General features: G+C 60.2%; 90 protein-coding genes, 15 pseudogenes and 1 riboswitch (2 of these 106 cut by a window edge). Of the genes and pseudogenes, 55 read left to right on the forward strand and 50 right to left on the reverse strand.

Features of this window, described 5'->3' with window-relative positions; translation table 11 throughout:
• The 8 genes and pseudogenes from RHM58_RS05710 to RHM58_RS05745 form a co-directional block, all read right to left on the reverse strand.
• Positions 1-2,186: pseudogene (locus RHM58_RS05710) on the reverse strand (GMC family oxidoreductase N-terminal domain-containing protein) (it extends 1,266 nt beyond the left edge of the window).
• Between the two features lie 1,141 nt (positions 2,187-3,327).
• On the reverse strand, positions 3,328-3,894 hold the full coding sequence (locus tag RHM58_RS05715; RefSeq protein ID WP_322269841.1) for a GNAT family N-acetyltransferase: 567 nt from the start codon (positions 3,892-3,894) through the stop codon (positions 3,328-3,330).
• 125 nt (positions 3,895-4,019) lie between these two features.
• Positions 4,020-4,790 carry an electron transfer flavoprotein subunit beta gene (locus RHM58_RS05720; RefSeq protein ID WP_322269842.1) on the reverse strand — a complete coding sequence of 257 codons (771 nt, stop codon included), beginning with the start codon at positions 4,788-4,790 and terminating at the stop codon, positions 4,020-4,022.
• Positions 4,791-4,805: 15 nt separating this feature from the next.
• Positions 4,806-6,026, reverse strand: a complete 1,221-nt coding sequence (locus RHM58_RS05725) for an electron transfer flavoprotein subunit alpha/FixB family protein (protein WP_322269843.1) — start codon at positions 6,024-6,026, stop codon at positions 4,806-4,808.
• Entirely contained in the window at positions 6,026-7,975 is a 1,950-nt protein-coding gene (gene dgcB / locus RHM58_RS05730) for a dimethylglycine demethylation protein DgcB (RefSeq protein ID WP_322269845.1), read from the reverse strand. Before dgcB ends, RHM58_RS05725 begins: the two co-directional genes overlap by 1 nt.
• A 218-nt stretch (positions 7,976-8,193) precedes the next feature.
• Complete coding sequence (gene dgcA / locus RHM58_RS05735) at positions 8,194-10,254, reverse strand: dimethylglycine demethylation protein DgcA (protein WP_129440520.1); 2,061 nt, start codon at positions 10,252-10,254, stop codon at positions 8,194-8,196.
• A gap of 15 nt (positions 10,255-10,269) precedes the next feature.
• On the reverse strand, positions 10,270-10,800 hold the full coding sequence (locus RHM58_RS05740) for a DUF5943 domain-containing protein (RefSeq protein ID WP_201198383.1): 531 nt from the start codon (positions 10,798-10,800) through the stop codon (positions 10,270-10,272).
• Between the two features lie 78 nt (positions 10,801-10,878).
• Positions 10,879-11,855, reverse strand: a pseudogene (locus RHM58_RS05745) (dipeptidase).
• Positions 11,856-12,086: 231 nt separating this feature from the next.
• Here RHM58_RS05745 and RHM58_RS05750 point away from each other — a divergent pair.
• The 3 genes and pseudogenes from RHM58_RS05750 to RHM58_RS05760 all read left to right on the forward strand — a co-directional run bounded on the left by RHM58_RS05750 (position 12,087) and on the right by RHM58_RS05760 (position 13,175).
• Positions 12,087-12,488 carry a lysozyme inhibitor LprI family protein gene (locus RHM58_RS05750; RefSeq protein WP_201198387.1) on the forward strand — a complete coding sequence of 134 codons (402 nt, stop codon included), beginning with the start codon at positions 12,087-12,089 and terminating at the stop codon, positions 12,486-12,488.
• Positions 12,489-12,495: 7 nt separating this feature from the next.
• A pseudogene (locus RHM58_RS05755) lies at positions 12,496-12,669 on the forward strand (helix-turn-helix domain-containing protein); the annotation flags it as partial.
• Positions 12,670-12,758: 89 nt separating this feature from the next.
• Positions 12,759-13,175, forward strand: coding sequence for a DUF3010 family protein (locus RHM58_RS05760; RefSeq protein ID WP_322269847.1), 417 nt, complete (start codon positions 12,759-12,761; stop codon positions 13,173-13,175).
• Between the two features lie 135 nt (positions 13,176-13,310).
• On the opposite strand, the gene RHM58_RS05765 is transcribed toward RHM58_RS05760, so the two are convergent.
• A complete protein-coding gene (locus RHM58_RS05765; RefSeq protein ID WP_322269848.1) occupies positions 13,311-14,255 on the reverse strand; it encodes a GlxA family transcriptional regulator in 945 nt (314 codons plus the stop codon).
• Positions 14,256-14,464: 209 nt separating this feature from the next.
• Here RHM58_RS05765 and choX point away from each other — a divergent pair, with 209 nt between their 5' ends.
• The 6 genes and pseudogenes from choX (at position 14,465) to RHM58_RS05795 (ending at position 20,007) form a co-directional block, all read left to right on the forward strand.
• Positions 14,465-15,409, forward strand: a complete 945-nt coding sequence (choX, locus tag RHM58_RS05770) for a choline ABC transporter substrate-binding protein (protein ID WP_322269849.1) — start codon at positions 14,465-14,467, stop codon at positions 15,407-15,409.
• Between the two features lie 76 nt (positions 15,410-15,485).
• Positions 15,486-16,373 (forward strand): 3-keto-5-aminohexanoate cleavage protein, encoded by an 888-nt coding sequence (locus RHM58_RS05775; RefSeq protein ID WP_201198398.1) that lies wholly within the window; start codon positions 15,486-15,488, stop codon positions 16,371-16,373.
• Between the two features lie 209 nt (positions 16,374-16,582).
• On the forward strand, positions 16,583-17,548 hold the full coding sequence (locus RHM58_RS05780; RefSeq protein ID WP_201198400.1) for an L-carnitine dehydrogenase: 966 nt from the start codon (positions 16,583-16,585) through the stop codon (positions 17,546-17,548).
• 154 nt (positions 17,549-17,702) lie between these two features.
• A complete protein-coding gene (locus RHM58_RS05785; protein WP_322269851.1) occupies positions 17,703-18,179 on the forward strand; it encodes a thioesterase family protein in 477 nt (158 codons plus the stop codon).
• A gap of 13 nt (positions 18,180-18,192) precedes the next feature.
• Positions 18,193-19,356, forward strand: a complete 1,164-nt coding sequence (locus RHM58_RS05790) for a gamma-butyrobetaine dioxygenase (protein WP_201255498.1) — start codon at positions 18,193-18,195, stop codon at positions 19,354-19,356.
• A gap of 386 nt (positions 19,357-19,742) precedes the next feature.
• A pseudogene (locus RHM58_RS05795) lies at positions 19,743-20,007 on the forward strand (hypothetical protein).
• Between the two features lie 169 nt (positions 20,008-20,176).
• Here RHM58_RS05795 and RHM58_RS05800 read toward each other — a convergent pair.
• Both RHM58_RS05800 and RHM58_RS05805 read right to left on the reverse strand, forming a co-directional pair.
• Positions 20,177-21,280, reverse strand: a complete 1,104-nt coding sequence (locus RHM58_RS05800) for a GlxA family transcriptional regulator (RefSeq protein WP_322269853.1) — start codon at positions 21,278-21,280, stop codon at positions 20,177-20,179.
• A 613-nt stretch (positions 21,281-21,893) separates the two neighbouring features.
• Positions 21,894-23,270 carry an L-serine ammonia-lyase gene (locus RHM58_RS05805; protein ID WP_201198417.1) on the reverse strand — a complete coding sequence of 459 codons (1,377 nt, stop codon included), beginning with the start codon at positions 23,268-23,270 and terminating at the stop codon, positions 21,894-21,896.
• A 433-nt stretch (positions 23,271-23,703) separates the two neighbouring features.
• Between RHM58_RS05805 and RHM58_RS05810 the strand changes: the two genes are divergently transcribed.
• The 3 genes and pseudogenes from RHM58_RS05810 to choV all read left to right on the forward strand — a co-directional run bounded on the left by RHM58_RS05810 (position 23,704) and on the right by choV (position 26,737).
• Positions 23,704-24,651, forward strand: a complete 948-nt coding sequence (locus tag RHM58_RS05810) for a choline ABC transporter substrate-binding protein (RefSeq protein ID WP_201198419.1) — start codon at positions 23,704-23,706, stop codon at positions 24,649-24,651.
• Between the two features lie 66 nt (positions 24,652-24,717).
• Positions 24,718-25,563, forward strand: coding sequence for a choline ABC transporter permease subunit (gene choW, locus RHM58_RS05815; RefSeq protein ID WP_201198421.1), 846 nt, complete (start codon positions 24,718-24,720; stop codon positions 25,561-25,563).
• Positions 25,560-26,737, forward strand: a pseudogene (choV, locus tag RHM58_RS05820) (choline ABC transporter ATP-binding protein). Before choW ends, choV begins: the two are co-directional and overlap by 4 nt.
• Before the next feature lie 266 nt (positions 26,738-27,003).
• Here the strand turns inward: choV and RHM58_RS05825 are convergent.
• Entirely contained in the window at positions 27,004-28,953 is a 1,950-nt protein-coding gene (locus RHM58_RS05825) for a BCCT family transporter (protein ID WP_322270815.1), read from the reverse strand.
• A 379-nt stretch (positions 28,954-29,332) separates the two neighbouring features.
• Here RHM58_RS05825 and betI point away from each other — a divergent pair, with 379 nt between their 5' ends.
• The 9 genes and pseudogenes from betI to yccS all read left to right on the forward strand — a co-directional run bounded on the left by betI (position 29,333) and on the right by yccS (position 43,333).
• On the forward strand, positions 29,333-29,926 hold the full coding sequence (gene betI, locus RHM58_RS05830; RefSeq protein WP_201198427.1) for a transcriptional regulator BetI: 594 nt from the start codon (positions 29,333-29,335) through the stop codon (positions 29,924-29,926).
• A 109-nt stretch (positions 29,927-30,035) separates the two neighbouring features.
• A pseudogene (gene betB / locus RHM58_RS05835) lies at positions 30,036-31,507 on the forward strand (betaine-aldehyde dehydrogenase).
• Between the two features lie 216 nt (positions 31,508-31,723).
• On the forward strand, positions 31,724-33,427 hold the full coding sequence (betA, locus tag RHM58_RS05840; RefSeq protein ID WP_322269855.1) for a choline dehydrogenase: 1,704 nt from the start codon (positions 31,724-31,726) through the stop codon (positions 33,425-33,427).
• A gap of 286 nt (positions 33,428-33,713) precedes the next feature.
• Complete coding sequence (locus RHM58_RS05845) at positions 33,714-35,156, forward strand: TldD/PmbA family protein (protein ID WP_322269857.1); 1,443 nt, start codon at positions 33,714-33,716, stop codon at positions 35,154-35,156.
• A complete protein-coding gene (locus tag RHM58_RS05850; protein ID WP_322269858.1) occupies positions 35,149-36,492 on the forward strand; it encodes a TldD/PmbA family protein in 1,344 nt (447 codons plus the stop codon). The genes RHM58_RS05845 and RHM58_RS05850 overlap by 8 nt, the downstream gene beginning before the upstream one ends.
• Before the next feature lie 215 nt (positions 36,493-36,707).
• Positions 36,708-38,135 carry a multidrug transporter subunit MdtD gene (gene mdtD, locus RHM58_RS05855; RefSeq protein WP_201198451.1) on the forward strand — a complete coding sequence of 476 codons (1,428 nt, stop codon included), beginning with the start codon at positions 36,708-36,710 and terminating at the stop codon, positions 38,133-38,135.
• Positions 38,136-38,192: 57 nt separating this feature from the next.
• The gene (gene dbpA / locus RHM58_RS05860) at positions 38,193-39,578 is read left to right on the forward strand and encodes an ATP-dependent RNA helicase DbpA (RefSeq protein WP_201198453.1); all 1,386 of its coding nucleotides are present in this window, start codon (positions 38,193-38,195) and stop codon (positions 39,576-39,578) included.
• Between the two features lie 159 nt (positions 39,579-39,737).
• Complete coding sequence (locus RHM58_RS05865; RefSeq protein ID WP_201198455.1) at positions 39,738-40,916, forward strand: NAD(P)/FAD-dependent oxidoreductase; 1,179 nt, start codon at positions 39,738-39,740, stop codon at positions 40,914-40,916.
• A 233-nt stretch (positions 40,917-41,149) separates the two neighbouring features.
• On the forward strand, positions 41,150-43,333 hold the full coding sequence (gene yccS / locus RHM58_RS05870) for a YccS family putative transporter (protein ID WP_201198457.1): 2,184 nt from the start codon (positions 41,150-41,152) through the stop codon (positions 43,331-43,333).
• 85 nt (positions 43,334-43,418) lie between these two features.
• Here the strand turns inward: yccS and RHM58_RS05875 are convergent, their stop codons facing one another.
• Positions 43,419-44,156, reverse strand: coding sequence for a substrate-binding periplasmic protein (locus tag RHM58_RS05875; RefSeq protein WP_201198459.1), 738 nt, complete (start codon positions 44,154-44,156; stop codon positions 43,419-43,421).
• 257 nt (positions 44,157-44,413) lie between these two features.
• On the opposite strand from RHM58_RS05875, the gene RHM58_RS05880 reads away from it, so the two are divergent.
• Entirely contained in the window at positions 44,414-44,866 is a 453-nt protein-coding gene (locus RHM58_RS05880; protein WP_201198461.1) for a GNAT family N-acetyltransferase, read from the forward strand.
• Positions 44,867-44,998: 132 nt separating this feature from the next.
• On the opposite strand, the gene RHM58_RS05885 is transcribed toward RHM58_RS05880, so the two are convergent.
• Genes RHM58_RS05885 through RHM58_RS05895 form a run of 3 tightly spaced genes read right to left on the reverse strand, consistent with a single transcriptional unit; the run spans position 44,999 to position 47,980 of the window.
• Positions 44,999-45,295, reverse strand: a complete 297-nt coding sequence (locus tag RHM58_RS05885) for a winged helix-turn-helix domain-containing protein (protein ID WP_123369167.1) — start codon at positions 45,293-45,295, stop codon at positions 44,999-45,001.
• A 24-nt stretch (positions 45,296-45,319) separates the two neighbouring features.
• Positions 45,320-45,811 carry a M48 family metallopeptidase gene (locus RHM58_RS05890; RefSeq protein ID WP_201205052.1) on the reverse strand — a complete coding sequence of 164 codons (492 nt, stop codon included), beginning with the start codon at positions 45,809-45,811 and terminating at the stop codon, positions 45,320-45,322.
• 45 nt (positions 45,812-45,856) lie between these two features.
• On the reverse strand, positions 45,857-47,980 hold the full coding sequence (locus tag RHM58_RS05895) for a putative bifunctional diguanylate cyclase/phosphodiesterase (protein ID WP_201198463.1): 2,124 nt from the start codon (positions 47,978-47,980) through the stop codon (positions 45,857-45,859).
• Positions 47,981-48,302: 322 nt separating this feature from the next.
• Here RHM58_RS05895 and RHM58_RS05900 point away from each other — a divergent pair, with 322 nt between their 5' ends.
• Positions 48,303-48,971, forward strand: coding sequence for a polysaccharide lyase family 7 protein (locus RHM58_RS05900; RefSeq protein WP_201198465.1), 669 nt, complete (start codon positions 48,303-48,305; stop codon positions 48,969-48,971).
• Between the two features lie 556 nt (positions 48,972-49,527).
• Positions 49,528-49,812 carry a fructose-bisphosphate aldolase gene (locus tag RHM58_RS05905; protein WP_201256418.1) on the forward strand — a complete coding sequence of 95 codons (285 nt, stop codon included), beginning with the start codon at positions 49,528-49,530 and terminating at the stop codon, positions 49,810-49,812.
• 176 nt (positions 49,813-49,988) lie between these two features.
• On the opposite strand, the gene fba is transcribed toward RHM58_RS05905, so the two are convergent.
• The 6 genes and pseudogenes from fba to tkt all read right to left on the reverse strand — a co-directional run bounded on the left by fba (position 49,989) and on the right by tkt (position 56,354).
• On the reverse strand, positions 49,989-51,053 hold the full coding sequence (fba, locus tag RHM58_RS05910; RefSeq protein WP_054044249.1) for a class II fructose-bisphosphate aldolase: 1,065 nt from the start codon (positions 51,051-51,053) through the stop codon (positions 49,989-49,991).
• 262 nt (positions 51,054-51,315) lie between these two features.
• The gene (locus RHM58_RS05915) at positions 51,316-51,648 is read right to left on the reverse strand and encodes an MliC family protein (protein WP_131060609.1); all 333 of its coding nucleotides are present in this window, start codon (positions 51,646-51,648) and stop codon (positions 51,316-51,318) included.
• A gap of 56 nt (positions 51,649-51,704) precedes the next feature.
• Positions 51,705-51,926 (reverse strand): hypothetical protein, encoded by a 222-nt coding sequence (locus tag RHM58_RS05920; RefSeq protein ID WP_201198471.1) that lies wholly within the window; start codon positions 51,924-51,926, stop codon positions 51,705-51,707.
• A 34-nt stretch (positions 51,927-51,960) separates the two neighbouring features.
• A complete protein-coding gene (locus tag RHM58_RS05925; protein ID WP_322269862.1) occupies positions 51,961-53,124 on the reverse strand; it encodes a phosphoglycerate kinase in 1,164 nt (387 codons plus the stop codon).
• 17 nt (positions 53,125-53,141) lie between these two features.
• Positions 53,142-54,206, reverse strand: a complete 1,065-nt coding sequence (gene epd / locus RHM58_RS05930) for an erythrose-4-phosphate dehydrogenase (RefSeq protein ID WP_201198475.1) — start codon at positions 54,204-54,206, stop codon at positions 53,142-53,144.
• A 151-nt stretch (positions 54,207-54,357) separates the two neighbouring features.
• Positions 54,358-56,354, reverse strand: a pseudogene (gene tkt, locus RHM58_RS05935) (transketolase).
• 260 nt (positions 56,355-56,614) lie between these two features.
• Here tkt and RHM58_RS05940 point away from each other — a divergent pair.
• From RHM58_RS05940 to RHM58_RS05955, 4 genes are all read left to right on the forward strand, one after another.
• A complete protein-coding gene (locus RHM58_RS05940; protein ID WP_201198484.1) occupies positions 56,615-57,610 on the forward strand; it encodes an ArsR/SmtB family transcription factor in 996 nt (331 codons plus the stop codon).
• A gap of 18 nt (positions 57,611-57,628) precedes the next feature.
• Entirely contained in the window at positions 57,629-58,819 is a 1,191-nt protein-coding gene (metK, locus tag RHM58_RS05945) for a methionine adenosyltransferase (RefSeq protein ID WP_123404278.1), read from the forward strand.
• Positions 58,820-59,017: 198 nt separating this feature from the next.
• Positions 59,018-60,691 carry an NAD-dependent DNA ligase LigB gene (gene ligB / locus RHM58_RS05950; protein ID WP_201256721.1) on the forward strand — a complete coding sequence of 558 codons (1,674 nt, stop codon included), beginning with the start codon at positions 59,018-59,020 and terminating at the stop codon, positions 60,689-60,691.
• Between the two features lie 99 nt (positions 60,692-60,790).
• Positions 60,791-61,186, forward strand: coding sequence for a DUF1090 domain-containing protein (locus RHM58_RS05955; RefSeq protein WP_201198486.1), 396 nt, complete (start codon positions 60,791-60,793; stop codon positions 61,184-61,186).
• A 175-nt stretch (positions 61,187-61,361) separates the two neighbouring features.
• On the opposite strand, the gene RHM58_RS05960 is transcribed toward RHM58_RS05955, so the two are convergent.
• Positions 61,362-61,811, reverse strand: a complete 450-nt coding sequence (locus RHM58_RS05960; RefSeq protein WP_201198488.1) for a c-type cytochrome — start codon at positions 61,809-61,811, stop codon at positions 61,362-61,364.
• A 128-nt stretch (positions 61,812-61,939) separates the two neighbouring features.
• Here RHM58_RS05960 and RHM58_RS05965 point away from each other — a divergent pair, with 128 nt between their 5' ends.
• Positions 61,940-63,115: a murein transglycosylase A gene (locus tag RHM58_RS05965; protein ID WP_201198489.1), complete on the forward strand. Its 1,176-nt coding sequence runs from the start codon at positions 61,940-61,942 to the stop codon at positions 63,113-63,115.
• Between the two features lie 128 nt (positions 63,116-63,243).
• Here the strand turns inward: RHM58_RS05965 and RHM58_RS05970 are convergent, their stop codons facing one another.
• Both RHM58_RS05970 and RHM58_RS05975 read right to left on the reverse strand, forming a co-directional pair.
• The gene (locus RHM58_RS05970) at positions 63,244-63,627 is read right to left on the reverse strand and encodes an MAPEG family protein (protein WP_201256720.1); all 384 of its coding nucleotides are present in this window, start codon (positions 63,625-63,627) and stop codon (positions 63,244-63,246) included.
• 41 nt (positions 63,628-63,668) lie between these two features.
• A complete protein-coding gene (locus tag RHM58_RS05975) occupies positions 63,669-64,502 on the reverse strand; it encodes an EamA family transporter (protein WP_201198491.1) in 834 nt (277 codons plus the stop codon).
• Positions 64,503-64,800: 298 nt separating this feature from the next.
• Here RHM58_RS05975 and RHM58_RS05980 point away from each other — a divergent pair, with 298 nt between their 5' ends.
• Positions 64,801-65,970 carry an MFS transporter gene (locus RHM58_RS05980; RefSeq protein ID WP_322269864.1) on the forward strand — a complete coding sequence of 390 codons (1,170 nt, stop codon included), beginning with the start codon at positions 64,801-64,803 and terminating at the stop codon, positions 65,968-65,970.
• A 201-nt stretch (positions 65,971-66,171) separates the two neighbouring features.
• A pseudogene (locus RHM58_RS05985) lies at positions 66,172-66,330 on the forward strand (sodium:proton antiporter); the annotation flags it as partial.
• Here RHM58_RS05985 and RHM58_RS05990 read toward each other — a convergent pair.
• A complete protein-coding gene (locus RHM58_RS05990) occupies positions 66,331-67,218 on the reverse strand; it encodes a formate/nitrite transporter family protein (protein ID WP_201256718.1) in 888 nt (295 codons plus the stop codon). It lies immediately after the preceding pseudogene.
• 181 nt (positions 67,219-67,399) lie between these two features.
• On the reverse strand, positions 67,400-67,804 hold the full coding sequence (locus RHM58_RS05995) for an acyl-CoA thioesterase (protein WP_201198499.1): 405 nt from the start codon (positions 67,802-67,804) through the stop codon (positions 67,400-67,402).
• A gap of 198 nt (positions 67,805-68,002) precedes the next feature.
• Positions 68,003-68,101: riboswitch (S-adenosyl-L-homocysteine riboswitch) on the forward strand.
• A gap of 23 nt (positions 68,102-68,124) precedes the next feature.
• Between RHM58_RS05995 and ahcY the strand changes: the two are divergent.
• From ahcY to RHM58_RS06015, 4 genes and pseudogenes are all read left to right on the forward strand, one after another.
• A pseudogene (ahcY, locus tag RHM58_RS06000) lies at positions 68,125-69,535 on the forward strand (adenosylhomocysteinase).
• Positions 69,536-69,694: 159 nt separating this feature from the next.
• Complete coding sequence (gene metF, locus RHM58_RS06005; RefSeq protein ID WP_322269865.1) at positions 69,695-70,540, forward strand: methylenetetrahydrofolate reductase [NAD(P)H]; 846 nt, start codon at positions 69,695-69,697, stop codon at positions 70,538-70,540.
• Positions 70,541-70,732: 192 nt separating this feature from the next.
• Positions 70,733-71,548, forward strand: coding sequence for a substrate-binding periplasmic protein (locus tag RHM58_RS06010; protein WP_322269866.1), 816 nt, complete (start codon positions 70,733-70,735; stop codon positions 71,546-71,548).
• A gap of 222 nt (positions 71,549-71,770) precedes the next feature.
• Positions 71,771-73,659: pseudogene (locus RHM58_RS06015) on the forward strand (DEAD/DEAH box helicase).
• Between the two features lie 481 nt (positions 73,660-74,140).
• On the opposite strand, the gene RHM58_RS06020 reads toward RHM58_RS06015, so the two are convergent.
• The 3 genes and pseudogenes from RHM58_RS06020 to RHM58_RS06030 form a co-directional block, all read right to left on the reverse strand.
• Positions 74,141-74,734, reverse strand: a complete 594-nt coding sequence (locus RHM58_RS06020; protein ID WP_201198523.1) for a YceI family protein — start codon at positions 74,732-74,734, stop codon at positions 74,141-74,143.
• A 31-nt stretch (positions 74,735-74,765) separates the two neighbouring features.
• Complete coding sequence (locus tag RHM58_RS06025; RefSeq protein ID WP_201256717.1) at positions 74,766-75,317, reverse strand: cytochrome b; 552 nt, start codon at positions 75,315-75,317, stop codon at positions 74,766-74,768.
• Between the two features lie 262 nt (positions 75,318-75,579).
• Positions 75,580-77,363 (reverse strand): annotated as a pseudogene (locus RHM58_RS06030) (flavin monoamine oxidase family protein).
• Positions 77,364-77,586: 223 nt separating this feature from the next.
• Between RHM58_RS06030 and RHM58_RS06035 the strand changes: the two are divergent.
• Both RHM58_RS06035 and RHM58_RS06040 read left to right on the forward strand, forming a co-directional pair.
• Positions 77,587-78,993: an adenosylmethionine--8-amino-7-oxononanoate transaminase gene (locus RHM58_RS06035; RefSeq protein ID WP_322269867.1), complete on the forward strand. Its 1,407-nt coding sequence runs from the start codon at positions 77,587-77,589 to the stop codon at positions 78,991-78,993.
• 203 nt (positions 78,994-79,196) lie between these two features.
• A pseudogene (locus RHM58_RS06040) lies at positions 79,197-79,915 on the forward strand (16S rRNA (uracil(1498)-N(3))-methyltransferase).
• A gap of 127 nt (positions 79,916-80,042) precedes the next feature.
• Here RHM58_RS06040 and trhA read toward each other — a convergent pair.
• Positions 80,043-80,660: a PAQR family membrane homeostasis protein TrhA gene (trhA, locus tag RHM58_RS06045; RefSeq protein WP_201198535.1), complete on the reverse strand. Its 618-nt coding sequence runs from the start codon at positions 80,658-80,660 to the stop codon at positions 80,043-80,045.
• A 264-nt stretch (positions 80,661-80,924) separates the two neighbouring features.
• On the opposite strand from trhA, the gene RHM58_RS06050 reads away from it, so the two are divergent.
• Positions 80,925-81,839, forward strand: coding sequence for a LysR substrate-binding domain-containing protein (locus tag RHM58_RS06050; RefSeq protein WP_201256715.1), 915 nt, complete (start codon positions 80,925-80,927; stop codon positions 81,837-81,839).
• 151 nt (positions 81,840-81,990) lie between these two features.
• On the opposite strand, the gene madM is transcribed toward RHM58_RS06050, so the two are convergent.
• From madM to RHM58_RS06105, 11 genes and pseudogenes are all read right to left on the reverse strand, one after another.
• On the reverse strand, positions 81,991-82,755 hold the full coding sequence (gene madM / locus RHM58_RS06055) for a malonate transporter subunit MadM (protein WP_201198539.1): 765 nt from the start codon (positions 82,753-82,755) through the stop codon (positions 81,991-81,993).
• Position 82,756: 1 nt separating this feature from the next.
• Entirely contained in the window at positions 82,757-83,173 is a 417-nt protein-coding gene (gene madL, locus RHM58_RS06060) for a malonate transporter subunit MadL (RefSeq protein ID WP_201198541.1), read from the reverse strand.
• 67 nt (positions 83,174-83,240) lie between these two features.
• Positions 83,241-84,152: a malonate decarboxylase subunit epsilon gene (mdcH, locus tag RHM58_RS06065; protein WP_201198543.1), complete on the reverse strand. Its 912-nt coding sequence runs from the start codon at positions 84,150-84,152 to the stop codon at positions 83,241-83,243.
• Positions 84,149-84,769 (reverse strand): malonate decarboxylase holo-ACP synthase, encoded by a 621-nt coding sequence (locus RHM58_RS06070; RefSeq protein WP_322269868.1) that lies wholly within the window; start codon positions 84,767-84,769, stop codon positions 84,149-84,151. Before RHM58_RS06070 ends, mdcH begins: the two co-directional genes overlap by 4 nt.
• Complete coding sequence (mdcE, locus tag RHM58_RS06075; protein WP_201198545.1) at positions 84,763-85,551, reverse strand: biotin-independent malonate decarboxylase subunit gamma; 789 nt, start codon at positions 85,549-85,551, stop codon at positions 84,763-84,765. The genes RHM58_RS06070 and mdcE overlap by 7 nt, the downstream gene beginning before the upstream one ends.
• Positions 85,548-86,390, reverse strand: coding sequence for a biotin-independent malonate decarboxylase subunit beta (locus tag RHM58_RS06080; RefSeq protein WP_201198546.1), 843 nt, complete (start codon positions 86,388-86,390; stop codon positions 85,548-85,550). Before RHM58_RS06080 ends, mdcE begins: the two co-directional genes overlap by 4 nt.
• Positions 86,383-86,682: a malonate decarboxylase subunit delta gene (locus RHM58_RS06085; protein ID WP_201198547.1), complete on the reverse strand. Its 300-nt coding sequence runs from the start codon at positions 86,680-86,682 to the stop codon at positions 86,383-86,385. The genes RHM58_RS06080 and RHM58_RS06085 overlap by 8 nt, the downstream gene beginning before the upstream one ends.
• Positions 86,682-87,540: pseudogene (locus RHM58_RS06090) on the reverse strand (triphosphoribosyl-dephospho-CoA synthase). The gene RHM58_RS06085 and the pseudogene RHM58_RS06090 overlap by 1 nt, the downstream one beginning before the upstream one ends.
• Complete coding sequence (gene mdcA, locus RHM58_RS06095) at positions 87,541-89,211, reverse strand: malonate decarboxylase subunit alpha (protein WP_201198549.1); 1,671 nt, start codon at positions 89,209-89,211, stop codon at positions 87,541-87,543.
• A 416-nt stretch (positions 89,212-89,627) separates the two neighbouring features.
• Positions 89,628-90,032 carry a hypothetical protein gene (locus RHM58_RS06100; protein ID WP_322269869.1) on the reverse strand — a complete coding sequence of 135 codons (405 nt, stop codon included), beginning with the start codon at positions 90,030-90,032 and terminating at the stop codon, positions 89,628-89,630.
• On the reverse strand, positions 89,995-90,624 hold the full coding sequence (locus tag RHM58_RS06105) for a transcriptional regulator (protein ID WP_322269870.1): 630 nt from the start codon (positions 90,622-90,624) through the stop codon (positions 89,995-89,997). Before RHM58_RS06105 ends, RHM58_RS06100 begins: the two co-directional genes overlap by 38 nt.
• Positions 90,625-91,200: 576 nt before the next feature.
• On the opposite strand from RHM58_RS06105, the pseudogene RHM58_RS06110 reads away from it, so the two are divergent.
• A pseudogene (locus RHM58_RS06110) lies at positions 91,201-91,576 on the forward strand (DUF6124 family protein).
• A 50-nt stretch (positions 91,577-91,626) separates the two neighbouring features.
• Here the strand turns inward: RHM58_RS06110 and RHM58_RS06115 are convergent.
• The 6 genes from RHM58_RS06115 to pilG all read right to left on the reverse strand — a co-directional run bounded on the left by RHM58_RS06115 (position 91,627) and on the right by pilG (position 101,648).
• Positions 91,627-92,082 carry a chemotaxis protein CheW gene (locus RHM58_RS06115; protein ID WP_322269872.1) on the reverse strand — a complete coding sequence of 152 codons (456 nt, stop codon included), beginning with the start codon at positions 92,080-92,082 and terminating at the stop codon, positions 91,627-91,629.
• A complete protein-coding gene (locus RHM58_RS06120; RefSeq protein ID WP_322269874.1) occupies positions 92,075-97,969 on the reverse strand; it encodes an Hpt domain-containing protein in 5,895 nt (1,964 codons plus the stop codon). Before RHM58_RS06120 ends, RHM58_RS06115 begins: the two co-directional genes overlap by 8 nt.
• Before the next feature lie 49 nt (positions 97,970-98,018).
• Positions 98,019-100,076 (reverse strand): methyl-accepting chemotaxis protein, encoded by a 2,058-nt coding sequence (locus RHM58_RS06125; RefSeq protein ID WP_201198551.1) that lies wholly within the window; start codon positions 100,074-100,076, stop codon positions 98,019-98,021.
• A 176-nt stretch (positions 100,077-100,252) separates the two neighbouring features.
• A complete protein-coding gene (locus RHM58_RS06130) occupies positions 100,253-100,807 on the reverse strand; it encodes a chemotaxis protein CheW (protein WP_322269875.1) in 555 nt (184 codons plus the stop codon).
• A gap of 10 nt (positions 100,808-100,817) precedes the next feature.
• Positions 100,818-101,183 (reverse strand): twitching motility response regulator PilH, encoded by a 366-nt coding sequence (pilH, locus tag RHM58_RS06135; protein WP_008068134.1) that lies wholly within the window; start codon positions 101,181-101,183, stop codon positions 100,818-100,820.
• 60 nt (positions 101,184-101,243) lie between these two features.
• Positions 101,244-101,648, reverse strand: a complete 405-nt coding sequence (gene pilG / locus RHM58_RS06140; RefSeq protein WP_008152601.1) for a twitching motility response regulator PilG — start codon at positions 101,646-101,648, stop codon at positions 101,244-101,246.
• A 224-nt stretch (positions 101,649-101,872) separates the two neighbouring features.
• Between pilG and gshB the strand changes: the two genes are divergently transcribed.
• The 7 genes and pseudogenes from gshB (at position 101,873) to RHM58_RS06175 (ending at position 107,882) form a co-directional block, all read left to right on the forward strand.
• Positions 101,873-102,826, forward strand: coding sequence for a glutathione synthase (gene gshB / locus RHM58_RS06145; protein ID WP_322269877.1), 954 nt, complete (start codon positions 101,873-101,875; stop codon positions 102,824-102,826).
• A 77-nt stretch (positions 102,827-102,903) separates the two neighbouring features.
• A complete protein-coding gene (locus tag RHM58_RS06150) occupies positions 102,904-103,803 on the forward strand; it encodes an energy transducer TonB (protein WP_201198558.1) in 900 nt (299 codons plus the stop codon).
• 180 nt (positions 103,804-103,983) lie between these two features.
• The gene (locus tag RHM58_RS06155; protein ID WP_201198560.1) at positions 103,984-104,556 is read left to right on the forward strand and encodes a YqgE/AlgH family protein; all 573 of its coding nucleotides are present in this window, start codon (positions 103,984-103,986) and stop codon (positions 104,554-104,556) included.
• Positions 104,556-104,993 carry a Holliday junction resolvase RuvX gene (gene ruvX / locus RHM58_RS06160; RefSeq protein WP_005792259.1) on the forward strand — a complete coding sequence of 146 codons (438 nt, stop codon included), beginning with the start codon at positions 104,556-104,558 and terminating at the stop codon, positions 104,991-104,993. The genes RHM58_RS06155 and ruvX overlap by 1 nt, the downstream gene beginning before the upstream one ends.
• Positions 104,994-105,077: 84 nt before the next feature.
• Positions 105,078-105,581, forward strand: a complete 504-nt coding sequence (gene pyrR, locus RHM58_RS06165) for a bifunctional pyr operon transcriptional regulator/uracil phosphoribosyltransferase PyrR (protein WP_201198562.1) — start codon at positions 105,078-105,080, stop codon at positions 105,579-105,581.
• A 27-nt stretch (positions 105,582-105,608) separates the two neighbouring features.
• Positions 105,609-106,614 (forward strand): annotated as a pseudogene (locus RHM58_RS06170) (aspartate carbamoyltransferase catalytic subunit).
• Positions 106,611-107,882 carry a dihydroorotase gene (locus RHM58_RS06175; protein ID WP_322269879.1) on the forward strand — a complete coding sequence of 424 codons (1,272 nt, stop codon included), beginning with the start codon at positions 106,611-106,613 and terminating at the stop codon, positions 107,880-107,882. Before RHM58_RS06170 ends, RHM58_RS06175 begins: the two are co-directional and overlap by 4 nt.
• An 82-nt stretch (positions 107,883-107,964) precedes the next feature.
• Here the strand turns inward: RHM58_RS06175 and RHM58_RS06180 are convergent, their stop codons facing one another.
• A complete protein-coding gene (locus RHM58_RS06180) occupies positions 107,965-108,396 on the reverse strand; it encodes an NINE protein (RefSeq protein WP_201198568.1) in 432 nt (143 codons plus the stop codon).
• A 250-nt stretch (positions 108,397-108,646) separates the two neighbouring features.
• Here RHM58_RS06180 and RHM58_RS06185 point away from each other — a divergent pair, with 250 nt between their 5' ends.
• Entirely contained in the window at positions 108,647-109,267 is a 621-nt protein-coding gene (locus tag RHM58_RS06185; RefSeq protein WP_201198570.1) for a C40 family peptidase, read from the forward strand.
• 102 nt (positions 109,268-109,369) lie between these two features.
• Here RHM58_RS06185 and RHM58_RS06190 read toward each other — a convergent pair whose 3' ends face one another.
• Positions 109,370-110,404: a type IV pilus twitching motility protein PilT gene (locus RHM58_RS06190; protein ID WP_201190041.1), complete on the reverse strand. Its 1,035-nt coding sequence runs from the start codon at positions 110,402-110,404 to the stop codon at positions 109,370-109,372.
• 56 nt (positions 110,405-110,460) lie between these two features.
• On the opposite strand from RHM58_RS06190, the gene RHM58_RS06195 reads away from it, so the two are divergent.
• The 8 genes from RHM58_RS06195 to rdgB form a co-directional block, all read left to right on the forward strand.
• On the forward strand, positions 110,461-111,156 hold the full coding sequence (locus RHM58_RS06195) for a YggS family pyridoxal phosphate-dependent enzyme (RefSeq protein WP_201198324.1): 696 nt from the start codon (positions 110,461-110,463) through the stop codon (positions 111,154-111,156).
• A gap of 24 nt (positions 111,157-111,180) precedes the next feature.
• A complete protein-coding gene (proC, locus tag RHM58_RS06200) occupies positions 111,181-111,999 on the forward strand; it encodes a pyrroline-5-carboxylate reductase (RefSeq protein WP_322269880.1) in 819 nt (272 codons plus the stop codon).
• A 24-nt stretch (positions 112,000-112,023) separates the two neighbouring features.
• The gene (locus tag RHM58_RS06205; protein WP_201198320.1) at positions 112,024-112,611 is read left to right on the forward strand and encodes a YggT family protein; all 588 of its coding nucleotides are present in this window, start codon (positions 112,024-112,026) and stop codon (positions 112,609-112,611) included.
• Positions 112,611-112,907 carry a DUF167 domain-containing protein gene (locus RHM58_RS06210; RefSeq protein WP_322269881.1) on the forward strand — a complete coding sequence of 99 codons (297 nt, stop codon included), beginning with the start codon at positions 112,611-112,613 and terminating at the stop codon, positions 112,905-112,907. The genes RHM58_RS06205 and RHM58_RS06210 overlap by 1 nt, the downstream gene beginning before the upstream one ends.
• A gap of 183 nt (positions 112,908-113,090) precedes the next feature.
• Positions 113,091-114,230 carry a homoserine O-succinyltransferase MetX gene (gene metX, locus RHM58_RS06215; protein ID WP_201198316.1) on the forward strand — a complete coding sequence of 380 codons (1,140 nt, stop codon included), beginning with the start codon at positions 113,091-113,093 and terminating at the stop codon, positions 114,228-114,230.
• Positions 114,231-114,237: 7 nt separating this feature from the next.
• Positions 114,238-114,858, forward strand: coding sequence for a methionine biosynthesis protein MetW (metW, locus tag RHM58_RS06220; RefSeq protein WP_201198314.1), 621 nt, complete (start codon positions 114,238-114,240; stop codon positions 114,856-114,858).
• 26 nt (positions 114,859-114,884) lie between these two features.
• The gene (locus RHM58_RS06225) at positions 114,885-115,319 is read left to right on the forward strand and encodes a DUF4426 domain-containing protein (protein WP_201190055.1); all 435 of its coding nucleotides are present in this window, start codon (positions 114,885-114,887) and stop codon (positions 115,317-115,319) included.
• Positions 115,316-115,343, forward strand: partial view of an RdgB/HAM1 family non-canonical purine NTP pyrophosphatase gene (gene rdgB, locus RHM58_RS06230; protein ID WP_322269883.1) — the beginning only. Its footprint extends 569 nt past the window's final position; 28 of the gene's 597 nt are visible here — the first part of the coding sequence; its start codon is at positions 115,316-115,318; its stop codon lies beyond the right edge, outside the window. The genes RHM58_RS06225 and rdgB overlap by 4 nt, the downstream gene beginning before the upstream one ends.

Below are 115,343 nucleotides of genomic sequence, written 5' to 3' on the forward strand. Positions count from 1 at the left end.
CCCGCGATACAGCGTGACGTACAGCGTGCTGGTGTCGTGCCAGATGTTCAGCACGCCGTTGTCTTCCGGCACGGTTTTGAAGGCGCTGAAGAAATAGTCCTGGCCGTCCTCGGCGGTCAGCTTCATGTCGTATTTCATGTGGCGCACGCCGACCTGTTCTTCGTATTGCTCGAACAGGTTGAACACGCCATTGCTGGCAGTCGCGGCTGCGGCGACAGGCCGGCGCATCCAGCGTGCCAACCAGGGTGGCGGCGTGTTCCGGTTCCTTGATCATGCGGTTGAGGTCGTTGGCGGTGATGGTCAGGGTGAACTCGATGGGCGAGTTTTCCGATTCGCCGCGAGTGGCTGCTGCTTCATACAACGGCAGGTCGGTGCCCTGAGGCTGGGTGAAGTCCTTGGAGAAGTAGCCCTTCATGGTTTCGGTGAACTGCACGCCGAGGGTCGGCGGTGCGACTTGTTTGCGCGGCGCTGAAGGCAACGTGTAATCGATCTGCCAGCCACGATCAGCCGCCAGCAGGCCCATGTTGCGCTCGCTTACTGCCGAGATGGTCAGCAGCGGATTGACCGCCAGGGATGTCGGAATCACTGCGCCGTCGGTCACGTACAAACTGGCATACACGTCAGTGCCGCTGACACCGCTGAACACCTGGCCCTTGTGGTTGACCACGCCCTGCCCCGCATCCTCGCCCATCACGCAACCGCCCAACGGGTGGACCGAAACGATGCTGTGTTTGAGCAACTCGGTCCAGATCGGATTCTCGACCCAAACCCCGCCCAACGCCTTGGTGCTCAGGTGTAGGCGCTCATTGCCGAGTTTGACGTTTTCCTGCTCGCCAACACCGGGCCAATCGATGCGCAACTGATCCTTGCTGTCGAGCACCATCCGGCCCTTGCCGTCATCGTGGCTCATGATCAGGTAGGTCTGCATGTTGTGCAGCGCGCCGTAATACGGCCCACGCAGGAAACTTTCGGCTTCGCGCTCCTTGTATTTCATCTTGCCGGTGAAGCTGTCGTCGGTCGCCACGCCGATCAGCTCGGCGAACCCGGCCATGCTCGGTACCATCGGCCGGCCGAGGGCGCCGGGGATCGAGCCTTCTTCGATGACCATGCGGCTGCGCCAGTCGCCTTCGGTGCGCATGTCGATGACCGAGGTGATGCACGGGCCGACCGGGTGCAGCTCCTTGGCCGGATGCGCGCCGAAACCAATGCCGTTGATCGGCTGTTCGCAGTTATGGCCGAAGCCGAGGATGTCGACCGTTGCCGCTCATGTTTTCGCCGAGCTGGTTGGAGGTCGACAGGCCTTTGTCCCGGGAACGCAGGAGGATTTCGGTGGAACCCAGGGTCCCGGCGGACACCACCACGATGTCGGCTTTGACGAACAGCGTCGGCGCCGAGAACGTCTCGCGACCGCTGTCCAGGTATTGGAAGTGCACGATCCAGCCATCGCCGTCGCGCTCCAGGTGCCGCACTTCGGCCTGGCAGAAAATCTCCGCGCCGTGGTTCGAGGCGTCTGGCAGATAGTTCATCAGCGTGGTGTTCTTGGCCTTGTTGTTACAGCCCGAGACGCAGTCGCCGCAGTGGTTGCAAGGCAGTTGTTCGACGCCGACGTGGTTGAGGTTGTTCGGCAGCTTGTCGAAGGTCACGTTGATCGGCGGCCGGTAAAAGTGCGCGCCTTGCTTGAGGTAATCCGCCGATTTTTTGTTGGCTTCGAGTTTGGGCAATACCGGCGAGGTGCTGGGATACGGCATGGGCTTGAGCATTTCCCGGGCCCGGGCGTAGCCGTCCTTGAGCAAGGTGTCGCGATGTTCGCGCACCGCCAGCGGCCAGCGCGGATCGTCGAACACACCGGGTTCCGGTTCCAGGGCGACGTTGGCGTTGATCAGCGAGGTGCCGCCCAAGCCACAACCGACCACCACGTTCTGCTGGGCATTGACGTGCAGGTCGAACAACCCGGTACGCGAGCCGATGTGGCCGTCCGGGTCATGCACCTGCAACTCCTCGGTGGCCGCGATCATGGTGTTGGGGTACTCGCCGGGCTGCATTTCCCGACCGCGCTCCAGCAGGCACACCCGCTTACCGGCCCGGGACAGGCGCGAAGCCGCGATCCCGCCGCCATAGCCGGAGCCGATGACGATCACGTCGTAGTGTTCCTTGATGTCGCTGATGGGCGTTGCGATCCGGGTCATGGGTTTTTCCTCTCTCAGGCTGATGGGGCAACTCTGCGGTTGCCTGCTATCAATGGGCGAACGGACACCTGGCCACTGAGCGAACTCAGCGACAGCAAAGCTGTGGCGTTGGAGGGGTCAAGCGCTATAGACGGGCACGCTGATTGGCCGCTCGGCGATGGATGCGCTTACGCAGCGAAGTCGCAGGAACCGGGACGCAGGCCGTGCAGGGAGTGGGGTGCAGGTGGTGTGGCTGGCTATCCATCACGCGTTCTCCCTGAACCAGATGTGGATAAGTAACGGTTGTCCTTGGTAAATGGTTAGTGAAGACAGGCGGCAGATTGAAGTCAAGGAAGTGCCTTAGACCTGTATGAAATCTGATCTATTACGTTCAGGCCTATGCGGGGCGTGGCTTGTAGGGTTTAGCGAACAAGTTATCCACACCTCCACCCACAGCAAATGGGGACAAGTATGGATTTACTGGGAATACGCTTGAAAATTAGTGAAGAAAAACCGTGACTTATCCAGAAGCAGGGTTCTGGATGGCAATTGGTTGTTTTTTGATCTACAGCCTACAAGCCATGTTTTATATGGGCTGCAGAGGATGGCGAACACCTTATCCACAGAAGCGCCAACAGACTTTGGGGGCAACTTTGACGGCTCTGTGGAAAACCTGCCTAAGGCTTGATAAATCGGGGTTTACAGGCGGTTTGTCGGCGTAAAACAGTGATTTGGTTGTTTTTTAATCAGACGCGTCACAACCCCGGTTTATATGGCCTGCAGCGGACAGCGAACATCTTATCCACAGAAGCGCCAACAGAGATTGGGGGCAAGTATTGGCGCGCGGGCAAAGTTATCCTCGGGAAAAAGCTCGAAAAAACCACGGGTTAGGCTGGTTGTTTTTTGTACGAAGGGTTGCGGGGCTTGATTGGCGTGGGGTGTAGCGAGGGGCGAACATGTTATCCACAGAAGGACTAACAGGGATTGTGGGTAAATCCAAAAATCCCTGGGGATTGTGGGTATGGCCATAACCTTTGATCGACATCGAACAAATGTGGGAGCGAGTTTGCTCGCGAAGGCGGTGAATCAGGCGACATTGATGTTGGATGTGACGGCCTCTTCGCGAGCAAGCCCGCTCCCACAGGGATTGGGTTCACATGCCTTATGGCCGATACATCAGATAAGCCTTGCCGGTAACCCGAATCATCGGGTGCGGTGTGATCTGGCAGGTGTCGACGATACGGAAGCCATGCCGTTGATAGAACCGACAGGCGCCGGTATTGGCCGCGTAGTCGATCAAGCTCAAGCCGTTGAGCCCCAGCTGATTGGCCCGGTCGTACGCGTAGGCGAGGAATTGTTGGCCCAAGCCCTGATTGCGCCAGCCTTCATGCAGCGCCAGGCTCGAAATATAAAGGGTGTCGGGGATTTCCATCGTGGCATACGGCGCCAGGACCGGATCGGTGACGGGAGCGGCCAGCGGGTCGTAACGCATCACGTAGCTGTGCAGCATGCCGATGACGTTCCCCTCAGCCTGCGCGATCAGGCAGTTCTGCCAGGAGAAGTCGACGTCGTCACGGGCGTAGCGACTGGCACCGACATCCAGCAAGTCCTGGCCGGGCTGCGCCAGTTGGCTCCAGATGTAATCCGCGGCACCTTCCGATGAAATCTGAAACAAGCGAGCAATCTCCCGCGCATCCGCGCGCAGGGCCGAACGAAATTCAACTGCCATTATTTCCCCCTGTGGGAGCGGGCTTGCTCGCGAAAGCGGTGACTCAGTCGACATCAATGTTGAATGTCAGTCCGCTTTCGCGAGCAAGCCCGCTCCCACATTATTAGATCTACGCTGGTTATCTGTTAGCGGACGACGCCTTCTTCAATCAACAACTTCAGAATTGCTTCGGCCCCGGCTTGCGCAGTGACGCCTTTAAGCACCTGCCCGCCCCCACCGCTGGCCTTGGCCGTCGCGGCTTTCATGCGGTCTGCGCCGCTTTTGGCCTTGATCACTTTCAGGCGTTTAGGCCGTGGTTTGGCCGGTTGCAGGGTTGCGACCGCCAGCAGTTCATCGTCGATGACTTCGACGTCTTCAGCCTGCAACACCCCACGCCGGGCTGGGCCGTAAGCGCTTTGCCGAGGCTTCGGCGCTGCGTTATCCACAGTCGCCAGAAACGGCAGCCGTACTTTCAAGCGACGGCGTTGACCACGTGGCAACGCTTGCAACACCAGGGCCGAATTACCGTCGATGGATTCGACCTGAGCCAGTCCCACCACCAGCGGCCAGCCGAGGCTTTCAGCCAGCAGGAACGGCAACATGCCAGAGCCCTCACCGGTTTCAGCCTGGCTGCCGGTCAGCACGACCTGCGCCCCGGCATCGCGAAGATAAGCAGTCAACGCCGGCAGCGCGTCGGCGCCTTCCGGCTGTTCCAGAACATGCAGTTGTTCCAGGCCCATGCCCAAATAGGCACGCAATGCAGGTTCCGCGACGTCGCCGGCATGCAGCACTTGCAGGTTATCCCCAGCCAGTTGCAGGCCCAGTTCCACGGCGCGCGCGTCCTGTTCGGCGCGGCGTGGCCGGCCGGAGGTCGGGTGGGCGCCGATGGACACCAGGCTGATGACGTTAGTACTCATAACCCTTTCCTTCCCTTAAGCCGCATCGCGCTTGGCGTCGTTGCGATAAGCCGCTATCGCATCGATCAAGGCTTGAAGAATCTCGGCGCTCTCGCCGATCACCGACAGGTCGGCCCGTTTGATCATGTCGCAGCCAGGATCGAGGTTGATCGCCACCACCTTGTCGCAGGCACCGATGCCTTGCAGGTGCTGAATCGCCCCGGAAATCCCCACGGCCACATAAACCCGTGCGGTGACCCAGGTGCCCGACGCACCGACCTGACGGTCGCGGGCCATGAACCCATCGTCCACCGCCACCCGCGATGCGCCTTCGGTAGCGCCCAATGCTTCGGCTGTCCTGTGGAAAAGTCCCCAGTCCTTGACCCCGTTGCCGCCAGAGAAAATGAACTCAGCTTCGGCCATTGGAATCGCCGCCGGGTCCACCGCCACCGCGCCCAAATCTTCGATACGTGACAGGCTACGAACCACGGCTGTGGATAACTCCACCGGCAAGGCTTCGTGACGGGTTTCGCTGACAGGTTCGGCGCATTCAACAGCGGCCAGAATCAAGCGTGCTACCGGGCGCGCAAGGTCTTGCAAGCCCGCACCGGCGCGGCCGATGCATTCCTGGTCCTTGACCTGCCAGACCCGCGTGGCCGGGCGTTCGCCCAGTGCCGCGGCAAAGCGTCGACCGAGTTCGCCACCACCGCTGCGGCTGTCCGGCAGCAACCAGTGACGCGGGTTGAACTGGTTATCCACAGCCCGCAGGCCCTGGACGCGTTGTTCCGGTGCATAACCGCTGAATTCATCACCATCGAGCACCAGCAAGCGATCGACACCTGCGGTGGCGAAAGCGTTTTCTTTGTGTTCGCCGAAAACCACTGCCAGCACCGCGCCGTCGTTGCCGGCCAACTGATGAGCGAGGCCGAGCAAGTCGCGGTCGTGGCTGCTCAAGCGACCGCCGACCATGTCCGGCACCACGCAGATGTAAAACGCTGGTGCAGGCACTTGATGCAGCGGCAGTTGCACTTCAACGGCGGCCGAACGTTTGGTCGCCCCGCCCTGCTGTGCGCCGCTGCGGTCGATGCGCTTGATGCCGTTAGGCCCGATAAAACCAATGCCATGCAGATTCTTGCGGATGACGCCGTTCGGGCCCATCCAGCTGTGTTGCGCCGGTTGCATCGCCGCGTGCAGCGGGTGCAAACGGTTACGGGCAATCCATTCGGCGCGGGGGTCGCGGCGGATAATGTCGCTCATCAGTGGGCCTCCGCAGGTTCACGTTTGGCCGGGGTGCTCGGCTTGCTCGGTGCGGCGTCTTCGAGCAATGCATCGGCCACCAGTTCGGCGATGTCCTTGATCAGCGGACGCGGTTCGACCACGCCTTCGAGCATCGCGGTGCATTGTGGGCAACCCACAGCTACCAGTTCGGCGCCGGTTTCACGAATGTCGTCCATGCGCATGTCGGGGATCCGTTGCTTGCCCGGAATGTCGGTGATCGGCGCACCGCCACCGCCACCGCAGCAGCGCGAGCGGAAACCGGAGCGTTGCATTTCCTTCACTTCAATCCCGAGGGCGCGCAACACTTCACGCGGCGCCTCGTATTCACCGTTGTAGCGACCGAGGTAGCACGGGTCGTGATAAGTCACGCTGGTGCCTTTGTGCTGGCCGAGGTTCAGGGCGCCAGCGTCGATGATTTCGGCCATGTAGGTGCTGTGGTGCTGCACGAGGTAGTTGCCGTCGAAGGCGCCGTACTCGTTTTTCAGCACGTGGAAGCTGTGCGGGTCGCAGGTGACGATGCGGTTGAAGCTGTATTTGGCCAGGGTCTGGATGTTGCGTTTGGCCAACAACTGGAAGGTCGCTTCGTCGCCCAGGCGTCGGGCCACGTCACCGCTGTCGCGTTCTTCAAGACCGAGCACCGCGAAGTCGACCTTGGCCGCTTTCAGCACTTTGACGAAGGCGCGCAAAGTGCGCTGGTTGCGCATGTCGAAGGCACCGTCGCCGGCCCAGAACAGCACGTCGACCGACTTCTTCTCGCTGAGCAGGTTGAGGTTCAAGTCCGCCGCCCAGTTCATCCGCCCGCCTGGGGCGAAGCCGCCAGGGTTGTCAGTGGCGATCAGGTTTTCCAGGACTTCGGCGCCCTTGTTTGGCGTGGCGCCTTTTTCCAGCGTCAGATGGCGGCGCATGTCGACGATGGCGTCGACGTGCTCGATCATCATCGGGCATTCCTCGACGCAGGCGCGGCAGGTGGTGCAGGACCAGAGGGTTTCGGCGTCCACCAGACCGTTAACGATCGGTTGATGCGGGTTACCGGCGTGTTCACCGATGGCTTTGCCTGGGTACGGGCTGCCGGCGAAGTTGGCGTCGGTGCCACCGGCCAGGCCAACGACCATGTCTTGAATCAGTTTTTTCGGGTTCAGCGGCTGGCCGGCGGCGAACGCCGGGCACGCTGCTTCGCATTTACCGCACTGTACGCAGGCGTCGAAACCGAGCAGTTGGTTCCAGGTGAAATCCTTGGGTTTTTCCACGCCCAGCGGCGCGGTCGGGTCGCTCAGGTCCAGCGGTTTCAAACCGGTGGAACGGCCACCATTAAAGCGTTCAGCGCGACGGTGCCAGGCCAGGTGCAGGGCACCAGCGAAGGCGTGCTTCATCGGTCCGCCCCAGGTCATGCCGAAGAACAATTCCGAGACGCCCCAGAGCACGCCGACACCGAGGATTGCCGCCAACAGCCAACCGCCGAAGTTTTCCGGGAGGATGCCGGCGACCGGCAGGGTCAACAGGAAGAAGCTCGCGGAGAATGCCAACAGGCTTTTGGGCAAACGCATCCATGGCCCTTTGGACAGGCGGGCCGGTGGGTGGCGACGGCGCAGGAACATGAAAATCGCACCGACGAACATCACCGCCGTCATCAGCAACAGTGCATAGCCGAGGAAGCGGTTATGCAGGCCAAAACCGTGCACCAGAATTGCCAGCACGATGGACGCCACCGCACCACCGGCCGTGGCCACGTGGGTGTTGGCGATGTATTTGTCCCGCGCGACCACGTGGTGCAAGTCGACCATGTAGCGCTTGGGCATGGCCAGCAGGCCGCCGATCAGGTCGACTTTCGAAGCCCGGCCCCGGCGCCACATAGCCACCCGCCGCAACGCGCCCAGGACACCCAGGCCCAGGGCAGCGAACAGCAGGATTGGAAGAAGGGTGTTCAACATGTGGAGCTCCCAAAGACCTCGGGGTCTTGCACGGGTTCATGTGCGTGCCGATGAAGGCCTGGCACCTACCTGTGGCGAGGGGCTTGCCCCCGTTCGGCTGCGAAGCAGTCGTAAACCGGCCAACGCGTTCTTACTGACAGACCGCATTGGCTGATTTTGGGGCCGCTTCGCAGCCCAACGGGGCAAGCCCCCTCGCCACAGTGATGGTGGTGATGCGCTTAGAAATCCTTGCACAACCGCAGGGCGTCGTAGATCGCCGCGTGGGTGTTGCGCTGGGCCACGCAGTCGCCGATGCGGAACAGCAAGTAGCCGTCACCCGCCTGGCTCAGCGATGGCTGCGGCTTGATCGCGAACAAGGCTTCGATGTCCATCTGGCCTTTGTTGCGCGACGCTTCCTTCAGCGCGTAATAGATTTCTTCGTCCGGACGCACGCCGTTTTCGACGACGACCTGGTCCACCACCCGCTCCTCTTTGGCGCCGGTGTATTCGTTTTCCAGCACCGCCACCAACTTGTCGCCTTCGCGGTAGACCTTCTCCAGCATCATGTCGCCGGTCATGATCACTTCTTTGGGGTACATGCTGCGGTAGTACGTCGGGAACGATGTGCCGCCAATCGCCACGCCCGGTTTGATGTCGTCGGTGACGATCTCGACCTGGCTGCCCTTGTCGGCGAGGAAGTCGGCAGTGGACATCCCGGTGAATTCGCAAATGGTGTCGTAGACCAGCACGTTCTTGCCCGGCGCTACTTTGCCGTCAAGGATGTCCCAACTGCTGACCACCAGGCCTTCCGCCGCGCCCCAGTGTTCGTTCTGCTCCAGGAATGGATGGCCGCCAACCGCGAGCACCACCACGTCCGGACGCAGGTCGAGAATGGTCGCCGCATCGGCGGCCACGCCCAGGCGCAGGTCGACTTTCAGCCGCGCCAGCTCAAGCTGGAACCAGCGAGTGATACCGGCAATCTGGTCCCGTTGCGGGGCTTTCGAAGCAGTGGTGATCTGCCCGCCGATGAATTCTTTCTTCTCGAACAGGGTCACGTCGTGGCCACGTTCGGCCGACACGCGAGCCGCTTCCATCCCGGCAGGACCGGCACCGACCACCACGACTTTGCGTTTCACACCGGTCGATTTCTCGATGATGTGCGGCACGCCCATGTATTCACGGGAGGTCGCGGCGTTCTGGATGCACAGTACGTCCAGGCCCTGGTACTGACGGTCGATGCAATAGTTGGCACCGACGCATTGTTTGATCTGGTCGACCTGGCCCATTTTGATCTTGGCGATCAGGTGCGGGTCAGCGATGTGGGCGCGGGTCATGCCGACCATGTCGACGTAGCCGCCCTCCAGAATCCGCGTTGCCTGGTTCGGGTCCTTGATGTTCTGCGCGTGCAGCACCGGAGCCTTCACCACTTCCTTGATACCGGCCGCCAAATGCAGGAATGGCTCCGGTGGATAACTCATGTTCGGGATAACGTTGGCCAGGGTGTTGTGGGTGTCGCAACCCGAACCGACCACGCCGATGAAGTCGATCATGCCAGTGTCGTCGTAGTACTTGGCGATCTGCTTCATGTCCTCGTGGGACAAGCCGTCCGGGTGGAACTCGTCACCGCACAGACGGATGCCGACGCAGAAATCCGGGCCGACTTCCTTGCGAACAGCCTTCAGGACTTCCAGGCCGAAACGCATGCGATTCTCGAAGCTGCCGCCCCATTCGTCGGTACGCTTGTTGACGCGCGGGCTCCAGAACTGGTCGATCATGTGCTGGTGCACCGCCGACAGTTCAACGCCGTCCAGGCCACCGGCCTTGGCGCGACCAGCCGCGGTGGCGTAGTTGCCGATCACCCGCCAGATTTCTTCCGGCTCGATGGTTTTGCACGTCGCACGGTGCACCGGTTCACGGATGCCCGATGGCGACAGCAGGGTTGGCCAATGCTCGCCGTCCCAACGCGAGCGTCGGCCCATGTGGGTAATCTGGATCATGATCTTGGCGCCATGCTTGTGCATGGCATCGGCCAGATTCTGGAAGTGCGGGATAATCCGGTCATCGGCCAGGTTGACCGATTTCCACCAGCCTTGCGGGCTGTCGATGGCCACGCTGGAGGAACCGCCGCAAATCGCCAGGCCGATCCCGCCCTTGGCTTTCTCTTCGTAATACTTGACGTACCGGTCGGTGGTCATGCCGCCGTCGGTGGCATAAACCTCGGCGTGCGCGGTGCTGAGCACGCGGTTACGGATGGTCAGTTTGCCGATCTGGATCGGCTGGAACATTGCTTCGAAAGCCATGGCGGGGTCCTCGACTTACAACGGCTTGACGGTGAACAAACCGTCGTCGTGGCCTTCTTCGGAGCCACCGTAGACTTGCTCGGCAACGGTGCGGATGCTGCTGCCGCGGGCTTGCAGAATCTGGTCCATGGCACCGGCAAACCAACCAGTGAACATGTAGTCGACCTTGCGGCCGACCTTGCCGTACACGTAGACGAACGCCGAGTGTTCAAGCTTGACGCTGGCGGTGCCTTTGTCGAGGTCGATGTCCTGGATCTTGAACAGGCCCCAGCCGCGTTGCGACAGGCGTTTCATGTAGTGTTCGAACACCGCGACGCCTTCCAGACCGTGGCATTCAGCTTCTTTTTCACACCAGTGCCAGGCGGATTTGTAGCCGGCCTTGTAGAGAATTTCGGCGTAGGCGTCGCTGCCCAGCACTTCCTCGATGCCCATGTGGTTGTTGACGAAGAAGTGACGCGGTACGTACAGCATTGGCAGGGCGTCGGAGGTCCAGACACCGGTTTCGCTGTCGACTTCGATTGGCAATTGCGGGGCGATCTTGGCCATGGAAACTTAACTCCAGAAAATTTGGGTGTTGCCCCCGGCGCGGACGGCCGGGGGAAAGGATTCTTCAGATGCGGCGGCTTATTCGCCCCAGACGTCTTTGAGGACGTTGACCCAGTTCTCGCCCATGATCTTGCGGACCACGCGCTCGGAGTGGCCGCGCTTGAGCAGCGTCTCGGTCAGGTTCGGGAACTCGCCGACGGTGCGGATGCCCAGCGGGTTGATGATCTTGCCGAAGCTGGTCAGACGGCGGGCGTAGCCCTTGTCGTGGGTCAGCATTTCGAAAAATCCTGGCCATGACCCTGGGTGAAGTCGGTGCCGATGCCGATGGCGTCTTCGCCGACGATGTTCATGGTGTATTCGATGGCTTCGGCGTAGTCGTCGATGGTCGAATCGATGCCCTTGGCGAGGAACGGCGCGAACATGGTCACGCCGACAAAACCGCCGTGGTCAGCAATGAACTTCAGTTCTTCATCGGACTTGTTGCGCGGGTGCTCTTTAAGACCCGACGGCAGGCAGTGGGAGTAGCAGACTGGCTTTTTGGATTCGAGGATGACTTCTTCGGAAGTCTTGGAACCCACGTGGGACAGGTCGCACATGATGCCCACGCGGTTCATCTCGGCGACGATCTCGCGACCGAAGCCCGACAACCCACCATCACGCTCGTAGCAACCGGTGCCGACGAGGTTCTGGGTGTTGTAGCACATCTGCACCACGCCAACGCCGAGCTGCTTGAAGATCTCGACATAGCCGAGTTGGTCTTCAAAGGCATGGGCGTTCTGGAAACCGAAAATGATCCCGGTCTTACCCTGCTCCTTGGCTTTACGGATGTCAGCGGTGGTTTTCACCGGGATCACCAGATCGCTGTTCTCGCGGATCAGCTTCTGGCTCGCGGCGATGTTATTGATAGTGGCCTGGAAGCCTTCCCACACCGACACAGTGCAGTTGGCTGCGGTCAAACCGCCCTTGCGCATGTCTTCGAACAGTTCGCGGTTCCACTTGGCGATAATCAGCCCGTCGATAACGATGCTGTCGGCGTGCAATTCGGCTGGGCTCATCAGGCAGTCCCCTATTAGCGATTCATGCGCCGAATCGTGTGCCGGCGCTTTGGGGCCAGCATATGCCTGAGGACCGGGGCAGCCGGGTGCAAAAACGACAGGGGGTTTGCCGAAAGCGTCAATCTGCGACAAAGGGTCGTTATCGAGTCTCATCACCCGGCTGTTCAATGCCGTCCGCTTGGGCCAGAATTCGGCGCATTACTGGATGCTTACTGGATTTAGGGCGACGCAATGAAATCGATCTTCCTGGCTTTGGCACTGATAGCGACCGGCGTACAGGCGGCTGAAGAGTCCGACAACAACCCCTGCGATGCCGTCGAAAACGACGTCCAGACCCTGGAGTGCTCGGCCTACAGCAGAACCACCGCCGAACAACTGCTCAAGGACAACTTCCAGGGGCTGAACGAGCGCTTGCAGTCGGTTTATGGCAAAAACAAGGCGCAGTTGGGTGATATCACCGAAAAACTCAAGGTTGCCCAGCAGCAATGGTTGAAGACTCGGGATGCGGATTGCGCGGTGGAAGCGTTTCCGGCGACGAGTGGTAGCAAGGCGTTCACGATTGCGCAGAATGATTGCGTGGCACGGATGAGTGATGAACGGTCGGAGTTTTTGGAGTCGATTTCGCAGGAGTGAGGCTGTAATGGAAAACAATATGATCCCCCACGAAGTAGTCATCCGTATCACCGACGGCGCGCTCCCGGTTCAGGCTTGGCGTGTATACCTGAACCTTACTCAGGATGAAGTTGCCGAACGCATGGGCGTTTCGCAATCGGCCTTTGCCGAGCTAGAAAGCGTTTCGAAGCCCCGCAAGTAAACCCGCGAGAAGATTGCATCCGCATTTGGCATCAACGCCGATCAGCTTGAGCTGTAAGCTGCACGCCATCAGCCAGTTAAGGGATTCAAATGAAAATCTGCGGCATCGAAATCAAAGGCAGCGAAGCGATCATCGCCGTGGCCTCCCTCGACGGTCAGGCGCTGAGCCACGTCGCCCTGGCCACCAAGAAAATTGCTTTGGACGATGACGACGAGGCCGCCAACGTCAAAGTCTTCGCCGCTCAGGTCGCCTCGTTTGTGCGTGAGAATGCCATTGATCGGATTGCGATCAAGAAGCGCAGCAAGAAAGGTGAGTTTGCCGGTGGGCCGACCACGTTCAAGATCGAGGGCGTTTTCCAGTTACTGGACAATTGCGAGGTGACGCTGCTGTCGCCGCAGACGATCAATGCGCAGAACAAGAAGTTTGATTTTGAACTGCCGGGGTCGCTGAACAAGTATCAGCATGAGGCGTTCAAAGCGGCGTGTTCTGCGCTGATGAAGAAATAATCCTCTCTCCCAGACAATGAAGATCAACTGTGGGAGCGGGCTTGCTCGCGAATGCGGTGGGTCAGTCACTTCAAATCTCGACTGATGCACCGCATTCGCGAGCAAGCCCGCTCCCACATTGGTTTTGTGTCTGGCTCAGACCTTCGCGGTACGCCGGTCTTCCCGCGGACACCGCTCAAACCGCGCCCGATAACTGCGGGTGAAATACGACGGCGATTCAAACCCGCACGCGATGCTCACTTCCAGCACGCTCATATCCGTCTGGCGCAACAACTGCCGGGCCTTCTCCAGCCGTAGCCGCAGATAAAAGTTGCTCGGCGTATCGTTCAGGTGCAGGCGAAACAGGCGTTCCAGTTGGCGCCGGGTCACCTTTATTGACTCCGCCAAATCCAGCGTGCTCAGCGGCGGTTCGCTGTGTTGCTCCATCTCTCCAATCACATGCACAAGCTTCTTGTTGCTGATGCCATAACGCGTGGCGACTTCCATGCGCTGGTGGTCTTTGCGTGGGCGGATGCGGCCGAGCACGAATTGTTCGCTGACCTGGATCGCCAGTTCCGGGCCGTGGGCCTGGCCGATGAGGTCGAGCATCAGGTCGATGGACGCGGTGCCGCCCGCCGAGGTGATGCGGCGGCGATCGATCTCGAACAGTTCCTGGGTGACGCTGAGCTGTGGATAAGATTCCTTGAACGCGTCGATGGCTTCCCAGTGCAGGGTCAGGCGATGGCCGTCGAGCAAGCCAGCTTCGGCAAGGACGAAGCTGCCGGTGTCGATGGCGCCGAGGGTCACGCCTTCGTTGTCCAGCCGGCGCAGCCAGTGCTCCAGCGCCGGGGTAGCGAATTTCAGCGGTTCGAAACCGGCGATCACCAACAGCGTCGCGCCTTTCTTCAGCGGCTCCAGCGCCGCGTCGGCGTTGACCGACATGCCGTTGCTGGCCAACACCGCGCCGCCATCGGCACTCAATACATGCCAGCGATACAGCTCGCCACGAAAGCGATTGGCGACCCGTAGCGGCTCAATTGCCGAGATAAAACCGATGGCCGAGAAACCCGGCATCAACATGAAGTAGAAATCCTGGGACATGGAGCGCACTCGACTGGCAGGTAACGAGAGGGCGGGAAGCGTGTGGACGTTGATACGCCAGTTGTCCACGGCATTCAAGAGGTCAGGTCGCTGCAGTGCAAGAGCTGGTCGCCGCAGTGCGCTTTCATGGGGGCTTAGCTGCGTAACTTGGCATCACCGGCGCACGAAGACACCGGGACCCACAATAACGACCTGCCGAGGAACCCACCATGAAACGACTGATCAGCAGCTGTGTTCTTGCACTCAGCGGTACCGCTTTCTTGAGCGCCAGTGTCATGGCCGCCGACCCCGCCGCGTGCCAGAACGTACGCATGGGTGTAGTGAACTGGACCGATGTGATCGCCACCAGCGCCATGACTCAGGTATTGCTCGATGGCCTCGGCTACAACACCAAACAAACCAGCGCGTCCCAGCAAATCATCTTCGCCGGGATCCGCGACCAGCGCCTGGACATGTTCCTGGGCTACTGGAACCCGCTGATGACCCAGACCATCACCCCGTTCGTTGATGGCAAGCAGGTCAAAGTGCTGGAAGCGCCGAGCCTGAAAGACGCCCGCGCGACCCTCGCCGTACCGACTTACCTCGCCGACAAAGGCCTGAAAACCTTCGCCGACATCGCCAAGTTCGAAAAAGAACTGGGCGGCAAGATCTACGGCATCGAGCCAGGCTCGGGCGCCAACACCCAGATCAAGGCAATGATCGCCAAGAACCAGTTTGGCCTCGGCAAATTCCAGCTGGTCGAGTCCAGCGAGGCCGGCATGCTCGCGGCGGTGGATCGCGCCGTGCGCCGCAACGAAGCCGTGGTGTTCTTCGGCTGGGCGCCGCACCCGATGAACGTCAACGTGAAAATGACCTACCTCACCGGCAGCGACGACGCCCTGGGCCCGAACGAAGGCATGGCCACGGTCTGGACCGTCACCGCACCGAAATACGCCGAACAATGCCCGAACGTCAGCCGTTTGCTGAACAACCTGACGTTCACCGCCGCCGATGAGAGCCGGATGATGCAGCCGCTGCTGGATCACAAGGACGCCTTCGCATCAGCCAAGCAATGGCTGCAAGATCACCCGCAAGACAAGCAGCGCTGGCTCGAAGGTGTGACCACCTTCGATGGCAAACCGGCCGCCGACAACCTGCAATTGACCAGTAAATAAATCCGACATCAATAACCGACTCGCAGCCCGTGAAGGGCTGCGTCCGGACACATCACGCCTGCAAGGAACTCGCCTCATGAACCACGACGTCATCATCACCTGCGCACTCACCGGTGCTGGCGACACGACCGCCAGAAGCCCACACGTGCCGGTCACCCCGAAACAAATCGCGGCCGCCGCCGTGGAAGCCGCCAAGGCTGGCGCCACCGTGGTCCACTGCCACGTTCGCGACCCCGAAACCGGCAAGTTCAGCCGTGACGTGGCGCTGTACCGCGAAGTGATGGAGCGTATCCGCGAGGCGGACGTCGACATCATCGTCAACCTCACCGCCGGCATGGGCGGCGACCTGGAAATCGGCGCGGGCGAAAATCCGATGGAGTTCGGCCCGAACACTGACCTGGTCGGCCCGTTGACCCGTCTGGCCCACGTTGAAGCACTGCTGCCGGAAATCTGCACCCTCGATTGCGGCACCCTGAACTTCGGCGATGGCGACACCATTTACGTCTCCACCCCGGCCCAGCTGCGCGCTGGCGCCAAACGCATTCAAGAGCTTGGCGTGAAAGCCGAGCTGGAAATCTTCGACACCGGTCACCTGTGGTTCGCCAAGCAGATGATCAAGGAAGGCTTGCTCGACAACCCGCTGTTCCAGCTGTGCCTAGGCATCCCGTGGGGCGCGCCGGCCGACACCACCACCATGAAAGCCATGGTCGACAACTTGCCGGCCGACGCAGTCTGGGCCGGGTTTGGCATCGGTCGCATGCAAATGCCGATGGCCGCACAAGCGGTGCTGCTCGGCGGCAACGTACGGGTCGGGCTGGAAGACAACCTGTGGCTGGACAAAGGCGTGCTGGCGACTAACGGCCAGCTGGTCGAACGCGCCAGCGAAATCCTCAGCCGCCTCGGCGCTCGTGTCCTGACCCCAGCGGAAGGCCGGGCAAAAATGGGCCTGACCAAGCGCGGTTAACCCCCACACACCTCACCTGTGGGAGCGGGCTTGCGTGGCGAGGGGCTTGCCCCCGTTGGGTCGCGAAGCGGCCCTAAAACCTGCAACCGCGGTGTGTCAGGCATACCGCATGCGATGGTTTACGACTGCTTCGCAGCCGAACGGGGCAAGCCCCCTCGCCACAAAAGTCCGCCCCACAGGGGTTCACTGAATCTCTTTAGGAAGTCGCCATGAGCTTTATCACCGAAATCAAAACCTTCGCCGCGCTGGGCAGCGGTGTCATCGGCAGCGGTTGGGTCTCCCGCGCCCTCGCCCACGGCCTCGACGTGGTGGCGTGGGACCCGGCGCCCGGTGCCGAAGCGGCCCTGCGCAAGCGTGTCGCCAATGCCTGGGGCGCTCTGGAAAAACAAGGCCTGGCACCGGGTGCATCACAGGATCGTCTGCGCTTTGTCGCGACGATTGAAGAGTGCGTGCGCGACGCGGATTTCATCCAGGAAAGTGCCCCTGAACGCCTGGAACTGAAACTCGAATTGCACGGCAAAATCAGCGCGGCGGCCAAGCCCAACGCACTGATCGGCTCCAGCACCTCGGGGCTTTTACCGAGCGAGTTCTACGAAGGTTCGACCCACCCGGAACGTTGCGTGGTCGGGCATCCGTTTAACCCGGTTTATCTGCTGCCGTTGGTGGAAGTGGTCGGTGGCAAAAACACCGCGCCAGACGCCATTCAAGCGGCGATAAAAGTCTATGAATCCTTGGGCATGCGCCCGCTGCATGTACGCAAGGAAGTGCCGGGTTTTATCGCCGACCGTTTACTCGAAGCGCTATGGCGTGAGGCGCTGCACCTGGTCAACGACGGTGTGGCGACCACCGGTGAAATCGACGATGCGATTCGCTTTGGCGCCGGGTTGCGTTGGTCGTTTATGGGCACTTTCCTGACCTACACATTGGCGGGTGGTGATGCTGGCATGCGGCACTTCATGGCGCAGTTCGGACCGGCGTTGCAGTTACCGTGGACGTATCTGCCGGCGCCGGAGCTGACGGACAAGTTAATTGATGATGTGGTGGATGGGACCAGTGATCAGTTGGGTACGCACAGCATTTCGGCACTGGAGCGCTATCGTGATGATTGCCTGCTGGCGGTGCTGGAGGCGGTGAAGACCACCAAAGAGAAGCATGGAATGGCCTTCAGCGAGTAACCAGTCAGCAGGCCTGGCCCCTTCGCGAGCAAGCCCGCTCCCACATTGGTTCTGCGTTGTGACATAGACAGTGTTCACACCACAAATCCCCTGTGGGAGCGGGCTTGCTCGCGAAGGCGACAGCTCAGTCACCACCAACATCGGAACCTCACCCATGCCCACCCTCACCACCTACCAAACCAAAATCCTCCCCGACTGGGTCGACTACAACGGCCACTTGCGCGACGCCTTCTACCTGCTGATCTTCAGCTACGCCACCGACGCGCTGATGGATCGCCTGGGGATGGACAGCAACAACCGCGAAGCCAGCGGTCATTCGCTGTTCACCCTCGAACTGCACCTCAATTACCTGCACGAAGTGAAGCTCGACGCCGACGTCGAAGTGCACACCCAGATCATCGCTCACGACCAAAAACGCCTGCACCTCTACCACAGCCTCCACTTGGTAGGCGGTGACAAGGAACTGGCCGGCGACGAACAAATGCTGCTGCACGTCGATCTCGCCGGGCCGCGCTCCGCACCGTTCAGCGCAGAAACCTTGAGCAAACTGCAAGCCATCGTCGCCGAGCAAACCGATCTGCCAACCCCTGACTACATTGGCCGAGTGATCGCACTGCCCACACAAAAATAACAAGGAGCCCGTCATGAACACCGCCGCTGCATTTGCCGATTTCCGTACCTACCCGTTGATCAGCGCATTGGCCGGCGCGCAGACGCTGGCGGACCGCGTCCTGGTGAAATGGGCCGATGGCCGGGCCAGCCCCTTTCATCATCAATGGCTGCGGGATAACTGCCCGTGTCCGCAATGCGTCTACACCGTGACCCGCGAACAAGTACTGGAAATCGTTGATGTCGCTGAAGACCTGACACCGACCCAGGCGCGCATCGATGCTGAGGGTTGTCTGTGCATCGATTGGCAGGACGGTCATCTCAGCCGCTTCGATCCGGGCTGGCTGCGGGCGCATGCGTATGACGACGAATCCCGTGCCGAGCGTCAGGCAGGCAAGCCAAAATCCAGATTATGGAACAGCGAGCTGAAGCTGCCGGTGTTCGAGTATCAAGCACTGATGGACGACAGCGACGCCTTGTTGCAATGGCTGCTGGCGGTGCGCGATATCGGTCTGACTCAGGTGCGCGGCATACCCACCGAACCCGGCTCGTTAAAGCTGATCGCCCAGCGGATTTCCTTCATCCGCGAGAGTAATTTCGGCGTGCTGTTCAACGTGCAATCCAAAGCCAATGCCGACAGCAATGCCTACACCGCTTTCAACCTGCCGCTGCACAGCGACCTGCCGACTCGCGAGTTACAACCGGGGCTGCAATTTCTGCATTGCCTGGTCAATGACGCCGAGGGTGGCGAGAGTATTTTTGTCGACGGTTTTGCGATTGCCGAGGCGTTGCGCCAGGAAGATCCCGAGTCGTTCAAAGCTCTGTGTGAAATCCCCGTGGAGTTCCGCAACAAGGACCGCCACAGCGACTACCGCTGCCTGGCGCCGATCATTGCGCTGGATGCGTTGGGGCAGGTGTCAGAGATCCGCATGGCGAACTTTTTGCGTGGGCCGTTCGATGCTTCGGCGGAGCAGATGCCCAAGCTGTATCGCGCCTACCGACGCTTTATTGCAATGACCCGCGAGGCGCGGTTCCGGGTGATGACGCGGCTTAATCCCGGCGAGTTGTGGTGCTTCGACAATCGTCGCACGCTCCATGCCCGCAACGCGTTTGACCCAGCTACCGGCGCCCGGCATTTCCAGGGGTGTTATGTGGATCGGGATGAGTTGTTGTCGCGCATCCTCGTGTTACAGCGCTAAACCGCGTCATCGTTCATTCGCGAGCAAGCCCGCTCCCACAGTTGACCGCATTCTTCTGATAGAACTCGGTCAACTGTGGGAGCGGGCTTGCTCGCGAAAGCGGTCTCTGAATCCACACAAAACCTCCTGACTGAAAGGCAAAAAAAGCCCCGATCAAGCCGTCACAGGATCGGGGCAGAGGGTACTGTTGAGGAGCTGTTGCGCGAGGGTGACCAAACCTTCGTGAAGCCAGCTGAATCCAGTGTGCCTACTCCCTGCCCCGGCGAGTTAGCCGAAAACGACCTGTTCATAGGTATTGCGGCCATTGCGACAAATCGTCCTTGCCGACACCCCGTGCCCCTACCAGAATCGAGCCACGACACCGTTCCCTGAAGAAGGATTGCGTCATGATGTACGCCGATTTGATTGACCAGGAAGACCTGCTGGGCCAACTGAAGTCGTTAGGATTTCAAGTGCCGAGCGGCGCAACAGCGGAGCAGGCATGCGAGTGTGCAGTGCGAGGTTTGAACGATGAGCGGGCGATGACGCTGCGCACCATGGTCAAGCAAATGTACACCAGCAGCGCGACCATCCTGCCGGCCGTGCTGCCAGGCGATCGACAAGCAATTGCTGCCGGCGTTGGCCGTTTACCAGCAGAGCCGTAGTGCCTGAATATCAGCACTGAGCAGCTTCATGTGGCGAGGGAGCTTGCTCCCGCTCGACCGCGAAGCGGTCGCAAAACCAGCGAATGCGGATTGTCTGAACGACCGCACATACCGGTTTTGGGGCTGCTTCGCAGCCCAACGGGAGCAAGCTCCCTCGCCACAGTAGCCCGTGCGGTTTAGAGCCTTACGCTGGCGAAGGTCGACTCATTACGCGCCTGACTCAACGCCGACGAACGGCCCGGACAACGGCGCAGCACCAGCGCTTGCGGCAATGGCATCATCGCCACCTGTTGCGTGGTGTTCGACCCTACGCGCTCGTCACGCGGCGGAATGCCGAAGTATTCGCGGTAGCACTTGGAGAAGTGCGGCGTGGAAACAAACCCGCACACCGACGCCACTTCGATGATCGACATCGGCGTTTGCTTGAGCAACTGCCGGGCACGGATCAAGCGCAGTTTCAGGTAGTAGCGCGACGGCGAGCAGTGCAGGTATTTCTGGAACAGCCGCTCCAGCTGACGGCGTGAAACGGCGACGTACACCGCCAGTTCGTCGAGGTCGATCGGCTCTTCCAGGTTGGCTTCCATCAGCGCAACGATTTCCTGCAACTTCGGCTGATTGGTGCCGAGCATGTGCTTGAGCGGTACGCGCTGGTGATCCTGCTCGTTGCGGATGCGCTCGTAGACGAACATCTCCGAGATCGCAGCCGACAACTCACGACCGTGATCACGGCTGATCAGGTGCAGCATCATGTCCAGCGGCGCGGTGCCACCGGAGCTGGTGAAGCGGTTACGGTCGAGGGTGAACAACCGGGTGCTCATGGCCACGCGCGGGAAAGCTTCCTGCATCGAGGCCAGGCATTCCCAGTGCACGCTGCAATCGAAGCCGTCCAGCAGACCGGCGCAGGCCAAGGCCCAACTGCCGGTGCAGACCGCGCCGAGGCGACGGGACTGACGGGCCTGGCTTTGCAGCCACGACACGTGTTCGCGGGTCACGGTGCGCTGGATACCGATACCGCCACAGACGATGATGGTGTCCAGGGCCGGCGCTTTGTGCATGGAGCAATCGGGGGTGATCTGCAGACCGTCACTGGCCCAGACCTGGCCGCCGTCGACGGTGAGTGTGGTCCAGCGATACAGCTCGCGGCCGGACAATTGGTTGGCCATGCGCAGGGGTTCTACTGCGGAGGCCAGAGAAATCAGCGTGAAATTGTCCAGCAGCAAAAAGCCGATGGATTGAGGCGCACGGTTCTGGGGTTGAGCCCCGGAGTTGAACGTCGTCATCGCGGTATCTCCTCACACAAAGCGGGTGATGGCCTCAGGCGGAGGCTCTTGTTATTGCCATCGTTCTCGCGTGGGAGACGGGCTTTGTAATGACAGAGCAATTGCCATGCCTAAAGTTGAATGGTCATTCAATAACTCCTGAAAACGACGTCGCGGCGTGTCTATATAAGCCGTGCGCAGAATGGGGGTTATAAGTGCCATCAACGCGAGCAAATGCGCTGCGCCGCAGGCTGTGAGCAAATCGGTAGCACTTGTGGGAACAGGGGCTGCGACGTGCTGGAGAAGAGTGTCACCGCAAGCACAGGTGACAGGCGGTAATGGCCAACATGGATCCCGGATCCGGGGAAAGTGGCTTGTCTGATTACGACGCGCTAAAAGGTGGCGCGTTTTGGAGCGGGTGTTCACTTAGCGCGCAGTTTTGACTGGTCTTCTCTGGCAACAGGGATTTCTGTGGCGAGGGAGCTTGCTCCCGCTGGGGCGCGAAGCGGCCCTGAAACCTGCAACCCAGTTCTTTCAGATGAACCGCGCTGGCTGGCTTTGCGGCTGCTGCGCAGTCGAGCGGGAGCGAGCTCCCTCGCCACAGAAAATCACTTCACCAGTGAACCAAGTGGCCTCAACACTCCACCGCACTAACCGCCAACCCACCGCGCGATGTCTCTTTATATTTGTCATGCATGTCGGCACCGGTATCGCGCATGGTGCGGATCACCCGATCCAGCGAGATAAAGTGCTGACCATCACCACGCAACGCCATCTGCGCCGCGTTGATCGCTTTCACTGCGGCAATCGCATTGCGCTCGATGCATGGCACTTGCACCAGACCGCCGACCGGGTCGCAGGTCAGGCCAAGGTTGTGTTCCAGACCGATTTCCGCCGCGTTGCACAACTGCTCAGGCGTAGCGCCAAGAATCTCCGCCAACCCGGCCGCCGCCATGGCGCACGCCGAGCCGACTTCACCCTGGCACCCGACTTCGGCCCCAGAGATCGATGCGTTCTTTTTGCAGAGAATCCCCACCGCGGCGGCACTGAGGAAATAGTCGACGACGTTGGCCTCGGTCACCACCTCGCTGAACTTCATAAAGTAGTGCAACACCGCCGGAATGATCCCCGCCGCGCCATTGGTCGGCGCCGTGACCATACGCCCGCCGGCCGCGTTCTCTTCGTTGACCGCCAGGGCGAACAGGTTGACCCATTCCATCGCGCTCAACGTCGAGCCGATCACGTTAGGCTTACCCAGCTCTTGCAGGCTGCGATGCAACTTGGCCGCCCGCCGACGCACATTCAATCCGCCGGGCAAGATGCCTTCGTGCTTGAGGCCCTGATCGACGCAATCCTGCATGGCGCGCCAGAGTTTCATCAGGCCGCTGCGGATTTCCTCTTCGCTGCGCCAGACCTTCTCGTTGGCCATCATCAACTCGGCCACGCGCAGATTGTGCTTCTGGCAGAGCTCAAGCAGCTCTACTGCACTGGAAAAGTCGTAGGGCAACACGGTGCGATCCAGGTCCACCACACCGCTGGAGGCTTGCGCCTCATCGACGACAAAACCGCCGCCAATCGAATAGTAGGTGTCACGGTGCAGTTCACCGTGATCGCCTTCTACAATTAAAGTCATGGCATTCGGGTGAAACGGCAGGTTCTCGTCGATCAGGCGCATGTCCCGAGCCCAAATGAATGGCACTGACAAGCGTCCGTCGAGCAACAAGGTGTGGGTTTCGCGCAGGCTCTCGATGCGGATACCGATTTGCGACGGGTCGATCGCGTCCGGCCACTCGCCCATCAGGCCCATGATCACGGCGTTATCGCTGCCGTGACCGATGCCGGTGGCCGACAACGAACCGTAAAGCTGAACTTCGACGCGTCTTACTTGTTCCAAAAGACCCTGCTCACGCAAACCTTGCACGAACAACGCCGCTGCCCGCATAGGCCCGACGGTGTGCGAACTGGAAGGGCCAATGCCGATTTTGAACAGGTCGAAAACGCTGATAGCCATTACTGCCGAACTCCTGGATGTGCCAACTCCGGACGCAAAAGCGCCCAGTGACGGAGCTGCTACGCTCAAGCTGCAATCCGCCGAGATGGCCGCATCATCAGGCTTTTGTCATGTCGTTCGACGTCTCACACCGACGCACTCATGTCCACCAACGCCGCGTGTCTTTTACGTAGCGCTTTCGCCGTTTTTTGCGGTTCAGAGGGGCAAACAGGGCTTAAAAAAGCTGTAAACGACGTCACTGACACTGGATGCGACCATCCCTGTACTGGTTACGACGCACCCTGTAGGCGTCAGATTTTCACTGGTACATGATCGTATCGACTCGATTGCAAGGCGCCGTGGTAGAGCTGTCTCCAAAACGCCATCCAACCGCAACCCATAAGTGCGGTGGTCCAATCGGAACACTGCCAAAAAAACACAAAGGAGTCCACCCATGAAAGGTTCCCCGTCGTTGTTGTTGGCCGCCATGCTGAGTCTGCCGTTACTGGCTCAAGCCGCAGAACCCGCTCAATGCAGCACCGTAAACTTCTCTGATGTCGGCTGGACCGACATCACCGCCACCACCGCAACCACCAGCGTTGTACTCGACGCCCTGGGTTACAAAACCAAGACCACCATGATTTCCGTGCCCGTGACCTACAAGTCCCTGGCCGACGGCAAGAACATGGACGTGTTCCTCGGTAACTGGATGCCGACCATGGAAAACGACATCAAGGCCTACCGCGATGCCGGTAGCGTTGACGTCGTTCGCACCAACCTCGTCGGCGCCAAGTACACCCTCGCCGTGCCGCAGGCGCTGTACGACAAAGGGCTGCATGACTTCGCCGACATCGCCAAATTCAAGAAAGAACTCGACGGCAAGATCTACGGCATCGAACCGGGTAACGACGGTAACCGCCTGATCCAGACCATGATCGACAAGAACGCCTTCGGCCTCAAAGACGCTGGCTTCAAAGTCGTCGAGTCCAGCGAAGCGGGGATGCTGTCGCAGGTCGACCGCGCCCAGAAACGCGATACCGCCGTGGTCTTCCTCGGCTGGGCACCGCACCCGATGAACAAGCGCTTCAAGATTCAATACCTGACCGGTGGCGATGACTTCTTTGGCCCGGACTTCGGTGCGGCCACGGTGGCCACTAACACCCGCAAGGGCTACGTCCAGGAATGCAGCAACGTCGGCACTCTGCTGAAGAACCTGGAATTTACCGTGGACATGGAAAGCTCGCTGATGGGCAACATCCTGGACGACAAGATGAAGCCTGACGCAGCTGCCAAGGCCTGGCTGAAAAAGAATCCAAAGGTGCTTGATACCTGGCTCGCTGGCGTGACCACCATTGACGGTAAACCAGGCCTGGAGGCCGTGAAAGCCAAGCTCGCGCAGTAATCGCTTACGCCGGGCGAGTTCGCTCGCCCGGGCTGTTTATTTCCTTGCATGCGGACGTTCACTACCATGCTGATTGATCAGAAAATCCCCTTAGGCCAGTACATCGCGAGCTTCGTTGAATGGTTGACGCAACACGGCGCCAGCACATTCGACGCGATCGCCGTGACACTGGAAACGATGATCCACGGCGTGACGTTCGCGTTGACCTGGTTCAACCCGTTTGCATTGATCGGCCTCATCGCACTACTGGCCCACTTCATTCAACGAAAGTGGGGACTGACCGTTTTCGTCATCCTCTCCTTTCTGCTGATCCTCAATCTGGGGTACTGGCAGGAAACCATGGAAACCCTGGCCCAGGTGCTGTTTGCCACCTTCGTCTGCGTGATCATCGGCGTGCCGTTGGGCATCGTCGCCGCGCACAAACCGATGTTCTACACACTGATGCGTCCGGTGCTCGATCTGATGCAGACCGTGCCGACCTTCGTGTACCTCATTCCGACCCTGACCCTCTTCGGGCTGGGCGTGGTCCCGGGTCTGATCTCGACGGTAGTGTTCGCGATTGCCGCGCCTATCCGCCTGACCTACCTGGGTATCCGTGATGTTCCCGCAGAACTGATGGACGCCGGCAAAGCCTTTGGCTGCTCGCGCCGTCAACTGCTCTCTCGTATCGAACTGCCCCACGCGATGCCAAGCATTGCGGCCGGTATCACCCAGTGCATCATGCTGTCGTTGTCGATGGTGGTGATCGCGGCACTGGTGGGCGCCGATGGCCTGGGCAAACCCGTGGTCAACGCACTGAACACCGCCGATATCGCCCTGGGCTTCGAAGCCGGGTTGGCAATCGTACTGCTGGCGATCATGCTCGACCGTATCTGCAAACAACCCGACGCTAAAGTAGGGGGTGACGCATGAGCATTATTCGCTTCGAAGACGTCGACGTCGTCTTCTCCAAAGACCCGCGCGAGGCGCTCAAGCTCCTCGATCAGGGCATGACCCGCGACCAGATCCTGAAAAAACCGGCCAGATCGTCGGTGTTGAAAAAGCCAGCCTGGACATCGAAAAAGGCGAAATCTGCGTGCTGATGGGCCTGTCCGGCTCCGGCAAATCCAGCCTGCTGCGTTGCATCAACGGTCTCAACACCGTCAGCCGTGGCAAGTTGTTCGTCGAGCACGAAGGCAAGCAGATCGATATCGCTTCCTGTACCCCGGCAGAACTGAAAATGATGCGCACCAAGCGCATCGCGATGGTGTTCCAGAAGTTCGCCCTGATGCCTTGGCTGACGGTGCGCGAGAACATCAGTTTCGGTCTGGAAATGCAGGGTCGTCCTGAGAAAGAACGGCGTAAATTGGTGGACGACAAGCTTGAGCTGGTGGGCCTGACCCAGTGGCGCAACAAGAAGCCCGACGAGCTCTCCGGCGGTATGCAGCAACGTGTCGGCCTGGCCCGTGCACTGGCGATGGACGCCGATATTCTGCTCATGGACGAACCGTTCTCGGCCCTCGACCCGCTGATCCGCCAAGGCCTGCAAGACGAATTGCTGGAACTGCAAAGCAAGCTCAACAAGACCATCGTTTTCGTCAGCCACGACCTTGATGAAGCGCTGAAACTCGGCAGCCGTATCGCCATCATGAAAGACGGCCGCATCGTGCAGTACAGCGTGCCGGAAGAAATCGTGCTGAACCCTGCGGACGATTACGTGCGGACCTTCGTGGCCCACACCAACCCGTTGAACGTGCTGTGCGGTCGCAGCCTGATGCGCACCCTCGACAACTGCAAACGCATCAACGGTTCGGTGTGCCTCGATCCGGGCGGCGATTCGTGGCTGGACCTGGCCGAAGGCAACACCATCAAGGGCGCACGCCAGAACGGTGCCAGCCTGGACCTGCAGAACTGGGCGCCGGGGCAAGCGGTTGAAGCCTTGGGTCGTCGGCCAACGCTGGTGGACTCCAACATCGGCATGCGTGATGCGCTGCAGATTCGTTACCAGACCGGCAACAAACTGGTGCTGCACGACAACAACAAAGTGGTGGGGATTCTGGGCGACAGCGAGCTGTACCACGCGCTGCTCGGCAAGAACCTGGGCTAAGGCAACAGACACAAAAACGCCGCGAGAGGATCGCGGCGTTTTTGTTAGTACAGATATTTGGCTGTAAACACGGACCACTGTGGCGAGGGGGCTTGCCCCGTTGGGTCGCGCAGCGGCCCCATAGCCAGATAATACGGTCGTTCAGATACACCGCATTATCCGGATTTACGACTGCTTCGCAGCCGAACGGGGTGATGCGGCGTTCCGACAAGCCCCCTCGCCACAATAGAGCCGCGGTGCATTCACTGCACCGCAGACCTCAAGTCTCAGCTATAGACACGGCCAAGGAGCTGCCGATGGCTTTCAAACTGATCGAGCACGTCACGGGTGATCTGATCCTGAGCGAAGCCCATCAAGTCGTAGTCCTGGCTGCCGTTGTGCAGGTACACCTCGGCGCGGTAGTAACGTGCACGCGGTTCATCGGCACTATGCGCCGGCACCGTCTCGCTCGCTGCTGCCAAGTAACCGTCCAGGCTGACTTCGTAGACAAAAGGGTTGCCCTCTTCCATCTCGATCCGCAGGCCCATGCAACGCTTGGACTTGCCCAGCAACGTTTGCACGTCCAGGCCCTGAGCACGCAATTGCACCGCGGCATCTTCCAGCGCCGGGCTGACTTGCTTGTCCATGAAACGCTGAACGATCGACTGGTTCGGTTGCAGGTCCAGCTGAGTCAAACGCTCACTGAAACCACGACGACCGCGCGCGGCCAACTCCGCTTGCTCCTGCTCGATCTGCACGTCCTGGCGCATCGCCTTGTGCAAGCCGAACATAAAGAACACCAGCACCACCGAGAACGGCAGACCGGCCAGCACCACCATGGTTTGCATGGCTTCGAAGTTACCGGCGAACAACAGGCCGATGGTCACCAGGGTAATCACCGCCGACCAGAAGATCCGCAGCCAGTGCGGGGCATCTTCATCAACGTTGCCGCCCTTGCAGGAAAGGTTGGCCATCATCACCGCGCCGGAATCCGCCGGGGTCAGGAACAACACGAAACCAACAAAAATCGACACGCCGATGACGATTTTCGAGGCCGGGTAATGCTCAAGCAATTGGTAGATCGCCATGGACGGCTGTTCGAGTGCCGTCTTCCCGAGCTCCACCGCCCCATGGTTCATCACCAGGTCCAGGGCCGAGTTACCGAAGATCGACAACCACGCCAGGGTGAAACCCAGCGGGATCAGCAGCACACCAGCAACCAGTTCACGCACCGTGCGACCACGGGAAATACGCGCGATAAACATGCCGACAAATGGGGCCCAGGAAATCCACCAGGCCCAGTAGAACAGGGTCCACAGGCCCATCCAGCGTTCGGTCTTGTCGGCGCTGCCTTCGTACACATAGAGATCGAAGGTTTTCAGCACGATACCGTTCAGGTAGTCACCGATGTTCTGCACGAAGCCGTTGAGCAGGTGCAGCGTGGGGCCGAACAGCAGCACGAAAATCAGCAGACCGCTGAACAGCACGATGTTCAGGTTGGACAGACGACGGATGCCGTTTTCCACACCGGACACGGCAGCAATGGTCGCCACGGTGCTCATCACGATGATCACGATCAACAGGTTGGTGTTGCTGTGTTCCATGCCGAACAGATTTTCAAGGCCCGACGACACTTGCAGCGAACCAATCCCCAGGTTCGTCACCAGCCCCAGCAGGGTTACGAACATGCCGAAGCCGTCCACCGCATGACCAGCCGCGCCTTTGACCCAACGCTCGCCCACCAGCGGATACAGCGCCGAACGCAACGCCAGCGGCTGGTTATGACGGTAAGCAAAGTAAGCAACGGCCAGACCGACCAATGCGTAGATCGCCCAGCCGTGCAGGCCCCAGTGCAGGAATGTCAGTTGCACTGCCTGACGGGCAGCCATGTTGCTGGCGGCCACGCCTTCCGGCGGGTTGAAGTAGTGGTCCAGCGGCTCGGACGCACCGAAGTACAGCAGCGAGATGCCGATACCCGAGGAGAACAGCATCCCCGCCCAGGCGCCGTAGCTGAAGTCCGGGGTGTCGTCCTTGCTGCCCAGTTTGAGCTTGCCGTAGGACGAAAACGCCAGGCCGACCACGAACACCAGGTAAGCAGCGATCACCACCATGTAGTACCAGCCGAAGCTGCGGGACAACCAGGCTTGGGCGATACCGAGCAATCTGCCGGCCTCTTGCGGGGCAATGATCAGAATGGCGGTCAACAACAGGATCAACGCGGTAGAGGTGTAGAACACCCAACCGTTGACCGTCACCTTCTCGGGTGGGGTCTTTATAAGAGAGGCAGAACTCATGGCACAGATGCTCCGGGCAGTGCGGGAGAAGAACACAAGGCAACGCGTTACCCGACCAATCGGTTAGTTGGCAGCCGACCGGCGGGTGATATAAAGACAGCCCGAAAAAAGCCCGAAGCCCCGGAGCGCCAGTGCGCGGGGGTTTCGAGCGTTTTCAGATGTCGTTTTTCCGCCAGCTACACGTAGGAAAAACCTGTAGGCAGCGACGAATTGTCGCAGATCTTATTCTTTGTTGATTGAACGTTCAATCAAAACAAAATAGACTGGCCTTCAATCCGATAGACGTTTTTCGTCCGTCGGAAGGCCTAAGGAGATGTGCAAGATGCCCAAGGTCGGTATGCAACCCATCCGCCGTCAGCAATTGATCGAAGCCACATTACAGGCTGTCGATCAGGTCGGAATGGGGGACGCCAGCATTGCGCTGATCGCCCGTTTGGCCGGTGTCTCGAATGGCATCATCAGTCACTATTTTCAGGACAAGAATGGCCTGATCGCCGCCACGATGCGGTATCTGATGAGCGTCCTCAGCGAGAGCGTCACCGCGCGCCGCCAGGCGCTGGCAGATGACAGCCCACGGGCCCATCTGCAGGTGATTATCGAAGGCAACTTCGACGCCAGCCAGGTCAATGGCCCGGCAATGAAAACCTGGTTGGCCTTTTGGGCCACCAGCATGCACCAGCCGTCATTGCACAGGTTGCAGCGGATCAACGATCACCGTCTGTATTCCAACCTGTGCTGCCAGTTCCGCCGTGTATTGCCGCTTGATCAAGCGCGCAGTGCCGCCCGTGGCCTGGCAGCCCTCATTGATGGCTTGTGGTTGCGCGGCGCGCTGTCGGGAGACGCTTTCGACACCGAGCAGGCGCAACAGATCGCTTACGAATACATGGATTTCCAATTGGCCAAGCAGGTGAGTTAGAGCACACATAAACGCTCAACCCCTGAACTGCTGCTGATCGGTGTTGCCACAACCTAATGGCATCACCCCAGTGGCCTACGCCAACCACTTATGCACTTGCGAGGACACTATGGCCCGTTTCGAACTGCAAAAACTCTACATCGATGGCGGTTACTCCGACGCCAGCAGCGACGCCACCTTCGAAGCCATTAACCCGGCTAACGGTGAAGTCCTCGCAACCGTACAGCGTGCGACGAAAGAAGACGTCGAACGCGCTGTGGTCAGCGCTGAAAAGGGCCAGAAAATCTGGGCTGCCATGACCGCCATGGAGCGTTCGCGCATCCTGCGTCGTGCCGTTGATATCCTGCGCGAGCGCAACGATGAACTGGCCGCGCTGGAAACGTTGGACACCGGCAAGTCGTTCTCCGAAACCAAGTACGTCGACATCGTTACCGGCGCTGACGTGCTGGAGTACTACGCAGGTCTGGTTCCGGCCATCGAAGGCGAGCAGATCCCGCTGCGCACCACTTCGTTCGTCTACACCCGTCGCGAGCCACTGGGCGTCGTGGCCGGTATCGGCGCGTGGAACTATCCGATCCAGATCGCCCTGTGGAAATCCGCACCGGCCCTGGCGGCCGGCAACGCGATGATCTTCAAGCCAAGCGAAGTCACCTCCCTGACCACCCTGAAACTGGCCGAGATCTACACCGAAGCCGGCGTTCCGGCTGGCGTGTTCAACGTCCTGACCGGCAGCGGCCGTGAAGTCGGCACCTGGTTGACCGAACACCCACGCATCGAAAAAATCTCCTTCACCGGCGGCACCGATACCGGCAAGAAGGTTATGGCCAGCGCTTCGGCCTCGTCACTCAAAGACGTGACCATGGAACTGGGCGGCAAATCCCCGCTGATCATTTTCGACGACGCCGACCTCGATCGCGCCGCCGACACCGCGATGATGGCCAACTTCTACAGCTCCGGCCAGGTCTGCACCAACGGCACTCGCGTGTTCGTACCGACTCACCTGAAAGCTGCTTTCGAAGCCAAGATTGCCGAGCGCGTTGCGCCATCCGCATCGGCAACCCGGAAGACGAAAACACCAACTTCGGCCCGCTGGTCAGCTTCGCCCACATGGAAAGCGTGTTGGGCTACATCGCCAAAGGTAAGGAAGAAGGCGCTCGCGTGCTGTGCGGCGGCTCCCGCCTGACAGACGGCGACTTTGCCAAAGGTGCATTCGTGGCACCGACCGTGTTCACCGACTGCACCGACGAGATGACCATCGTGCGCGAAGAAATCTTCGGCCCGGTCATGGCCATCCTGACCTACGACACCGAAGAAGAAGTGATCCGTCGTGCCAACGACACCGACTTCGGCCTGGCGGCCGGCATCGTCACCAAAGACCTGAACCGCGCTCACCGCGTGATTCATCAACTGGAAGCCGGTATCTGCTGGATCAACGCCTGGGGCGAGTCCGACGCCAAGATGCCGGTCGGCGGCTACAAGCAATCGGGTGTTGGCCGTGAGAACGGCATCAGCTCGCTGAACAACTTCACACGCATCAAATCGGTACAGGTCGAACTGGGCGATTACGCCTCGGTTTTCTGATCCACGCGAAGTCTGGAGTGAACGCCATTGTGGCGAGGGGTTTACCCCCGTTGGGCTGCGAAGCGGCCCCATCCCAGACACCGCATGTCTTCAGATAGAAAGCGGTCGCTGATTTTGCGACTGCTGCGCAGCCGAGCGGGAGCAAGCTCCCTCGCCACAAGTTAAGTGGCAGCTCGGCCACCCGCGACCTGACCACTTTCAAAGAGGGTGCATTTAATGTCCCAAGAATACGATTACATCATCATCGGTGCCGGCTCGGCCGGTAACACCCTGGCGACCCGTTTGACTGAAGACGAAGGCGTCACCGTCCTGCTGCTCGAAGCGGGCGGCCCGGACTACCGTTTCGACTTCCGCACGCAAATGCCGGCCGCTTTGGCGTTCCCGCTGCAAGGCCGTCGCTACAACTGGGCCTACGAAACCGATCCAGAGCCACACATGGACGGTCGCCGGATGGAATGCGGTCGCGGCAAAGGCCTCGGCGGTTCCTCGCTGATCAACGGCATGTGCTACATCCGCGGCAACGCGATGGACTACGACAACTGGTCGAAACTGCCAGGCCTGGAAGACTGGGACTACCTGAACTGCCTGCCGTATTTCCGCAAGGCTGAAACCCGCGACATCGGCCCGAACGACTACCACGGTGGCGAAGGTCCGGTCAGCGTGACCACGCCAAAGGCCGGCAACAACCCGCTGTTCCACGCGATGGTTGAAGCAGGCGTGCAAGCCGGTTACCCGCGCACCGAAGACCTGAACGGTTACCAGCAGGAAGGCTTCGGCCCGATGGACCGTACCGTGACGCCGAACGGCCGTCGCGCCAGCACCGCTCGCGGTTACCTGGACACAGCCAAGAAGCGTTCGACCCTGACCATCGTTACCCACGCTCTGACCGACAAGATTCTGTTTGAAGGCAAGCGTGCAGTCGGCGTGCGTTACTTGATCGGCGCCGCTGAAGAGCGCGTTGAAGCCAAGGCCCGCAAAGAAGTGCTGCTGTGCTCCGGCGCCATCGCTTCGCCGCAGATTCTGCAACGCTCCGGCGTCGGCCCGGCCGAACTGCTGAACAAGCTCGACATCCCGGTGGTCCACGATCTGCCAGGCGTCGGCGAAAACCTACAGGATCACCTTGAGCTGTACCTGCAATACGCTTGCACCCAACCGGTCTCGCTGTACCCGTCGCTGCTCTGGTACAACCAGCCAGCCATCGGTGCCGAGTGGCTGTTCAACGGTACCGGTATCGGCGCCAGCAACCAGTTCGAAGCCGGCGGTTTCATCCGTACCCGCGAAGAATTCGATTGGCCGAACATCCAGTACCACTTCCTGCCGGTCGCGATTAACTACAACGGCAGCAACGGTGTGAAAGAGCACGGCTTCCAGGCGCACATGGGTTCCATGCGTTCGCCGAGTCGCGGTCGAATCCAGGCCAAGTCCAAGGATCCGCGCGAGTACCCAAGCATCCTGTTCAACTACATGGCCACCGAGCAAGACTGGCAGGAGTTCCGCGATGGCATCCGCCTGACCCGTGAAATCATGCAGCAGCCTGCACTGGACGCCTACCGTGGCCGCGAAATCAGCCCGGGCATCGACGTGCAAACCGATGAGCAGCTCGACCAGTTCATCCGCGAACACGCCGAGACCGCGTTCCACCCGTCCTGCTCCTGCAAAATGGGCACCGACGACATGGCCGTGGTTGACGCTGAAGGTCGCGTACACGGCATGCAGAGCCTGCGGGTGGTCGATGCCTCGATCATGCCGATCATCACTACCGGCAACCTGAACGCACCAACGATCATGATTGCCGAGAAAATCGCCGACAAGATCCGTGGTCGTCAGCCATTGCCGCGTAGCAAGGCTGCTTACTTCGTGGCCGGTGATGCACCGGTGCGTGGCAAGCCGCTGCGGGATGTGAGCCCTACTGCCCAGTAAGACCGTTACACCGCGGCGCAGCCTTCGCGAGCAAGCCCGCTCCCACATTGGATCTCCAGTGAACACAGCATTTGTGAACACAGATGATCCAACGTGGGAGCGGGCTTGCTCGCGAAGGGGCCCGACCAGACAGCACATCTTCTCCTGACCCACCTCGGGTAAACCTTTCCTACACCGTTTCAAGCTTGATCCTACCCCCGCGCAGGCCTAATCTAGCGCCACGCAAACGTTTCACTCCCCCTCGCCACACCGATACGCCGCTTCTCCCTACCAAGGAGGTTCTCGAATGTTCGATTTCCACCCCCAGCTCAAGCAGCGTTTTGCTGCGTTGCGCACGGGCGCTGAATTCTTTTCGCTGCGTTATGTACGCGAGTCCGGCCAATACCTCTCGGTGCGCAAGAACGTCGCCGAGCCGCCGAGCCTGAGCCGTGACGAAGGCGCGATGCTGACCGTTCGAGTCAACGGCGTCGAAGCCTACGCCGCGACCAACGACCTCTCGCAACAAGGCCTGCAAGCTGCGCTGGAGAAGGCCGAGCAACAAGCCCGTCGACTCAAGCCCCACGCCTTGCTCGACCTGAGCACCCAAGTGCTCTCCAGCGACCGCGCCGACTACTTTTCGCCGAACTTCGACCAGCCCTTCCCGTCCCTGAGCGACTGCTACCAGCTACTCGGCGCCGAATCCGCTGCCGTGCCGAAGGACGAGCGACTGGTGAACTGGCAGGTCAGCATCGGCATCACCAACGTCGAGCAAATCTACCTCAGCAGCGCCGGCGCCGAATTGCGCCAGGCCCAGCGTTTCGTCTACCCGAGCCTGGAAGTCACCGCCTACGACGGCAGCGATAGCCAGACTCGCACCTTGGGCCGCGAGAACTTCGGTCAACAGGGCGGTTTTGATGTGGTCAGCCGCTGCGGCCTGGTCGGCGCCGGCCCGAAAATCGCCGATCAAGCGCTGCAATTGCTGTTGGCGCCGAACACGCCACAAGGCCCGCGCGACCTGCTGTTGATGCCGGACCAGATGATGCTGCAGATCCACGAATCCATCGGCCACCCGCTGGAACTGGACCGTATCCTCGGCGACGAGCGCAATTACGCCGGCACCAGTTTCGTCAAGGCAGAAGACTTCGGCAGCCTGCAATACGGCTCCAAATTGCTCAACGTAACCTTCGACCCGGACATTCCCGAGCAGCTTGCCAGCTACGGTCATGACGACGACGGTACCGCCGCGAGCAAACAATTTCTGATCAAAGAAGGCCTGCTGCTGCGTCCATTGGGCGGCGCGCTGTCGCAATTCCGTGCCGACATGGACGGTGTCGCCAACAGTCGCGCCTGCAGCTGGAACCGTGCGCCGATCGATCGCATGGCCAACCTGAATATCGAGCCCGGCGATCAACCGTTGGAGAAGCTGATCGGCAATATCGAAAACGGCATTTTGATGAGCACCAACCGTTCCTGGTCCATCGACGATGCGCGCAACAAGTTCCAGTTCGGTTGCGAGTGGGGTCAGTTGATCGAGAACGGCGAGCTTAAAGGCGTGGTCAAGAACCCGAATTACCGGGCGATTTCCTCACACTTCTGGAAGAACCTCAGCGCCGTCGGCGACGCCAACACCGTCAAAGTCCTGGGCACGCCGAACTGCGGCAAGGGCGAGCCAAACCAGGTGATCCGCGTCGGCCATGCGTCGCCGGCCTGCGTGTTCAGCAATGTTGATGTGTTTGGGGGAGATGCCTGATGACGACTTCAAAAATCAGGCCGATGCATTCAAGGCCTTGGTCCACTGGTTGCGTGACGCGATTCGCGAGCCAGAGCTATTCACTCTCAGCTACGCCGCCGAGTCCTCGGCCTTCGTGCGCTTCAACCATGCCAAGGTCCGTCAGGCCGGGCAGGTGCAGCAGGCGAGTGTCGGTTTCAAACTGATCAACGAAGGTCGCCACGCCGACCTGAACATTACGCTCTCCGGTGATGCTGAAACCGATGTTCAGCGTCTGGCCGAAGGTCTGCAACAGCTGCGCGAAACCCTGCCGCTGCTGCCGCCGGACCCGTATCTGATGCTCAACCACAACGGCTGGCAGAGCAAAAACGTGCAGGACCATCCGCTGCCGGACACCGAGCAGGTCGTGGCTGAAATCACCCAGGCTGCCGAAGGGCTGGATCTGGTGGGTTTCTATGCCGCCGGGCCGATCAGTCGCGGTTTCGCCAGTTCTTCGGGCGCGTTCGGCTGGCATCAGGCCAACAGCTTCAACTTCGATTTCAGCCTGTTCCATGAAAACGGCCAGGCAGTGAAGGCCAGTTACGCCGGGCACGACTGGAACAGCGAAGGCTTTGCCAAGCGCTTCCAGCAGGCGCGCGAGCAATTGGCGTTTCTCGGTCGGCCGCTGCGCACCTTGGCACCGGGTCAGTACCGAGCTTACCTGGCGCCAGCGGCTGTGGAAGAAATCATGGGCATGCTCGGCTGGGGCGGTTTCTCGGCGCAGTCGATTGCCAGTAAAGGCAGTCCGTTGCAGAAGCTCTACGCCGGCGACCAATCGTTCAGCACGCTGGTCTCGCTGGATGAAAAGGTCAGCGGCTCCCTGAGTCCGGCGTTTTCCGGCGAAGGTTATCCGCGTAGCGATCTGGGCTTGATCGTCGAAGGCAAGGCCGGCGCGCAAATGGTCAGCTCACGCAGTGCGGCTGAGTATGGCCTGACGGCCAACGGTGCCGGTGGTGGTGAAATGCCGAGCGCGTTAAACATGGCGGCTGGCACGTTGCCTGAAGCCGAGATTCTCAAGCAACTGGGCACAGGGTTGTACATCAGCAACCTCTGGTACCTGAACTACTCGGATCAACCGGCGGCGCGACTGACCGGCATGACCCGGTTTGCGACCTTCTGGGTCGAGCACGGCGAGATTCAGGCCCCGGTCAGCACCATGCGTTTTGATGACAGCGCCTACAGCCTGCTCGGTTCGCAGCTGGAAGCGTTGACCCAAGAGCGCGAGTTGCTGCTGTCGGCGAGTACTTACAGTCAGCGGGCGACAGCCTCGGCGGTATTGCCGGGTGCGCTCGTCAGCCGACTCACTTTAACGCTGTAAACACACACCCCGGCACACCGAAGACCCTGTGGCGAGGGGCTTGCCCCCGTTGGGCTGCGAAGCGGCCCCAGATCGGCAAACGCGGTTCGTCAGATAGACTGCATTCGCTGGATTTACGACTGCTTCGCAGCCGAACGGGGGCGAGCCCCCTCGCCACAATGGTTCCCTTTTGCCATGGATCGCGCACTATCTGACTCACACTAACAAGAGGTCCCATGCCCAACCGCCCGCCCCTCGACCCTGTCACCGCCCGCTGGTTGCCGTGGGTCGTGGCCATTGCCTTCTTCATGCAGTCCCTTGACGGGACGATCCTCAACACGGCCCTGCCGGCCATGGCCCTGGACCTCGCGGAAAACCCGCTGCGCATGCAAGGCGTGATCATTGCCTACATGCTCACCGTTGCCTTGCTGATCCCCGCCTCGGGCTGGATCGCCGACCGCTTCGGCACCAAGAAAATCTTCTTCGGCGCGATCCTGTTGTTCAGCCTCGGCTCACTGCTCTGCGCCCTGTCGCCCAACCTGACGATGCTGATCGGTTCGCGGGTCATTCAAGGTCTGGGCGGCGCCTTGATGCTGCCGGTGGGCAGGCTGGTGGTGCTGCGGGCTTACCCGCGCTCGGAGCTCGTGCGGATCATGGGCTTCATCACCATTCCCGGACTGCTCGGCCCATTGATGGGGCCAACCACCGGCGGCTGGATGGTGCAATACCTGTCGTGGCACTGGATCTTTTTGGTCAACCTGCCCGTGGGGCTGATCGGCTGCTACGCGGTGTGGAAATTCATCCCGGACCTGCGCGGCACCGAGCGCACCCGTTTCGACGGCGTCGGCTTCCTGCTGTTCGGTGCCTCGATGGTGCTGATCACCATCGCCATGGAAGGCCTCGGTGAACTGCACCTGCCGCACTTGCGCGTGATGTTGTTGCTGGTGGCCGGCATGGCGTGTCTCGCGGCGTACTGGCTGCGTGCCGGGCGCATCGACAATCCATTGTTCTCGCCGTCACTGTTCAAGACCCGGACCTTCGCTGTCGGCATCCTCGGTAACCTGTTCGCCCGACTCGGCGGTGGTGCATTGCCGTTTCTGGTGCCGTTGCTGCTGCAAGTGGCACTGGGTTATTCACCGTCACAGGCCGGGATGAGCATGCTGCCGCTGTCGGCAGCGGCAATGCTGGCCAAGTGGGTAGCGCGGCCGATCATCGAACGTCTGGGTTACCGCATTGTGCTCACCGGCAACACGCTGTTTCTGGGGATTATGCTGGCCGCCATGGGCCTGGTCAGCGAACAGACACCGTACTGGTTGCTGCTGGCGATGCTGTCCATTCTCGGCGCGATCAACTCCCTGCAGTTCACCGCGATGAACACCGTCACCCTGATCGACCTCGACGATGCCAGCGCCAGCAGCGGCAACAGTTTGCTGTCGGTGGTCGCGCAGTTGTCCCTGGGCCTTGGCGTGGCTTGCGCGGGTGCGCTGCTGGGCGGCTTCACGGCAGAGGTCGGAAATGATGGTGTGGACACCGTACTGGGCGCGTTCCAATTGACCTTTGTGACCGTCGGCATCATGGCGATGCTGGCCGCGACGATCTTCTCGCAACTCTCAAAGGAAGACGGACGGCGTGCCAAGCGTCCGGAAGAACACATAGAGCCTTAGGGCGAATGGCCACGGGACTGATACACTGCGCGACATTTTGTTTTGCAGGCCAGTCCCGTGACCACCATCGCCACCGCTTTTAATACTTTGCCGCTGTCCGCCGCCATGCTGGCTAACCTCGACTCCCTCGGTTATGCCCAGATGACGCCGATCCAGGCGCAAAGCTTGCCGGTGATCCTCAAGGGGATGGACCTGATCGCGCAAGCCAAGACCGGCAGCGGCAAGACCGCTGCCTTCGGTATCGGTCTGCTGAACCCGATCAATCCGCGCTTCTTCGGTTGCCAGGCGCTGGTCATCTGCCCGACTCGCGAGTTGGCTGACCAGGTTGCCAAGGAGCTCCGTCGTCTGGCCCGCGCCGAAGACAACATCAAGATCCTGACATTGTGCGGCGGCGTGTCCTTCGGCCCGCAGATCGGCTCGCTGGAGCACGGCGCGCACATCATCGTCGGCACCCCGGGCCGCATCCAGCAGCACTTGCGCAAAGGTTCGCTGGTGCTGCACGGCCTGAACACCCTGATCCTCGACGAAGCCGACCGCATGCTCGACATGGGTTTCTACGACTCCATCGAAGAAATCATTGCCCAGACCCCGGAGCGTCGCCAGACCCTGTTGTTCTCGGCCACCTACCCGTCGGGCATCAAGCAATTGGCCGCGAAGTTCATGCGCAACCCGCAGATCGTCAAAGCCGAAGCGTTCCACGACGACACGCAGATCGAACAGCGTTTCTACGAAATATCCCCGGACGAGCGCATGAGCGCCGTGACCAAAGTGCTCGGTCACTTCCGCCCGGCGTCTTGCGTGGCGTTCTGCTACACCAAGCAGCAGGTTCAGGAAACCGTTGATCACCTGACCTCCAAAGGCATTTCCGCCGTCGGCCTGCATGGCGATCTGGAACAGCGTGACCGCGACCAGGTGTTGGCGATGTTCTCCAACCGCAGTACTTCGGTACTGGTTGCCACCGACGTAGCCGCCCGTGGTCTGGACATCGATGCGCTGGACATGGTGATCAACGTCGAACTGGCCCGTGACTCGGAAATCCACATCCACCGTGTTGGCCGTACTGGCCGCGCCGGTGAGAAAGGCATTGCGATCAGCCTGGTGGCGCCGTCCGAAGCCATCCGCGCGCAAGCCATCGAGAAGCTGCAACAGTCGCCGTTGAACTGGGATCAGATCGACAACCTCACCTCCCAGGGTGGCGGTCCGCTGCTGCCGGTGATGAGCACGTTGTGCATCGGCGCTGGCCGTAAAGACAAGGTTCGCCCGGGTGACATTCTCGGCGCACTGACGGGCGACGCGGGTATTCCGGGCGCTCAGGTGGGCAAGATTGCGATCTTCGACTTCCAGGCGTATGTGGCTGTGGAACGCGGGATCGCCAAGCAAGCCTTGCAGCGTTTGAACGACGGCAAGATCAAGGGCCGTTCGTTGCGCGTGCGTATCTTGTAAGGGATCGTCTGGCTGACAGAGATCAAATGTGGGAGCGGGCTTGCTCGCGAAGGCGGACTGACAAACAACATCCATGTTGAATGTGCCGGCCGCTTCGCGAGCAAGCCCGCTCCCACATTGGTTTGTCGGTGAATCTGAATTTTGTGTGAGGACACCGTTTTGCGCTCTACCGAAGTCGTGATCATTGGCGCTGGCGCCGCAGGGTTAATGTGTGCGCTGACCGCCGCCGGGCGCGGGCGCAAGGTGATGTTGCTCGACCACGCTAACAAGGCCGGCAAGAAAATCCTGATGTCGGGCGGTGGCCGCTGCAATTTCACCAATATGTACACCGAACCGAGCAATTTTCTCTCGCAGAACGAACACTTCTGCAAATCCGCACTGGCGCGCTACACCCAGTGGGATTTCATCGGCATGGTCGCCAAACACGGCGTGCCGTACCACGAGAAAAAACTCGGCCAGTTGTTCTGCGATAACAAATCCAGCGACATCCTCGAAATGCTGCTCAACGAGTGCGATCAGGTCGGCGTCAGCCTGCACCTGGACACCTCGATCCAGAGCATCGAGAAACTCGAAAGCGGTTATCTGCTGGACACCACGCTCGGTCAACTGACCTGCGAATCGCTGGTGATTGCCACTGGCGGCCTGTCGATCCCGACCCTGGGCGCGACCGGTTTCGGCTATCAAGTGGCCAAGCAGTTCGGCCACGACTTGCTGCCGACCCGCGCTGGCCTGGTGCCGTTCACCATCACCGATCAGCTCAAAGAGCTGTGCACGGAGCTGTCCGGTACATCGGTGGATTGCCTGGTGAGCTGCAACGAGCAGAGCTTTCGCGAGAACATCCTGTTCACTCATCGTGGCCTTAGCGGCCCGGCGATTTTGCAGATTTCTTCGTTCTGGGAATCCGGCGACACGGTAGAAATCAACCTGATGCCGGACCACGACGTGCCGACCTGGCTGCAACAGCAACAGGCCGAACGCCCGAATAGCGAATTGAAAACCCTGCTGGGGGAAATCTTCACCAAGAAGATGGCCAACCTGCTGGCGGACAACTGGTTCGTTTCCAAACCGATGAAGCAATACACCCACGCGGAAATTGCCGACATCGCCGAAAAACTGGCGAGCTGGAAAGTGGTGCCGGCCGGCACCGAAGGCTACCGTACTGCCGAAGTGACCTTGGGCGGGGTCGATACCAATGAGGTGTCGTCCAAGACCATGGAATCGCTGAAAAGCCCCGGCCTGTACTTCATCGGCGAAGTGCTGGACGTCACCGGGCATCTGGGCGGTTTCAACTTCCAATGGGCCTGGGCTTCGGGTTACGCGGCTGCACAATTCGTCTGATTTATCGCGTTATCGTTCTTCGCGGGCAAGCCTCGCTCCTACAGGTTCGAGGCTTGCCGTAGTTTTATATACGACGCAAAACTTGTAGGAGCGAGGCTTGCCCGCGAAGACGCCCGGACAGACAACAAACAATGCAGGGAACAAATATTGCTGTCAGATGTGATCGGCGCCATTGCGTCGGCGTCATTACTGGCTCAATTTAGCGTCATCGCCTCGGAAGGCCCTCGCACTTCATGTCATCGACCCCTTTTAGTCAGTCTCTGCGTCGTCTCTGGGCGCTGGATAAATTCAGCTACAGCGTGCGGGTGTTCATCGCCCTGACCGGCAGCATGGCCGTTTGTTGGTATCAGGATGAAATGGGGCTGTTGATCCCGTTGTTCCTGGGCATCATCGCCAGCGCCCTGGCCGAAACCGACGACAGTTGGCAGGGCCGCCTCAACGCGCTGGCCGTAACGCTGGTGTGTTTCAGCATCGCCGCGTTCTCGGTCGAATTGCTCTTCCCCTACCCCATCATATTTATCATCGCCCTGGCGCTTGCCGCCTTCGGCCTGACCATGCTCGGCGCCCTCGGCGAACGCTATGGCGCAATTGCCTCGGCGACGCTGATTCTGTCGGTCTACACCATGATCGGTGTGGATCAGCGCGGCGGCGCAGTGACTGATTTCTGGCACGAGCCGGTGCTGTTGGTGGCCGGCGCAGCCTGGTACGGTTTGCTCTCGGTGTTGTGGCAGGCGATGTTTTCCAACCAACCGGTGCAGCAGAGCCTGGCGCGGTTGTTCCGGGAATTGGGTTTTTACCTGAAGCTTAAATCGTCGCTGTTCGAACCGATCCGGCAGATGGACGTGGAAGCACGACGCCTGGAACTGGCGCAGCAAAACGGTCGAGTGGTCGCTGCGCTGAACGTCGCCAAGGAAATCATCCTGCACCGGGTCGGCAACGGTCGGCCGGGCTCGAAAGTCAGCCGTTACCTCAAGCTGTACTTCCTTGCTCAAGACATCCACGAGCGCGCCAGTTCTTCGCACTACCCTTACAACGCCCTGGCCGACGCGTTCTTCCACAGCGACGTGATGTTCCGCTGCCAGCGTCTGCTGCGCCAGCAAGGCAAAGCCTGCCGGGCGCTGGCCGAATCGATCCAGATGCGTCAGCCCTTTGTTTATGACGCCAGTTTCGCCGAAGCCCTGAGCGACCTGCACGCCTCCCTCGAGCACCTGCGCATCCAGAGCAACCCGGCCTGGCGCGGTTTGCTGCGCTCATTGCGCGCACTCGCCGCCAACCTCGGCACCCTCGACCGTTTGCTCAGTGACGCCAGCAACCCCGACGCCCTCGCCGACGCCACCGACAGCAGCCTGCTCGACCGTTCGCCGCGCAACCTCAAGGATGTGTGGATTCGTTTGCGCACACAGCTGACGCCGACCTCGTTGCTGTTCCGCCACGCCCTGCGCTTGCCCCTGGCCTTGAGCATCGGCTATGGCATGGTGCATTTGATCCACCCATCCCAAGGTTACTGGATCATCCTCACCACGCTGTTTGTCTGTCAGCCGAACTACGGCGCAACCCGCCGCAAACTCGGCCAGCGGATCATCGGCACCGCCATCGGCCTGACCCTGGCCTGGGCGTTGTTCGACCTGTTCCCGAGCCCGTTGATCCAGTCGTGCTTCGCCATCGCTGCCGGGGTGGTGTTCTTTATCAACCGCACCACCCGCTACACCCTGGCGACCGCAGCGATCACCTTGATGGTGCTGTTCTGCTTCAACCAGGTGGGCGACGGTTACGGGCTGTTCCTGCCGCGACTGTTCGATACCTTGCTCGGCAGCCTGATCGCCGGGCTGGCGGTGTTCCTGTTCCTGCCGGACTGGCAGGGCCGACGCCTGAATAAAGTGCTGGCCAACACCCTGACCTGCAACAGCATTTACCTGCGCCAGATCATGCAGCAATACGCCGCCGGTAAAAGCGATGACTTGGCCTATCGCCTGGCCCGACGCAACGCGCACAACGCCGACGCAGCGCTGTCGACCACGCTGGCGAACATGCTCATGGAGCCGGGGCATTTCCGGAAGGAAGCGGATGTCGGTTTCCGTTTTCTGGTGTTGTCCCACACGTTGCTGAGCTACTTGTCAGGCCTGGGCGCGCACCGCGAGACCCAACTGCCGCCGGATGTCCGTGAGCAGTTGATCGACGGCGCCGGGGTGAGCCTGGCAGCGAGCATCGATGAGATCGCCCAAGGGCTGGCGAGCAAACTGCCGATTGCGATTCAGAGCGATGAGGAAGAAGCGCTGGCTAATACGCTGGAGCAGATGCCGGATGAGATTGATGAAGGTCAGCGCTTGGTGCAAACGCAGTTGGCGTTGATCTGCCGGCAGTTGGGGCCGTTGCGGACGTTGGCGGCGCATTTGATCAAGGATACGAGCGAGGGTTAAGCCTTGCGGTGACTGGGCTCGCGATGAGGCCAGCCACACCGCCAATCAACTTGCAGCCTGAAGCTTGAAGCTTGCCGCTGCCCCCTCACATCCCATGCTGCTTCATCAACCGCTCATAACTCCCATCCGCCTTCATCGCCGCAATCTCCCGATCAAAACCCGCCACAATTTGCTCATGCTCCGGGTTCTTCAGGCTGACCAGAATATGCAGGCTGTTTTCACTCAGCGGCTTGGGTAAAAATTCGACCGAGTTACGCACCTTGGCCGATTCACGCGCCAGGTAGTAGCGGGCGACGTACTCATCTTCCAGGGTCAGCTTGACCCGGTCGGCCGCGAGCATGCGCACGGCCATGGCGAAGTTATGTACAGGGACTTTCTGCAACGCTGCATCCTCATCGAATTCCGATGAGTAGGCGTAACCCCGCACCACCGCGATCGGGTAGGTGTGCAGTTGCTGAAGGTTGTTGTATTCGATCGGCGCGTCTTTGCGCTTGATGAAGCGCACGCGGTTGAGCAAGTACTCATCGGAAAACTGGCCAAGCTTGGTGCGCTCGTCGTTGTACCAGGCGTTGACCAGCACGTCGTAACGACCCTCGCCCACCCCCAGCAAGGCTCGCGCCCAGGGCACCTGCTCGAAATCGCTGGCATAGCCGGCCCGGGCCAGCGCGGTACTGACGATGTCCGTGGCCAACCCACCATTGACCAGCGTGGCATCGGTAAAGGGCGGCCAGGCATCGGCCACCAGACGCAGCTTTTCCGCTGCCGCGTACTGAGTCAGCAACAGCAATCCAATCAAAGCAAAAGCTCGATGCAATCGCGGCATGCTAGAAAATCCTTAGCGGGCGGGCTGCCCGACGTGTTTTTCAGCCAAAACTCCAAGACTTCGTTACCGACTTGCCGGTACTAAACCTTAGCTCATTGAAGCCACTGCACAGCGCTTACTTGCAGATTACACAAAGAAGACAACACCGCACGAAATGAATGATGGCATTTTGGCCTTTGTCACAGATTGCTCTGCCATCAAGACATCTTTCGTCAGGGCGCTTAGTATCTGAGGGACGTTGTTCAAGGAATGTGAAGATGACAATTGAGTGGGTCTGCAAACATCACAGCGATCTGGGTAAAGAACAGCTGTATGCCCTTTTGAAACTGCGTGCCGAGGTATTCGTCGTCGAGCAGCAGTGTGTCTACCAGGATGTCGATGGCCAGGATCTGGAAGGCGACACCTGCCATTTGATGGGGTGGGATGGCGAACGGCTGGTGGCGTATCTGCGTTTGCTCGACCCGGAGCTGCAGGGTGGCGATGTGGTGATCGGTCGGGTGGTGACCGCGCCAGAAAGTCGTGGCCAGGGGCTGGGGCATGAAATGATGGACCAGGCATTAAAGCAGGCTGAAAAGCGCTGGCCTGAGGTGCCGATCTATCTCTCGGCCCAGGCGCATTTGCAGGGGTATTACGGGCGGTACGGGTTTGTGGTGGCGGGAGAGGAGTATGTCGAGGATGGCATTCCGCACATCGGGATGCGTCGTTCCTGAGGGCCTCTTCGCGGGCAAGTCGGATCGCCGCACCGCTCGCTCCTACAGAATTTCGGTTGCTCGCATGATTTGCGCACATACCGTAGGAGCGAGGCTTGCCCGCGAAGGCGTCAGAACAGGCGCCACGAAATCTCAGGGATATTCCAACACCGCTTTAATCTGCCGCAAATTGCGCTCAATCCAACCCCGATCAATCGCTCCCCACTCACGAATCCGATAACGCCCCGCATGGTTACGCGCGCCGTCTTCCTGCTCGAACTCACACACAATATCCAGATCCGCCAGCGCCGCGATGGTGTCCTGGGCTGTGCGCCGAGGCATGCCGGTCACTTCGGTCAATGCCGGGACACTGCTGGCCAATCCGCTGTCGATCAGGTACGCCACGTATAGCCGGCGGTAGAAGCTGCTTTTGGTCTTGCTGACATCCATCCATATACTCCTGATCTTGATCTTTTATTGCATATCCCGCCAAGTCAGATAAACCCGCAAATCAAACTCGACCTGGTGATACCCCGGCAACATGTGTTCGCACAGCTTGTAGAACGCCTTGTTGTGATCCGACTCTTTGAAATGCGCGAGTTCATGCACCACGATCATTTTCAAAAACTCCGACGGCGCTTCCTTGAACAGCGAAGCAACGCGAATCTCTTTCTTGGCCTTGAGCTTGCCGCCCTGCACCCGGGAAATCGTGGTGTGCAGGCCGAGGGCGCGATGGGTCAGGTCCAGGCGGTTATCGAATAACACCTTGTCGATGGCCGGGGCATTACGCAGGTATTCCTGCTTCAGGTCCAGGGCATAGGTGTACAACGCCTTGTCGCTTTGCACGCCGTGTTTCTGCGGGTAACGCTGGCTCAGGTAGTCGCTCAGCCGACCTTCAGCGATCAGCTGGCGCACCTGGTCCTGCAACGCTGCGGGGTAGGCCTGGAGGTATTTCAACGCGGTCATTGGGCAGGCAACACGAATCACGAAAAGGTCGCCAGTGTAGCGAATTCAGCTGGGTAGCGCGCTCCAGTCGAAGGGCTGCACAAACTCACCCGCGTCTTCGGCCGTCAGCGGCCGCGCCACCAGGAATCCCTGCACGTACTCGCAGCCATTGGCCTGCAGCCACTCATATTGCGCAACCGTTTCCACCCCTTCGGCGATCACCAGCAGACCGTACTCCTTGCACAGATCGATAACCGTGCGCACCAGCGACGCGTCCCGTGACGACTCTGGCAACCGGGCAATCAGATGGCGGTCGAGCTTGAGGGTGTCCAGTTCCAGATCCCGTAGATGGGAGAGCGAACATGGCCCCGAGCCGAAGTCGTCCAGCGCTACCCTCACGCCGAGGTTGTGCAGTAAACGCAGCTGCTTGCGGGTTTCATCCGGGTTGATCGTCAACGCCTCCTCGGTGACCTCAACCTCCATCTGGCGCGGCTGCAAGCCATGGCGCTCCAGCACTTGGCGTAACTCTGTGACCAGGTTAGGCATACCGAACTGCGTACTGCTCAAACTCACCCCTACCACCAGATCCTCGGCAAACAAGGTTTCCCAGGCTTTGCGCTGCTTGGCGCTGCGGTGATAGATCCAGCTGCCCAGTCGACTGATCAACCGCGCCTCTTCCAGTAATGGCAAAAACAACCCCGGTGGAACATCGCCGACACTCGGATGCTGCCAGCGCAGCAACGCCTCGAAGCCGCGAATCTGTCCACCATTGATTGCCACTTGCGGTTGATATACCAAGTTGAAATCACGGTTTTCAATGGCCGTGCGCACGCTTTCTTCAAGCATCAAACGCGAGCGCGCCCGGCCGTTCATTTCGTGATCGTAGAAGCGATATTGCTGACGCCCGGCGCGTTTGGCTTCGTACATCGCAATGTCGGACGCCCGCAACAGACCGTCGAGATTCGAACCGCAATCCGGGTACGTGGCAATGCCGATGCTGGCGCCGAGGGCGATGTCCAACCCTTCGATCTGCTGACAGATCGACACTCGCTCGATCAGCTTCTCGGCAATCTTCGCCGCTTGTTCGGGGAACTCCAGATCCAGCAGCGCCGTGAACTCATCGCCGCCCATGCGCGCCAGAATATCGAAGGGCCGCAGGCAAGACTTCAACTGCTCGGACACCCAGCGCAACACCCGATCACCGGCATCGTGACCAAGGGAATCATTGACCCGTTTGAAACCGTCAAGGTCGAGGTACAGCAACACCCAGGCGCTATCGGAACGTTCGCCGCGCAGCAGCAGGTTTTCCACGGTCTGGTAAAAGCCCCGCCGATTGAGCAGCCCGGTCAGCGGATCGGTGACGGCCTGGAACTCCAGTTGCTGATGCAGGTGCCGCACCACCGACATGTCCAGCACCGTTACCACCATCGCGTGCTGCTCGGAGGGCAATGGCGCACAGGACAACGCCACCGGTACTTGTTGGCCCGGCGCCGTGCGCAGCAGCGCGTCGTGCAGGCGCAGGGTTTCACCGCGTTTGTAGCCGATATACAGGTCGGAATCGGACCAGATCGGAATATGCGGCTTTTGCAGAAAATCCAGAAACTCCCGGCCCTGCAAATCCTTGACCGTGGCATTGAGCAGCCGCGACATCGCCGGGTTGGCAAAGCGAATGAGGCCGTCCTCGCCCACCACCAGAATGCCTTCGGCGGCGTTGTCCAGCACCGAGGCGTTAAAGGCACGAGCCACTTCCAGATCATGGCTCAAGCGCTGCAACGCCCGACGGTTGCGCTGATGCTCAAGCAACGCCTGGACCTTGGGCTTGAGGATTTGCGGGTCGAAGGGTTTGAACAGGTAATCCACCGCACCACTGGCATAACCCTTGATCACGGCGTCCTGGGACTGTTCGTTGGCGGTGAGAAAAATGATTGGCGTAAGACGGGTACGCTGACTGCCACGCATCAACCGCGCGACTTCAAAGCCGTCCATGCCCGGCATCTGCACATCCAGCAGCACCAGGTCGACTTCGTGTTCAAGGAGCAAACTGAGTGCCTCGAAGCCCGAGGCGGCGGTCATGACCTGCCAGTCCTGGCGCTGCAACAAGGCGCGCATGCTGATCAGGTTTTCAGGGTAATCATCAACAATCAAAAGGACAGAGTTGCCTTCACCTGGCGTGGGTTGCGCGCATTCCATGCTGCTTCTCTTGTTCGGGGCGACAGGCCGGTTTCTCGTGAAAACCGGACAAATACTGAGCCTTCACTCTAGACCCGGATGCGCAAAAGCAGTAGGTGTCATCGCGCCATCATTTAACCAAAGCGTCCATAAGCCGACTAACGGTCGGCTCTACAGCCCCCTGAAACCGGGAAAGATGGCGTTTTGACAGGATATTGACGCCAATCATCTGCCAAATGGGCATTAACAAAGTTACCGACTACGCTTATAAAGGCACCCCTCCAAGCCCCGTACTAGAGCTATTGGCACGGGTGTGCAGCATGAATTTGTGGAAACTTTGTCTATGATCGATCTCGCAACATGGAACCTTAGTGTTCCTGTCGGCAATCCGCCGTACACCGTTGAAACAGCCAAACTGGTGGACGGTTTCAAGGACCAATACTTCCATTCCAATACCGGCACCCTGTTTTTCTGGTCACCGGTCACAGGCTCCAAAACCGAAAACGCAAAATACCCCCGCACCGAACTTCGCGAAACCTACAGCAACGGCACCCTGCGTAACTGGCTCTACCCGGAAGCCGATAATTCGCTGCGTGCCACCCTTGTGGTCAATCAGGTGCCGAGTTCCGGCAAAATCGTCATTGGCCAGATCCACGCCTATGAAAGCCAGAAACCCTTGATCAAGCTTGAGTACCAGTTCAAGACCAGCACACAGACCGGCAACATCGTCGCCAAAGTGCGCATGCACCCTGATGACGGCGAGGGTCGGGTCATCACCATCGCTAGCGGCGTGAAGCTGGATCAGGAGTTTAACTACCTCATTCACCTGAGCCCTGGCGGTCAGTTGGGCATCAGCGCCGCGGGTTATCAGTGGGACACCGACATCAGCGCGACATGGCGCGACAAGCCGCTGTACTTCAAGGCTGGGGTCTATGTGCAGGACAACACCGGGTACACCAGCGAAGGCGGGAAAGTGACATTCAGCAAGCTGGATATTGATCACGACAAGTAAGTCATTGGCGCCGATCATTGTGGCGAGGGGCTTGCTGTGGCGAGGGGGCTCGCCCCCGTTGGGCTGCGCAGCAGCCCCCATCACTCTCAAGCCTTCCGCAAATCCTGTAGGAAACCACCCATCGTGGCGAGGGAGCTTGCTCCCGCCGGGCTGCGAAGCAGCCCCATCCATCTGCCACCGCATTCCTACAGCCACACCACAACGCCCGGTTTACGCCGGCTGCGCCGCCGAACGGGGCAAGCCCCTCGCCACAATGACTGCACTACGGTCCTACACCCCGGTTGCAGCCACCAAAATCGCCGCTTATAGTTCGCCCCGTCGCTGACAGCAGTCGGCGATAGGGTTTCGCAGCCCTACAGCGCAACGGTAACCAAGCTCCATAACAAACGATGGTCGTTTTCACGCCCGCAGTTCGTTTTATGGTGGCTGCGTGTGGGAGACCTTCGGGTCTGCCGGGTTCCTTGTGCCTCGGTCTGCGAACCCGCACGCAGCTACCACCCATTCGATTCGCAGCGAAAAGTAGTAGCTCTTCTTTTATGCACAGGAAGATTTACTTATGACAATGAACAACCCGCCTCGCCGCTTCACCCCCATGTCCCAATTCGCCACCGACTGCCCTGTCTTGTTCATCGATAGCGAAGCTCCGATCCGCGAACTCCATAGTTGCGTCAGCGAACGCCTCAACGCCGTCCTCAAATACCTCAACCTCATGGCCTGCACCAGCCTGCCGGACTACGCCGAGAACGACATCAACACCGTCACCAACATCGCCCGGATCCTGATCCAGGATGTGCGTGATGTATTTCGGGTGATTGAACAGCGTGGGCTTGACGAGAAATAGAGCCGCTGAAACAAGATTAATGTCACCTAAATCGGACTTTTCGGTCTCAAGCCTTAAAAATGTCCGTTATGGCTGACAGTTGATTCGCCCAGATTATCTGCGCCGCGTAAAAACCTCCGGACATAAAAAACCCGCCTCTCGGCGGGTTTCTTATCAACGCTGTTTAACGCTCAGGCTTAGTTAACCTTAGCGTTCAACTCACCCTTCAAATACCGCTGATACATCGCTTCCAACGAGATCGGCTTGATCTTCGAAGCATTACCCGCCGTACCAAACGCTTCATAACGCGCGATACACACATCACGCATCGCCGTCACGGTCGCGCCGAAGAACTTACGCGGATCAAACTCGCTCGGGTTGGTGGCCATCAGGCGACGCATCGCACCGGTGGATGCCAAACGCAGGTCGGTGTCGATGTTGACCTTGCGCACGCCGTGCTTGATGCCTTCGACGATTTCTTCAACCGGGACACCGTAGGTTTCTTTGATGTCGCCGCCGTACTGGTTGATGATCGCCAGCCAGTCTTGTGGCACGGAAGACGAACCGTGCATCACCAGGTGGGTGTTCGGGATGCGTTTGTGGATTTCTTTGATGCGGTCGATGGCCAGCACGTCGCCGGTAGGCGGCTTGGTGAACTTGTAGGCGCCGTGGCTGGTGCCGATGGCGATGGCCAGGGCGTCGACTTGGGTGCGTTTGACGAAGTCAGCGGCTTCTTCCGGGTCGGTCAGCATTTGGCTGTGATCCAGAACGCCTTCGGCGCCGATGCCGTCTTCTTCACCGGCCATGCCGGTTTCCAGCGAACCCAGGCAGCCCAGCTCGCCTTCTACCGAAACGCCGCAGGCGTGAGCCATGGCCACGGTTTGTTGGGTGACGCGGATGTTGTAGTCGTAGTCGGTCGGGGTCTTGCCGTCTTCGCCCAGGGAACCGTCCATCATCACCGAGCTGAAGCCCAGTTGGATGGAGCGCTGGCAGACGTCAGGGCTGGTGCCGTGGTCCTGGTGCATGCACACCGGGATGTGCGGGAATTCTTCGATTGCCGCCAGGATCAGGTGACGCAGGAACGGGGCGCCTGCGTATTTGCGGGCACCGGCCGAAGCCTGGACGATCACCGGGGAGTCAGTCTTGTCAGCGGCTTCCATGATGGCGCGCATCTGTTCAAGGTTGTTGACGTTGAAGGCTGGAACGCCGTAGCCGAACTCGGCTGCGTGGTCCAGCATCTGGCGCATGCTGATAAGTGCCATTGTGTGTGTCTCTCCCGGTTTGGGTCGTTAATCATGCCAGCCTGCCGTAGCGGCGGCGGCTATTCAAGTTATTGCAGATCGGGGGTTGGTCCGGTCCGCTCATTCGGTGTTGCAAAAATCTGTAGAACCTACACAGAACCTTTGTGGGAGCGGGCTTGCTCGCGAATGCGGTTCAACATTCAACATTGATGCAAGCTGACCCGCCGCCTTCGCGAGCAAGCCCGCTCCCACATTGGGTTCTCCGTGAATCAAATCAATCGCCTTACTGCGCTTTACAGCCGCGGCCAATCAAATCGTTGGTGGCGACCCAGTACACCAGGCCTTCCTCACCTTTTACGTGAAACGCCAGCATGTCATTGCTGTAAAGCGACCCTTCGGCGCCCGGCTCAAGCTTCAAGCGGTAGACCTGATCGGCTCCGCCGAGGCGCACGTCGACTTCCTTGCGGCTGTCGTCAGTGTAGCGCCAGAGCACTTTGGCCTGGCTGTCGCAGGTCCAGGTGGTCCAGTTGTCCGTCGATTCGGCAGGCTTGAACAGGTTGAAATTTGAGCAACCTGCCAGCAACGCCAACGCCATGACGGCGATAAAACCTTTCATCCGTGTTCCTCGACCGACGGCGCACGCCGCCGGCCTTGAGTAAAGAGTCAGACCCGTCAAGGGCAGCCACGTTCCTTGGCGGGAGTCTGTGTCTCGTATTTGTCCAGGCCATCCGGCCCGGAGCGCTTGTTGAGCACCGGGTTGGTTTCTGCCTGCCAGTCGGCCTGGTAGCAACCTTTATCCGACGCAGACGGCGCGGGTTCCGGCGTGGCTTTCGGGTTACTCCCGCAAGCCGCCAGGGAACCTGCGACGATCAACAGCGCTAGCGTCCTGACCATGTAAACACTCCTTTGCCTGGTCATTTGGGTGGCCTCAGGCCTTGGCCCGGCTTTCCAGGACTTCAACGGCTGGCAGAACCTTGCCTTCGACGAATTCGAGGAAGGCGCCACCACCGGTAGAAATGTAGGAGATCTGATCGGCAACGCCATGTTTATCGATGGCGGCCAGGGTGTCGCCGCCGCCCGCGATGGAGAACGCCGAGCTTTCAGCGATGGCCTGGGCCAGCACTTTGGTACCGTTACCGAACTGGTCGAATTCGAACACGCCCACCGGGCCGTTCCACAAAATGGTCTTGGACGACTTCAACAGCTCGGCGAAATTCGCCGCGGTCTGTGGGCCGATGTCCAGGATCATATCGTCGGCGGCTACGTCAGCGATCAGCTTGACGGTCGCAGTCGCGCTTTCAGCGAATTCCTTGGCAACCACAACGTCCACTGGCAGCGGCACGCTGACTTTGGCAGCGATGGCTCGGGCGGTGTCCAGCAAATCAGGCTCGTACAGCGACTTGCCCACCGGGTGACCGGCAGCAGCCAGGAAGGTGTTGGCAATGCCGCCGCCAACGATCAACTGGTTGCAGATCTGGCTCAAGCTATTGAGCACGTCGAGTTTGGTCGAGACCTTGGAACCGGCAACGATCGCTGCCATTGGCTGGGCCGGGGCGCCGAGGGCTTTGCCCAGTGCGTCCAGTTCAGCGGCCAGCAACGGACCAGCAGCAGCGACTTTGGCGAACTTGGCCACGCCGTGGGTCGAACCCTCGGCACGGTGAGCGGTGCCGAAGGCGTCCATCACGAACACGTCGCACAGGGCGGCGTATTGCTGGGCCAGTTCGTCAGCGTTCTTTTTCTCGCCTTTGTTGAAGCGTACGTTTTCGAACAGCACGATGTCGCCGGCCTTCACGTCAACGCCGCCCAGGTAGTCGGACACCAGCGGCACTTCGCGGCCCAGGGCCTTGCTCAGGTAGTCGGCGACTGGCTTGAGGCTGTTCTCGGCCGAGAACTCGCCTTCAGTCGGACGGCCAAGGTGCGAACAGACCATCACGGCCGCGCCTTTTTCCAGGGCCAGCTTGATGGTCGGCAGCGAAGCCAGGATACGCGCATCGCTGGTGACAACACCGTCCTTGATTGGGACGTTGAGGTCTTCGCGGATCAGTACGCGCTTACCTTGCAGATCGAGGTCGGTCATCTTCAACACGGTCATGGGTCGCAATTCCTGAGTTACTGTTTTGAAGTAGCTGGTTTTGAAGTAGCTGTTTGCAGATAGTGTTCTGCAACGTCCAGCATTCGGTTGGCAAACCCCCATTCGTTGTCGAACCAGGCCAGGATGTTCACCAGCCGTGGGCCGGAAACACGGGTCTGACTGGCATCGACGATGGCCGAATGTGGGTCATGGTTGAAATCACAACTGGCGTGAGGCAACTCGGTGTAGGCCAGCAGGCCTTTGAGCGGGCCGCTGGTGGCGGCCTCACGCAGAATCCGGTTGACCTCGGTGGCATCGGTGTCGCTCACGGTCTGCATCGTTATGTCGAGGCAAGACACGTTCACCGTCGGCACCCGTACGGCTTTGGCCTGAATTCGCCCGGCAAGTTCCGGCAGCAGGCGTTCGATGCCGCGCGCCAGACCAGTGGACACCGGGATCACCGACTGGAACGCCGAACGGGTCCGGCGCAGGTCTTCGTGGTGATAGGCGTCGATCACCGGCTGATCGTTCATCGCCGAGTGGATGGTGGTGATCGACACGTATTCCAGGCCAATGGCCTGATCCAGCAGGCGCAACAGCGGCACGCCGCAGTTGGTAGTACAGGACGCGTTGGACACCAGCAGTTCGTCGCCGGTCAGGCAATCCTGGTTCACGCCGTAGACGATGGTGGCGTCGACATCTGCTTCGCTGGCCATCGGCTGGGAAAACAGCACGCGTGGGGCGCCGGCGTCAAGGAAACGCTGGCCGTCTTCACGGGTGTGGTAAGCGCCGGAGCACTCCAGCACCAGATCGACGCCCAGGGACGCCCAATCGATGCCTTCGGGGATAGCACTGCGCAGGACCTTCACGCAGTTGCCTTGAATATGCAGACAATCGCCCTCAACCCGCACTTCACCGGGGAAACGCCCGTGAGTAGAGTCGAAGCGTGTCAGGTATTCGATGCTGGCCATGTCAGCCAGATCGTTGATCGCGACAATTTCAAACCCAGCCGTCGAGCCTCGCTCAAACAACGCACGCAAGACGCAACGACCAATCCGGCCGTAGCCGTTGAGTGCAACTTTGTAAGGACGCGGTTGAGGCATGGGGTTCTCGATTACCGTGGTGAATCCGTCAGTGTTGTGGTGATTGGACCAACGCCATCGCGAGCAAGCTCGCTCCCACAGGGAAATGTATTCCAATGTGGGAGCGAGCCTGCTCGCGATGGCGTCAGCCCGGACAACACAACTGTCGGACTTAGTCTTCCAGCAGCTCTTCAGCCTGACCCAGGATGTTTTCCAGGGTGAAGCCGAACTCTTCGAACAAGGCTGGCGCAGGCGCCGACTCGCCGTAGGTGGTCATGCCGATCACGCGACCTTCCAGGCCCACGTATTTGTACCAGTAGTCCGCGTGAGCGGCTTCGATGGCGATACGGGCGCTGACTTGCAACGGCAGGACTGCTTGCTTGTAGCCTGCATCCTGAGCATCGAACACGCTGGTGCACGGCATCGAAACAACCCGCACCTTGCGACCTTGCTCGGTCAGCTTGTCGTAAGCCTGAACCGTCAGGCCCACTTCGGAACCGGTGGAGATCAGGATCAGCTCAGGCTCGCCTGCACAGTCCTTCAACACATAACCGCCACGGGCGATGTCGGCGATCTGGCCGGCATCACGGGTTTGGTGCTGCAGGTTCTGACGCGAGAAGATCAGCGCCGAAGGGCCGTCCTTGCGTTCCAGAGCCAGTTTCCAGCAAACCGCCGATTCAACGGCATCGGCTGGACGCCAGGTGTCGAGGTTCGGGGTGCTGCGCAGGCTGGTCAGTTGCTCGACTGGCTGGTGAGTCGGGCCGTCTTCGCCCAGACCGATGGAGTCGTGGGTGTAGACGAACACCACGCGCTTCTTCATCAGCGAGGCCATACGTACCGCGTTGCGCGCGTATTCCATGAACATCAGGAACGTTGCGCCGTAAGGCACAAGACCGCCGTGCAGGGACACGCCGTTCATGATCGCGCTCATGCCGAACTCGCGAACGCCGTAGTACATGTAGTTGCCGCTGGCGTCTTCAGCCGAGACACCTTTGCAACCTTTCCACAGGGTCAGGTTGGAACCGGCCAGGTCAGCGGAGCCGCCCAGCAGTTCAGGCAACAGCGGGCCGTAGGCATTCAGTGCGTTCTGGCTGGCTTTACGGCTGGCGATGGTTTCGCCTTTGGCCGCGACTTCAGCGATGTAAGCAGACGCTTTTTCAGCGAAGTCAGCCGGCAGTTCGCCGCTCAGACGACGAACCAGTTCGTTGGCCAGCTCAGGGAAAGCAGCGGAGTAAGCAGCGAAACGCTGATCCCACTCGGCTTCGGTCGCGCGACCAGCTTCCTTGGCGTCCCACTCGGCATAAATGTCAGCCGGGATTTCGAACGGTGCGTAGTTCCAGTTCAGCGCCTTGCGGGTCAGAGCGATTTCCGCGTCACCCAACGGGGCGCCGTGGCAGTCTTCTTTACCTTGCTTGTTCGGCGAACCGAAGCCGATCGTGGTCTTGCAGCAGATCAGCGTTGGCTGAGCGCTTTTACGAGCGGTTTCGATCGCAGTCTTGATCTCTTCCGGGTCGTGACCGTCGAGTTGCGGATCACCTGCCAGTTGTAGGCTTCGAAACGTTTCGGCGTGTCATCGGTGAACCAGCCTTCGACTTCGCCGTCGATGGAGATGCCGTTGTCATCGTAGAAAGCAATCAGTTTACCCAGGCCCAACGTACCGGCCAGGGAGCCGACTTCGTGGGAAATACCTTCCATCATGCAGCCATCACCCAGGAACACGTAGGTGTGGTGATCAACGATGTTGTGGCCAGGACGGTTGAACTGCGCCGCCATGACTTTTTCTGCCAGGGCAAAACCTACGCCGTTGGCCAGGCCTTGGCCCAGTGGACCAGTGGTGGTTTCAACGCCCGGGGTGTAGCCGAATTCCGGGTGGCCCGGGGTACGGCTGTGCAGTTGGCGGAAGTTTTTCAGGTCATCGATCGACAGGTCGTAGCCGGTCAGGTGCAGCAACGAGTAAACCAGCATCGAACCATGACCGTTGGACATCACGAAGCGGTCACGGTCGGCGAACGATGGATTGCTCGGGTTGTGCTTCAGGTAGTCACGCCAAAGTACTTCGGCGATATCCGCCATACCCATAGGGGCACCGGGATGGCCGCTGTTGGCTTTTTGCACGGCATCCATGCTGAGGGCACGAATGGCGTTGGCACGCTCACGACGGCTTGGCATCGCTGATCTCCTGGGGTTTGAATAAATTGAAACGGAAAAAAGGCGAGCATTTTCCCTCACCCACCCGCCTCGGGGCAATGACAGATAGTCATCTGGAGGTGTTTTTCCGGTGGATAAAGTCGCATTCGCCTGGTGAAACCTTTCCGCACACGTTTTGTAGGAGGTCCCTTTGCCCGAGAAGTGCCATCTATCGAGCAATATCAAAACTTTTTGATATTGCTCTTGCAGGGTTTTCTGACCGTCACTAGACTGCTGGCCTTATGAATTTACGTGTGCCTTCCATTCAACATGACGATTGCGATGAGCTGGCGGCCCTGTGCAAGGCTGGCGGCGATCCTCTGCGGCTGAATGTATTGCGCGCGCTGGCCAACGATTCGTTTGGCGTGCTGGAGCTGGCGCAGATCTTCGGCATGGGGCAATCCGGCATGAGTCACCACCTCAAGGTGTTGGCCCAGGCTGAACTGGTGGCGACCCGCCGTGAAGGCAACGCGATTTTCTACCGTCGCGCCCTGCCCCACACCGACCTGCTGGGCGGCAAGCTGCACGCAGCCTTGCTGGAAGAAGTGGATAACCTGACCCTGCCGGCCGATGTGCAGTCGCGGATCGGTCAGGTCCATGGGCAACGGGCGGCGGCCAGCCAGGACTTTTTCTCACGGGTAGCGGAGAAGTTTCGCGCCCAGCAAGACTTGATCGCCGGCCTGCCGCAGTACCGCGAAAGCGTGGTGGCGTTGCTCGACAAGCTGAGTTTCAGTGAAGGCGCCACCGCCATTGAAGTTGGCCCTGGCGACGGCGGTTTTCTGCCGGAACTGGCGCGCCGCTTCACCCAGGTGACCGCGCTGGACAACAGCGCGGCGATGCTCGAACTGGCGCGCCAGGTCTGCGAACGTGAAACGCTGACTAATGTCAGCCTGCAATTGGCCGATGCACTGAACGGTGTAAGCCTTACCGCCGATTGCGTTGTACTGAACATGGTGCTTCACCATTTCGCAGCACCGGCCGAAGCACTAAAGCACATGGCCGGTTTGCTGCAACCAGGCGGTAGCCTGTTAGTGACAGAGTTATGTAGCCACAACCAGAGTTGGGCCAGGGAGGCCTGCGGTGATCTGTGGTTGGGGTTTGAACAGGACGATTTGGCCCGTTGGGCCACCGCTGCGGGACTCGTTCCCGGGGAAAGCCTCTATGTAGGCTTACGCAATGGTTTCCAGATCCAGGTCCGCCATTTTCAGCGACCGGCTGGCGACACTCACCATCGGTAAATTCAGGAAAACATCGAGATGAGCGAATACTCCCTCTTCACCTCCGAGTCCGTGTCTGAAGGGCATCCGGATAAAATCGCCGACCAGATTTCCGATGCAGTGCTGGACGCCATCATTGCTGAAGACAAGTTCGCCCGCGTTGCGTGCGAAACCATGGTCAAAACCGGCGTTGCCATCATCGCAGGTGAAGTCACCACGTCGGCCTGGGTCGACCTGGAAGACATCGTCCGTAACGTGATTCTCGATATCGGCTACAACAGCTCCGACGTCGGCTTCGACGGCGCGACCTGCGGCGTGATGAACATCATCGGCAAGCAGTCCCCTGACATCAACCAGGGTGTTGACCGTGCCAAGCCTGAAGATCAGGGTGCCGGCGACCAGGGCCTGATGTTCGGCTACGCCAGCAACGAAACCGACGTGCTGATGCCAGCACCGATCACTTTCTCGCACCAACTGGTTCAGCGCCAGGCCGAAGCCCGTAAATCCGGCCTGCTGCCTTGGCTGCGCCCGGACGCCAAGTCGCAAGTGACTTGCCGTTACGAAGGCGGCAAGGTTGTCGGTATCGACGCTGTTGTTCTGTCGACCCAGCACAACCCTGAAGTGTCGTACAAAGACCTGCGCGAAGGCGTGATGGAGCTGATCGTCAAGCACGTGCTGCCTGCCGAATTGCTGTCCAAGGACACCCAGTTCCACATCAACCCGACTGGCCAGTTCATCATCGGTGGCCCGGTTGGCGACTGCGGCCTGACCGGTCGCAAGATCATCGTCGACAGCTACGGCGGCATGGCTCGCCACGGCGGCGGCGCGTTCTCCGGTAAAGATCCATCGAAGGTTGACCGTTCGGCGGCCTACGCCGGTCGTTACGTGGCCAAGAACATCGTTGCGGCCGGCCTGGCAGAGCGTTGCGAGATTCAGGTTTCCTACGCAATCGGTGTTGCTCAGCCTACGTCGATCTCGTTGAACACCTTCGGCACCGGCAAAATCAGCGACGACAAAATCGTCAAACTGGTTCGCGAAGTGTTCGACCTGCGTCCATACGCAATCACCACCATGCTCGACCTGCTGCACCCGATGTACCAGGAAACTGCAGCGTACGGCCACTTCGGTCGCACTCCGCAAACCAAGACTGTTGGCGAAGATACTTTCACAACCTTCACCTGGGAAAAAACCGACCGCGCCGACGATTTGCGTCTGGCTGCCGGCCTGTAAGACTTTCCTGGCGGTACCAAAAGCCCCGCACGGTTCGCCGTGCGGGGCTTTTTATTGGAACGCGATCAACTGTGGGAGCGGGCTTGCTCGCGAAGAGGCCAGCCAGGTCACCCAGCCACATCCTGCAAAACACCCACCCTTTGCACCTCTCAATATTGACCTAGCCTTCAAGCATCCCAATGAGCAAGGACGCTCAAGATGCTCCCCAACCTGCGCCTGTTTTTCGCCCTTCTACTCATATCCCTCACCGCCAACGCCACTGACTGCCCCGACTGGGCACCCACCCGCGCACAGGCCGAAATCACCGCCCTGCAACAGCAAATCGACCTCTGGGACGAGAGCTACCACCGTGACGGCCGCTCACTGGTTGCCGACGAACTCTACGACCAGTCCCGGGCCCGGCTGACGCATTGGCGCCAGTGCTTCAACCTCGCCCACTCTGCCCAACCGCTACGAACGGCGGCCGGCAAGGTACCTCACCCGATTGCCCACACCGGCCTGGAAAAACTGCACGACGAACGTGCCGTCGCAGCCTGGGTTCGCGACCGCAAGGACATCTGGATTCAACCCAAGGTCGATGGCGTGGCGGTGTCACTGATTTACCGCAACGGCCAGCTGCATCAGGCGATCAGTCGCGGCGACGGAATAAACGGCCAAGACTGGACCGCCTCGGTGCGCCAGATCGCCGATATCCCCCAACAACTCACGCAACCGCTGGATATGTTGCTGCAAGGCGAACTCTATTGGCGCCTGACCGATCACGTACAAGCCAGGGACGGCAGCCTCAATGCCCGCGCCACTGTGGCCGGGCTGATGGCGCGCAAGTCACTGAGTGCCGAGCAAGCTGCCGGGATCGGGTTGTTTGTCTGGGACTGGCCACAAGGTCCGGCAAGCCTGCCGGCCCGGGTAACAGCACTGGATGAGTTGGGTTTTACGATCACCAAACCCTACAGCCAACCGATCAGCACATTTGCCGATGCGCAGCGCTGGCGCGATCACTGGTATCGCTCGCCACTGCCCTTTGCCAGCGACGGCGTTGTCCTGCGCCAGAGCCATCGCCCACCCGCCGAGCGCTGGCAGCCCCGGCCACCTTATTGGAGCGTCGCCTGGAAGTACCCCTTTGCCCAGGCGCTGGCCGAGGTTCGCAAGGTCAACTTCAAGATCGGCCGGACCGGGCGGATCACGCCGGTACTGGAGCTTTCGCCGGTGAAGCTCGATGACCGGCAGGTCAAGCGTGTGAGTGTCAGTTCGCTGCAACGCTGGGAACAATTGGACATTCGCCCCGGCGATCAGGTGGCCATCAGCCTCGCGGGCCTGACCATTCCCAGGCTCGACGGCGTGGTGCTGCGCAGCACTGAACGCCCTGAAGTGAACGCACCGTTGGCGTCGGACTTTCATCCATTGAGCTGCTGGCAGCCGACGCCAGGGTGCGAGAGTCAATTCCTCGCGCGGCTTACCTGGCTCAGCGGCAAGCAGGGGCTGGCCCTGCCCCATGTCGGTCCCGGCACCTGGGAGAAACTTCTCGAAACAGGCCGCCTCAACAGCCTGCTGGATTGGTTGACCCTCGATGCTCAAGAGCTTGCTAACATTGCCGGCTTCGGCGAACGCAGCAGTGCTCGTCTTCTAAACAGTTTTGAAAGTGCACGGCAACAGCCCTTCGCTCGCTGGCTCAAAGCCCTGGGCTTGCCACCGACGGGCCAGGCACAGCTCGCCGATTCATGGCAGGCACTGGCGCAACGCAGCAACGAACAATGGCAGGCCGAGGCAGGCATCGGCCCGGGACGTGCAGCGAAATTGAGCGCGTTTTTCCGCGATCCGCAGGTCCTGGCCTTGAGTGAAACGTTACGCATTGCGGGGATTGACGGTTTTTAGCGACCAACAATGCCTGTCAGCCTGGGAACCCAATGGTGGCGCTGCGCTCAAACAGCCCATTGCCACATCGACCCGATTGCCTCTTCGAATGGAGCTTTTATGAAATTTCTTTCACCGCTCGCCCTGTTGACCCTTTGCAGCGTGCTGGCCGCTCCACTGATGGCTGCTGAAGAAATCCCGGAACTGACCGGCTGCGCGGCCAAGAAACAGGGCATCGTCAACCAGATCGAACAGGCCAAAAGCCGCGGCAATGCCGATCAGCAAGCCGGCCTGGAGACCGCCCTGAGCGAAGTCACCGCCCACTGCACCGACGCCTCCCTGAAGAAGGAACGCGAAAACAAGGTGCTCGACGCCAAGCATGAAGTCAGCACGCGTCAGGCTGATCTCGACAAGGCCATGAAAAAAGGCGATGCCGACAAGATCAACAAACGCAAAGACAAACTCGCCGATTCCCGCAAGGAATTGCAGGATGCGTTGGACGAATTGGATAAGTAAGTTTCCGGCTGCGCCAGGGAGCTTTTGTGGCGAGGGGCTTGCCCCCGCTGGGTCGCGAAGCGGCCCCAAAATCAGCAGACGCGGATAATCAGATAGACCGCGCGGGCCGAATTGACGACTGCTTCGCAGCCGAACGGGGCAAGCCCCCTCGCCACAGGGAATACACACCGCTAGATCAATGATCCCGAAACTGTTTATGGCATGCACTACAGGCATCTTCGACTTTCTGCACTGCCGGCCCAAGATTGCTCGCCTGGTAAGGCTGAACCTTGCTGGCAACCACCAATTCACCGGTGGCGCCTTCAAGGTTGCGGGCCATTTCCTGGAAGCGTGCCTGCTGCTGCCACACATTGTCCTTGGCGCTGGTGTGATCTTCTTCGCGCACCTGCGGGAAATGCTTCCACGGTTCGTGGGACAGCGAATCAAGTTTCACCGCACCATCGGCAAATTTCGGCCCGTCGAACGGAATGCGCCCACGCAACATGCCACCCAGGTCTTCGCCGGTCTTGAGCATTTGCTTGAAAATCGCCTTGCGCTGACCCAACGGCGAGTTCGGGTCAACACCGCCGCAAGCGGACAGGGTCAGGCAGGCCAGCAATACAACAGAAAGTCTTTTAAGAGTCATGGTGGCTTCAGGTCACGGGGAACGGCGGCCAGTATCCTCGCGTCATCGTTAAAGACCAATAGCCCTATTATCAATAAGGGTTGTTTGAGCGCATGGAGCACTCAGGCAACCGTCAAAGGAATTACTCCATGAACAGCCGTTTCAAGGCCTGGCAACATTGCCTGGCCTGGACCCTTCCGATGGTGGCCGTGCTCGCAGGCTGCACCGGGGGCGACAACAAGCCGAAAACCCACGCGCTGGCCACTTACACCAGCGCCACTTGGGATGCGCTACCGGCCGTGTCAGACAACGACCTGGTGGCCGGCTTCGGCTCCTGGCGCAGCGCCTGCACCCGACTCAAGGCCGACCCGGTCTGGGGCTCGACCTGCGCGGCATCCGCGACCGTGCCGCAAACCGCCGATGACATTCGTGGCTTCCTCAAGCAGAACCTGGAGGTCTACGGCCTGCGTGCCGCCAATGACAATCCCAACGGCCTGATCACCGGCTATTACGAGCCCGTGTACCCCGGCAGCCTGACCCAGACTGAAGTGGCAAACATCCCGGTGTACGGCGTGCCCGACGACATGATCATTGTGTCCCTGGACAGCATTTACCCGGAACTCAAGGGCAAACGCCTGCGCGGACGGCTCGAAGGTCGCGTGCTCAAGCCGTATGACGACGCCGCCACCATCGAGAGCAAAGGGGTCAAGGCACCGGTCGTTGCCTGGCTGACCGACCCGATGAACCTGCAATTCCTGCAAATCCAGGGTTCCGGGCGTATCCAGCTCGACGACGGCCGCCAATTGCGCATCGCCTATGCAGACCAGAACGGCCACCCCTATCGACCGATCGGCCGCTGGCTGGTGGATCAGGGTGAACTGAAGAAAGAAGACGTGACCATGGGCGCTATCAGCACTTGGGCTAAAGCGAACCCGTCTCGTATTCCGCAACTGCTGGGCAGCAACCCGAGCTACGTGTTTTTCACCCGTAATCCAGACAGCAATGAAGGCCCGCGTGGCTCGCTGAACGTGCCACTGACTGCGGGTTACAGCGCAGCGGTGGATCGCAAGGTGATTCCGCTGGGCAGCCTGTTGTGGTTATCGACCACTAAACCGGACGGCACCGCACTGGTACGCCCGGTGGCAGCTCAAGATACCGGCGGTGCGATTGCTGGCGAGGTTCGCGCGGACTTGTTCTGGGGCACAGGCGAGGCGGCCGGGCAACTGGCCGGGGACATGAAACAGCAAGGGCAGATCTGGATGTTGTGGCCAAAAGGCGCAGCATTACCGCAAGTGCCGCAGGTGGCTGATGCGGTGAAACCTTGAGCCATCTATTGGCAGTTAGATAGCTATCGCGAGCAAGCTCGCTCCCACAGGGAAATGCATTCCAATGTGGGAGCGAGCCTGCTCGCGATGAGGCCAGGACAGACACCGATGATTCTGGCTAAAACGCCTCAGATCGACACAAAAAAGAAACTGGCAATCAACCCCATCCCCACAAACCACACCAGCGACCGCAAGATCGCCCAATCCGCCAGGTAGCAAATGATGTACAGCAGGCGACTGGTGATAAACATCACCGCCAGCACGTTGACCGTCACCAACTGCGCCGTCCCCACCAAATGCGCCACGATCACCGCCGCCGCAAACGCCGGTGTCACTTCGAAGCTATTCAACTGCGCCGCATGTGCACGCCTGCCCAAACCATTCAGCGACTCGAGAAAGTCCCGGGGATCATGGTTGTCTTTGAGATTGAACCCGCCACTGGCCTTGGCGACGCCCGTGCAGATATAGGGCAGGAAAATCGCAATCATCACGCACCACAGAGCAACCGTCATAAAGCAGTCCTTTCTTCAGTTTTTAGAAATTCGGGGGCCAGTCAAAACTTCATCACCAGCATGCCGATCAGTACCAACCCGCAAGCTAAGAGCCGTGGCCGGCCGAAAGGTTCTTTCAGATACCGCATGCCGAACAGCACCACCAGAATCACACTGATCTCACGCAGCGCCGCCGCTTCGGCAATCGAGCCCAGTTGCATCGCCCACAGCACCAAAGCGTAGCTGAACAACACACAGAACCCGACCGCCAACCCCAGTCGCCACTGTTCACGCCAGAACAGCATGAACGCTCGTCGCTTACGCACCAGTGCCAGCAACGGGAACGGCCAGGCGCTGAGCAACGTGACCCAGACCAAATAGTCCAGCGGATGAGACCAGCGCCGTAACGCCTGGCCATCGATGAAGGTGTAGCAGCCGATACACAGGCCGATCAACGCCACCACCGGCAGCATCGACCACGGCAGCCGCGCACCGCCACCACCCTGCCAGAGCAGGCACAGCATGCCGAACGGGATCAGCAAAATGCCGAAGATCTGCTGATTCGTCAGCACTTCGCCGGCAAAGATCAGCGTCAACGCCAGCACCACCAGTGGTGACAGACCGCGCATCAGCGGATAGACCAGCCCCAGGTCACCGACCCGATAGGCCTGAATCAGCAAGTAGCGATAGAGCAACTCGAACGCTGCCGACGCCAGAATCCACGGCCAGATTTCTATCGGTGGCAGATTCACGAACGGCAACATCACCGCGACAAACAGCATCGCCACCGAGTCCATGCAAGCCACTACCAGCAACCGTTCGGCGCTGAATTTGATCAGGGTATTCCACGCCGCGTGCAACAGCGCCGCCACCAATACCAACGCCGTCGCAAGCACGGCTTACTCCTTTTTATGTTCCCCACACACCCGTAGGAGCTGCCGAAGGCTGCGATCTTTTGATCTTAAAAAAGCCAACATCAAAAGATCGCAGCCTTCGGCAGCTCCTACAGGGGAAGGTCCGGAGAATTGATTCGCCATATGTCCGCAGCTGTTTATACTGCAAGCGACCACGCCGCACTCAGTTGCGCACAGACTAATTCCAATAATTTTTGCCACCGCCCGCGCTCATCGAGCACGGTCGTCGGCATGCGTATGCCTGATCACAGCGTCAAGACTACTGACAGAGACCTTGCGCATGCCACTCGCCTTGCTTGCCCTCGCTGTTGCCGCGTTCGGCATCGGCACCACTGAATTCGTCATCATGGGCTTGCTGCCCGATGTCGCCCGCGACCTCGCCGCGAGCATTCCCCACGCCGGCCTGTTGATCACCGGCTACGCCCTGGGCGTGGTGTTCGGCGCACCGATCCTGGCGATCGGCACCGCCAACATGCCGCGCAAAGCTACGCTGCTGGGGATGACGTTGATGTTCATACTCGGCAACATCCTCTGCGCCCTGGCGCCGAACTACGCGACGCTGATGGCCGCGCGGGTGGTCACCGCGTTGTGCCACGGTGCATTTTTCGGCATCGGCTCGGTGGTCGCGGCAGGCTTGGTGGCGCCAAACAAACGGGCTCAGGCAATTGCCATGATGTTCACCGGTTTGACCCTGGCCAACGTACTCGGCGTGCCATTGGGTACAGCGCTCGGGCAATACGCCGGTTGGCGCTCGACGTTCTGGGCGGTGTCGGTGATTGGCGTGATCGCCGCCATTGCCCAGTGGGTGTGGTTACCGAAAGACATCGCCATGGAGAAGGCCAACCTAGCCAGCGAGTTCAAGGTGCTGGGCAAGGTCAATGTGCTGCTGGCTCTGGGCATGAGCGTGTTGGCCTCCACCAGTTTGTTCAGCGTGTTCACTTACATCGCGCCGATCCTGCAAGACATCACCGGCGTCAGCCCTCACGGCATAACCATCATGCTGCTGTTGTTCGGCGTAGGCCTGACGGCGGGCAGTATGCTCGGTGGTCGGTTGGCGGACAGCCGTTTGCTGCCTTCGCTGGTGGGTATGGCCTTGGCTGTTGCGGTGGTGTTGGCGGCGTTTAGTCAGACCAGCCATTCGGTAATTCCGGCGGCGATTACGTTGGTGCTGTGGGGCATATTTGCGTTTGCCCTGTGCCCGATTCTGCAATTGCTGATTATCGATCAGGCGCATGAGGCGCCAAATCTCGGCTCAACGTTGAACCAAAGCGCATTCAACCTCGGCAACGCGGCCGGCGCTTGGATTGGCGGGCTGGTGGTTGCCAGTGGCGCGGACCTGGCGGACTTGCCGTGGACGGGGGCGCTGGTCAGTGGCTTGACGGTGCTGACGGCGTTCTTCTACATCTACCTGCAACGCCGGGGCGCGGCGGCGGTCAATGTGTCCGGCTGATCGCCTCAGTCTTTGTGGCGAGGGAGCTTGCTCCCGCTGGGGTGCGAAGCAGCCCTAAAACCTGCCCGCACGGTGCAACAAAACAATCCATTACGACTGCTGCGCAGCCGAGCGGGAGCAAGCTCCCTCGCCACAGGGGAATGTCTTTGTGTCCAACGGCTGTGGCAATCCATCCAACCCATCGCACGACCCGCATCGTGCACAACTTTACCGCTGGGCCCGGAACGCGATCTGATCTTGAGCATCACCTACATTGTGGTGCTGTCGTCGATCCTGTTGCAGGGTTTGAGCATCGGCAAACTGGTCAAGCACGTGACCAAGGGCGAGCCTGCGCCAACGGCACAGGCTGAGCATCACTGATCATTTTTTGATCTTTTGCGGTTCGGGCTCTGCGGCCTGATCCGCAGACTTCTTCGGCGCGCCGCTTTCACTGCGGATCTGCGCATGGCTGATCAGCGCAAAGATGAAGCTGCCGCCAATGATGTTGCCCGCCAGTGTCGGCCCGGCAAACACCAGCCAGAAATCCTTCCACGGTAGCTCGCCGGCAAACACCAGATACGACACTTCTGCCGAACCAACGACGATGTGGGTGAAATCCCCCAGCGCCATCAGGTAGGTGATGAGGATGATGATCCACATCTTGGCGCTTTCCATGGACGGAATCATCCAGACCATAGTGGCGATCATCCAGCCGGAAATGATGCCTTTGGAAAACATCTGGCTGGCGCTGTTTTCCATGATCTTGCGACCGATATCGAGGAAGGCCAGGTCGGTCTTGGAGTCGAAAATCGGCAGGTGCAACATTACGTAAGCCACCAACAACGTACCGCACAGGTTGCCGAACAGCACCACGCTCCAGAGGCGCAGCAGTCGACCGACATTGTTTAGTGTGGGTTTGGTCATGATCGGCAGCACCGCCGTCAGGGTGTTTTCGGTGAACAGTTGCTGGCGCGCCAGAATGACCGCGAGGAAACCGGCGCAGTAGCCGAAACTGGCGATCACCTTGAAGCCGTCACCGTCCGGCAGGCGGGAGTTGAGCAGCCCCACGGCCATTAGCGACAGGCCCATGGTCAGGCCGGCAGCGAGGGCTGACCACCAGAGTGCGGCGACACTGCGCTCGAGTTCCTGATCACCTTGGGTGCGGATGATTTCGTGCAGCACCGCCGCGCGAGGCGGCTGGTTGCGGTCGGCTTCGTGTTGTTCTTCAGCCGAGAGGTTCGGGGTCTTGCCGTCTTTTTGAGTGTCCATGGAGCTCCGCAACCGTGGCGTGTCATTTAGGTACGACACGCGGGGTTCGGAGCTGTTCAGTGTCCACCGAAACGAAACCGTTTCTGTAGGAGCGAGGCTCGCCCGCGAAGGGTTCACCTCGGTTTTGGGGGTGACGCAAATGACGCCTTCGCGAGCAAGCTTCGCTCCTACGGGGCTCGCATTACTCGCTGATGCCATCACCCTTGAACTGGTCTTTGACGTACATGATCTCGGTGCGGCCATGCGGCGCTGGCAAGCCGTCTTCGCCCAGATTCACGAAGACCATCTTCTCCACCGTCAGGATGCTTTTGCGAGTGATCTTGTTGCGCACTTCGCAGGTCAACGTGATCGAGGTGCGGCCGAACTCGGTGGCGGTGATGCCCAATTCGATGATGTCGCCCTGGCGTGAGGCGCTGACAAAGTTGATTTCGGAAATGTACTTGGTGACCACGCGCTGATTGCTCAGCTGGACGATGGCGTAGATCGCCGCTTCTTCGTCGATCCAGCGCAACAGACTACCGCCGAACAGCGTGCCGTTAGGGTTAAGGTCTTCGGGTTTTACCCATTTGCGGGTGTGGAAATTCATGTTCACTCCTGAGCGTCTTGCCGAATGATGGGCGCCATCATGGCAGAGCCCGACCTAGAGCTCTATCAAGCATCGCCTATGGTCCCGATTACCGTTCAGACATTGACCAACAGAAACGCTTTAGAAGATGAGATTAGCCCGCTATAATCGCCCCCGTTTCAAAACGGTAACTTTTCATTGATACCGTTTTCCCGCCACCTGTCCGAGGGGCGCTGCAGCAGGTCAAACCTGTCAGGCTCGGATGGGGCGTTGACTGGCCCAGGCCAGACACTAAACGCACAACGGCGCCCATTCGCATACATTACGAATGGAGGCTCATCATGAGCGCTGTTATCACGCCTGCAGATTTTACCGATTACAAAGTGGCCGACATGTCCCTGGCTGCCTGGGGTCGTCGCGAAACCATCATCGCCGAATCCGAAATGCCAGCCCTGATGGGTCTGCGCCGCAAATACGCCGGTGAGCAGCCGCTCAAAGGCGCCAAGATTCTCGGCTGCATCCACATGACCATTCAGACTGCCGTGCTGATCGAAACCCTGGTTGCCCTGGGTGCCGAAGTACGCTGGTCGTCCTGCAACATTTTCTCGACTCAAGACCAGGCCGCTGCTGCTATCGCCGCTGCCGGCATCGCGGTTTACGCCTGGAAAGGCGAGACCGAAGAAGAGTACGAGTGGTGCCTTGAGCAAACCATCCTGAAAGATGGCGCGCCTTGGGATGCCGAACATGATCCTCGACGACGGCGGCGACCTGACCGAGTTGCTGCACAAGAAGTACCCGGCAATCCTGGACCGCGTCCACGGCGTTACCGAAGAAACCACCACTGGCGTTCACCGCCTGCTGGACATGCTGGCCAAGGGCGAGCTGAAAATCCCGGCCATCAACGTCAACGACTCGGTGACCAAGAGCAAGAACGACAACAAGTACGGCTGCCGTCACAGCCTGAACGACGCGATCAAGCGCGGTACCGACCACCTGTTGTCCGGCAAGCAAGCGCTGGTCATCGGTTACGGTGACGTGGGCAAGGGCTCGGCTCAGTCCCTGCGTCAGGAAGGCATGATCGTTAAAGTCTCCGAAGTCGACCCGATCTGCGCCATGCAAGCCTGCATGGACGGCTACGAGCTGGTTTCGCCGTTCATCGACGGTATCAACAACGGCACCGAAGCAAGCATCGACAAAGCACTGCTGGGCAAGATCGACCTGATCGTGACCACCACTGGTAACGTCAATGTTTGCGACTCGAACATGCTCAAAGCCCTGAAGAAGCGTGCAGTTGTCGCGAACGTCGGCCACTTCGACAACGAGATCGACACCGCTTTCATGCGCAAGAACTGGGCATGGGAAGAAGTGAAGCCACAGGTTCACAAGATCCACCGTACCGGTCCTGGCGCGTTCGACGCCCAGAATGACGACTACCTGATCCTGCTGGCCGAAGGCCGTCTGGTAAACCTGGGTAACGCCACCGGTCACCCAAGCCGCATCATGGACGGTTCGTTCGCCAACCAGGTTCTGGCTCAGATCTTCCTGTTCGGTCAAAAGTACGCCGACCTGTCGCCAGCCCAGAAAGCCGAGCGCCTGACCGTTGAAGTACTGCCGAAGAAGCTCGACGAAGAAGTGGCCCTGGAAATGGTCCGCGGTTTCGGCGGCGTTGTGACTCAACTGACCAAGACCCAGGCCGACTACATCGGCGTGACCGTCGAAGGCCCGTTCAAGCCGCACGCTTACCGCTACTAACAGGCGCTGATTGTTCGCTCTCCCTGTGGGAGCGACTTTGCTCGCGATGAGGGCGTGTCAGTCGATGTAAATGTTGCCTGACACTCTGCCATCGCGAGCAAGCTCGCTCCCACATGGGAAAGTGCAGCCTCGAAGGTTCCTGTTACCAAGGATATGACCATGTCCCAAGATCGTCGCTTCAGCTTCGAGTTCTTCCCGACCAAGACCGATGCTGGGCATGAAAAACTGCTCGCCACTGCCCGTCAACTGGCGACCTATAACCCCGATTTCTTTTCCTGCACCTATGGCGCTGGCGGTTCGACCCGTGATCGCACCATCAACACCGTGTTGCAGCTTGAAAGCGAAGTCAAAGTCCCTGCCGCGCCGCATTTGTCTTGCGTTGGCGACAGCAAGGACGACCTGCGTGGCCTGCTGACGCAATACAAGGCAGCCGGCATCACCCGCATCGTTGCCCTGCGCGGTGACCTGCCTTCGGGCATGGGCATGGCCAGCGGTGAACTGCGCCACGCCAACGACCTGGTTGAATTCATTCGTGAAGAGACCGGCGATCATTTCCACATCGAAGTCGCCGCTTACCCGGAAATGCATCCGCAAGCGCGCAATTTCGAAGACGATATCGCCAACTTCGTGCGCAAGGCCAACGCAGGCGCCGACAGTGCGATCACCCAGTACTTCTTCAACGCCGACAGCTACTTCTACTTCGTCGAGCGTGTACGGGCAGCGGGTGTGAACATCCCGATCGTGCCGGGGATCATGCCGATCACCAACTACAGCAAACTCGCGCGCTTCTCCGATGCCTGCGGTGCGGAAATCCCGCGCTGGATCCGCAAGCAACTGGAAGCCTACGGCGATGACACCCAGAGCATTCAAGGCTTTGGTGAGCAAGTCATCACCGAGATGTGCGAACACCTGCTGCAAGGCGGCGCTCCAGGGTTGCATTTCTACACGCTGAACCAGGCTGAGCCGAGCCTGGCGGTGTGGAATAACCTGAAGTTGCCGCGTTAAAAGACGTTAAAGCAAGATCAAAAGATCGCAGCCTTCGGCAGCTCCTACAGGATGAACGCAATCCCATCTAGGGGTTGCCGAAGGCTGCGATCTTTTGCTTTCAACGCCCTTTTATTGTGCGCCAACACACTGAGTTAGAGCTTCTGCGGCCAGTTTCTGGCTCTTTCCGGTTTCTCGTCGTAATCTCAAGCAATGCCTTTGATCGCGCAGTTCATGACCGTGCTTCTTTTCACTTGCCTGAGCTTTGCCGCTCGGGGCGAGAAATTGCGCATTGTCACGGAACCGTGGGCACCGTACGTGTATGAGGAAAACGGCAAATCCCTGGGCCTGGACTACGAAACCACCGCCATTGTCTTCAAACGCCTGGGTATCGAAGTGGAATGGCAGTTCCTGCCCTGGAAGCGCTGCCTGTCGATGCTCGAAACCGGCCAGGCCGACGGCGCGCTGGACATCTTCCACAGCGATGAACGCGACGCCACCCTGCTCTACCCCAGCGAACCGCTCTCGGAAGTCGAGTTCGTGATGTTCTACTCCAATGAGCATCCTCACCCATTCAGCACGCTCAACGACCTGAAAGGCCTGACCATCGGCACCTCGCCGGGTTATCTCTACAGCCCGGACTTCAGCGGTTCGACGCTGTTTACCCGCGAGCCGGCGCCGACCCACGAAGCCAACTTCGGCAAACTGATACGCGGACGCATCGACCTGTTGATCACTGATAGGCGGGTCGGCCAGCATTTGCTGGATGAGCTGAACATCCGCGATCAGATCACCGAGAACCCCACGGTCATCAGCCACCAGAGCCAATACCTGGCGGTACGACGCAACGCCGGCATGGATTTGCTGGTGCAGCGTTTCGGTGCCGAGCTCAAGCGCTTCAAGCGCGAACCCGCCTACGCTGAGCTGAGCGCTCACTATGGCGCCAGCCCGGCCCCCGATGTGCAAACGACAAGCGCCAGCGCCGCCCGCGCAAAAACCGTTGAGCAGCAGGAAAGCGGCGCGCAGTGATTGCTCTGTTATACTCCGGCCTTCCCGCCAGGCTCACGCCCGGACGCTCGGACTTGTTCAAGGCATCTCGACCCCGCTACAGCGCAGCTTTTCAGCCCGCGCGAGCGCTCCAGACGAGCCTTCAAGCCCCAGCAGGACCGGACGGGATTGCGTCCTCTTAAACGCCATTCGCGCCAGGCAAGACTCCCATTGGGCCAAGCCCTAACTAAAACAGGATTACTCATGTCCTTTGCTTCCCTCGGTCTCTCCGAGGCTTTAGTCCGCGCCATCGAGGCAGCGGGCTATACCGAGCCTACTCCGGTGCAACAGCGGGCCATTCCCGCCGTGTTGCAAGGTCGCGACCTGATGGTCGCGGCACAGACAGGTACTGGTAAAACCGGCGGCTTCGCCCTTCCGATTCTGGAGCGGTTGTTCCCTAACGGTCACCCGGACAAATCCCAGCGTCACGGCCCGCGCCAACCACGCGTACTGGTCCTGACCCCTACCCGCGAACTCGCGGCTCAAGTACACGAGAGCTTCAAGGTCTATGCCCGTGACCTGAAGTTCGTCAGCGCCTGCATCTTCGGCGGCGTCGGCATGAACCCACAGGTTCAGGCCATGTCCCGCGGTGTTGACGTGCTGGTGGCCTGTCCGGCCGCCTGCTCGACCTCGCCGGCCAAGGCAGCGTCGATTTGTCCCACGTGGAAATCCTCGTGCTGGACGAAGCCGACCGCATGCTCGACATGGGCTTTGTCCATGACGTGAAAAAGGTCCTTGCCCGTCTGCCGAGCAAACGCCAGAACCTGCTGTTCTCGGCGACCTTCTCCAAAGACATCACCGACCTCGCCGGCAAGTTGCTGCACAACCCGGAACGCATCGAAGTCACGCCGCCGAACACCACGGTCGAGCGAATCGAACAGCGCGTATTCCGCCTGGCTGCCAGCCACAAGCGTTCGCTGCTGGCGCACCTGATTACTGCTGGCGCCTGGGAACAGGTTCTGGTCTTCACCCGCACCAAGCACGGCGCCAACCGCCTGGCCGAGTACCTGGACAAACACGGCCTCAGCGCCGTCGCCATCCACGGTAACAAGAGCCAGAACGCTCGCACCAAAGCCCTGGCCGACTTCAAGGCCGGTGAAGTGCGCATCCTGGTAGCGACCGACATCGCCGCTCGTGGCCTCGACATTGACCAGTTGCCACACGTGGTCAACTTCGAACTGCCGAACGTCGACGAAGACTACGTGCACCGTATCGGCCGTACTGGCCGTGCCGGTCGTTCGGGCGAGGCGATCTCGCTGGTTGCCCCGGACGAAGAAAAGCTGCTGAAAAGCATCGAGCGTATGACCAAGCAGAAGATTGCCGACGGCAACCTGATGGGCTTCGACTCCAGCGCAGTAGAAGCTGAAAAGCCAGAAGTTCGCGAGCGTCCGGATGTGCGTAACCCGCGCAACCCACGTGGCCCGCGCGGCGATGGCCCGAACGGCACTGGCGGTGGCGGCGGTCGTAAAGACAAAGGCAAGGACAAGGGCGGCAAGGAAAAACCTGCTGCCACTGGCCGTGGCGATCGCCCAGCCCGTGAACACAAGCCACGCGAAGGCACCCCGGCTCGCGAACAACAGCGTCCAGCACCACGCGCTGCCGCCGCTGATCGTGCTCCGGACGAGTTCCTGGACGATGACGTAGATAACTTCGGTAACCGCGTTGACTACGTGCCTCAAGCCAAACCGGCTCAGGGTCGTGGTCGTCGTCCGAGTGCTCCGGCACAAGGCACGGCCGCTGCTGGCGCCGGCGCAGGTGCTCCACGCACCGGCGGCAAGCCACAAGGTCGTCAAAGCGGTCCGCGCAGCAGCGACGGCGCAACCACCGGCACACCGCCGGCCAAGCGCAGTGGCCCACGCAACGGCGCTCCACGTGACGGTCAGGCCCGTCGCGAAGAGTCCCGCAACCGCCGCCCGGCCCGTACCGACGACCAACCTCGTTCGGAACCGGCCGTGCAGAACCCGCGTGGCCCGGCGCCGAAGATTATCCATAAAGAGTCGAAAACCGATCGTTTCCCGACTCCTGAGCAACTGGATCAACTGCCCGGCCGTCCGCGCGGCGAGAAACCAGCGTTGCTGACCCGCAATCGCTAAGTTTTTGAAGTAAACAAAAAATGCCCCGGATCGCGAGATCCGGGGCATTTTTGTTTTCCGGGATGAACATAAATCCCCAACCCACCGGAGATCCCCTGCGGAAGCGAGCTTGCTCGCGATAGCGTTAAAACAGTCAGTAGAGATGCGGAATGTTAATCCCCCATCGCGAGCAAGCCCGCTCCCACAATGGATCTTCAGTGAACACAGATTTTGTGTACGACAGGGATCAAATGTGGGAGCGGGCTTGCTCGCGAAGGCGGCGTGTCAGTCGACATCAATGTTGAATGCTCAACCGTATTCGCGATGCAAGCCCGCTCCCACAGGGGGTTTGCGGCGGTCATGGAGATTTTGGCAGGCAATAAAAAACGCCCCCGATCATGAGATTGGGGGCGTTTTTGTGTGCGCGGCGAAAAGCTTTTGTAGGAGCTGGCGAAGCCTGCGATCTTTTGATCTTAAAAGATCGCAGCCTGCGGTCTCAGCATTACTTCGCTTTAACACCTTCAAACGTAATGTACAGATCAACCGCGTCGGACTGTGGACCCAGGTCCATCATCTTGCCGAAATCAGAGCGTTTGATGCTGGTGGTGCCTTCGAAGCCGGCACGGTAGCCGCCCCATGGATCCTTGCCTTCACCCAGGAAAGTGGCTTTGACCACGATTGGTTTGGTCACGCCGTGCAGGGTCAAGTCACCGGTTACGTCAGCAGTATCTTTGCCAGCGGCGTTTTTGCCGGTGGATTTGACGCTGGTGGAGACGAACGTGGCCTTGGCGAAGGTGCTCACTTCCAGGAAGTCTTTGCTGGAGATGTGCTTGTCGCGCTCAGCATTGTTGGTGAAAACGCTGGCGGTGTTCACGTTGAACTCGATCTTGCTGTCTTCTGGCTTGGCAGCGTCAAAGCTGAACTTGCCGTCGATGTCCTTGAAAGTACCGGTGATGTAGCTGTAGCCCAGGTGGCTGATCTTGAAGTCGACGAAAGCATGCTGACCCGTCTTGTCGACGACATAGTCAGCAGCCATTACGTTAGCGGACAGCAGAGCAGAACCAATTGCCAGAGCAGCGAGAGTCTTTTTCAACATGTTTTGTATTCCTAGGGGGCTAAGTGGAATGTCAGGCCTTGCGACCGAGCATTCGTTTCAGAGTCACATCACGGTCGATAAAGTGGTGCTTCAATGCTGCCAACGCATGGAGACCGGAAAAAATTACCAGTGCCCACGCCAGATACAGATGAATCGCACCGGCGGTATCTGCCTGGTCCGGTAGTCCGGAAACCAGTGCAGGTACTTCAAACCAGTCAAACACCGGAATCCCGACGCCTTCTGCGGTGGAAATCAGGTAACCGGCAATCATCACAGCGAACAAACAGAGGTACAGAAAACCATGGCCAAGCTTGGCGCCGAGGCGCGTCATGCGGCTGTAGCTGGTCAAGGTTGGCGGCGGTGGGCTGATGAAGCGCCACAACACGCGCAACACCATGAAACCCAGCAGCAGCAAACCGATGCTCTTGTGGATATCCGGGCCTGCCTTGCGCCAAGGGTCGTAGTAGCCGAGATCGACCATCCACAGGCCCAGGGCGAACATACCGAACACTGCCAGCGCTATGCCCCAGTGCAGGAAGATGCTGACCCAGCCATAGCGAGAAGTAGAGTTTCGTAGTTGCATTGCCGAGTCCCTGTAAGTTCTGGCCCAAGACTATCGAGTTATCTATCGATTTAAAGCGGAAAATTTCGCTTTGAAATATCGAGAAATACGATCAAGAGTCTGAAATAGCCGAGTTAAGGAGAGATTAAAGACCAATGTGTAATAAAAAATGAAGGCCAACCAAAGAACACCTCGGCCTTCAGGTTTATTCGATGCTTGATGTCGGTTTTCTTCGGGCATAAAAAAACGCGGCATTTACGCCGCGTTTCTTTAGTCCCAACGCTTACTGCGCTTTGGTGTCAGTGGCTGCCGGGGTGGTTGCTGCCGGGGCAGTTTCAGCAGGCTTGGCCGCTGGCTTCTTCGCGGGTGTGGTTTTCTTCACCGGAGCCTTTTTGGCCTCGGTTTTAGCCGCAGGCTTCTTCGCCGCCGGTTTGGTCGCGGCTTTTTTGGCTGGCTCGGCTTTCACCGGCACTACGGGTTTCGGTGCTTCAACCGGAGCAGGGACTGGCGCCGGAGCTGGTGCAGGTACCGGGGCTGGAGCAACCGGCGCTACTGGCTCTGGTGCCTTGGTCGGTGCTGGTTTGTCGTCAGAACCACCGAACAGATTGGTGAAGAAATTACCTTTCTTCGCCACTACCGCGCCTGCCGCAGCAGTCGCTACCGCCGCCGGGACAACTTTCACCGGCTCAAACGACTTGCCTGCCGCGAGGTCTTCAACCTGACTGGCCGCACGCTCACCGGTACGCAACGCACCTTCCAGAGTGCCCGGGTACAAGGTGTCGGTGTGTTCGCCCGCAAAGGCTACGCGTTGCAGCGGACGCTCCCACAGGCGCCAGTATTTGCTGATCTGACCCGGACCGAAGGCCAGGTAAGCGCCACCCGTCGACGGGTCGGTGCTGTAGCGGCGGATTTCATAACCGGTAAACGAACCGCGCGCCTGTGGATAAAAAGCGTGCAGACGAATCAGCACCTGATCAGCCATCTGCTTGTCGCCGAAGGCCTGCATCACCCGTGCGTTGTCGCCGGAAATGTTGATCACAACGTTGGCGCCGCCCTTCAGGGCCGGTTCTATCCACAACAGGCCCAAGCCGACGTTGCTGTAGATCTCGCCGGACATCCGCGCCTTGCTTTCCCACACCGGCGTCTTGAACTTCAGCATGATCTGGTCGCGCCAGCCGTAGTTGGTGCCTTTGATCGCGCCCATGTGCTGCGCATCCAGCGCCGGGATCATGTCGATCTTGCTCAGTGCGCGCAATGGCACCGCCAGCACAACATAATCAGCCTGGTAGCCGACGCTGCCGACTTTGACGGTTACGCCGTCCTTGTCCTGGGTGATCGAAGAAACCGGGGAGTTGGTCTTGATGGTTTTCAGCTGTTTGACGAAGGCCTGGGCCAACACCGCGCTGCCACCGATCAGGCGCGAAGCGCGCAGGTCACGGTCGGAAACGCCACGGTACACACGGCTCTGTTGTGCGAAATACAGCAGCGACAGGCGCGAAGGTTCGTCATAACGGCTACGAATCTGCTGATTCACCAACTGACGAGCCGTAGCCGGCAGGTTCAGACGATCGAGCCAGTTGGACACGTTGATCTGGTCCAGGGCGAACAGTGTGCTGTTGGCCGCCGGGTTTAGCGGGTCAGTGATCGAGCTCGCCAGATCATCCAGGGTCTTTTCGTAGCGCTTGATCGCTTCGGCGGTGGCCGGCTGCTTGGTGGCCAGGTCGGCAGCGGTGAAGTATTCGCCGTCGATCAAGTAGCCCGGCGTGCGCACGAACTCAGGCGCCGGCGAGGTGCCGAGCTTGAAGGTCGATACGTATTTGTTCAGCACCGGTTGGGTCTTGTCGTTGCCGATCCACTCGCTGGTGGCCATGCCGGAGCGACCGCCCAGGCTTGGCTTGGCTTCCAGCACGGTGACCTGCCAGCCTTTATTTTGCAGTTCGTAAGCGGCGGTCAGGCCCGAAAGCCCGCCGCCGATCACGATCGTGCGGTTTTATCCTTGGCCAGCGCCGAAACGCTGAACAGCCCCAACATCACCAGCGCACAGGCGCGCAGCCAACCAGCAGACATTCAGCGAACTCCGGAAAATACACGAGAAAAAAGCAGTTTTACGGGCCAATCGACCCAAAGAACCGCGAAGAATACGTTAGCCATCAAAACGCCGCCAGCGACGTCTACCGCCCCCTACAAAGTAGCTCAATCGACACAATGGGTTGTCCCGGCGCGAAGCATTGCATAGGCTTGCGCGATTGTTTGCCCGCGCCTGCCGCGGACCGCCTCGAGGAGACTGTAAATGGGCCTGAATAATCAGTGGATGCAACGGGACCTGGCCGTGTTGTGGCACCCCTGCACCCAGATGAAAGACCACGAACAGCTGCCGCTGATCCCGATCAAGCGCGGTGAAGGCATCTGGCTGGAAGACTTCGAAGGTAAACGCTACCTCGACGCCGTCAGTTCCTGGTGGGTCAACGTGTTCGGCCACGCCAACCCGCGGATCAACCAGCGCATCAAGGACCAGGTCGATCAACTGGAGCACGTGATCCTCGCCGGTTTCAGCCATCAGCCGGTGATCGAGTTGTCCGAGCGCCTGGTGAAGATGACCCCGGAAGGCCTTACCCGGTGCTTCTACGCCGATAACGGTTCGTCCTGCATCGAGGTCGCGCTGAAAATGAGCTTTCACTACTGGCTCAACCGCGGCCAGCCGAACAAGAAGCGCTTCGTCACCCTGACCAACGGCTACCACGGTGAGACCATGGCGGCGATGGCAGTGGGCGACGTGCCGCTGTTCACCGAAACCTACAAAGCGTTGCTGATGGACACCATCAAGGTGCCGAGCCCGGATTGCTACCTGCGCCCCGAAGGCATGAGCTGGGAAAAACACTCGCGCAACATGTTCGCCGCCATGGAACAGACCCTGGCCGAGAACCATGACACCGTCGCCGCGGTGATCCTCGAGCCGTTGATTCAAGGCGCGGGCGGCATGCGCATGTACCACCCGGTGTACCTGAAACTGCTGCGCGAGGCTTGCGACCGCTATGGTGTGCACCTGATCCACGACGAAATCGCCGTCGGCTTCGGCCGCACCGGGACGATGTTCGCCTGCGAACAGGCCGGCATCCGCCCGGACTTCCTCTGCCTGTCCAAGGCCCTGACCGGCGGCTACCTGCCGTTGGCGGCCGTGTTGACCACCGATGATGTCTACAGCGCGTTCTACGACGACTACCCGACCCTGCGCGCCTTCCTGCATTCCCACAGCTACACCGGCAATCCGCTGGCGTGCGCGGCGGCATTGGCGACGCTGGATATCTTCGAAGAAGACAACGTCATCGAAAACAACAAGGCCCTGGCCCAGCGCATGGCGACCTCTACCGCGCACCTGGTGGATCACCCGAACGTTGCGGAAGTGCGCCAGACCGGCATGGTGCTGGCCATCGAGATGGTCAAGGACAAAGCCACCAAAGAAGCCTACCCATGGCAGGAGCGTCGCGGCTTGAAAGTGTTCAAGCATGCGTTGGAGCGCGGTGCTTTACTTCGACCGCTGGGCAGCGTGGTGTATTTCCTGCCGCCGTACGTGATAACGCCGGAGCAGATCGACTTTTTGGCTGAAGTGGCCAGTGAAGGGATCGATATCGCGACCCGTGACAGCGTCAGCGTTTCGGTGCCGAAAGAGTTTCACCCGGGCTTCCGTGATCCGGGCTAACAGTCACTGAATAACCCTGTGGCGAGGGGCTTGCCCCGCTGGAGGCCGAAGGACTCCCAACCCCATCCAACGCGGTGTATCAGAAATACCGCGTTGACTGGGCTTACGACTGCTTCGCAGCCGAGCGGGAGCAAGCTCCCTCGCCACAAAAGCTGATCACCAACCTGTGCCAAGCTTCATTCGACTTTTTACAGAGACCCAAGATGAGACTGTCCCGCTTCTTTATCGACGCCCCCTGAGCACCGGCGAGCACGAGTTGCCCGAAGCCCAGGCGCATTACATCAGCCGCGTGTTGCGCATGGCCGAGGGTGATGCGGTGCAATTGTTCGATGGCTCGGGCCACGAGTTTCGCGGCACGCTGGCAGACGTTGGCAAGAAACGCGTCACGGTGCAGATCGATGAAAGCTTCAGCGGGCAAATCGAGTCGCCGCTACAGATCCACCTCGGCCAGGGTTTGTCCCGTGGCGAGCGCATGGACTGGGCGATTCAGAAAGCCACCGAACTGGGCGTCACCGAAATCACCCCGATCTTCACCGACCGCTGCGAAGTCCGCCTCAAGGACGAACGCGCCGACAAACGCCGGCTGCACTGGCGCCAAGTGGCGATCAGCGCCTGCGAGCAGTGTGGGCGCTCAACGGTGCCGGTGATTCATCCGCCAATGCTGCTGGCGGATTGGTTGAAGCAGACTGAGGCCGAGTTGAAGTTGGTATTGCACCCGGTGGCGGAACCGTTGGTGAGTCATGCCAAGCCTGGGACGTTGGCATTCCTGATTGGCCCGGAGGGTGGGTTGTCGGATGTGGAAGTGGATCAGGCCAAGGCCAGCGGTTTCCACGCCGCCCGCCTCGGTCCTCGGGTGTTGCGCACCGAGACCGCGCCGGTGGTGGCGTTGGCGGTGGCCCAGCAGTTATGGGGTGACTTCTAGGGCCCTGTGGCGAGGGGCCTTGCCCCCGTTGGGTCGCGAAGCGGCCCTAATCTTTTCAACCACACATCGCACTGACCGGATGACGACTGCTGCGCAGCCGAACGGGGGCAAGCCCCTCGCCACAGGTTCAAAGGACATAAAACAATATCGCCACAAAGTGCAGCAAGCTCCCGGCAATCACGAACAAATGCCAGATCCCATGGGCATGCCGCAGGCGATGGTCCAGGGCAAAAAAGATAATCCCCACGGTGTACAACACCCCGCCCGACGCCAGCCAGACAAATCCGGCAGTGCCCAGCGCCGCAAGCAGCGGTTTGACCGCTACCAACACGATCCAGCCCATCACCGCGTAAATCACGATCGACAGAATCCGCGCTTCAGAACGCGGTTTGATCTCTTGCAGGATGCCAATCAGCGCCAGCCCCCAAACGATCCCGAACAACGTCCAGCCCCACGCCCCGCGCAAGGTCACCAGACAGAACGGCGTATAGCTGCCGGCGATCAGCAGATAGATCGAAAAGTGATCAACCTTCTGCATGATCTCTTTCTTGCGCCCGCGCACGCTGTGGTACACGGTCGAGGCGCTGTAGAGCACCAGCAAGGTGAACCCGTAAATCGCCACGCTGACGATCTTCCACGGGTTACCGTCCATGCCGGCGATCACCAGCATCCACACCACCCCGACAAACGCCGCCACCGCCCCGACCAAATGGGTCCAGGCGTTCAATCTTTCCCCGTGGTACATGTATCGCTCACCTCAAAATTCGTTGTTGCATTACGCAAGGCTCAGCCCTTGAGACTAAAAGCGCAATGTTTCAAGACACATATCCCCATTGGCGCTGCGTAGGAGCTGCCGAGAGAAACGAGGCTGCGATCTTTTGATCTTGATTTCCGGCGCCCTTAAAGACGCCAAAGATCAAAAGATCGCGGCCTTCGGCAGCTCCTACAAAGGCCTGCGTGCGCCGGAGGAATTGGGCACAATCGAGCCATTCGAATAAGAGTCCGGCCCATGCTGATCGACGAAGAGTTGACCCTGAAAAAGCTCGAGGTGTTCCTCGCCTTCATGCGCACCGGCAACCTGGCCCGGGCCGCCGCCGAGTTGCAGACCAGCAACGTGAGCGTGCACCGGGCGATTCACTCGCTGGAAAGCGCCCTGCGCTGCCCGCTGTTCAAGCATGAAGGTCGCAACCTGACGCCACTGGAAAGCGCCTACGTGCTGGAAGAGCGGGCACAGAAGTTGATTCAGGACGTGGTCGAAACAGTACGCCTGACCCGCGAAGCCGCCGGATTTTCGGCTGAGCGCTTCAAACTTGGCTCGCTGTATTCACTGACGGTGAAGACCGTGCCGCAGCTGATCATGGGCCTGAAGATCCGCCGCAGCGAACTCAACATCGACTTGATCCTCGGCTCCAACATCGACCTGTTGTACAAGCTCAAGAACATGGAAGTCGACGCGATCCTGGTGTCCTTGGACGACAGCGTCAACGACCCGGACTGCGAGCAAATCCAACTGTTCTCCGACGACATCTTCCTCGCTACCCCGGCGGATTCGAAATTCGCCCAACGGACGGAAGTCGACCTCGCGGAAGTGCGCGACGAAACCTTCATCACCCTGACCCAGGGCTTCGCCACGCACCAGGACGGGATTCGCGTGTTCAAGCAGGCGGGGTTCGAGCCGAAAGTGGCGATGCAGGTCAACGACATCTTCACCCTGCTGAGCATGGTCAGCTCGGGGGTGGGTTATGCGTTGCTGCCAGGAAGGATTGCGGCGGTGTATGAGAACCGGGTGAAGCTGATTCCATTGCAGGAAAAGTACCGGTTGCAGCAGCACATTGGCGTGGTGTTCTTGAAGGCCAAGGAACGCGATCCGAATTTGCTGGCGCTGTTAGCCGAGTGTCGGATGTATGCCAATCGCCAGGCTTGAGACCTTGTGGCGAGGGAGCTTGCTCCCGCTCGGGTGCGGAGCACCCGCAATCCCAGACCACCGGATGTACCTGATACACCTCGGTGGTAGTGGTTGGGGCTGCTGCGCAGCCCAGCGGGAGCAAGCTCCTCGCCACAAAAGCAGTCAGGGCTTAACCCATAATCCCGCGAACAATGAAGTACAACAACGAAGGCCCCAGCAAGCACCCAAGCCCGGTGTGGAACGTCGCGGTCAACGCGCCGTAAGGCACCAACCGCCGATCCGTCGCCGCCAGCCCGGCCGTGACACCGCTGACCGTCCCGGCCAACCCGCCAAACACCATCGCCGAACGCGGGTTATCCAGCCCCATCCACTTGGCTGCCATCGGCGTGCCGACCATCACCAGAATCGCCTTGATCAGCCCGGTGGCAATCGACAACGCCACCACATCCGAACTCGCCCCAATCGCCGCCCCGGTCACTGGCCCGACGATGTACGTCACCGCGCCCGCGCCGATGGTGGTCATGCTGATCGCATCGCGATAGCCGAACGCCCAGGCGATGCTCGCCCCGACAATGAACGGCAGGATCGTGCCTAGCAGCAGCGCAACCGCGCCGATCAACCCGGCCTTTTTCGCTTCGGTGGCCTGCACTTCAAACGCCGTGGCAACGATGGCAAAGTCCCGCAGCATCGCGCCGCCCATCAAACCGATGCCGGAGAACAACGACAGATCCGCCAGGCCTTTTTGCCCGCCGGTCATGGTGCCGCCGACCCAGGCCAGTACCAGGCCGATGACGATGGCAATCGCCGAGCCGTGAATCCGTCCGAACGTCAGGCGTTTGGACACCACCACCGACACCCACATGATGATGCCGACGAAAGCGAACGCGGTCACCAGGCTGTTATTGGTCAGGCCTTTATCAATGAGTTCCCACATATCAGCGGCCTCCTACGGGCGTGCCAACCGGCGTGACTTCCGCCGGTTCATCGGGCAAGGGTTCACCTTTATGGGTCCTGCTGATCAGGGCAATGGTGCAGCCGCAGACCACCACCGAACCAATAGCCGCCAGCACCGCCACCGGACCGCCGTGCAGCGCGGTCACGACGTTCTGTTGCGCGGCCATCGCCACCACCACCGGAATGTACATCGCGCCCCAGAAGCCGACGCCCATCTCGCAGTCCTTGGTCATGCCGCCGCGTTTTTGCATCCACAACCGCGCGCAGATCAACAGGATCATCGCGATCCCGACCCCGCCGACGTTGGACTTGACGCCCAATAACACGCCAAGCGCATCCCCCAGTATCACCCCTGCCAGCGTACAAATCGCCAGCAGCGCCACACCGTAAATAATCATTGTTGTAGTCCTCAAAGTGCATCGTCGAAGTTGTTGTTTTTGTGCTTCGCAAGCCTGAGTCGGTGTTCTAGGGTTGGCGGTTTCCCTCCTCACGCAGCAACGCTTGCAAGGTATCCAGGCGGGCACCGTCGAAGGCAATGACGGTGCCTTGCTCGAACACCCGGCGCGCCAGCCCGGTCAGTACTGATCCGGGCGGCAGTTCGATTTGTAGACGTACGCCGCGCTCGTAGGCGCTTTGCACCGTGCCGCGCCAATCGACGACTCGGCACATGTTGAAAGCGAGGTCGTCGCGCAACGCTTCAAGGTTGATGATGGGCCGTGCGCGACTGCCGCTCAGGTAGCCCATCGTCGGCGTTTTCAATGTCACTTTGGCGAAGGCTTCTGCCAGGGTTTTCGCCGGAGAGTCCAGTAGCGGGCAGTGCGATGGCACGCTAACAGCCAGACGTTTGGCCAGACCTGCACCGCGACCTTTCGCCAACTCGGCAACCGCTTTCATCGCCCCGTCGCTGCCGGCAATCACCACCTGGTTATCGGCGTTGATATTGGCCAGATAGACCGGCGTGTCGGCGCTGTGCACCTGCGCCAGCAAGCTTTCCACTGTGGATAAATCGAGACCGATGATCGCGGTCATGCCATAGCCCTGTGGATAAGCCTGTTGCATCAGTTCACCGCGCAGGCTGACCAGATGCAGGGCATCGCTGAATTCCAAGGCGCCGGCAATGACTGCTGCCGGGTAGGCGCCGATGGACAATCCCGCCACGTAATCAGCCGTCGAAGACAACTGCCGTGAAGCAGCCACTCCGGCGATTAGCAGGCAAAGCTGAACCGCCCTAGTCGACTTCAACGACTCGGCAGAATCCAGCAGCAGCACGTCTTCGCCCAAGGTTTCACTCGCCTCGTCCACCGACTCCCGAGGCAAGCGATGAAGCATGCCCGGCTGCTGCGCGCCCTGGCCGGGAAACACCAGCAAGCTGCTCACGCTGCTCGCTCCTGAGGGTTCCAGGGATCAAGCACCAGACAGGCTTCAATTGCGTTTTTCAGCAGGATTCGCTGCGAAGGGCCGGCCCATTCGCGCAAGGCGATGGCACCGTGAGGTGTCTGCAATTGCATATCCACCCGGCACGCAGCGGTATCAAAAATCTTCACCAGTTCCTGAGCCTGTTCACGACTCATCGGTTGCGGCGTGCGCAGGATCAAGTCGAGGTCGCTGTGCTCATGCAACGCCTCAACACCACTGGCCAATTCAAACCCCGCGCTACCGCTGATACCCCAGACCCAACCGCTGATATCAAGCATCGCGCGCAATTGAGTCAGCGCACGCAATACCGGCAGATCCCGATCAATCGAGACATGACAAAGATCTTCGGGTTTTACCCGACGCTGAATCGCATCGACCGACATCGCCGTCGCATAACGCTGTTCACGCAACGGCCCGCGCACACCAACCGCAACCTGACCCACCACGCTCAACGCACGCCGAACCACCACAGGCTGACCGGCACTCAGCGATTCGATCACCCACGCAGGCGCGTCCAAAGGCAACTGCTCCGGGGTCATGCCCCAGAGCAGGTCGTGGGCCAGAAACGTGTTCACCACTGCGCTCTCAGCAGTTCGCGAACCTTGCTCGATGCCGCCCGGTTGCTGGCGCCCAAGCGGGTGCTCAGGTCGCGGCCCTTCGCGGCGACATCGCTGATCGCCAGGCTCAGGCATTCAGTCACTCGCGTCAGATCCTGCACCGTCGGCTGCTCAATCTGTTCCACCGACAAGGTTTCCCAAAGCAACCCGAGGCTCGCATAGCTGTCGATGTCATACGCCATCGGCGGCACGCTGGCGGCCAAGGCTTCCAGTTCTTCGACACTGCGCAAGGTCACCCGCGCTGCCGACGCCTTGCCCATGGCATGCACCATCACGCCCGGATCACGCAGGGCGATCAGTCGATTGGCTTGATAACCATGGGCCAAAAATGCCCCGGACATTGCCTTGCCCACCAGTAAACCAATCACCGCATGGCCGGCCAATCGGGCGCGAGCGTAGCTGTCCGCCGCCCCGGCCAATGCTTGGTGAATGCCGAGGGCTTCTTCACGGCGACCGTAGGCTTGGCTCGGCACATCGACGATGGCGATCACGGCGCGCTTGTTCGGTTTATCAACGTCAGCGGCGATCACTTCATCCACAGCCTTGGCCAGGCCCCAGCCTTCCAACAGGCCGACTTCACCATTGCGAGCACGGGGAAAACGGTTTTCGGGGTCGGTCACCACGGCAATAAACCGCACCGGTTGATCACCCAAAACACCGTCGGCAACCTTCAACGAAGCAGGCAAACCGTCGACCGGTTGTGCCCCGTTGCTCAAGGCGTTGAACCAGTTCAAACCTCTCATGAGCGTTCTCCTTGATACAGATCGCGAACCACTGACGGCTCGATTTGCGGTTCGGCGTCCAGCCGGGCCAAGCGCTGCAAGAACAGCTCAGCCTGTTGGCTACGTTGCTGCGCCGGCAAACCCTGCTTGAGCAATTCGCTGACCTGCTGCTGAATCTGCACCACGTCGTCAGCGACATAGCGATCCACCAAACCACTGGCAAAACGCTGCTCGCCACCGGTCAGGCTCCAAATGAAAGGACGATCCCGAGAGTCGTATTCCTCAAGCCCGGCTTCTTGCTCGATCACCTGCGGGCCATTCAGGCCAAGCCGCGCTTCCTGGGTCACCAGCAAATAACTGCACAACCCGGCCGCAATCGACATCCCGCCAAAACAACCGACGCTGCCGGCCACGACGCCAACCACCGGTTGGTACTGGCGCAGATCGACAATCGCCGCGTGAATATCGGCAATCGCCGCCAACCCGAGATTGGCTTCCTGCAAACGCACGCCACCGGTTTCCAGCAGCAGCACAGCGCGGGTTGGAATGCCTTTGCGGTTATCTTCAGCGGCCAGCTCCAGCGCACCGGAAATTTTGGCTCCGCCGACTTCGCCGAGGCTGCCGCCCTGAAAGGCGCCTTCAATCGCGGCAATCACCACCGGCAAACCGCCGATGCTGCCCTTGGCGATCACCACGCCGTCATCGGCTTGCGGCACTACGCCTTGGCGCGACAGCCATGGCGACATGACCCGTTGAAACGGGTCGAGCAATTCGCGGAAGGTGCCGGCGTCGAGCAAGGCTTTCGCCCGTTGCCGGGCGCCGAGTTCCACGAAGCTGTGCTTGTTAAGGAGATCAGTCATGGCCGATCTCCTCAAAGCCTTGTTCCAGACGTAAGCGCACCACGCCCGGCGTCGCGCCGAAGTCGTGAATATCAATCGCCATCGCTGGCGGTGTCTGGCCGTCAAACATCCGCGCAAACAGGTGCTGCCAGCGCTGTTCCGCGCCATTCACCGAGGTCTGCACCTGGATCGTCAACTTGCCGGCCACACCCGGTTCGATCAGCACTTCCAGATCGCCCGAGCCGACGCAGCCCACCAGCGTGCGGCCCTTGGGCGGCTGCCCGGCGGGGAATTCAAAGGATAAGGTTTCCATCAGAAAGCTCCGGACTCGATGCGGTCGATAAACAGGCAGGCGGCGAGCAAGTCGGCGGCGCCGCCGGGCGAGGCGTTCAACGCGATTAATTGTTCATCCAACTCATGCAACCGGCGACGACCACCGAGGCTGGCGCTACCGCCCGCGTCGAGTACGGCTTGGGCGCCGAGTTGCATGGTGTGCAAACCTTCTTCACCAGCGCGATAGAGCACGCAGGTGTCGGCCAGTTGGGTCATGATCGCTAGCAACGCGTCGAGGCGAGCGTTCTGTTCCCCGTGGCCCGAGGCGCGGCTGCGTTGGAGTTGCGGTAGAGCGCGTTGCAGCACCGAAGGGAAGCCGAGTTGTGCTTCCTCACGGGCGCCGCGTGCGCCGTAACGCTGGGCGACTTGGGCGCCGTGGCTCAACGGACGTGGGGCGTAGCGGTCTTCGAGCAAAGCAAGGCGCGCAGCACGCAAAGTCACTGCGCTTGCCTTGGTGTTCGTGGATTCCAGTGCCGCAGCAGCGACCAACAAACCCAACGCCCAAATCGCCCCGCGATGGGTATTCACACCGTTGGTGGTGGCGAGCATCGCTTGCTCCCCTTCCCGGCCAATCCGCCCGAGAGCTTCGCGCAGCGGTAAACCGACGTCGCCGAATTCGATGGCCACTTCGGCCATTTCCTTGAACGCCGGCCACAAGGACAGCGCCGAGGCGTGCATCAGCCCAAGGTGCAAATCGGTATGCTGCGCCGTTGCCGCGACGATCCACCAGCGCCGGTTTTGGCGACAGGTCCGCTTCGTCGATCAGCGCGTCCACCGCTAGGTCCGCCAGCCGTTCGGCCAAACTCAGTGTTTTGGTTTGCAGGTTAAGTGCGTGCATTTACCAGCTCCTGAACTTGGCGGGAGGGTTGTAGAGGCCACCAGACCACTCGACCAGATCGGCCACGCTTTTCGCCGCGAGCAGTTCGCGGGTGGCGTCGGTGCGGCGGATGCCGAGGTCTTCGGGCAAGGCGATCAAGCCTTCACGGCGCATACGGGCGGTGTCTTTCGGGTTGTGGCGCATGCCGATGACGGTCACCCCGGCGACGGCGGCGATCATCGCTTGGCGTTCTTCCAGCGAACGGGCCTTGTACAAATAGGCGATGCCTTCTTCGGTCAGCAGGTGCGTGACGTCGTCGCCGTAAATCATGATCGGCGCCAGCGGCATGCCGCTTTTGCGCGCCACTTCCACCGCGTCGAGGGTTTCGACGAAGGTCGGTTTGCCGCCCTCCTGGAAGGTCTCGACCATTTGCACCACGAGTTTCTTGCCGCGCTCCAGCAAGGCTTCCGGTGCATCGTCGTGGCGCATGTCGAGCCAGGCAGGCGTGCTGTGGCGGCGACCGCGCGGGTCGTGGCCCATGTTCGGCGCACCACCGAAACCGGCCAGCCGTCCGCGAGTCACCGTGGAGGAATGACCGTCGCCATCGACTTGCAGGGTCGCGCCGATAAACAAGTCCACCGCGTACTGCCCGGCCAATTGGCAGAACATCCGGTTGGAACGCAGCGAACCGTCACGCCCGGTGAAGAACACGTCGGGCCGGGCGGCAATGTAGTTTTCCATCCCCAGTTCGGTGCCAAAGCAATGCACGCTTTCGACCCAGCCGCTTTCGATGGCCGGGATCAGGGTTGGGTGCGGGTTGAGGGTCCAGTTGCGGCAGATCTTGCCTTTGAGGCCGAGGGATTCACCGTAGGTGGGCAGGATCAATTCGATGGCGGCGGTGTTGAAACCGATGCCGTGGTTCAGGGACTGGACGTTGTGTTTTTCGTAGATCCCGCGGATCGCCATCATCGCCATCAACACGTGCACAGGCTTGATGTGGCGTGGGTCGCGGGTGAACAGCGGTTCGATGTAGAACGGCTTATCGGCCACCACGACGAAATCGACCCAGGAGGCCGGGATGTCGACGCGAGGCAGGTCAGTGACGTCGTCCACCAATTGATTGACCTGGACAATGACGATGCCGTCGCTGAAGGCGGCTGGTTCGATCAATGCCGGAGTGTCTTCAGTGCTCGCGCCGGTGTAGATGTTGCCGGCGCGGTCGGCCATGAAACCGGCCGAGAGCACGACGTTGGGAATCAGGTCCACCACCAGCCGCGCGTAGAGTTCGATGTAGGTGTGGATCGCGCCGATTTCCAGCAAGCCGTCTTCCAGCAACTGGCTGATGCGCAGGCTCTGGGTACCGGCGAAGGAAAAATCGAGCTTGCGGGCAATGCCGCGTTCGAACAGGTCCAGGTGCTCAGCGCGGCCGACGCTGGGCATGATCATGTGCAGGTCATGCAGCTTGGCGGGGTCAGCCTTGACCAGCGAGCGGGACAGGAAATCCGCCTGCTTCTGGTTATTGCCCTCCAACACCACACGGTCGCCGGGCAGGATCAACGCCTCCAGCGCCGCAACGATCTTGTCGGTGGGCAACACCACACCGTCAGCCAGATCCTTGACCAACGCCAGACGCCGCTGCTTCTCGCTGCGCCGCCGCGTCCATCGCGAGTCGGGGGATATTGTTGTTGTCATGACCACTCCACGGGTTCGCTGTCGTGGGGTAACCATAGGAGGGATGTGTCAGGGCATCAATCAAGCGCAGTGTTGGATCGTTACGCTCACCGTAATGATCACGCAAACCCCTGTGGCGAGGGAGCTTGCTCCCGTTCGGCTGCGCAGCAGTCATAAAACCATGACGCGCGGTGCACCTGACACACCTCGGTTGCAGGGGTTGGGGCCGCTTCGCGACCCAGCGGGAGCAAGCTCCCTCGCCACAGCATTGCCCGGTCAGGTCTGCGGTGAATTGAAGGCCGCCATCGCGAGCAAGCTCGCTCCCACATTTAATCTGCGGCGTGCACAAAACCTGTGGGCGCGGGCTTGCTCGCGAAGGGGCCAGAACAATCACCACAACTTTCAATGACAGAGCATCACAACCCGGCCATCTGCTGCTACACACGAATCAGAAGCTGCTCAGCACTTTCCAACAGCTGCGCCAGCAACGCCGGATCTTCATCCATATAGCCTTCGTACTCCGCCAGGTTCCGTCGCTCATGACACAGGGCGAACAACCGAACCTGTACTTTGCCAATATCAGCCGTATGAACCAGGCACTGAAACACCAGATATCGCTTGTCCGAACGGTAGCCACACAAGCGAAGCGCCGTCAGTGCAAGCGCATGGGCAGCGTTGTAAGCCAGGTCGAACCGACTCGCGAAGGACAGCGAAGGCGTTTGCGCATCTTTCAATCGATCCACCGCCGAACGCAGCAGCCCTTCGCACTCCTTGCGGTCCGACGGCTCGGCTTTCAGTCCACCGCTACGTAACAGGTTCTCCAGATTCTCGTTGCTGCCCATCCTTGGACTCCAAAGGGTTTTGCCCCATCAGGTTGATCTTGTCCTGCTGCGCTACCCGCACGACAAAGCTGTTTTCAGCCGCCAGTTTTGCGGCCCAGTCGCCGGGGGTGTAGAGCGTCGGGTTGAGGACGCGGCCCAGTTGTTCCTCCAGAGGCATGAGCCGCTCCATCACTTCACTGTAGTGGAGGCTTTCGCCGATCAGCATGAGATCAATGTCACTGGATGCGTTTGCCGAGTCCTTGGCGATGGAACCGTACACAAAGGCCCAGGTGATCTGTTCGGCAAAGGGTTGCAGCGCTTGGCGCAGAGGCTCGGCAATACCAAAGGTCTTGCGGGCGATGCCCAGCAGTTCGGCATAGATCGGGCAGTCGGGATTGGCTTGATAGTGGGTCTGGTTACCCTGGCGTGTCAGGGTCAGCACGCCGGCCTGCTGCAACCGATCCAGCTCGCGCATGAGGCTGCCTTTACCTACTTGTGCCCAGCGGGCGATCTCGTTGGCGTAAAAACTGCGGTCGGGTTTGCCGAACAATAAGCCCAGTACTTTTTGCTGAGTAGTTGTGAACAAGGCTTGGCTGAGGGAAAGGTTTTTCACAGTGGCAACCGATGAGTCCCAAAAAGGGAACGATAGGTCCCTTTTTGGGAATCTTCAACCCTGTGGCGAGGGGCTCGCCCCGTTCGGCTGCGCAGCAGTCGTAAAACCATTGCGCGCGGTGTACCTGATACATCTCGGTTGCAGGTTTTGGGGCTGCTTCGCAACCCAACGGGGGCAAGCCCCCTCGCCACAACAGCGCTGGCTGCCGATTGGGGTTTTGTGTTTAAACGTTTGTCCGTATGAACGGCTGGAGGCTACACAGTCTGGCGTCGCTGCCTACAGCAATGCCGGAAGCCGCTGACTGGTGGGGTTTTGCGTTGATCTTTATCGTTTGTGGGTCGCTGAAAACTCAGCGAACGGGATTGGAACCCCCGGGTGTTAACGAGGCAAAAACGCCTTTCATAACGTATGCTTGCGCACCTTTAATGGGTGCACTCCGTTATGGCGGCTGTGCGCGGGAGACCTTAGTGTCTGTCGGGTTTTGTCCGTTTGCCCGGGTTCCAACCCGCGTACAGCTGCCACCCCATCGATTGGAACCCGATGGAGCAGCTGAAACTCATTAAATGGAGCTTCACTATGTTCAAACCTACCCCCAATCCCCGGAATCCGGCACCGATTCCCAAACATCCCTCGATGCAGAAAAAATGAAAGAAGCCGCCGACCGCGCCTTCGCTCACTACTTCCCCCGGCTGACGAAAAACCGGCCAAGCGCCGTAAACACCAGCTCTTCAACGTCGCCCCCGACATCGACGCCGAAGCCCTGCTCGCCAACGCCTCCGAAGACTTGCTGTCCATCAGCGCGATTGCCGTCAACCTGGCGGACGATGTGGAAGGCTCACGCCGCTCGGTGGCCTTGGCCCTTAGTCGATTGGCGGATGGGGTGCAGTTGTTGGTGGAGCAGGCGTTGGATCATTACGAGGCGTTGCAGATGCAGATGCGCGCCAAGGTCTAGCGCATAACCCCTGTGGCGAGGGAGCTTGCTCCCTCGCCACAGGGTACGGGTCAGACCAACCCGGCACTCACAAGTAACTCCTCAAGCGCCAGCAAGTCAGGCACTTTCGCCACTTGCTCCCCCACCTGCACCGCCGCCTGTTCCAGCGAACACAACGGCACATCGACATAGCTCAACTGGCTATCGAGCTTGTAAGACCGCGGAATCCCCTGCACCAGCAGTGCAATGAACTTCAACTCCGGCCGTCCTCCAAGGGCATTGAGGATGACGATCCGCGCGCGCTCGCCAATCACCACTTTATTGCCACACGCCGACTCGAAACTCAGCAACGGAATCTGCCGATCCCGCCACGTCACCAGCCCCAAGTACCACGGCGGTGTATCGAGGTCGAACGCCCCCGGCTGATAGTCGATCAACTCCGCAACGGCGACGTTGGGCAGGATCAAATTGCGATCTGCCAAGGGCAGCAACAGCCCGGTGAGGTTGCTGGTGCGGTGCTCAAGCATGGGTTTTGCTCCACAGGGCGATGCTTTCGAGCAGCACCGATTCCTGGTATGGCTTGCCGAGGTAGTCGTTGACGCCGATGGCCATGGCGCGGTCGCGGTGTTTCTGGCCGGTGCGCGAGGTGATCATGATGATCGGCAGGTGCTGCAATCGTTCGTCGGCACGGACCTGGGTCGCCACTTCGAAGCCGTCCATGCGTGGCATTTCGATGTCCAGCAACATCACGTCGGGCAGGTGATCTTCGAGCAGCAGCATGGCGTCGACCCCGTCCTTGGCGGTCAGCACGTTCATGCCGTGGCGTTCGAGCAAGCGGCTGGTGACTTTGCGCACGGTCACCGAGTCGTCGACCACCAACACCAGCAGCGGCTTGTGCGGCTCGGCTTCAACCTCTTGAGTCATCGACTGTTGCGGCACACGCGCCTGCATGGCGCGAATCGGCGCCAGCAAATCCAGAATCAGCACCACCCGGCCGTCACCGAGAATCGTCGCCCCGGACAAGCCCTGCACCGCCGCAAATTGCGGACCGAGGCTTTTGACCACAATCTCGCGAGTACCGGCCATGGAATCGACTTGCACGGCGATGTACCGCTCGTTGCATTGCACCAGCAACACCGGCAACGGCAAGCTCTGGCCCAGCAGTTTCGGCCGAGTGCTGGTTTTCAGCAGTTCGCCGAGGTAGCACAGCTCATAGTGCTGGCCGGCGTATTTGTAGGTCGGCGGATCGAGCCGGTAATGCCCTTCGAGTTCGTTGGGCAGCACACGGACGATGCCGTCGATGGTGTTCAGCGGGATCGCGTATTGATCATCAATGCACTGCACCATCAGCGCCCGATTGACCGACACGGTGAATGGCAGGCGAATGCGGAAATGCACGCCCTGCCCCGCCGTCGAGTCGATGCTCATCGTGCCACCGAGTTGCCGCACCTCTTCATGCACCACGTCCATGCCGACGCCTCGCCCGGAAATCTGGGTGATTTTTTCAGCGGTGGAGAACCCCGGTTGCAGGATGAATTGCAGCACGTCACGGTCGCTGATGTTGCTGTCCGGCGCGAGCATGCCGCGCTTGATCGCCTTGCGCCGCACCGCATCCAACGGCACTCCGGCACCATCGTCGCGGATGTCGAAAATGATGTCGCCACCCTCACGGGACAGGTCGAGGGTGATCCGCCCCTGGGCCGGTTTACCCGCCGCGATCCGCGCTTCGGTGGATTCCAGACCGTGATCCACGGCGTTGCGCAGCATGTGTTCCAGCGGCGGCGCCATGCGTTCCAGCACGTTGCGATCCATCTCGCCTTCAGCGTTGCCGACGACGAATTCCACGTCCTTGCCCAGCTCGCTGGACACCTGGCGGACGATGCGTTTCAAACGCGGCAGCATCCGTTCGAACGGCACCATGCGCGTACGCATCAGGCCTTCCTGCAATTCGGTGTTGATGCGGCCCTGCTGTTGCAGCAGGTTTTCCGCGTCCTGATTGCGCCGGTCGAGGGTTTCCTTGAGGTCGAGCAAGTCGGAGGCGGATTCGAACAGTGCCCGAGACAGTTGCTGCAATTGCGAATGACGGTCCATTTCCAGCGGATCGAATTCTTCGTAGCCCAGGCGTTCAGCTTCTACCTGCTGACGGCTGAGAATCCGCCCCTGGGTTTCGGTGTCGAGGCGACGCAACTGGTCGCGCATCCGCTCGATGGTGGTTTCCATCTCGCTCAGGGCCACGCGGGCATCGTTGACCTGCTGCTCGATACGGCCACGGAAGATCGAGGTTTCCCCGGCCAGGTTGACCAAGTCGTCGAGCAATTCCGCCGAAACCTTGACCATGTCGGCGCCGGCATCAGGCGTTGGCGTCTCGACTTTGACCGTGGCCGGTGCCACCACTGGCGCCTCGGGCACGGCCGGGTGGCTGAAGTTCTTGATCGCATCGATCAGCCGATCCGCCGGCGGGCAAGGTTCCCCGGCGCGAGTGGCGTCGAGCATCTGCGCCAACCGGTCGTGACTGCTTTGCAACAGCGTGAACAGCGCCGTCGTCGGTTGCAGCACCCCGGCCGACAGGCCTTCGTAGAGAAACTCCAGTTCGTGGGCCAGGTCGCCAATCGGGGCGATTTCCACCATCCGCGCGCCGCCCTTGAGGGTGTGCAGGTCGCGCAGCAGGGTCTCGACTTCCTGTCGATTCGACGGCTCGGCCTGCCAGCGCACCAGCGCCGCGCCGGAGTTTTCGATGATGTCGAAACCTTCCTCGAGGAAGATTTCCAGTAGCTCCGGATCGTGGCCCGGCGAATCATGATCGTGCGTCGGTTCGACGGTTTCAGCCGTGCCGGCATTGCCGTGGCGGAACGCGCGAATCGCTTCGATCAGCTCGTTCGGGTCGTCTAAAGGCTTTTGCTTTTGCAATTGCTCAAGCAACACCGCCAGTCGGTCATGGCTGGTTTGCAGCAACTGGGCCAGTGCTTCGCTGTGGCTGTAGCGGCGATCCACCAGGCCTTCATAAAGGTGTTCCAGTTCGTGGGCCAGGTTACCGACCGGCACGACTTCGGCCATCCGCGCGCCGCCCTTGAGGGTGTGCAAATCCCGCTGCAACGACGATAGCGGCGCGGCGTTGTCCGGGTCGCTCAACCAGCGCTGCAACGCCTGGCCGGCGCTTTCGAGGATATCCATCGCTTCTTCGAGGAAGATCGAAACGATCTCGTCATTCTGCTCAATCCGAGTCGAGGACTGCGCCAGCTCAGCGGTGGCACTGCCCAGTTCGCGAATGCTCAACGTCCGGCTGCCGTCGCTGCGGATCAGCCCCGTGGCCGACGGGTCGAGGCTTGTATCGAGCAAATCGCGCAAGGCCCGGACGCGCTCCGGTTGCGAACTGACTTCCTGGCCGGCGGCCAGTTCGTCGAGCATATTGATCAGCGCTTCATGGGCACTTTGCGCTTCATGGAAAAACCCGTCGCTGACCGCCAGGCTGCTTTCTTCCACCGCGCCATACAGGTCGAGCAGCGCTTCGCAGAGTTCGTCCACCGGGTGCAGATCGGCGAGGTGCGCGCCTTCGCCCAGGGTGGTCAGTTCGTCCAGCAGCGCGCTGAGTTCCTGGCGCTCGCCGGGGTGTTGCTGCCAACGGCGCAACAGGCTTTCGGCATCCAGCAGGATGTCCATGCCCTGGGCCAGGAAGTTGTTGATCAGTTGCGGATCGCGCTTGATCCGCAAGCCTCTGTTTGGTGCTGTAAGAATGGAATGCAGGTGTTCTTCCAATAACGTGTGAGTGCGCTCGATCAACGAACGAGCGCCGGGAATCTCGCCCAGCGGATCAGTCTTGAGTTGGCGCAATCCGAGGCGGAACAGCCCTTCGGCTTCCAGTAGCAACTCGACTTCATCCAGGTCCAGGGCGATCAAGTGCGCCTTGTACTCGCGGGCCAGTTGGTCCAGCGGCGCCGCCAGTTCGACAATCGGCAACACACCAGCCATCGAGGCGCTGCCCTTGAGCGTATGCAAGGCCCGCTGCAACTCGTCGCTGGCTTGCAGTGGCACATGTTCGGCGGCCTGATCGAGAAAACGATTGAGGCTGGCGAGATGGGTTTCGGCCTCTTTGCGGAAGATCTCCAGCAGCAACGGATCGAGGGCGGCGACGTCTTGGGTGTCCTCATCCGACAGCGACCCATCGCCCTTGGCCAAGGCGTGCGCCCGAGCGGCCAAGCGGTCCACGTCGTCGCGTTGACGCTGGGCATTGGCGGCAAATTCGGTGACCAGTTCCGGCAGCAGGTTCAGCGCGTCAGTCAGCAACTGTTGCACTGCTGGTCCCGGCTCGACGCTGTGTTCCAGCACCCGGTTCAGCAGGTTTTCCATCGCCCAGGCCAGCTCGCCCAGCACCAATGCGCGGACCATCCGGCCACTGCCCTTCAAGGTGTGGAAGGCCCGGCGTAGCTCACTTAATGCGCCTGTGTGATCAGCGTTGGCCGACCAGCGCGGCAGGTATTCGTGCAGGGCTTCCAGCACCTCTTCAGTTTCTTCGAGGAAGACTTCCCGCAGCTCATCGTCCACCGGCTCTTCGTCCATTGGCGGCGGCAACAGGCTGCCCGGCGTATTCAGGGCCGGTGGATTGACGGCAGAAATCGGGCTAGCCAGCACATCGGCCAACGACTGCACCGTCTCGGGGTCGTCCAGTTCCTGAAGGTCTTGCATGACCTGGGCTTCATTGGGGCTGAGCACGTCTTCGAGCACCGGCACCCGTTTTTCGCTGGGGAAAAACCCGAGCGCGGCCAGGCTCTTTTCCGCCACGTCGAGCAGTTGTTCACTGGACTCTTGCGGGTCGTCGTTGAGACGCTCCAGGTAATACTCGATGCTGGTAATGACGTCGGCCAGGCTGTCCAGTTGCTGCCAACCGGGATGATCGGTGTCCACCAGCAGGTGTTCGCGAATGAAGCTGTTGCACGCTTCGATCAGGCTCGCGGCACGGCTCAGCGGAATCATCGCCAGCGCACCGCGCACTTGGGTCAGCAACGCCGGCAAAGGCTGCAGTTGCTGGCGATCCCAGTCGGCGTCGATGTAGTCGACGATCATGTCTTTGGCTTGTTGCAGGCAGATCCGTGCTTCGCGGATCACGATCTGGTGGATCTGGGTCAGGTCGGTGGTCGGCAGGCGACTTTCTTCCTGGCTCTCCGGCTCCACGGTGCCGACCATCCCGGCCAGCGTCGCCTCGACGTAAAGCAAGGCGCCAGCCACGTCCATCAGGATCGCGTCGTTGGGCTCGCGCTGGCCCTGAGCGAGGCTCAGCACCACCGCCAGTTGATCGATGATGACCTTGCGCGGCTGGCCAAAACCGAGCACCGCCAAGGTGTCGGCGATTTGCCGCAGCGGCGCCAGCAGGCTTTCGAGGTCCGAGGTGTGCTGGCGGTCGCTGCGCACAAACAGGTCCAGGCGTTCCTTGACCCGCACCAGCTCTTCGCACAGCGCGGCGAGCACCGAGCGCATGGCATCGCGGTCAGGGCCGGCCAGCCGTGCGCGTTCTTCGTCGACCATCGCGCTGTCGGGCAGCGCTTCGTCCAGTCCGTAGCGATCTTTCATAGTCAGCATCTGCCCGGTGGGATGTTCGGCTTTGGCAATGTAGAACAACAAGCTTTTGAACAGCTCTGGCGGTGGCGCCTGATTGACGCCGGACATGCCCTGTTCCAGCAAGCGCTTGAGTTCTTTGTCAGCGTTCTTGAACAGGCTGCGCAGCGCCGGGCTGTTGGCAATCGAGCCGCCGCGCATGCCTTCGACCAGCGCCGAAGCGACCTGCCACAACGGGCTCAGCGGCGCGTCACCGCACAACGCTTCGAGCCTGGCGAAGACTTTGGTCAGGTAGTCGAGATTGGTCTCGCCATCCTGTTCACGCAACAGACCGACCAGCGCCATCTGCAACATCTGCCGCAACTTGCGCAGCACATTGGGTAATTCCGCCGGTTCCAGCAGCGCCATGGCTTCCTTGTCCAGCGCCGGCAAATACGGCAGTTGCGGGCTGAACAGGCTGGTTTCCGACAGCAGGCTTTCACCCCGGGCACTGCGCAAATCGTTGATCAACGGCAGCACCACCAGCGGCAAGTCACGTCGTGCCCCTTGCACCCGGTCGAGGTAGATCGGCAGTTGCCCCAGTGCCTGTCTTAACAGGTGGATGGCTTCATCGCGATGATTGACGCGGTTTTGTTGCAAGGCGACGGTCAGTTGTTCCATTTCTTCGGCGAGCAGGGCCGCACCGTAGAACTCGACCATCTGCAAACTGCCGTGAACCTGGTGGATACACCCCAGGCACTCGTCCAGCGCATACGTCGCCTGCGGGTCATCCAGCAAGGTTTCCAGTGCTTGATGAGCCTGCTTCAGCGTTTCGGCAATCTCGCCTTTGACCCACTCGAGGGCCACATAGTCGTGCCGATCACCCATAACCACTCCAATCCCCACTTCACTCAAAATGCAGTCGCCCGCAGGCGGTTCAGGCTTTGTCCGTGACCTCGGCCGGCGCGGTCGGCAAGGTGAAACCCGATACAGAACGCCGCAGCTGACTGGCCATTTTCGCCAGGTTGCCGATGCTTTCGGCCGTCGCCGTGGAGCCGGACGAGGTCTGCGTGGTGATCTGCTGGATCACGTTCATCGTCAGGGAAATCTGGCCGGCTGACGACGTCTGTTGCTGCGCAGCGTTGGAAATGCTCTGGATCAGCGCCGCCAGGGTCTTCGAAACGCCTTCGATTTCTTCCAGGGCCACACCGGCATCCTGCGCCAGCCGCGCGCCGCGCACCACTTCGGTGGTGGTCTGCTCCATCGAGATCACCGCTTCATTAGTATCGGTCTGGATCGCCCGCACCAGTGTTTCAATTTGTCGGGTCGCGGCGGACGAGCGCTCGGCCAGGCGCTGCACTTCGTCCGCCACCACGGCAAACCCGCGCCCGGCATCACCGGCCATCGAGGCCTGGATCGCCGCGTTGAGGGCGAGGATATTCGTCTGGTCGGCAATGTCGTCGATCAGGCTGACGATGTCGCCGATTTCCTGGGAAGACTCGCCCAGACGCTTGATCCGTTTGGCGGTGTCCTGGATTTGCTCGCGGATGTTGTCCATGCCATGGATGGTGTTGTGCACCACCTCGTTGCCCTTGTTGGCGATTTCCACCGAGCGCTCGGCCACCGCCGAAGACTCGGCGGCGTTGGCCGAGACCTGGTCGATGGATTGCGCCATCTCGTTGATCGCCGTGGAGGCTTCCGAAATCTGCTGCGCCTGATGCTCCGAGGCCTGGGCCAGGTGCATGGCAGTGGCCTGGGTTTCCTGCACAGCAGCGGCGACCTGGCCGGCGGTGAGGTTGATGGTTGCCACCAAGTCGCGCAATTGGTCGACGGAATAGTTGATCGAGTCGGCGATGGTCCCGGTGAAGTCTTCGGTCACCGAGGCGGTCACGGTCAGGTCACCGTCGGCGAGGTCTTCAATTTCATCGAGCAGGCGCATGATCGCGTTCTGGTTGCGCTCGTTCTTCTCGGCGGTTTCCTGAAGCTGACGATTGGTTTCGCGGACCATCACCAGACCGATAAGGATGATCGACATCAGCGCCAACAGACCCAGTACGTAGCCGCCGATGGTGTCGGTGTTGCGCCCGCCCGCCAGGTTTTCGAAACCGGTGGCCAGGTGCGAGGCTTCGTCGAGCAGGGTTTGCGACAGGGTGAAAATGTTGGTCGCCGATTCCCGGACCTTGAACAGCTCCGGCGAGGTTTCGAGGATTTCATCCACCGAGCCCGAGACGAATTCGAACAGTTCGGCGATTTCGCTCAGTCGGGCGCGTGCATCCTTGTCTTCAACCTGGCTGATTTTCAGTGCCGGATTGCCCTGGAGCATGCCGTTGAGCACCTGGCCGAACCGCGCCGCATCGCGACCGAAGGCGTCGGCGGCCTGTTGCGAGTTTTCGTCGCCGGACAACACCGTGTTCACCGCACCTAGAATCCGTTCAGCCAACAACGACTGACGCTGAGCCATCACCACCTGAGCCGCCGGGGCGCCGCGTTGGAGGAGGATCTCGACGACCTTCTCGTACTCGACCTGCAACTGCGGCACGGTTTCGGCCAGGGTCGCGGCGACTTGATGCAGGGACAGCACGGTCTGTTCACTGGAGAGAATGGCATCGGTGTTTTTCAGCAGGCGCTCCCAGTCCAGCTGCACGGCGCGCATTTCCGGGCGCACGGTGGACGGGGCTGGCGGCAGGCCGGTGCTCGGATCACCCTTTTTCAGGTAACCCCAGCGCTGGGCAAAGTCGTTGCGCGCATCGCCGAGCAACTTGAACGCGGCAGCCTTGCCGGCGGCGGCTTCGGTGGCGTTCTTGGCGATGCGCTGGGACAGCACGCGCAGCTCACCGGCGTGACCGATGTACTGTTTGTCGTAGGTTGCCTGAGTGTTGAGGTAAGCGAAGTTGGCGAACAGCAGCATGATGAAGACGATCAGCGCGATAAACAGCACGATAATCTGTGAACGGCTGCGCGATCCTTCTGGCTTGCCTGTTTTTGCTTTTGTCATCGGTCCTCGCCTGTTAACCAGCACCCTTCGAACTCACCAAGAAACCTGTGGCGAGGGAGCTTGCTCCCGTTGGACTGCGCAGCAGTCCCCTTCTTTTGTGTTAAGAGGGGCCGCTTCGCGGCCCAACGGGAGCAAGCTCCCTCGCCACAAAAGCTCACCCGCACAAAATTCTGCGATTACACCGCGACTTGCATGAAGCTCTGGGATTGCGCCAGTGCAAACGGGCTGAACACTTGCCAGCTCTGTTCACGCTGGAACCGGCCTTTGACGAAAGCGCCAATCGGGCCGTTGCGTTCGTTCGGCGGCACCGCTTCCAGGCTTTCCTGGGCAAAGTGCTGCAAACCGTAGACTTCATCGACCATCAACCCGGCAAACACATCTTTGTATTCCACCACCAGCACCCGCCGCTGCTTGCGCACCGCCGACAACTCATGACCAAGCTCTTGATCAGAAAAGAAAGCGCACACATCCATGATCGGCAGCAGCCGCCCACGCAAGTTGGCGACGCCCTTGACCCACGGCTTGACCCCCGGCAACTGAGTGAAGCGCGGTTCATGCAGGACTTCGCTGACTTCGCCCATTGGCGCGACATACCAGTGCTCGCCCAGGCGAAAACCGATGCCGCTCCAGCGGTCCTGTCGGGTCAGCTGGGACGGCAAGTCTGCCGCCAGCACGCGACAACGCTGGTCGATCTGCAGCAGCAGTTCGAAAGCTGTGAGCGACTCGGTCATGGCCGCACGATCAACCGGCCAGCACGTTGTTCAGGGTTTTGATCAGGGTTTCTTCGTCGACCGGTTTGGTCAGGTAGTCCTTGGCACCCTGGCGTGTGCCCCAGACCTTGTCGGTTTCCTGATCCTTGGTGGTGATGATGATCACCGGGATGTGCCCGGTTTCCGGGTCTTTGGTCAGTTGACGGGTCGCCTGGAAACCGTTGAGGCCGGGCATGACGATGTCCATCAGCACGGCGTCGGGTTTTTCCTGACGGGCCAGGGCCACGCCGTCGGCGCCGTTTTCAGCTTTCAACACTTCATGACCGTGCTTTTCCAGCATGCCGGTCAGTTTGTACATTTCAGTCGGCGAATCATCGACGATCAGAATACGTGCCATGGTCTTCCCCATTCTTCTTGTCGACGCCGGGCCCGCTGGCCGAGCGTCACTGTGCGTGTCCTACTGCGGCAAAACGGCGGCAAAGCCCGGTACATGGGCCTGGATCGCGTTCAGCAGTTCTTCCTTGCTGAAAGGCTTGGTCAAAAACTGATCGGAGCCGACGATGCGCCCCTTGGCCTTGTCGAACAGCCCGTCCTTGGACGACAGCATAATCACTGGCGTGGACTTGAACGCACTGTTGTTCTTGATTAAAGCGCAGGTCTGATAACCATCCAGGCGCGGCATCATGATGTCGACAAAGATAATGCCGGGGTGATTGTCGGCAATCTTGGCCAGCGCATCGAAACCATCGATGGCGGTGATGACTTCACAGCCCACGTTTTTCAACAGCGTTTCGGCGGTGCGGCGAATCGTCTTCGAATCGTCGATCACCATGACCTTCAAGGCGCTGGAATGCTGTTCCATAAATGCTCTACCGTCGCCTTTGCGAATCAATTTGTCCGTTTGACGGCTCGAAACCCTTGATGCTCAAGGGCCAGCGCGACATGGCGACCTTTTTAGCACAGTCTCCAATACCAATCTATCGGGCGACCCTGGCGATGGTTTTTCCTTGACCGGGAACACACTCAGCGCCACTCTGACGCCACTTTTTCTGGCCTTGCGCCTACCCAAATTTCGAGGAAATACCCATGAGCGTTCGCGTCGGGATTGTCATGGACCCAATCGCCAGCATCTCCTATAAAAAGGATAGCTCGCTGGCCATGCTGCTGGCCGCGCAAAAGCGCGGTTGGGAACTGTTCTATATGGAACAGCGGGATTTGTACCAGGGCGAAGGTGAAGCACGGGCGCGGATGCGGCCGCTGAAAGTTTTCGCCAACCCGGAAAAATGGTTCGAACTGGAAGCCGAGACCGACGCGTTGCTGAGCGATCTGGACGTGATCCTGATGCGCAAGGATCCGCCGTTCGACATGGAGTTCGTCTACTCCACCTATCTGCTGGAGCAAGCTGAGCGCGCAGGCGTGCTGGTGGTCAACAAGCCGCAGAGCCTGCGCGACTGCAACGAAAAGCTGTTCGCCACGCTGTTCCCGCAGTGCACACCGCCAACCGTGGTCAGCCGCCGCGCCGACGTGCTGCGTGAATTCGCCGCCAAGCACGGTGACGTGATCCTCAAGCCGCTGGACGGCATGGGTGGCACCTCGATCTTCCGTCACCGCGCAGGCGATCCGAACCTGTCGGTGATTCTGGAAACCCTGACCGCGCTGGGCACCCAGCAGATCATGGGCCAGGCTTACCTGCCGGCAATCAAGGATGGCGACAAGCGCATCCTGATGATCGACGGCGAGCCGGTGGATTACTGCCTGGCGCGGATTCCTGCCGCTGGCGAAACCCGTGGCAACCTCGCGGCCGGTGGCCGTGGCGAAGCCCGTCCGCTGACCGACAAGGATCGCTGGATCGCCGCTCAAGTCGGCCCGACCCTGCGCGAGAAAGGCCTGCTGTTCGTGGGCCTGGACGTGATCGGCGAGAGCCTGACCGAAATCAACGTCACCAGCCCGACCTGCATTCGCGAGATTGATAACGCGTTTGGCACCGACATCGGCGGCCTGCTGATGGATGCCATCGATCAGAAGCTCAAGGCCCGTTGATGTAGAACAGCCAAGAAACAACCAACATTGCGTTATCATGCGCGGCCTGTAAAAAACGCGATGTTGGTTTTCTTGTCATGACGCTCCCGTCCGATCTGCCCGCTGAACTCGCCCATCGTGGCGTGCGCCCGGCCGATCGCCTCGGTTTTACCCTGTTTCTGGCGGCGCTGATTCACCTGGCCTTGCTGTTGGGCGTCGGGTTCACCATGGTCGAACCCAAGCAAATCAGCAAAACCCTGGAAATCACCCTCGCCACGTTCAAAAGCGAAACCAAGCCGAAAAAAGCTGATTTCATCGCTCAAGAGAATCAGCAAGGCAGCGGCACCCTGGATAAAAAGGCGATTCCCAAGACCACCGAGGTCGCGCCATTCCAGGACACCAAGGTGCAAAAAGTCACCCCGCCGCCGGCCGCCAAGCCTGAAGTGCAGGCAGCCGCGCCCAAGGCAGCCGTGACGACCATCGCGCCGAAGCCGAAAAAAGCCGTCGCCAAAAACGAAGAACCCAAGACTGAACCCAAACCCGCCGTGGCCGCGCCGACGTTCGACAGCTCGCAGCTGTCCAGCGACATCGCCAGCCTCGAAGCGGAACTGGCCAACGAACAACAGCTGTACGCCAAACGCCCGCGTATCCACCGCTTGAGCGCGGCGTCGACCATGCGCGACAAGGGCGCCTGGTATAAGGACGAATGGCGCAAGAAAGTCGAGCGCATCGGCAACCTCAATTACCCCGACGAAGCACGGCGCAAGCAGATCTACGGCAATTTGCGGCTGATGGTTTCGATCAACAGCGATGGTTCGCTGTTTGAAGTGCTGGTGCTGGAGTCGTCCGGGCAACCGTTGCTGGATCAGGCAGCACAGCGGATCGTCAGGCTGGCGGCGCCATTTGCACCGTTTACCGGGGATTTGTCGGATGTCGATCGGCTGGAAATCATCCGCACGTGGAAATTCGCCCGGGGCGACAAACTCTCCAGTAACTGAGCACCGCAAATCCCCTGTGGGAGCGGGCTTGCTCGCGAATGCGGTCGATCATTCAACATTGATGCCGACTGACACAACGCCTTCGCGAGCAAGCCCGCTCCCACATTTGATCGCCGTTGACTGCCAAATTGCGGCATCCCCAGCTTGTCAGTTCGCCCCTCCAACGCCACACTAGCGCTCATGAAGAACGTCAGCCCCAGCTACCTCAAGCATCACTTCCTGATCGCCATGCCGCACATGGCCGACCCGAACTTTGCGCACACCTTGACCTACATCGTCGAGCACACGGCCAATGGTGCCATGGGGCTGGTGGTCAACCGTCCGCAAGAACTGAACCTGGCCGATATCCTCGAGCAACTGCGCCCGGACATCGAGCCGCCGTTGCTCTGCCAGCATGTGCCGATCTTTATCGGCGGGCCGGTGCAGACTGATCGCGGGTTTGTCCTGCATCCCTCGGGGAAAACCTTTCAGGCCACCGTCGAACTCGACGGCGAACTGGCCCTGTCGACCTCCCAGGATGTGCTGTTCGCCATCGCTGACGGCGTCGGCCCGGCGAAAAGTGTGATCACTCTCGGCTACGCGGGCTGGGAAGCCGGACAACTGGAGGCCGAACTGGCCGACAACGCCTGGCTGACCTGCCCTTACGACGCCGACATCCTGTTCAACACCAGCAGCGAACTGCGCCTCGAAGCGGCGGCCAAGCACCTGGGTGTCAATCTCAGCCTGCTGACCAGCCAGGCGGGCCACGCCTGATGGCCCTGCGACTGATTTTGGGTTTCGACTACGGCACCAAACAGATCGGCGTAGCGGTCGGCCAGGTGATTACCGGCCAGGCCCGTGAGCTGTGCACCTTGAAGGCACAAAACGGTATTCCCGATTGGAATCAGGTCGAAGCCCTGATCAAGGAATGGAAGCCCGACGCCGTGGTAGTCGGCCTGCCGCTGAACATGGACGGCACGCCAAGCGACATGTGCCTGCGGGCCGAGAAGTTCGCCCGCCGCCTCAACGGTCGTTACAACTTGCCCTTCTATACCCACGACGAGCGTCTGACCACGTTCGAAGCCAAGGGCGAGCGGCGTGATCGTGGCGGCCAGAAAGGCAGTTACCGCGATAACCCGGTCGATGCCATCGCCGCCGCCCTGCTGCTGCAAGGCTGGCTCGACGAAAACACCGCACTGTTCGAATCCTGAAGAGCCGCCCCTGGCGACTCTCTATAGCTACAACCCGAGCCACCACTCAAGCATCACTCGGCTCGGGCCCAAGAAGGAGCAACCATGAGCCTGCCCAATCCCGTTGAACTGATCAGCCAGATGGCGACCCGGCTTGACGCCTACCTGGCCAAACGTGGCATCAGCGAACCGCGCTACATCGGTATTCGTACCGGCGGCGTCTGGGTCGCCCAGGCGTTGCTCGATGAACTGGGCAGCGATTCGCCGCTCGGCACCCTGGACGTTTCCTTCTACCGCGACGACTTCAGCCAGAACGGCTTGCACCCGCAAGTGCGCCCTTCGGCCCTGCCGTTCGAGATCGAAGGCCAGCACCTGGTGCTGATCGACGACGTACTGATGAGCGGCCGGACCATCCGCGCCGCCATGAACGAACTGTTCGACTACGGCCGCCCGGCCAGCGTAACGCTGGTCTGCCTGCTGGACCTGGACGCCGGCGAGCTGCCGATCCGCCCGAACGTGGTGGGCGCGACCTTGTCGCTGGCCGCCCACGAGCGGGTGAAGCTGTCCGGCCCGGAGCTCAAGCTCGAACTGCAAGACCTTGCCCTTTAATTCGCCCTATTGAGAGTCCCCCTCGCGATGACGCCTCTAGACACCAAGCGCCCGCTGCAGCTCAATGATCAGGGCCAGCTGCGCCACTTCCTCTCGCTCGACGGTTTGCGCCGCGAGCTGCTGACGGAAATCCTCGATACCGCCGACTCGTTCCTCGAAGTCGGCGCCCGGGCGGTAAAGAAGGTCCCGTTGCTGCGCGGCAAAACCGTGTGCAACGTGTTCTTCGAGAACTCCACCCGCACCCGTACCACTTTCGAACTGGCGGCCCAGCGCCTGTCGGCGGACGTGATCACCCTGAACGTATCGACGTCGTCGGCGAGCAAGGGCGAAACCCTGCTCGACACCCTGCGCAACCTCGAAGCCATGGCCGCCGACATGTTCGTCGTGCGTCACGGTGACTCCGGCGCGGCGCACTTCATCGCCGAACACGTGTGTCCGCAGGTGGCGATCATCAACGGCGGCGACGGCCGTCACGCCCACCCGACGCAGGGCATGCTCGACATGCTCACCATCCGTCGGCACAAGGGCGGCTTCGAAAACCTCTCGGTGGCCATCGTCGGCGACATCCTGCACTCGCGGGTCGCGCGCTCCAACATGCTCGCTGCTGAAAACCCTCGGTTGCCCGGACATCCGCGTGATCGCGCCGAAAACCCTACTGCCGATCGGCATCGAGCAATACGGCGTGAAGGTCTACACCGACTTGACCGAAGGCCTGAAAGACGTCGACGTGGTGATCATGCTGCGCTTGCAGCGTGAACGCATGACCGGCGGCCTGCTGCCGAGCGAAGGCGAATTCTACCGCCTGTTCGGGCTGACCACCGCGCGCCTGGCCGGCGCAAAACCGGATTGCATCGTCATGCACCCGGGGCCGATCAACCGCGGAGTGGAGATTGAGTCGGCAGTGGCCGACGGCCCGCACTCGGTGATCCTCAACCAGGTTACCTACGGTATTGCGATTCGTATGGCCGTGCTGTCCATGGCCATGAGCGGGCAGACTGCGCAACGTCAATTCGAGCAGGAGAAAGCCCAGTGAAGCTCAGCATTCTCGGCGCCCGCGTCATCGATCCAACCTCGGGGCTGGATAAAGTTACCGACATTCATATCGAAGCCTGCAAGATCGTCGCCCTTGGTGCTGCGCCGGCCGGTTTTGTCCCGGTCGAGACCATCGACGCCAAAGGCCTGGTGGCCGCACCTGGACTGGTTGACCTGAACGTCGCCCTGCGCGAGCCGGGTTACAGTCGCAAAGGCTCGATTGCCAGCGAAACCCGCGCCGCTGCGGCCGGTGGCGTGACCAGCCTATGCTGCCCGCCAAAAACCAAACCGGTGCTGGACACTTCGGCCGTGGCCGAATTGATCCTCGACCGCGCCCGCGAGGCCGGCAACACCAAAGTCTTCCCGATTGGCGCCCTGAGCAAAGGCCTGGACGGCGAACAGCTGGCCGAGCTGGTCGCCTTGCGCGATGCCGGCTGCGTGGCCTTCGGCAACGGTCTGGAGAGCTTCCGCAACACCCGCACCCTGTGCCGGGCGCTGGAATACGCGGCGACGTTCGACCTGACAGTGATTTTCAACTCGCAGGATCATGACCTGGCCGAAGATGGCTTGGCCCACGAAGGCCCGACCGCCAGTTTCCTTGGTTTGCCGGGCATTCCGGAAACCGCCGAAACCGTGGCCCTGGCCCGGGATCTGTTGCTGGTCGAGCAAAGCGGCGTGCGTGCGCACTTCAGCCAGCTCACCAGCGCTCGCGGCGTGGCCCTGATCGCCCAGGCCCAGGCCCGCGGACTACCGGTGACCGCCGATGTGGCGCTGTATCAACTGATCCTGACTGACGAAGCGCTGATCGATTTCAACAGCCTCTATCACGTCCAGCCGCCGCTGCGCACCCGCGCCGACCGTGATGGTCTGCGTGCGGCGGTGAAGTCCGGGGTGGTTTCGGCCATCTCCAGCCATCACCAACCTCACGAGCGCGACGCCAAACTGGCGCCGTTCGGTGCCACCGAGCCGGGCATCAGCAGCGTTGAACTGCTGCTACCGCTGGCGATGACGTTGGTGGAGGACGGTTTGCTCGATCTGCCGACACTGTTGACCCGTCTCAGTGCCGGACCTGCCAAGGCCTTGCGCCTGCCGGCGGGTAAATTGACCGTCGGTGGGGCGGCGGACATCGTGCTGTTCGACCCGGCGGCTTCGACCGTGGCCGGCGAAACCTGGCTGTCCAAGGGTGAAAATTGCCCGTTTATTGGCCACAGCCTGCCGAGTGTGGTGCGTTACACCTTGGTGGATGGACGGATTAGCCACCAGGTTTAAGACCGCGCCGCTCCCATCGCGAGCTGGCTCGCTCCCACATTGGAATGCGTTCCCCTGTGGGAGCGAGCCTGCTCGCGATGACTTACTGGAAGGCGCCGCGACTCTGTGCGTTACGCACCGACACTTGGTCGTTCAGTGTCCAGAAGTCATACAGCACTCCCACGAAGAACAACCCGCCCGTCACCAGGTACAGCAACCCGCTGATCCACTTCCCTTGATACATCCGGTGCACGCCGAATACCCCAAGAAACGCCAGCAGAATCCACGCAACGTTGTATTCGATGGGCCCGGCGGTAAACCGCAGGTCGGCTTCCCGGTCCATGGCCGGAATCAGAAACAGGTCGATCAGCCAACCGATGCCCAGCAAACCAAACGTGAAGAACCAGATCGTCCCGGTCACCGGCTTGCCGTAATAGAAGCGGTGAGCCCCGGTAAAACCGAAAATCCAAAGCAGGTATCCGATCACTTTGCTGTGGGTGTCTTGCTGCGCCGCAGACTGTTGATAGGTGTTCATGAAGGACCTCGATTCACACGATAGATAAATATTGTTGAATTCTTTGTGACTTTTTTACAGGCGTCCGACGTATGGCAAATGCTACCTTCACTCCCGTCAAAGCCTTATACCACCTGACCTCTGTCAGACAATCGCGTCAATCTACCGCTTATTTGGTTCCGTTGACCCCCAGGTCCAATCGACCAACGGACTCGGAAGGGCCAAAAAAGCTGTTATAAAGTTGCGCGCTAACCCATATGAGCCTTGCCTAATGCGTCCATTTTTCAAGACATGGCTAACCATTTGCCTATTAATGCCACTGGCCGCCCACGCCACCAATCGTGAGCAACGTCTTCCTAACGTTAATGGTTACACCCCTAAATCCCATGTTTCTGCTCCTACGAGCAAAAACAAACAAACTGCAAAACATTCCACCCACCTGGCCACTGCCAACAGCAAGCTGGTTCCGCCGATGGCGAACAAGCAAAGCAGCAACGTGTTGAGCCGTGCCGTGAATGTCCTCGGCACTCCTTATCGTTGGGGCGGCAGCAGCCCAAGTAAAGGGTTCGACTGCAGTGGTTTGGTGAAATATGCGTTTAACGACGCTACCTTCGACCTGCCACGGACCTCCAACGCCATGGCCAGCGGTCATGGGCAGAAAGTCGAACGCAAGGATCTGAAGCCGGGCGATCTGATTTTCTTCAATATCAAGAGCCGTAAGGTCAATCACGTTGCCATCTACCTGGGCAACGACCGCTTCATCCACGCACCGCGCCGTGGCAAGGCGGTGTCCATCGATACGCTGAAGAAACCGTACTGGGAAAGCCACTACGTGGTAGCCAAGCGGGTTTTGCCGAAAGAACCGCATCAGATGCGCGTCGTCCAGCGCTGATATAAAGCAAGATCAAAAGATCGCAGCCTTTGGCAGCTCCTACACAGGGATTCGCGTTTCCCTGTAGGAGCTGCCGAAGGCTGCGATCTTTTGCTTTAGGGGCTAAAAATTATCCGGCGACCGCGCCTTCTCCCGCGCATGCTCGCGGCTGATCAAGCCCTTGGTCACCAACTCCTTCAGGCACATATCCAGCGTCTGCATCCCCAGGTTGCCCCCGGTCTGAATCGACGAGTACATCTGCGCCACCTTGTCCTCGCGGATCAGGTTACGGATCGCCGACGTGCCGAGCATGATCTCGTGTGCCGCGATCCGCCCGCCGCCGATCTTCTTGACCAGTGTCTGGGACACCACCGCCAGCAATGACTCGGACAACATCGAGCGCACCATCGACTTCTCGTCCCCCGGAAACACGTCAACCACCCGGTCGATGGTTTTCGCCGCCGACGTGGTGTGCAGCGTGCCAAACACCAGGTGACCGGTCTCGGCCGCGGTTAGGGCCAGGCGAATAGTCTCCAGATCGCGCATCTCCCCGACCAGAATCACATCCGGGTCTTCGCGCAGGGCCGAGCGCAGTGCGGTGGCGAAGCTTCGGGTATCGCGGTGGACTTCGCGCTGGTTGATCAGGCATTTGCGCGATTCATGGACGAACTCGATCGGGTCTTCGATGGTGAGTATGTGGTGATGGCGATGGTTGTTCAGGTAATCAATCATCGCCGCCAGGGTGGTGGACTTGCCGGAACCGGTCGGGCCGGTCACCAGCACCAGGCCACGGGGCGCTTCGGTAATCTTGCGAAACACATCTCCCATGCCAAGGTCATCCATGCTCAGGACCTTGGACGGGATGGTCCGGAACACCGCACCGGCGCCGCGGTTCTGGTTGAACGCGTTAACTCGAAAGCGCGCCACGCCTGGCACTTCAAAGGAGAAGTCGGTTTCCAGGTGCTTCTCGAAGTCCACCCGCTGGGTGTCGTTCATGATGTCGTAGATCAGCTCGTGCACCTGTTTGTGGTCCAGGGCCGGCAGGTTGATGCGCCGCACGTCGCCGTCGACGCGAATCATCGGTGGCAGGCCGGCAGACAGGTGCAAGTCGGACGCGCCCTGTTTCGCGCTGAATGCCAGCAGCTCAGTGATATCCATAGCGCTCCTCAATTCCAGTAGAATGCCGCGAACCTTCAGACCAGCGGCGCCTCTTGATGTCCACGATAGCAGACAACATTCTCCAGGTTAGTTCGCGCATACACGCAGCAACACTCGCCGCCCAGCGCGACGAGCACAGCGTCCAGCTACTGGCCGTGAGCAAGACCAAGCCTGCCGAGGCCCTGCGTGAAGCCCACGCCGCCGGGATCCGCGACTTTGGCGAGAACTATCTGCAGGAAGCCCTCGGCAAACAGCTCGAATTGGCCGACCTGCCCTTGATCTGGCACTTCATCGGCCCCATTCAATCGAACAAGACTCGCGCTATCGCCGAGCACTTCGCTTGGGTGCATTCCGTGGATCGTTTGAAAATCGCACAACGCCTGTCCGAACAACGTCCTGCCGATCTGCCCCCGCTGAACATCTGCATCCAGGTCAACGTCAGCGGTGAAGACAGCAAGTCCGGCTGCACCCCGGCCGACCTGCCGGCCCTGGCCAATGCCATCAGCGCCTTGCCGCGCCTTAAGCTACGCGGGTTGATGGCGATCCCTGAGCCGACTGAAGATCGCGCCGCCCAGGACGCCGCTTTTGCTGCCGTGCAAAGCCTGCAAGCCAGCCTCAATCTGCCGCTCGACACACTTTCCATGGGCATGAGCCACGACCTTGAGTCAGCCATCGCCCAAGGCGCCACTTGGGTCCGCATCGGTACGGCCCTGTTTGGCGCCCGTGATTACAGTCAACCGAACAATGGCTGACTTCTCTCTTGATAAGGACCTGACATGAGCAAGACTCGTATTGCCTTTATCGGTGCCGGCAACATGGCCGCCAGCCTGATCGGTGGCCTGCGCGCCAAGGGTCTGGACGCGGCCCACATCCGCGCCAGCGATCCCGGCGCTGAAACCCGTGCTCGCGTGAACGCTGAACACGGCATCGAAGTATTCGCCGACAACGCCGACGCGATTCAAGACGCCGACGTGGTCGTACTGGCGGTCAAACCCCAGGCGATGAAAGCCGTGTGCGAAGCGATTCGCCCAAGCCTCAAGCCGAATCAACTGGTGGTGTCCATCGCCGCCGGCATCACCTGTGCCAGCATGACCAACTGGCTCGGCGCCCAGCCGATCGTGCGCTGCATGCCCAACACCCCGGCGCTGCTGCGTCAGGGCGTGAGCGGTTTGTACGCCACCGCCGAGGTGAACGCCGAACAACGCCAACAGGCGCAAGAGCTGCTGTCCGCCGTCGGCATCGCGCTGTGGCTGGACGAAGAGCAGCAACTGGACGCGGTGACCGCTGTTTCCGGTTCGGGCCCTGCGTACTTCTTCCTGTTGATCGAAGCGATGACCGCCGCGGGCGTGAAACTCGGCCTGCCGGCAGACATCGCCGCACAACTGACCCTGCAAACCGCACTGGGCGCCGCCCACATGGCGGTCGCCAGTGACGTGGACGCAGCAGAACTGCGTCGCCGCGTGACTTCGCCGGCCGGCACCACGGAAGCGGCCATCAAGTCGTTCCAGGCCGGGGGCTTCGAAGCCCTGGTCGAAAAAGCACTCGGCGCCGCCGCCCACCGCTCAGCCGAGATGGCCGAGCAACTGGGTCGCTAATCAGCTCTTACAAAGGAATCAATGATGCTTGGACTCAATGACGCTGCCATTTTTGTAATTAAAACCCTGGGCAGCCTGTACCTGCTGATCGTGCTGATGCGCTTTATCCTGCAACTGGTTCGGGCGAATTTCTACAACCCGCTCTGCCAGTTCATCGTCAAAGCCACTCAACCGTTGCTCAAGCCTCTGCGCCGAGTCATCCCGAGCATGTTCGGGCTGGACATGTCGTCACTGGTATTGGCGCTGATCATTCAGATGGCGCTGATCGCGGTCATCCTGACGCTCAAGGGCTTCCAGGTCGACTGGCTGTTTTTGATCCCTTGGGCTCTGATCGCTCTCTTCGCGCTGTTTTTGAACATTCTGTTCTACGCGATGATCATCAGCGTGATTCTGTCTTGGGTCGCACCGGGCAGCCACAATCCGGGCGCCGAACTGGTTGCTCAGATCACTGAACCGGTACTCGCTCCATTCCGCCGGATTCTTCCGAGCCTGGGCGGCCTCGACATCTCGCCGATCTTCGCGTTTATCCTGATCCAGTTGCTGCAAAGCTGGGTGATCCCGCGCCTGGCTTACTTCGCCTTCATGCCGCAGGGCCTGCTCGGGCTGATCTGATGAGCTACTTTCGCTGGGACGGTGATGATCTGATTCTGGAGTGTCACCTGCAACCGGCGGCCCGCGGCGATGATTTCTGCGGGCTACACGGCGATAGATTGAAGATCCGCCTGACCGCGCCGCCCGTTGAGGGCAAGGCCAATGCGTACTTGATGGCGTTTTTGGCCAAGGCGTTCGGGGTTTCCAAGAGCCAGGTGAGCTTGCTCAGCGGCGAGTTGAACCGGCAGAAACGAGTGCGGATTTGTTCGCCGAAGAAGCTGCCGGAGTTGCCGGACCTGGTGCGTCCGGCAGGTTGACCGCGTCATCGTTCTTCGCGGGCAAGCCACGCTCCCACAGGGGTACGCATTCCAATGTGGGAGCGTGGCTTGCCCGCGATGGCCGCACCACGGTTTAACTGAATGAAATCAGGCCCGGCCTTTGCTTGCCGCTAGCCACACTGGTCTTTAGACTTACGCCTCATTTCAACGAGAGCAGGGTCGATGCCAACTGCCTTTCCCGCCGATTCTGTTGGTCTGGTGACGCCGCAAGTGGCGCACTTCAGTGAACCCCTGGCCCTGGCCTGCGGCCGTTCGCTCCCAGCTTATGACCTGATCTATGAAACCTACGGCACGCTGAACGCCACGGCGAGCAACGCCGTGCTGATCTGCCACGCCTTGTCCGGCCACCACCACGCTGCCGGCTTCCACAGCCCCGACGACCGTAAACCCGGTTGGTGGGACAGCTGCATCGGCCCCGGCAAGCCGATCGACACCAGCAAGTTCTTCGTGGTCAGCCTGAACAACCTCGGCGGCTGCAACGGTTCTACCGGCCCGAGCAGTATCAATCCGGAAACCGGTAAACCGTTCGGCGCCGATTTCCCGGTGCTGACCGTGGAAGACTGGGTGCACAGTCAGGTGCGACTGTCCGACCTGCTCGGCATCAGCCAGTGGGCGGCGGTGATTGGCGGCAGCCTCGGCGGCATGCAGGCCTTGCAGTGGACCATCACCTATCCTGATCGCGTGCGGCATTGCCTGGCCATCGCCTCGGCGCCCAAGCTGTCGGCACAGAACATCGCCTTCAACGAAGTGGCGCGCCAGGCGATCCTGACCGACCCCGAGTTCCACGGCGGTTCGTTCCAGGAAGCGGGCGTGATCCCCAAGCGCGGCTTGATGCTGGCGCGGATGGTCGGCCACATCACCTACCTGTCCGACGATTCCATGGGCGAGAAATTCGGCCGCGGCCTGAAGAGCGAAAAGCTCAACTACGACTTCCACAGCGTCGAGTTCCAGGTCGAGAGCTACCTGCGCTATCAGGGCGAAGAGTTCTCCGGGCGCTTTGACGCCAACACCTATCTGCTGATGACCAAGGCGCTGGACTACTTCGACCCGGCGGCGAACTTCGACGATGACCTGGCGAAAACCTTCGCCGGCGCCACCGCCAAGTTCTGCGTGATGTCCTTCACCACCGACTGGCGCTTCTCCCCTGCCCGCTCGCGGGAACTGGTGGACGCGCTGATGGCGGCCAAGAAAGACGTCTGCTACCTCGAGATCGACGCTCCGCAAGGCCACGACGCCTTCCTGATTCCGATCCCGCGTTACTTGCAGGCGTTCAGCAACTACATGAACCGTATTAGTTTGTGAGAAAGCCATGAGAGCTGATCTGGAAATCATCCAGGAATGGATTCCCGCCGGTAGCCGCGTGCTCGACCTCGGTTGCGGCGACGGCGAACTGCTGACCTGGCTAAGGGACAACAAGCAAGTCACCGGCTATGGCCTGGAAAACGACGCGGACAACATCGCCGAGTGCGTGGCCAAGGGCATCAACGTGATCGAGCAGGATCTGGACAAGGGCCTCGGCAACTTTGCCAGCAACAGCTTCGACGTCGTGGTCATGACCCAAGCCCTGCAAGCCGTGCACTACCCGGACAAGATCCTCGACGAAATGCTGCGGGTCGGTCGCCAGTGCATCATCACCTTCCCCAACTTCGGTCACTGGCGTTGCCGTTGGTATCTGGCGAGCAAGGGCCGGATGCCGGTTTCCGAGTTTCTGCCGTACACCTGGTACAACACGCCGAACATCCACTTCTGCACTTTCGGCGACTTTGAAGAATTGTGCCGCGAACGTGAAGCGAAGGTCATTGATCGGCTTGCCGTGGATCAACAGCACCGACACGGGTGGGCCAGTAAGCTATGGCCTAATCTATTAGGTGAGATCGGTATCTACCGCGTCAGCAGCCCAGGGCTGCAAGACCACAAGGTCGCGGTCTGAACCACGCCACTTCAAGGAGAACGATCATGGGTCGTCTAGCACTGTTTCTACTTACTGCCTGCCTGAGCGTCACTGCCATGGCCGCCGACGTCATCAAAGGCGAGCGTCAGGAAACCTTTGGCGACGTGACGGTGCACTACAACACCTTCAACTCCACCTACCTGACGCCGGACATTGCCAAAGCGGCGGAACTGATCCGCAGCAAGAGTCAGGGCGTGATCAACGTTTCGGTAATCAAGGACGGCAAACCACTGATCTCTCAGGTCAGCGGCACGGTCAAAGACCTGACCAGCCAGAGCGTCCCGTTGAGTTTCAAACAGGTGACTGAGCAAGGTGCGGTTTACTACATTGCCCAGTACCCGGTGCCTCAGCAGGAAATCCGCACGTTCGAGATCAAGGTCCAGAACGGCGACAAAATCAACACCATCAATTTCAACCAAGAGCTTTTCCCCGGCGAATGATGAACTTCACGCAACTCGTACTGG

The organism is Pseudomonas sp. 10S4 (assembly GCF_034344865.1).
Lineage (GTDB): Bacteria > Pseudomonadota > Gammaproteobacteria > Pseudomonadales > Pseudomonadaceae > Aquipseudomonas.

Coding starts and splice junctions, on each gene's coding strand:
- RHM58_RS05715 (WP_322269841.1), bottom strand. CDS start 3,894: ATGGCAGTTGAATTTCGTTCGGCCCTGCGCGCGGATGCGCGGGAGATT.
- RHM58_RS05720 (WP_322269842.1), bottom strand. CDS start 4,790: ATGAGTACTAACGTCATCAGCCTGGTGTCCATCGGCGCCCACCCGACC.
- RHM58_RS05725 (WP_322269843.1), bottom strand. CDS start 6,026: ATGAGCGACATTATCCGCCGCGACCCCCGCGCCGAATGGATTGCCCGT.
- dgcB (WP_322269845.1), bottom strand. CDS start 7,975: ATGTTGAACACCCTTCTTCCAATCCTGCTGTTCGCTGCCCTGGGCCTG.
- dgcA (WP_129440520.1), bottom strand. CDS start 10,254: ATGGCTTTCGAAGCAATGTTCCAGCCGATCCAGATCGGCAAACTGACC.
- RHM58_RS05740 (WP_201198383.1), bottom strand. CDS start 10,800: ATGGCCAAGATCGCCCCGCAATTGCCAATCGAAGTCGACAGCGAAACC.
- RHM58_RS05750 (WP_201198387.1), top strand. CDS start 12,087: ATGAAATCGATCTTCCTGGCTTTGGCACTGATAGCGACCGGCGTACAG.
- RHM58_RS05760 (WP_322269847.1), top strand. CDS start 12,759: ATGAAAATCTGCGGCATCGAAATCAAAGGCAGCGAAGCGATCATCGCC.
- RHM58_RS05765 (WP_322269848.1), bottom strand. CDS start 14,255: ATGTCCCAGGATTTCTACTTCATGTTGATGCCGGGTTTCTCGGCCATC.
- choX (WP_322269849.1), top strand. CDS start 14,465: ATGAAACGACTGATCAGCAGCTGTGTTCTTGCACTCAGCGGTACCGCT.
- RHM58_RS05775 (WP_201198398.1), top strand. CDS start 15,486: ATGAACCACGACGTCATCATCACCTGCGCACTCACCGGTGCTGGCGAC.
- RHM58_RS05780 (WP_201198400.1), top strand. CDS start 16,583: ATGAGCTTTATCACCGAAATCAAAACCTTCGCCGCGCTGGGCAGCGGT.
- RHM58_RS05785 (WP_322269851.1), top strand. CDS start 17,703: ATGCCCACCCTCACCACCTACCAAACCAAAATCCTCCCCGACTGGGTC.
- RHM58_RS05790 (WP_201255498.1), top strand. CDS start 18,193: ATGAACACCGCCGCTGCATTTGCCGATTTCCGTACCTACCCGTTGATC.
- RHM58_RS05800 (WP_322269853.1), bottom strand. CDS start 21,280: ATGACGACGTTCAACTCCGGGGCTCAACCCCAGAACCGTGCGCCTCAA.
- RHM58_RS05805 (WP_201198417.1), bottom strand. CDS start 23,270: ATGGCTATCAGCGTTTTCGACCTGTTCAAAATCGGCATTGGCCCTTCC.
- RHM58_RS05810 (WP_201198419.1), top strand. CDS start 23,704: ATGAAAGGTTCCCCGTCGTTGTTGTTGGCCGCCATGCTGAGTCTGCCG.
- choW (WP_201198421.1), top strand. CDS start 24,718: ATGCTGATTGATCAGAAAATCCCCTTAGGCCAGTACATCGCGAGCTTC.
- betI (WP_201198427.1), top strand. CDS start 29,333: ATGCCCAAGGTCGGTATGCAACCCATCCGCCGTCAGCAATTGATCGAA.
- betA (WP_322269855.1), top strand. CDS start 31,724: ATGTCCCAAGAATACGATTACATCATCATCGGTGCCGGCTCGGCCGGT.
- RHM58_RS05845 (WP_322269857.1), top strand. CDS start 33,714: ATGTTCGATTTCCACCCCCAGCTCAAGCAGCGTTTTGCTGCGTTGCGC.
- RHM58_RS05850 (WP_322269858.1), top strand. CDS start 35,149: ATGCCTGATGACGACTTCAAAAATCAGGCCGATGCATTCAAGGCCTTG.
- mdtD (WP_201198451.1), top strand. CDS start 36,708: ATGCCCAACCGCCCGCCCCTCGACCCTGTCACCGCCCGCTGGTTGCCG.
- yccS (WP_201198457.1), top strand. CDS start 41,150: ATGTCATCGACCCCTTTTAGTCAGTCTCTGCGTCGTCTCTGGGCGCTG.
- RHM58_RS05875 (WP_201198459.1), bottom strand. CDS start 44,156: ATGCCGCGATTGCATCGAGCTTTTGCTTTGATTGGATTGCTGTTGCTG.
- RHM58_RS05880 (WP_201198461.1), top strand. CDS start 44,414: ATGACAATTGAGTGGGTCTGCAAACATCACAGCGATCTGGGTAAAGAA.
- RHM58_RS05885 (WP_123369167.1), bottom strand. CDS start 45,295: ATGGATGTCAGCAAGACCAAAAGCAGCTTCTACCGCCGGCTATACGTG.
- RHM58_RS05890 (WP_201205052.1), bottom strand. CDS start 45,811: ATGACCGCGTTGAAATACCTCCAGGCCTACCCCGCAGCGTTGCAGGAC.
- RHM58_RS05895 (WP_201198463.1), bottom strand. CDS start 47,980: ATGGAATGCGCGCAACCCACGCCAGGTGAAGGCAACTCTGTCCTTTTG.
- RHM58_RS05900 (WP_201198465.1), top strand. CDS start 48,303: ATGATCGATCTCGCAACATGGAACCTTAGTGTTCCTGTCGGCAATCCG.
- RHM58_RS05905 (WP_201256418.1), top strand. CDS start 49,528: ATGACAATGAACAACCCGCCTCGCCGCTTCACCCCCATGTCCCAATTC.
- fba (WP_054044249.1), bottom strand. CDS start 51,053: ATGGCACTTATCAGCATGCGCCAGATGCTGGACCACGCAGCCGAGTTC.
- RHM58_RS05915 (WP_131060609.1), bottom strand. CDS start 51,648: ATGAAAGGTTTTATCGCCGTCATGGCGTTGGCGTTGCTGGCAGGTTGC.
- RHM58_RS05920 (WP_201198471.1), bottom strand. CDS start 51,926: ATGGTCAGGACGCTAGCGCTGTTGATCGTCGCAGGTTCCCTGGCGGCT.
- RHM58_RS05925 (WP_322269862.1), bottom strand. CDS start 53,124: ATGACCGTGTTGAAGATGACCGACCTCGATCTGCAAGGTAAGCGCGTA.
- epd (WP_201198475.1), bottom strand. CDS start 54,206: ATGCCTCAACCGCGTCCTTACAAAGTTGCACTCAACGGCTACGGCCGG.
- RHM58_RS05940 (WP_201198484.1), top strand. CDS start 56,615: ATGAATTTACGTGTGCCTTCCATTCAACATGACGATTGCGATGAGCTG.
- metK (WP_123404278.1), top strand. CDS start 57,629: ATGAGCGAATACTCCCTCTTCACCTCCGAGTCCGTGTCTGAAGGGCAT.
- ligB (WP_201256721.1), top strand. CDS start 59,018: ATGCTCCCCAACCTGCGCCTGTTTTTCGCCCTTCTACTCATATCCCTC.
- RHM58_RS05955 (WP_201198486.1), top strand. CDS start 60,791: ATGAAATTTCTTTCACCGCTCGCCCTGTTGACCCTTTGCAGCGTGCTG.
- RHM58_RS05960 (WP_201198488.1), bottom strand. CDS start 61,811: ATGACTCTTAAAAGACTTTCTGTTGTATTGCTGGCCTGCCTGACCCTG.
- RHM58_RS05965 (WP_201198489.1), top strand. CDS start 61,940: ATGAACAGCCGTTTCAAGGCCTGGCAACATTGCCTGGCCTGGACCCTT.
- RHM58_RS05970 (WP_201256720.1), bottom strand. CDS start 63,627: ATGACGGTTGCTCTGTGGTGCGTGATGATTGCGATTTTCCTGCCCTAT.
- RHM58_RS05980 (WP_322269864.1), top strand. CDS start 64,801: ATGCCACTCGCCTTGCTTGCCCTCGCTGTTGCCGCGTTCGGCATCGGC.
- RHM58_RS05990 (WP_201256718.1), bottom strand. CDS start 67,218: ATGGACACTCAAAAAGACGGCAAGACCCCGAACCTCTCGGCTGAAGAA.
- RHM58_RS05995 (WP_201198499.1), bottom strand. CDS start 67,804: ATGAATTTCCACACCCGCAAATGGGTAAAACCCGAAGACCTTAACCCT.
- metF (WP_322269865.1), top strand. CDS start 69,695: ATGTCCCAAGATCGTCGCTTCAGCTTCGAGTTCTTCCCGACCAAGACC.
- RHM58_RS06010 (WP_322269866.1), top strand. CDS start 70,733: ATGCCTTTGATCGCGCAGTTCATGACCGTGCTTCTTTTCACTTGCCTG.
- RHM58_RS06020 (WP_201198523.1), bottom strand. CDS start 74,734: ATGTTGAAAAAGACTCTCGCTGCTCTGGCAATTGGTTCTGCTCTGCTG.
- RHM58_RS06025 (WP_201256717.1), bottom strand. CDS start 75,317: ATGCAACTACGAAACTCTACTTCTCGCTATGGCTGGGTCAGCATCTTC.
- RHM58_RS06035 (WP_322269867.1), top strand. CDS start 77,587: ATGGGCCTGAATAATCAGTGGATGCAACGGGACCTGGCCGTGTTGTGG.
- trhA (WP_201198535.1), bottom strand. CDS start 80,660: ATGTACCACGGGGAAAGATTGAACGCCTGGACCCATTTGGTCGGGGCG.
- RHM58_RS06050 (WP_201256715.1), top strand. CDS start 80,925: ATGCTGATCGACGAAGAGTTGACCCTGAAAAAGCTCGAGGTGTTCCTC.
- madM (WP_201198539.1), bottom strand. CDS start 82,755: ATGTGGGAACTCATTGATAAAGGCCTGACCAATAACAGCCTGGTGACC.
- madL (WP_201198541.1), bottom strand. CDS start 83,173: ATGATTATTTACGGTGTGGCGCTGCTGGCGATTTGTACGCTGGCAGGG.
- mdcE (WP_201198545.1), bottom strand. CDS start 85,551: ATGAGAGGTTTGAACTGGTTCAACGCCTTGAGCAACGGGGCACAACCG.
- RHM58_RS06080 (WP_201198546.1), bottom strand. CDS start 86,390: ATGACTGATCTCCTTAACAAGCACAGCTTCGTGGAACTCGGCGCCCGG.
- RHM58_RS06085 (WP_201198547.1), bottom strand. CDS start 86,682: ATGGAAACCTTATCCTTTGAATTCCCCGCCGGGCAGCCGCCCAAGGGC.
- mdcA (WP_201198549.1), bottom strand. CDS start 89,211: ATGACAACAACAATATCCCCCGACTCGCGATGGACGCGGCGGCGCAGC.
- RHM58_RS06100 (WP_322269869.1), bottom strand. CDS start 90,032: ATGGGCAGCAACGAGAATCTGGAGAACCTGTTACGTAGCGGTGGACTG.
- RHM58_RS06115 (WP_322269872.1), bottom strand. CDS start 92,082: ATGCTTGAGCACCGCACCAGCAACCTCACCGGGCTGTTGCTGCCCTTG.
- RHM58_RS06120 (WP_322269874.1), bottom strand. CDS start 97,969: ATGGGTGATCGGCACGACTATGTGGCCCTCGAGTGGGTCAAAGGCGAG.
- RHM58_RS06125 (WP_201198551.1), bottom strand. CDS start 100,076: ATGACAAAAGCAAAAACAGGCAAGCCAGAAGGATCGCGCAGCCGTTCA.
- RHM58_RS06130 (WP_322269875.1), bottom strand. CDS start 100,807: ATGACCGAGTCGCTCACAGCTTTCGAACTGCTGCTGCAGATCGACCAG.
- pilH (WP_008068134.1), bottom strand. CDS start 101,183: ATGGCACGTATTCTGATCGTCGATGATTCGCCGACTGAAATGTACAAA.
- pilG (WP_008152601.1), bottom strand. CDS start 101,648: ATGGAACAGCATTCCAGCGCCTTGAAGGTCATGGTGATCGACGATTCG.
- gshB (WP_322269877.1), top strand. CDS start 101,873: ATGAGCGTTCGCGTCGGGATTGTCATGGACCCAATCGCCAGCATCTCC.
- RHM58_RS06150 (WP_201198558.1), top strand. CDS start 102,904: ATGACGCTCCCGTCCGATCTGCCCGCTGAACTCGCCCATCGTGGCGTG.
- RHM58_RS06155 (WP_201198560.1), top strand. CDS start 103,984: ATGAAGAACGTCAGCCCCAGCTACCTCAAGCATCACTTCCTGATCGCC.
- ruvX (WP_005792259.1), top strand. CDS start 104,556: ATGGCCCTGCGACTGATTTTGGGTTTCGACTACGGCACCAAACAGATC.
- pyrR (WP_201198562.1), top strand. CDS start 105,078: ATGAGCCTGCCCAATCCCGTTGAACTGATCAGCCAGATGGCGACCCGG.
- RHM58_RS06180 (WP_201198568.1), bottom strand. CDS start 108,396: ATGAACACCTATCAACAGTCTGCGGCGCAGCAAGACACCCACAGCAAA.
- RHM58_RS06185 (WP_201198570.1), top strand. CDS start 108,647: ATGCGTCCATTTTTCAAGACATGGCTAACCATTTGCCTATTAATGCCA.
- RHM58_RS06190 (WP_201190041.1), bottom strand. CDS start 110,404: ATGGATATCACTGAGCTGCTGGCATTCAGCGCGAAACAGGGCGCGTCC.
- RHM58_RS06195 (WP_201198324.1), top strand. CDS start 110,461: ATGTCCACGATAGCAGACAACATTCTCCAGGTTAGTTCGCGCATACAC.
- proC (WP_322269880.1), top strand. CDS start 111,181: ATGAGCAAGACTCGTATTGCCTTTATCGGTGCCGGCAACATGGCCGCC.
- RHM58_RS06205 (WP_201198320.1), top strand. CDS start 112,024: ATGCTTGGACTCAATGACGCTGCCATTTTTGTAATTAAAACCCTGGGC.
- RHM58_RS06210 (WP_322269881.1), top strand. CDS start 112,611: ATGAGCTACTTTCGCTGGGACGGTGATGATCTGATTCTGGAGTGTCAC.
- metX (WP_201198316.1), top strand. CDS start 113,091: ATGCCAACTGCCTTTCCCGCCGATTCTGTTGGTCTGGTGACGCCGCAA.
- metW (WP_201198314.1), top strand. CDS start 114,238: ATGAGAGCTGATCTGGAAATCATCCAGGAATGGATTCCCGCCGGTAGC.
- RHM58_RS06225 (WP_201190055.1), top strand. CDS start 114,885: ATGGGTCGTCTAGCACTGTTTCTACTTACTGCCTGCCTGAGCGTCACT.